Origin of the sequence: Pedobacter lithocola, assembly GCF_042650845.1 — a bacterium.
In the GTDB taxonomy this organism is placed as follows: domain Bacteria; phylum Bacteroidota; class Bacteroidia; order Sphingobacteriales; family Sphingobacteriaceae; genus Pedobacter; species Pedobacter lithocola.
In genome coordinates this window covers 57,672-173,014 of the sequence record NZ_JBHSBW010000003.1, presented here as the reverse complement: position 1 = coordinate 173,014, position 115,343 = coordinate 57,672, and the positions used below count along the sequence as shown (strand labels likewise).

General features: G+C 38.3%; 99 protein-coding genes and 1 pseudogene (2 of these 100 cut by a window edge). 60 read left to right on the top strand and 40 right to left on the bottom strand.

Features of this window, described 5'->3' with window-relative positions; genetic code table 11:
• From ACFOWA_RS01540 to ACFOWA_RS01525, 4 genes are all read left to right on the top strand, one after another.
• Positions 1-643, top strand: the end of a protein-coding gene (locus tag ACFOWA_RS01540) for a RagB/SusD family nutrient uptake outer membrane protein (protein ID WP_378981111.1). The gene continues 1,025 nt to the left of window position 1, outside the view; only the last 643 of its 1,668 coding nucleotides appear in the window; its start codon lies off the left edge, out of view; the stop codon is at positions 641-643.
• A 398-nt stretch (positions 644-1,041) separates the two neighbouring features.
• Positions 1,042-1,395, top strand: coding sequence for a nuclear transport factor 2 family protein (locus tag ACFOWA_RS01535; RefSeq protein ID WP_378981109.1), 354 nt, complete (start codon positions 1,042-1,044; stop codon positions 1,393-1,395).
• 886 nt (positions 1,396-2,281) lie between these two features.
• Complete coding sequence (locus ACFOWA_RS01530; RefSeq protein ID WP_378981107.1) at positions 2,282-2,854, top strand: outer membrane beta-barrel protein; 573 nt, start codon at positions 2,282-2,284, stop codon at positions 2,852-2,854.
• A gap of 734 nt (positions 2,855-3,588) precedes the next feature.
• The gene (locus ACFOWA_RS01525) at positions 3,589-4,317 is read left to right on the top strand and encodes a hypothetical protein (protein WP_378981105.1); all 729 of its coding nucleotides are present in this window, start codon (positions 3,589-3,591) and stop codon (positions 4,315-4,317) included.
• A gap of 711 nt (positions 4,318-5,028) precedes the next feature.
• Here the strand turns inward: ACFOWA_RS01525 and ACFOWA_RS01520 are convergent.
• The gene (locus tag ACFOWA_RS01520) at positions 5,029-5,883 is read right to left on the bottom strand and encodes an enoyl-CoA hydratase/isomerase family protein (RefSeq protein WP_378981103.1); all 855 of its coding nucleotides are present in this window, start codon (positions 5,881-5,883) and stop codon (positions 5,029-5,031) included.
• Between the two features lie 32 nt (positions 5,884-5,915).
• On the opposite strand from ACFOWA_RS01520, the gene ACFOWA_RS01515 reads away from it, so the two are divergent.
• Complete coding sequence (locus tag ACFOWA_RS01515; RefSeq protein ID WP_378981101.1) at positions 5,916-6,368, top strand: winged helix-turn-helix transcriptional regulator; 453 nt, start codon at positions 5,916-5,918, stop codon at positions 6,366-6,368.
• A 324-nt stretch (positions 6,369-6,692) separates the two neighbouring features.
• On the opposite strand, the gene ACFOWA_RS01510 is transcribed toward ACFOWA_RS01515, so the two are convergent.
• The 3 genes from ACFOWA_RS01510 to ACFOWA_RS01500 all read right to left on the bottom strand — a co-directional run bounded on the left by ACFOWA_RS01510 (position 6,693) and on the right by ACFOWA_RS01500 (position 9,837).
• On the bottom strand, positions 6,693-7,277 hold the full coding sequence (locus ACFOWA_RS01510; protein ID WP_378981099.1) for a TetR/AcrR family transcriptional regulator: 585 nt from the start codon (positions 7,275-7,277) through the stop codon (positions 6,693-6,695).
• A gap of 69 nt (positions 7,278-7,346) precedes the next feature.
• Positions 7,347-8,111 (bottom strand): SDR family oxidoreductase, encoded by a 765-nt coding sequence (locus tag ACFOWA_RS01505; protein WP_154282965.1) that lies wholly within the window; start codon positions 8,109-8,111, stop codon positions 7,347-7,349.
• Between the two features lie 1,327 nt (positions 8,112-9,438).
• A complete protein-coding gene (locus ACFOWA_RS01500; RefSeq protein WP_154282966.1) occupies positions 9,439-9,837 on the bottom strand; it encodes a hypothetical protein in 399 nt (132 codons plus the stop codon).
• Between the two features lie 322 nt (positions 9,838-10,159).
• On the opposite strand from ACFOWA_RS01500, the gene ACFOWA_RS01495 reads away from it, so the two are divergent.
• The 3 genes from ACFOWA_RS01495 to ACFOWA_RS01485 all read left to right on the top strand — a co-directional run bounded on the left by ACFOWA_RS01495 (position 10,160) and on the right by ACFOWA_RS01485 (position 13,143).
• On the top strand, positions 10,160-11,035 hold the full coding sequence (locus ACFOWA_RS01495) for a helix-turn-helix domain-containing protein (protein WP_167515735.1): 876 nt from the start codon (positions 10,160-10,162) through the stop codon (positions 11,033-11,035).
• Between the two features lie 118 nt (positions 11,036-11,153).
• Entirely contained in the window at positions 11,154-11,954 is an 801-nt protein-coding gene (locus ACFOWA_RS01490; protein WP_378981096.1) for an MBL fold metallo-hydrolase, read from the top strand.
• Between the two features lie 16 nt (positions 11,955-11,970).
• On the top strand, positions 11,971-13,143 hold the full coding sequence (locus tag ACFOWA_RS01485; protein ID WP_167515736.1) for an MFS transporter: 1,173 nt from the start codon (positions 11,971-11,973) through the stop codon (positions 13,141-13,143).
• A 258-nt stretch (positions 13,144-13,401) separates the two neighbouring features.
• On the opposite strand, the gene ACFOWA_RS01480 is transcribed toward ACFOWA_RS01485, so the two are convergent.
• A complete protein-coding gene (locus ACFOWA_RS01480; RefSeq protein ID WP_154282970.1) occupies positions 13,402-13,779 on the bottom strand; it encodes a winged helix-turn-helix transcriptional regulator in 378 nt (125 codons plus the stop codon).
• A 97-nt stretch (positions 13,780-13,876) separates the two neighbouring features.
• Between ACFOWA_RS01480 and ACFOWA_RS01475 the strand changes: the two genes are divergently transcribed.
• From ACFOWA_RS01475 to ACFOWA_RS01455, 5 genes are all read left to right on the top strand, one after another.
• Positions 13,877-14,770: an SDR family oxidoreductase gene (locus tag ACFOWA_RS01475; protein ID WP_154282971.1), complete on the top strand. Its 894-nt coding sequence runs from the start codon at positions 13,877-13,879 to the stop codon at positions 14,768-14,770.
• 1,278 nt (positions 14,771-16,048) lie between these two features.
• Positions 16,049-17,083 (top strand): sensor histidine kinase, encoded by a 1,035-nt coding sequence (locus tag ACFOWA_RS01470; protein WP_154282972.1) that lies wholly within the window; start codon positions 16,049-16,051, stop codon positions 17,081-17,083.
• Positions 17,058-17,819, top strand: coding sequence for a LytR/AlgR family response regulator transcription factor (locus tag ACFOWA_RS01465; protein ID WP_154282973.1), 762 nt, complete (start codon positions 17,058-17,060; stop codon positions 17,817-17,819). The genes ACFOWA_RS01470 and ACFOWA_RS01465 overlap by 26 nt, the downstream gene beginning before the upstream one ends.
• A gap of 381 nt (positions 17,820-18,200) precedes the next feature.
• The gene (locus tag ACFOWA_RS01460) at positions 18,201-18,899 is read left to right on the top strand and encodes a hypothetical protein (protein WP_378981092.1); all 699 of its coding nucleotides are present in this window, start codon (positions 18,201-18,203) and stop codon (positions 18,897-18,899) included.
• Positions 18,900-19,058: 159 nt separating this feature from the next.
• Positions 19,059-19,628, top strand: a complete 570-nt coding sequence (locus ACFOWA_RS01455; RefSeq protein WP_154282975.1) for a Crp/Fnr family transcriptional regulator — start codon at positions 19,059-19,061, stop codon at positions 19,626-19,628.
• A gap of 206 nt (positions 19,629-19,834) precedes the next feature.
• On the opposite strand, the gene ACFOWA_RS01450 is transcribed toward ACFOWA_RS01455, so the two are convergent.
• Positions 19,835-21,988, bottom strand: coding sequence for a prolyl oligopeptidase family serine peptidase (locus ACFOWA_RS01450; protein WP_154282976.1), 2,154 nt, complete (start codon positions 21,986-21,988; stop codon positions 19,835-19,837).
• 768 nt (positions 21,989-22,756) lie between these two features.
• Here ACFOWA_RS01450 and ACFOWA_RS01445 point away from each other — a divergent pair.
• Both ACFOWA_RS01445 and ACFOWA_RS01440 read left to right on the top strand, forming a co-directional pair.
• Complete coding sequence (locus ACFOWA_RS01445) at positions 22,757-23,230, top strand: RidA family protein (protein ID WP_245228047.1); 474 nt, start codon at positions 22,757-22,759, stop codon at positions 23,228-23,230.
• 365 nt (positions 23,231-23,595) lie between these two features.
• Positions 23,596-24,549, top strand: coding sequence for a hypothetical protein (locus ACFOWA_RS01440; protein WP_378981089.1), 954 nt, complete (start codon positions 23,596-23,598; stop codon positions 24,547-24,549).
• A gap of 755 nt (positions 24,550-25,304) precedes the next feature.
• Here the strand turns inward: ACFOWA_RS01440 and ACFOWA_RS01435 are convergent.
• From ACFOWA_RS01435 to ACFOWA_RS01425, 3 genes are read right to left on the bottom strand one after another with little or no spacing between them, the layout of a single operon-like run.
• Positions 25,305-26,054: a LytR/AlgR family response regulator transcription factor gene (locus tag ACFOWA_RS01435; protein WP_154282978.1), complete on the bottom strand. Its 750-nt coding sequence runs from the start codon at positions 26,052-26,054 to the stop codon at positions 25,305-25,307.
• Position 26,055: 1 nt separating this feature from the next.
• On the bottom strand, positions 26,056-27,513 hold the full coding sequence (locus ACFOWA_RS01430) for a sensor histidine kinase (RefSeq protein ID WP_154282979.1): 1,458 nt from the start codon (positions 27,511-27,513) through the stop codon (positions 26,056-26,058).
• A 48-nt stretch (positions 27,514-27,561) separates the two neighbouring features.
• A complete protein-coding gene (locus ACFOWA_RS01425; RefSeq protein ID WP_378981087.1) occupies positions 27,562-28,836 on the bottom strand; it encodes a TlpA family protein disulfide reductase in 1,275 nt (424 codons plus the stop codon).
• Between the two features lie 596 nt (positions 28,837-29,432).
• On the opposite strand from ACFOWA_RS01425, the gene ACFOWA_RS01420 reads away from it, so the two are divergent.
• Positions 29,433-30,326: an alpha/beta fold hydrolase gene (locus ACFOWA_RS01420; protein ID WP_154283260.1), complete on the top strand. Its 894-nt coding sequence runs from the start codon at positions 29,433-29,435 to the stop codon at positions 30,324-30,326.
• Between the two features lie 307 nt (positions 30,327-30,633).
• Here ACFOWA_RS01420 and ACFOWA_RS01415 read toward each other — a convergent pair whose 3' ends face one another.
• Positions 30,634-31,557 (bottom strand): alpha/beta fold hydrolase, encoded by a 924-nt coding sequence (locus ACFOWA_RS01415; RefSeq protein WP_378981084.1) that lies wholly within the window; start codon positions 31,555-31,557, stop codon positions 30,634-30,636.
• A gap of 142 nt (positions 31,558-31,699) precedes the next feature.
• On the opposite strand from ACFOWA_RS01415, the gene ACFOWA_RS01410 reads away from it, so the two are divergent.
• Positions 31,700-32,557: a LysR family transcriptional regulator gene (locus tag ACFOWA_RS01410; RefSeq protein WP_154283258.1), complete on the top strand. Its 858-nt coding sequence runs from the start codon at positions 31,700-31,702 to the stop codon at positions 32,555-32,557.
• Between the two features lie 122 nt (positions 32,558-32,679).
• Here the strand turns inward: ACFOWA_RS01410 and ACFOWA_RS01405 are convergent, their stop codons facing one another.
• Together ACFOWA_RS01405 and ACFOWA_RS01400 are read right to left on the bottom strand one after the other, a co-directional pair.
• A complete protein-coding gene (locus ACFOWA_RS01405) occupies positions 32,680-33,057 on the bottom strand; it encodes a nuclear transport factor 2 family protein (protein ID WP_154283257.1) in 378 nt (125 codons plus the stop codon).
• A 169-nt stretch (positions 33,058-33,226) separates the two neighbouring features.
• Positions 33,227-33,517: a winged helix-turn-helix transcriptional regulator gene (locus ACFOWA_RS01400; RefSeq protein WP_378981216.1), complete on the bottom strand. Its 291-nt coding sequence runs from the start codon at positions 33,515-33,517 to the stop codon at positions 33,227-33,229.
• A gap of 164 nt (positions 33,518-33,681) precedes the next feature.
• On the opposite strand from ACFOWA_RS01400, the gene ACFOWA_RS01395 reads away from it, so the two are divergent.
• Positions 33,682-34,311: an NAD(P)H-dependent oxidoreductase gene (locus tag ACFOWA_RS01395; RefSeq protein WP_154283256.1), complete on the top strand. Its 630-nt coding sequence runs from the start codon at positions 33,682-33,684 to the stop codon at positions 34,309-34,311.
• 527 nt (positions 34,312-34,838) lie between these two features.
• On the opposite strand, the gene map is transcribed toward ACFOWA_RS01395, so the two are convergent.
• The gene (gene map, locus ACFOWA_RS01390) at positions 34,839-35,651 is read right to left on the bottom strand and encodes a type I methionyl aminopeptidase (RefSeq protein WP_378981081.1); all 813 of its coding nucleotides are present in this window, start codon (positions 35,649-35,651) and stop codon (positions 34,839-34,841) included.
• A gap of 58 nt (positions 35,652-35,709) precedes the next feature.
• Here map and ACFOWA_RS01385 point away from each other — a divergent pair, with 58 nt between their 5' ends.
• Positions 35,710-36,537 (top strand): helix-turn-helix domain-containing protein, encoded by an 828-nt coding sequence (locus tag ACFOWA_RS01385; protein ID WP_154283254.1) that lies wholly within the window; start codon positions 35,710-35,712, stop codon positions 36,535-36,537.
• A 170-nt stretch (positions 36,538-36,707) separates the two neighbouring features.
• Positions 36,708-37,304 (top strand): RNA polymerase sigma-70 factor, encoded by a 597-nt coding sequence (locus ACFOWA_RS01380; protein ID WP_378981079.1) that lies wholly within the window; start codon positions 36,708-36,710, stop codon positions 37,302-37,304.
• 320 nt (positions 37,305-37,624) lie between these two features.
• Here the strand turns inward: ACFOWA_RS01380 and ACFOWA_RS01375 are convergent, their stop codons facing one another.
• Genes ACFOWA_RS01375 through ACFOWA_RS01365 form a run of 3 tightly spaced genes read right to left on the bottom strand, consistent with a single transcriptional unit; the run spans position 37,625 to position 40,809 of the window.
• Positions 37,625-39,274 (bottom strand): protein-disulfide reductase DsbD family protein, encoded by a 1,650-nt coding sequence (locus ACFOWA_RS01375; RefSeq protein WP_378981077.1) that lies wholly within the window; start codon positions 39,272-39,274, stop codon positions 37,625-37,627.
• Between the two features lie 10 nt (positions 39,275-39,284).
• Positions 39,285-39,734, bottom strand: coding sequence for a protein-disulfide reductase DsbD domain-containing protein (locus tag ACFOWA_RS01370; protein ID WP_378981075.1), 450 nt, complete (start codon positions 39,732-39,734; stop codon positions 39,285-39,287).
• Positions 39,735-39,765: 31 nt separating this feature from the next.
• Positions 39,766-40,809 carry a PLP-dependent cysteine synthase family protein gene (locus tag ACFOWA_RS01365; RefSeq protein WP_378981073.1) on the bottom strand — a complete coding sequence of 348 codons (1,044 nt, stop codon included), beginning with the start codon at positions 40,807-40,809 and terminating at the stop codon, positions 39,766-39,768.
• Between the two features lie 194 nt (positions 40,810-41,003).
• Between ACFOWA_RS01365 and ACFOWA_RS01360 the strand changes: the two genes are divergently transcribed.
• The 7 genes and pseudogenes from ACFOWA_RS01360 to ACFOWA_RS01330 all read left to right on the top strand — a co-directional run bounded on the left by ACFOWA_RS01360 (position 41,004) and on the right by ACFOWA_RS01330 (position 50,293).
• Complete coding sequence (locus ACFOWA_RS01360; protein ID WP_378981071.1) at positions 41,004-41,471, top strand: Lrp/AsnC family transcriptional regulator; 468 nt, start codon at positions 41,004-41,006, stop codon at positions 41,469-41,471.
• A 568-nt stretch (positions 41,472-42,039) separates the two neighbouring features.
• Complete coding sequence (locus ACFOWA_RS01355; RefSeq protein ID WP_378981069.1) at positions 42,040-43,197, top strand: FecR family protein; 1,158 nt, start codon at positions 42,040-42,042, stop codon at positions 43,195-43,197.
• A 201-nt stretch (positions 43,198-43,398) separates the two neighbouring features.
• A complete protein-coding gene (locus ACFOWA_RS01350; protein WP_378981067.1) occupies positions 43,399-46,401 on the top strand; it encodes a SusC/RagA family TonB-linked outer membrane protein in 3,003 nt (1,000 codons plus the stop codon).
• Positions 46,402-46,608: 207 nt separating this feature from the next.
• Positions 46,609-48,024, top strand: coding sequence for a M16 family metallopeptidase (locus tag ACFOWA_RS01345; RefSeq protein ID WP_378981065.1), 1,416 nt, complete (start codon positions 46,609-46,611; stop codon positions 48,022-48,024).
• A 179-nt stretch (positions 48,025-48,203) separates the two neighbouring features.
• The gene (locus ACFOWA_RS01340) at positions 48,204-49,193 is read left to right on the top strand and encodes an alpha/beta fold hydrolase (RefSeq protein ID WP_378981063.1); all 990 of its coding nucleotides are present in this window, start codon (positions 48,204-48,206) and stop codon (positions 49,191-49,193) included.
• Positions 49,194-49,243: 50 nt separating this feature from the next.
• A pseudogene (locus ACFOWA_RS01335) lies at positions 49,244-49,477 on the top strand (ankyrin repeat domain-containing protein); the annotation flags it as partial.
• A complete protein-coding gene (locus ACFOWA_RS01330) occupies positions 49,472-50,293 on the top strand; it encodes an ankyrin repeat domain-containing protein (protein ID WP_378981214.1) in 822 nt (273 codons plus the stop codon). The pseudogene ACFOWA_RS01335 and the gene ACFOWA_RS01330, both read left to right, overlap by 6 nt.
• Before the next feature lie 133 nt (positions 50,294-50,426).
• Here the strand turns inward: ACFOWA_RS01330 and ACFOWA_RS01325 are convergent, their stop codons facing one another.
• Complete coding sequence (locus ACFOWA_RS01325; protein ID WP_378981061.1) at positions 50,427-51,281, bottom strand: sialate O-acetylesterase; 855 nt, start codon at positions 51,279-51,281, stop codon at positions 50,427-50,429.
• Between the two features lie 1,011 nt (positions 51,282-52,292).
• Here ACFOWA_RS01325 and ACFOWA_RS01320 point away from each other — a divergent pair.
• From ACFOWA_RS01320 to ACFOWA_RS01310, 3 genes are all read left to right on the top strand, one after another.
• Positions 52,293-52,856 (top strand): Crp/Fnr family transcriptional regulator, encoded by a 564-nt coding sequence (locus ACFOWA_RS01320; protein WP_378981059.1) that lies wholly within the window; start codon positions 52,293-52,295, stop codon positions 52,854-52,856.
• Between the two features lie 90 nt (positions 52,857-52,946).
• Positions 52,947-53,567: a hypothetical protein gene (locus tag ACFOWA_RS01315; RefSeq protein WP_378981057.1), complete on the top strand. Its 621-nt coding sequence runs from the start codon at positions 52,947-52,949 to the stop codon at positions 53,565-53,567.
• Positions 53,568-53,673: 106 nt separating this feature from the next.
• Positions 53,674-54,672, top strand: a complete 999-nt coding sequence (locus tag ACFOWA_RS01310) for a bestrophin family protein (RefSeq protein WP_378981055.1) — start codon at positions 53,674-53,676, stop codon at positions 54,670-54,672.
• A gap of 1,251 nt (positions 54,673-55,923) precedes the next feature.
• Here the strand turns inward: ACFOWA_RS01310 and ACFOWA_RS01305 are convergent.
• The 5 genes from ACFOWA_RS01305 to ACFOWA_RS01285 all read right to left on the bottom strand — a co-directional run bounded on the left by ACFOWA_RS01305 (position 55,924) and on the right by ACFOWA_RS01285 (position 60,660).
• Positions 55,924-57,147 (bottom strand): bifunctional alpha/beta hydrolase/OsmC family protein, encoded by a 1,224-nt coding sequence (locus ACFOWA_RS01305; RefSeq protein WP_378981053.1) that lies wholly within the window; start codon positions 57,145-57,147, stop codon positions 55,924-55,926.
• Between the two features lie 412 nt (positions 57,148-57,559).
• Complete coding sequence (locus ACFOWA_RS01300) at positions 57,560-57,778, bottom strand: hypothetical protein (protein ID WP_378981051.1); 219 nt, start codon at positions 57,776-57,778, stop codon at positions 57,560-57,562.
• A 423-nt stretch (positions 57,779-58,201) separates the two neighbouring features.
• Positions 58,202-58,819: an L-dopachrome tautomerase-related protein gene (locus tag ACFOWA_RS01295; protein ID WP_378981212.1), complete on the bottom strand. Its 618-nt coding sequence runs from the start codon at positions 58,817-58,819 to the stop codon at positions 58,202-58,204.
• A 33-nt stretch (positions 58,820-58,852) separates the two neighbouring features.
• A complete protein-coding gene (locus tag ACFOWA_RS01290) occupies positions 58,853-59,323 on the bottom strand; it encodes a hypothetical protein (RefSeq protein WP_378981049.1) in 471 nt (156 codons plus the stop codon).
• Positions 59,324-59,715: 392 nt separating this feature from the next.
• Positions 59,716-60,660 carry an NADP-dependent oxidoreductase gene (locus ACFOWA_RS01285; protein ID WP_378981047.1) on the bottom strand — a complete coding sequence of 315 codons (945 nt, stop codon included), beginning with the start codon at positions 60,658-60,660 and terminating at the stop codon, positions 59,716-59,718.
• Between the two features lie 101 nt (positions 60,661-60,761).
• Between ACFOWA_RS01285 and ACFOWA_RS01280 the strand changes: the two genes are divergently transcribed.
• From ACFOWA_RS01280 to ACFOWA_RS01260, 5 genes are all read left to right on the top strand, one after another.
• A complete protein-coding gene (locus ACFOWA_RS01280) occupies positions 60,762-61,622 on the top strand; it encodes a helix-turn-helix domain-containing protein (protein WP_378981045.1) in 861 nt (286 codons plus the stop codon).
• A 245-nt stretch (positions 61,623-61,867) separates the two neighbouring features.
• Positions 61,868-62,257: a RidA family protein gene (locus ACFOWA_RS01275; RefSeq protein ID WP_378981043.1), complete on the top strand. Its 390-nt coding sequence runs from the start codon at positions 61,868-61,870 to the stop codon at positions 62,255-62,257.
• A 184-nt stretch (positions 62,258-62,441) separates the two neighbouring features.
• The gene (locus ACFOWA_RS01270) at positions 62,442-62,831 is read left to right on the top strand and encodes a RidA family protein (RefSeq protein ID WP_378981041.1); all 390 of its coding nucleotides are present in this window, start codon (positions 62,442-62,444) and stop codon (positions 62,829-62,831) included.
• 767 nt (positions 62,832-63,598) lie between these two features.
• On the top strand, positions 63,599-63,904 hold the full coding sequence (locus ACFOWA_RS01265) for an ArsR/SmtB family transcription factor (RefSeq protein ID WP_378981039.1): 306 nt from the start codon (positions 63,599-63,601) through the stop codon (positions 63,902-63,904).
• 48 nt (positions 63,905-63,952) lie between these two features.
• A complete protein-coding gene (locus tag ACFOWA_RS01260; protein ID WP_154283319.1) occupies positions 63,953-64,921 on the top strand; it encodes a zinc-dependent alcohol dehydrogenase family protein in 969 nt (322 codons plus the stop codon).
• A 678-nt stretch (positions 64,922-65,599) separates the two neighbouring features.
• On the opposite strand, the gene ACFOWA_RS01255 is transcribed toward ACFOWA_RS01260, so the two are convergent.
• Positions 65,600-66,496: a helix-turn-helix domain-containing protein gene (locus ACFOWA_RS01255; RefSeq protein ID WP_154283318.1), complete on the bottom strand. Its 897-nt coding sequence runs from the start codon at positions 66,494-66,496 to the stop codon at positions 65,600-65,602.
• Between the two features lie 16 nt (positions 66,497-66,512).
• A complete protein-coding gene (locus ACFOWA_RS01250; protein ID WP_154283317.1) occupies positions 66,513-67,520 on the bottom strand; it encodes an aldo/keto reductase in 1,008 nt (335 codons plus the stop codon).
• Between the two features lie 1,565 nt (positions 67,521-69,085).
• Here ACFOWA_RS01250 and ACFOWA_RS01245 point away from each other — a divergent pair.
• Positions 69,086-69,388, top strand: coding sequence for a GNAT family N-acetyltransferase (locus ACFOWA_RS01245; RefSeq protein WP_378981036.1), 303 nt, complete (start codon positions 69,086-69,088; stop codon positions 69,386-69,388).
• A 392-nt stretch (positions 69,389-69,780) separates the two neighbouring features.
• Here ACFOWA_RS01245 and ACFOWA_RS01240 read toward each other — a convergent pair whose 3' ends face one another.
• From ACFOWA_RS01240 to ACFOWA_RS01230, 3 genes are all read right to left on the bottom strand, one after another.
• Positions 69,781-70,170: a LytR/AlgR family response regulator transcription factor gene (locus ACFOWA_RS01240; RefSeq protein WP_378981034.1), complete on the bottom strand. Its 390-nt coding sequence runs from the start codon at positions 70,168-70,170 to the stop codon at positions 69,781-69,783.
• Positions 70,171-70,366: 196 nt separating this feature from the next.
• On the bottom strand, positions 70,367-71,203 hold the full coding sequence (locus ACFOWA_RS01235) for a DUF5694 domain-containing protein (RefSeq protein ID WP_378981032.1): 837 nt from the start codon (positions 71,201-71,203) through the stop codon (positions 70,367-70,369).
• Complete coding sequence (locus ACFOWA_RS01230; RefSeq protein WP_378981030.1) at positions 71,176-71,415, bottom strand: hypothetical protein; 240 nt, start codon at positions 71,413-71,415, stop codon at positions 71,176-71,178. The genes ACFOWA_RS01235 and ACFOWA_RS01230 overlap by 28 nt, the downstream gene beginning before the upstream one ends.
• Positions 71,416-71,659: 244 nt before the next feature.
• Between ACFOWA_RS01230 and ACFOWA_RS01225 the strand changes: the two genes are divergently transcribed.
• Positions 71,660-73,744, top strand: a complete 2,085-nt coding sequence (locus ACFOWA_RS01225) for a hypothetical protein (RefSeq protein ID WP_378981028.1) — start codon at positions 71,660-71,662, stop codon at positions 73,742-73,744.
• A gap of 225 nt (positions 73,745-73,969) precedes the next feature.
• On the opposite strand, the gene ACFOWA_RS01220 is transcribed toward ACFOWA_RS01225, so the two are convergent.
• The 3 genes from ACFOWA_RS01220 to ACFOWA_RS01210 all read right to left on the bottom strand — a co-directional run bounded on the left by ACFOWA_RS01220 (position 73,970) and on the right by ACFOWA_RS01210 (position 76,825).
• Complete coding sequence (locus tag ACFOWA_RS01220; RefSeq protein WP_378981026.1) at positions 73,970-74,200, bottom strand: hypothetical protein; 231 nt, start codon at positions 74,198-74,200, stop codon at positions 73,970-73,972.
• Positions 74,201-74,307: 107 nt separating this feature from the next.
• A complete protein-coding gene (locus ACFOWA_RS01215; protein WP_378981024.1) occupies positions 74,308-75,531 on the bottom strand; it encodes a hypothetical protein in 1,224 nt (407 codons plus the stop codon).
• Positions 75,532-76,381: 850 nt separating this feature from the next.
• Positions 76,382-76,825, bottom strand: a complete 444-nt coding sequence (locus tag ACFOWA_RS01210; RefSeq protein ID WP_378981022.1) for a winged helix-turn-helix transcriptional regulator — start codon at positions 76,823-76,825, stop codon at positions 76,382-76,384.
• Between the two features lie 93 nt (positions 76,826-76,918).
• On the opposite strand from ACFOWA_RS01210, the gene ACFOWA_RS01205 reads away from it, so the two are divergent.
• The 4 genes from ACFOWA_RS01205 (at position 76,919) to ACFOWA_RS01190 (ending at position 80,701) form a co-directional block, all read left to right on the top strand.
• Positions 76,919-77,662 (top strand): SDR family oxidoreductase, encoded by a 744-nt coding sequence (locus tag ACFOWA_RS01205; protein ID WP_378981020.1) that lies wholly within the window; start codon positions 76,919-76,921, stop codon positions 77,660-77,662.
• 298 nt (positions 77,663-77,960) lie between these two features.
• Positions 77,961-78,275, top strand: a complete 315-nt coding sequence (locus ACFOWA_RS01200) for an antibiotic biosynthesis monooxygenase (RefSeq protein ID WP_378981018.1) — start codon at positions 77,961-77,963, stop codon at positions 78,273-78,275.
• Between the two features lie 612 nt (positions 78,276-78,887).
• Positions 78,888-79,796, top strand: a complete 909-nt coding sequence (locus tag ACFOWA_RS01195; protein ID WP_378981016.1) for a helix-turn-helix domain-containing protein — start codon at positions 78,888-78,890, stop codon at positions 79,794-79,796.
• A gap of 83 nt (positions 79,797-79,879) precedes the next feature.
• The gene (locus tag ACFOWA_RS01190) at positions 79,880-80,701 is read left to right on the top strand and encodes an SDR family oxidoreductase (RefSeq protein ID WP_378981014.1); all 822 of its coding nucleotides are present in this window, start codon (positions 79,880-79,882) and stop codon (positions 80,699-80,701) included.
• 609 nt (positions 80,702-81,310) lie between these two features.
• Here ACFOWA_RS01190 and ACFOWA_RS01185 read toward each other — a convergent pair.
• From ACFOWA_RS01185 to ACFOWA_RS01175, 3 genes are all read right to left on the bottom strand, one after another.
• On the bottom strand, positions 81,311-82,228 hold the full coding sequence (locus ACFOWA_RS01185) for a helix-turn-helix domain-containing protein (protein WP_378981012.1): 918 nt from the start codon (positions 82,226-82,228) through the stop codon (positions 81,311-81,313).
• Positions 82,229-82,315: 87 nt separating this feature from the next.
• Positions 82,316-83,089 carry an SDR family NAD(P)-dependent oxidoreductase gene (locus tag ACFOWA_RS01180; RefSeq protein ID WP_378981010.1) on the bottom strand — a complete coding sequence of 258 codons (774 nt, stop codon included), beginning with the start codon at positions 83,087-83,089 and terminating at the stop codon, positions 82,316-82,318.
• A gap of 1,033 nt (positions 83,090-84,122) precedes the next feature.
• A complete protein-coding gene (locus ACFOWA_RS01175; protein WP_378981008.1) occupies positions 84,123-85,853 on the bottom strand; it encodes a family 43 glycosylhydrolase in 1,731 nt (576 codons plus the stop codon).
• Between the two features lie 516 nt (positions 85,854-86,369).
• On the opposite strand from ACFOWA_RS01175, the gene ACFOWA_RS01170 reads away from it, so the two are divergent.
• The 5 genes from ACFOWA_RS01170 to ACFOWA_RS01150 all read left to right on the top strand — a co-directional run bounded on the left by ACFOWA_RS01170 (position 86,370) and on the right by ACFOWA_RS01150 (position 92,155).
• On the top strand, positions 86,370-87,107 hold the full coding sequence (locus ACFOWA_RS01170) for a 3-keto-disaccharide hydrolase (protein ID WP_378981006.1): 738 nt from the start codon (positions 86,370-86,372) through the stop codon (positions 87,105-87,107).
• 8 nt (positions 87,108-87,115) lie between these two features.
• On the top strand, positions 87,116-88,471 hold the full coding sequence (locus tag ACFOWA_RS01165) for a Gfo/Idh/MocA family protein (protein WP_378981210.1): 1,356 nt from the start codon (positions 87,116-87,118) through the stop codon (positions 88,469-88,471).
• Positions 88,472-89,337: 866 nt separating this feature from the next.
• Positions 89,338-90,909 (top strand): family 43 glycosylhydrolase, encoded by a 1,572-nt coding sequence (locus ACFOWA_RS01160; protein ID WP_378981004.1) that lies wholly within the window; start codon positions 89,338-89,340, stop codon positions 90,907-90,909.
• A 219-nt stretch (positions 90,910-91,128) separates the two neighbouring features.
• Positions 91,129-91,695 (top strand): Crp/Fnr family transcriptional regulator, encoded by a 567-nt coding sequence (locus tag ACFOWA_RS01155; protein WP_378981002.1) that lies wholly within the window; start codon positions 91,129-91,131, stop codon positions 91,693-91,695.
• Positions 91,696-91,921: 226 nt separating this feature from the next.
• Positions 91,922-92,155 (top strand): SDR family NAD(P)-dependent oxidoreductase, encoded by a 234-nt coding sequence (locus ACFOWA_RS01150; RefSeq protein ID WP_378981000.1) that lies wholly within the window; start codon positions 91,922-91,924, stop codon positions 92,153-92,155.
• 461 nt (positions 92,156-92,616) lie between these two features.
• On the opposite strand, the gene ACFOWA_RS01145 is transcribed toward ACFOWA_RS01150, so the two are convergent.
• Together ACFOWA_RS01145 and ACFOWA_RS01140 are read right to left on the bottom strand one after the other, a co-directional pair.
• The gene (locus ACFOWA_RS01145) at positions 92,617-94,482 is read right to left on the bottom strand and encodes a M1 family metallopeptidase (protein ID WP_378980998.1); all 1,866 of its coding nucleotides are present in this window, start codon (positions 94,480-94,482) and stop codon (positions 92,617-92,619) included.
• A gap of 346 nt (positions 94,483-94,828) precedes the next feature.
• Entirely contained in the window at positions 94,829-95,191 is a 363-nt protein-coding gene (locus ACFOWA_RS01140) for a winged helix-turn-helix transcriptional regulator (protein WP_378980996.1), read from the bottom strand.
• Between the two features lie 108 nt (positions 95,192-95,299).
• On the opposite strand from ACFOWA_RS01140, the gene ACFOWA_RS01135 reads away from it, so the two are divergent.
• The 11 genes from ACFOWA_RS01135 (at position 95,300) to ACFOWA_RS01085 (ending at position 107,775) form a co-directional block, all read left to right on the top strand.
• Positions 95,300-95,668: a DoxX family protein gene (locus ACFOWA_RS01135; protein ID WP_378980994.1), complete on the top strand. Its 369-nt coding sequence runs from the start codon at positions 95,300-95,302 to the stop codon at positions 95,666-95,668.
• Positions 95,669-96,217: 549 nt separating this feature from the next.
• On the top strand, positions 96,218-96,712 hold the full coding sequence (locus ACFOWA_RS01130) for a sigma factor (RefSeq protein WP_378980992.1): 495 nt from the start codon (positions 96,218-96,220) through the stop codon (positions 96,710-96,712).
• A complete protein-coding gene (locus tag ACFOWA_RS01125; protein WP_378981208.1) occupies positions 96,675-96,806 on the top strand; it encodes a hypothetical protein in 132 nt (43 codons plus the stop codon). The genes ACFOWA_RS01130 and ACFOWA_RS01125 overlap by 38 nt, the downstream gene beginning before the upstream one ends.
• A 115-nt stretch (positions 96,807-96,921) precedes the next feature.
• A complete protein-coding gene (locus tag ACFOWA_RS01120) occupies positions 96,922-97,122 on the top strand; it encodes a hypothetical protein (RefSeq protein WP_378980990.1) in 201 nt (66 codons plus the stop codon).
• 96 nt (positions 97,123-97,218) lie between these two features.
• Entirely contained in the window at positions 97,219-97,932 is a 714-nt protein-coding gene (locus tag ACFOWA_RS01115) for a FecR family protein (RefSeq protein WP_378980988.1), read from the top strand.
• A gap of 199 nt (positions 97,933-98,131) precedes the next feature.
• Positions 98,132-99,739: a TonB-dependent receptor plug domain-containing protein gene (locus ACFOWA_RS01110; RefSeq protein ID WP_378980986.1), complete on the top strand. Its 1,608-nt coding sequence runs from the start codon at positions 98,132-98,134 to the stop codon at positions 99,737-99,739.
• Entirely contained in the window at positions 99,700-101,520 is a 1,821-nt protein-coding gene (locus tag ACFOWA_RS01105; RefSeq protein WP_378980984.1) for a SusC/RagA family TonB-linked outer membrane protein, read from the top strand. The genes ACFOWA_RS01110 and ACFOWA_RS01105 overlap by 40 nt, the downstream gene beginning before the upstream one ends.
• Positions 101,521-101,537: 17 nt before the next feature.
• Positions 101,538-103,082: a RagB/SusD family nutrient uptake outer membrane protein gene (locus ACFOWA_RS01100; protein WP_378980982.1), complete on the top strand. Its 1,545-nt coding sequence runs from the start codon at positions 101,538-101,540 to the stop codon at positions 103,080-103,082.
• 69 nt (positions 103,083-103,151) lie between these two features.
• Positions 103,152-104,942, top strand: coding sequence for a metallophosphoesterase (locus tag ACFOWA_RS01095; RefSeq protein WP_378980980.1), 1,791 nt, complete (start codon positions 103,152-103,154; stop codon positions 104,940-104,942).
• Between the two features lie 105 nt (positions 104,943-105,047).
• A complete protein-coding gene (locus ACFOWA_RS01090) occupies positions 105,048-106,403 on the top strand; it encodes an alkaline phosphatase family protein (protein WP_378980978.1) in 1,356 nt (451 codons plus the stop codon).
• 928 nt (positions 106,404-107,331) lie between these two features.
• Positions 107,332-107,775, top strand: coding sequence for a hypothetical protein (locus ACFOWA_RS01085; RefSeq protein ID WP_378980976.1), 444 nt, complete (start codon positions 107,332-107,334; stop codon positions 107,773-107,775).
• 327 nt (positions 107,776-108,102) lie between these two features.
• On the opposite strand, the gene ACFOWA_RS01080 is transcribed toward ACFOWA_RS01085, so the two are convergent.
• Positions 108,103-108,498 carry a VOC family protein gene (locus tag ACFOWA_RS01080; protein ID WP_378980974.1) on the bottom strand — a complete coding sequence of 132 codons (396 nt, stop codon included), beginning with the start codon at positions 108,496-108,498 and terminating at the stop codon, positions 108,103-108,105.
• Between the two features lie 382 nt (positions 108,499-108,880).
• Here ACFOWA_RS01080 and ACFOWA_RS01075 point away from each other — a divergent pair, with 382 nt between their 5' ends.
• The 3 genes from ACFOWA_RS01075 to ACFOWA_RS01065 all read left to right on the top strand — a co-directional run bounded on the left by ACFOWA_RS01075 (position 108,881) and on the right by ACFOWA_RS01065 (position 110,842).
• Positions 108,881-109,579, top strand: coding sequence for a hypothetical protein (locus tag ACFOWA_RS01075; protein WP_378980972.1), 699 nt, complete (start codon positions 108,881-108,883; stop codon positions 109,577-109,579).
• A 479-nt stretch (positions 109,580-110,058) separates the two neighbouring features.
• On the top strand, positions 110,059-110,457 hold the full coding sequence (locus tag ACFOWA_RS01070) for a nuclear transport factor 2 family protein (protein ID WP_378980970.1): 399 nt from the start codon (positions 110,059-110,061) through the stop codon (positions 110,455-110,457).
• A 223-nt stretch (positions 110,458-110,680) separates the two neighbouring features.
• Complete coding sequence (locus tag ACFOWA_RS01065; protein WP_378980968.1) at positions 110,681-110,842, top strand: hypothetical protein; 162 nt, start codon at positions 110,681-110,683, stop codon at positions 110,840-110,842.
• A 1,183-nt stretch (positions 110,843-112,025) separates the two neighbouring features.
• On the opposite strand, the gene ACFOWA_RS01060 is transcribed toward ACFOWA_RS01065, so the two are convergent.
• The 4 genes from ACFOWA_RS01060 to ACFOWA_RS01045 form a co-directional block, all read right to left on the bottom strand.
• A complete protein-coding gene (locus ACFOWA_RS01060; protein ID WP_378980966.1) occupies positions 112,026-112,769 on the bottom strand; it encodes an SDR family oxidoreductase in 744 nt (247 codons plus the stop codon).
• A gap of 289 nt (positions 112,770-113,058) precedes the next feature.
• Positions 113,059-113,823: an SDR family NAD(P)-dependent oxidoreductase gene (locus ACFOWA_RS01055; RefSeq protein ID WP_378980964.1), complete on the bottom strand. Its 765-nt coding sequence runs from the start codon at positions 113,821-113,823 to the stop codon at positions 113,059-113,061.
• Positions 113,824-114,164: 341 nt separating this feature from the next.
• Complete coding sequence (locus tag ACFOWA_RS01050; protein WP_378980962.1) at positions 114,165-114,554, bottom strand: RidA family protein; 390 nt, start codon at positions 114,552-114,554, stop codon at positions 114,165-114,167.
• 637 nt (positions 114,555-115,191) lie between these two features.
• Positions 115,192-115,343, bottom strand: the 3' portion of a protein-coding gene (locus ACFOWA_RS01045; protein ID WP_378980960.1) for a hypothetical protein. 43 nt of this gene lie beyond the right edge of the window; the window shows 152 of its 195 coding nt (coding positions 44-195); the start codon falls outside the window, past its right edge; the stop codon is at positions 115,192-115,194.

Below are 115,343 nucleotides of genomic sequence, written 5' to 3'. Positions count from 1 at the left end.
TCCTACTAAATATTTTTCTGATGCGATTTGGGCAAGTGACTTCAACAATGATCTTAGAAATGCACCGTTCAATTTCGTCAGAGAATTTAAGGTGACAAACCCCTCTCATCCACGCTTTGGTCAGATTATTTCAACCACAAATCCCCCGGCAGGCATCACAGTACCCAGAAGAGATTTTTATCCTTTTCAATCCAAAATTACAACCCCGGGCGATCATCCAGATGGAATGTTTGAAAACAAAGCGACGCTCACATTGAAGGCTAGTGCTGGTGGTACTTACGCTGACCAATACATGTTTAGGTTAGCCGAAACATATCTATTAAGGGCCGAAGCTTATTTAAGTCTAAACCAATTGAGTAATGCTGCAGCAGATATAAATGCAGTTCGGAGTCGCGCAAATGCAGCTAATGTATTACCTGCAAATGTGAACATTGATTACATTTTAGATGAACGTATGCGGGAATTAGGATCGGAAGAAAAAAGAAGAATTACCCTGATGCGACTGGGGCTTGTTTTTGAAAGAGTAAAGAAATACAATCCTTATTATGCTGATATATTGCCAACGTATAACTTGTGGCCAATTCCAGCCTCTGAACTTGAGCGAAATAATGGTGCCAGGCTTGATCAGAACCCAGGTTATTAAAGCAATCCTGATTCAAAATTCATAATGAAAAAATTTAAGTGGAAAACCTATTAAGCACATAATAAAATAAGCCAGCGCTATTATTACCCCGCTGATGATGTTAGCCAGAAAAATAAGCTAATATTATGGCAATATTGAATCCTAAAAATTATCGGAACTTATCTTGTATGATCGAATGACTTTGGAAGCTAATCTGAAAACTATTCTATCAAACGTTATGTTTATAAAATTAGTAAACTCATTTTCGATTTTCATAGCTGAAAGATAATGCTATATAAATTCATAGAGATGGTTATGTCCTAACATTATATGCAAGCCCAGTATTTAACCTATATAGCGAGCAGAGGACAGTTTAGGTAGTTATCAATCAAGTAGTACAAATAGTTAAAGAAGTAAAAATGAATGCCAAGAAAAATAAAGAGACTCTTATCAAAGGAAATGCGGCAATTGCAGCAGGCGAATATGAAACATTTTTAGGGTTTTGCGCCGAAACTACAAGGTGGGAGTTTGTAGGCGAGAAAACTCTTACAGGAAAACAAGCAGTTAGAGACTATATGCAGGAATTTTATATAGAGCCTCCTAAATTTACCTTAATTGATATAATTGCAGAAAATGATTTTGTTACAGCAATTGGATCAATACAGATTAAAAGCGAAAGCGGTGATTGGGCAGAATACTCATACTGTGATGTATGGAGGTTTGAGAATGGTCAAATGGTAGATTTGAGGGCCTTTGTTATTAAATGTAGGTAGACAGTTTGATGGTGTTAAAGTCTATGTCATAAATATGGTCTACACGAAATAAAGCCAATTGATTCAAATTTTCTATCCAGTTTCTTCATTTTTGTTTTATTGTTTTGAGCTTCGCTAGAATTCAATTCTATCTTAAGTCTTGATAATCTGAAGTACGATCCCTTAAAAATTTGCAATTTTTTCGGTGTCCAAAAATATGCTTTATCTTTAAAAATGAGGCAATCTCTTGTTTATAATGAACTCAGGCTTATTAAAAGTATTCATGATAAAGAAAGATAACCCATCAAATAGAGTTATGCACATTAATTTTGCGATTCCAAATCACTTAGCTAATGTTAGCTTTGAGTACAATATCACCTTTTATTTGAAGCTGGATTATATGCGCCAAGTTATCATATTTTCAATTAATAAATGAGTCAATTTCGTCTTCTGTTAGCTTTCAAAGCATGTAGGAGACGGTATTCTATCAAGGTATCTCTGGAGCTTAACTACGTTTAGGAATGGGTATTGTGCCAAAACACCATCATAAATACCGACGTAATTTTAGATAATTGTATTTAATCGTAACCCAACAGTTAAGTTAATTATGATGCTAAATATTCCGAAACTTACTAGTTCATTCAATGGACAAAATTTAATCTCCAATAAAGCCAATAAAATCTTCTCACTATAAAATTTACATTTTGGCGAGTAAGAGTACCTTGTTTTGTTAATCACTATCTTCGGTAATACCTGATGTTTTAAATTTCTATGTTTGCTCTCTGATCTAACCTGCCATCGCCATCGTTGGTTGGCTGTTTTGTTCTGTTCCGCCCTAAATTTGGCCGTTTGAGCGAAAAAGAATCTGGACTTGCAGAAATTGCGACTTGATTTGCAGAAAAAAGAAATGAAATCAATTATTAATTTTAGCTGGGTTGCTCTACTATTTCTAACGCTGAACCTAAATGCCCAGGGACTCCATTTAGGTATTAAGGGAGGAGTGAATTTTAATAAGTCATCAGGGCTCAACTTTAATGACAAGCGTGCTTTCGGTTATAATTTCGGTGGTTACATATACTACGATTTTACTAAAAATGTAGGAATACAGCTAGAGGGACTTTACGGCAGGTCAGCAGTTAGATTTAACCCTGCATCCCAAGATCAAGCTAACGGTATCAGTGAGGGAAAGAAGTTCATCAAGATGCTTTCAATGCCAGTTTTAGCCAAAGTAAATGTTGGAGAACTTTTTTCAGCTGTAGCTGGGCCACAGTTTAATGCTATCAGAAATAGTAATAACATTAGGTTAAATAATGGAGAGCGAGCTTTCGACTCAAAGATAGGTATCTCTTATACCGCGGGTATTGATTTGGGTATTTTGTACTTTAGATATAATTGGGGAAATAAAAGTCTTAACAAACTCATTGAAGGTGATTTCAAAAGTAACCAATACCAGATCGGTTTCAGGGTAACGGTACTCTGATAAGTTTCGATTCTTTCTTTAGATGCGGCATCTCGCTATGGTTAAATTTTTTTATTTAGCCTAATTATTATTGTTTGTAAGTCTATAATCTACAATGTTTTTCCTCAACAGGCATCTCAGCACGCCGTTGAGGAAAGCATGGTGTGTGAGTCATATAAAACAATCTTCATCTTCAAAAACTCACTTTATATTGTAATGAACTTAGCCAAATCTAAAGGGGTGGCAATTCGTTTGAAGGTAAATTACTTGCAAAAGCTGCGTGCTTCAGCCGAATGAAATTTAAGTAACTTTTAATCTAAAAACCATTTATATATCTAATAGTCTGTTATACTTTACACTATTAATGTGCCAACTATAATGCATTTATTTGGATATCTTAAATCCTGATTACCTTAAGTGCCACAAACATCTAATAGGTAGCCGGGATTTCAAATTTATAAGGGCTATTTCACTCACAGGTACTCCTAGCCAACTCATTATACATTCATATAAAATCATTTTATTTTGATGTAAGTCCAAAGCCTAAATGGTTTGAAGTTTAAATCCATACATCCTGCATGTTCCTATGTTGCAGTTTTGTATTGACTATATTAATTACATGAGATTACAGCCATGCCGAGTTCAATAGGGGCTATTAGGCTTTTCACTGGAAATTTTGGCTGTTTGGCGTATTAAACGAATACGGAAGTTTAGATACACACTAGTTTTGGAGATTAAACAAAATTCGTAAAAACATGAAAATTAAAGAAAATAAGCCTGGTTTCGCTGTTAGGACCTTTACATTCCTTTTAGTATTTAATAGTATCATTATTATCTCTTTATCCGTATCCGCTCAAAAATCAGCTATTGTGACAGTCCTCTCTAAGCACGGCATTGACCAGGGTATATTAGATTTAGAGACTGTTAAAGTGCCTGAAGGGTATGCTTATGATATTAAACAATCTACGACTGCTGGTGGCAAAACAACTATTACTGAGGCTAAATTTGACCCCTCAAGCCCAACAGAAGAACAATGGACAGTTCGTTCAGTTAATGGGAAATCTCCATCAAAAGGTGTAATCAGCTCATTCCGTAAAGAAAGAACGAAAGCGCAAAAATATCCAAAAATTGATGACGCAAGTTATAGGATTGAAAAAGAAACCTCTGAAGAACTGGTAATTAGTTATAAATTCGATGCAACTTCATTGGGTAAGGATGTTGCTTTTATGAAGGATTGCAGAACATATATGAGTGTTAATCCTAAGAAGAAAAAACTTTCGCAGTTGCAAACCGTTAATGAAAAACCTGTAAAAGTTGCTATCCTTAATGCAGATAAATTTGAACTTATTTCTAAATTTGTTCTACATGAGCAATCAAAGCATTATTTTCCTCAGCTCGAAAAATTAAATGTTCAGGCTAAATTTGTGGGACAGCCCATTACCATTCAAACCACTACTGAGTTTGGAAATTATATAAAAAAATAATTTATATTTTGAATCAGAAATGCAATTTTAAAATAAAATTGTCTTTGATTCAAACAGCTACGGCTATACTTCTGGGCAGATGGAGTTGTAAGTCTTTATGTATTTGCATAACATTCGTTTTCTTACCAGTAGTGATGATTTGGACTTAAGTCTTCTCAAAAGAATTTTACTTCCCTTTACGGGTCTAAGAAATGATGCTGAAATAGAGTCTATTACGTTTTTATCTAGAGATAGGGGTAACACTGAAATTATTCTTTGTCGTTTATCCGCTTTCGTTTATAGAGCTGGCTCATAGGGGATATTATAAGTCCTTTAACAGTACAAATTTAGTCGATAAGCTATTAGCGGTCTTCGAAAAGATGAAGTGTTTCGATGGAGTGATTTTTACTCTTCCCCTTCGAATAAAACAGCAATGACCAATTTTACTCGACCTAGATTTCTCCGCAGAGCACGACCAGTTTTATAAAAAGTGATGATGATGACGCATGTTAAAATTAATGATAGCGAGCGTGCGACAACCCTGCTCTTGAAACATTTTTGATGAATAAGTCCCTTAGATAATGATATATATATTGAACTATGTTCGTAAAGAAATTATCAATCTTTGGTAAGCAAAAGTATTTATTAATTTTTACCAGAGCTCATAAATAACAATAATAAGCAGCATTCCGATTACCTCATTCATCGAAATGCTGTTTTGCATTACACTAATTACTTAATAGACCTTAAGAGTGCTTCTAATCTAAGCTCACCGCTAATTGTCTGGGCGCCTTCTTCCATTGCTGATTTCATAATTTGCGCAGTCCTTGGGTTGAAGGCCAATTCCGCCCATCCATCATTTTCAGATTTGAATCCTTCAACATTCATACTAGGTGGGAGAACCCTCTTCAATACTTCTGTAACGCCTTCGGGTAGTGAGGCAATGTTTTGTGCCAAGGCATCCACAAATGAATCTATTTTCTTTTCAGGTAGCGATCGATTAATCCACCCATATCGCTCCGCAGTATCTGCATCCATTAAATCGCCCCCCAATATAATTTCCAAAACACGTGCTCTGCTCATCTTCGAAGAAAGATATTGGGTGGCTCCTCCTCCGGGAATTATCCCCATCAATGCTTCACATTGGGCAAGTTTACCGGTTTCTTTAGAAGCAAAACACATATCAGCAGCGGTTGCGAACTCTGCACCTCCTCCTCTTGCTATTCCCTTTAATTTTACAATTGTCACTTGTGGTTGATTCCTTAACATTTCTCCTACTGCCTGAAAAAGATTAATATTTTCTGGAGCTGCAAGACCAAGTTCTTCAAGTATTTCTTTTTCTTCAAGAATATTAATATCGACATGTGCTATAAAAAAATATGGATTTGCACTCTGGAAAACAATTACTCTAATAGATTGCTCTTTAGCAATTTCTTTCAAAAATTTGGTAAGTTCCTTTATCATCAAACCACTTAATACATTTACTTCGCCATTATCGAATGTAACTTCGATAACAGAACCTGTTTGGGCGACTTGAAAGGTGTTATAAGTCATTTGGCTGTAATCTGTCTTAAATATCTGTGTCATAATTTTTTAATTCAATTTTCGCTTCAGTTATTGTGATTATTTTAGCAAAAATACCTATAACTTTTTTTGGAATTGCACCTGCTATAATGGATTTAAGCACACACTCAGACTCGACAATGGATGGCTACATTTGTACCGTAAAACAGCAAGATGATATAAAATTTGCCCAGGATGCTTTATATGTATTAACCGGAAAGTGGCGGATGCAGATTATCATCAGCATATACAACGGTCAGCACCGCTATCGTGAAATTGCACGTTACCTTCCAGGCTTATCCTTTGCAATGCTCTCTAGAGAATTACAGATCATGGAATTGAATGTCCTAGTAAGCAGAACCGAGGACCCGGATTTTCCTAAACAAGTATCCTATACATTGACGGATTATTGCCAATCGCTATATCCCTTAATCAATAACCTTATCAGCTGGGGTAGGGAACACCGCGAAACAATTAAACTAACTCACCAACAAAACAATGATAAATAATAGTAGATGCTCAAGCAAACCAATTAAATTGTGGCAGTTAAGTTTAATGGGTAGGAATAATCAGCAATTTGAGGCAATTGTTTGCAAAATTTTGTGCGATAACTTAACTTCTTAATATTATTTGTTTAGGCCAGAAGTATCGGTTATGTCAAGGGATAGACTTAAATAATGAACTGAAAAGGATTATCAGTTCAACAAAAGAATTATATAGAGTGATTGTGCATATGCTGCAGAAAAAATTTGTGTCAGTGTATTAAATCTTATAATGGACCACAATTCACGCACCAACCAATTTGTTTCATGTCGAATGGATTTGACTGGGCATTAAGGTTTTAACACTGAAAGACATACATTAACAATGTCGTCAAACATTTGTTTATTGGTATCAAACTTAACGGTAACCCGCAGGCCATTTGAGGAATTAAACACAAACCTTGCTAGCGATTTAGCAGAATGACTAGAGGTAAAAACCCCTTTATCTTGACCTTTTTTGATGGCTATTACAAGCGCAGCCTCAAAATCGACCATAATAGCGTTAACAATTTCAGCAATCTCGGTATCAACAGTGGCTAGTTCAACAGCTGTATTAACCATAAAACAGCCTTTAGACTTATCTTCAAGTGAGGCTTCGATCTTTACAAATTCAAAGATATTACGAATGTATTCTTCTACATCTTCCGTTTCTGATCCTTCTTTTATACCAATATCAATCCTTTCCCTGCGATACTGTATTAAGGCTTTCAAAAAAAGCGAATGCTTATCTCCGAAAGTATCGTACATACTCGAACGGCTTATACCTAAGCCATCTACAAGATCCTGAGCAGAGGTGGAATTATACCCTTTTTCCCAAAACAGGTTCATCGCCTTGTTCAAAACGGCCTTTTCATCAAAAACTTTTGTTCTAGCCATAGCTTATATTTAATACTGCAGGCGAAGTTACTATATTCGGAATCAAAAGTTCCGAATATAGTAATTTTACTAAGCCCTAAAAGGTTCATTTACGGTCTGGGCACCGTCAATGTTGTATTCAGCTCCAGAGATAAATGATGCATCATCAGATGCTAAGAAAACCGCAAGTTTTGCAATCTCATCAGGCTGGGCAAATCGTCTGAATGGCATTTTGGATAATAAATATGCTTTAATTTCATCAAGTGCCTTTTCAGGGATCCCAGCTTTCCCAGCAAGTGGAGTATTAACCATGCCCGGATTGATAACGTTGACCCTAATCTGACGACTGGCAAGTTCAATAGCAGCGGTTCTGCTATAGGCATTAAGAGCCGCTTTACTTGCGGCGTAAATGGCAGTCCCTGAACCGACGGCAAATGAGCTTACTGAAGAGAGATGGATTACCGATGCGCCAGAAGATAGTAAAGGAAGTACTTTTTCTGTTGTAAATACTGCACCCTTGAAATTGATGTCCATAATCCTTTCATAAGTTTCTTCGCTAATCTGACCTACCGGCTCTAAAAAAGAAACACCTGCATTTACAAATAGGATATCCACCTTACCATACATACTTTTAACTTTTTCCGCCATCGCGATAGTTTCACCAATTACTGAAACATCAGCAAGAATTGCCACTGCGTTCTCTCCAAGCTCAACAACTGCTTTATTAAGGGCATCTTGGTTGCGGCCGGTAATAACTACTTTAGCACCTTCTTCAATAAAAGCTTTTGCAGTAGCAAAGCCTATTCCTGAATTGCCACCTGTAATCACGGCTACTTTGTTTTCTAGTTTCTTCATTCTTAAAATTTATTATATAACGGAACATTCGTTCCGCAAAGATAATATAAACGGAATGATTGTTCCAAATAAAATCTAAGAAATTTAGATAGCTTTCGAAAATTTACCATATTGCCAACGTACTAGGACAAAACCTTACCCAATGTTATTACTTCAATCTTGTGATAAACTCATATTGATTAGAAACTTATGGCAGTTTTTATCTGAAGATTGATTTTCTGCGGAATAGATTTTAGTTTCCTCTTTTAAACCTCCCTAAATTGGTTTGGGACTCATATGGCATTCCTTTTGGCTAGGTACTAAACTCAACTGCAGTGCCCCAAGGGGTTAAATCATAGCAGAAATAATTTCGGTCTCCTGCTTCTAAAAGAAATAGGAGTGCATTTGGTTCTGATAGAGCGGTTCCTTATGCTTTTGAAATTTTTCGATAGCGCTTATCATATCATCCGTGTAAATTACAAAATGCTGCATATCAAGATCGCTTGACTTTATGGCTTCCCGTTGTCCAAAGAGTGAACTTCAAATAATTCTATATTCGGCCCATTACCTATCTTGATCATCCGACAGGAGTACCGTTTGGTATGAGGTGCTACATTTAAAGTATCTCCAATGCCTTCTAGTTCTAACGGTGACTGATGATTACTGTAAGATTCATAAATGATTCCGCATCTAATGTCTCTTGAAGGAAAACACTGGCCATATCGATTTTGGCTACGTTAATGCTAATATGGTCAATTCCGGGTATAGTATTATTTTTTTCAACCTGCAAACCTTCTGCACCGTTGGGTAGTAAGCTTGCAGCAACCTAAACCGTATCCCGAACTTAGCTTAATCGTTTGATTTTTCTCTTTTCAGCAACAAGTCTACCCAGGTATTTTGCTGATAAGCACTTTCGGTAGATACCACATTGCAATTTAAACTATACTCCCCACTAACCTGCTCTGCTGTTCCATGTGAATCAACGTGTTGTTTAACTTAAATCCTTTGAAGGTTTGAGGTATATCTTTTAGAAACTCATATAGTACATCCTTGCCTTGCCACTGCATTCTAAGCCTATTTAGATAAGAAGCTTTATGGAAGCATTTTGAGCAAACAACTCAATGACTTTATTACCCTTGTTAACATTTTCAAGGTAGTCTAGTAATAACTCCTTTGCCGTTTTATAATTTTCCATTTTTTATATAATTTTTTGATGGAGTAGAAATACATTCATGTCATTTTTTTAGTTTTCTGGACAGTTGTGTTTCTTTAAATAAAAAACGACATAAACAACAAAGCCGTCTATTTAAAACGGCTTTGTCGAAATGAAAAAGTTATTTGTGATATATTATTTATATTTAATAAACGTAGCCCTGATTTTTTTTTCCTTGAGGTCAGTAGTGGTGCTACTCGAAGCAACTGTGGTCTTTTTTTCCTTTTTTTGACTTACTGTGCCCCCGCTTGAGCTTGAGGTGCCGTAAACTTCCTCTTCCATAGAGAAAACTACTCCGTCAGCTCCTTTTTGCCTTGCCAATTCGATTATTTTTGCCTGAGTCTTTTCCAAAGATCGAAATCCCTTGGCAAGTTCGGTTTTCCCCATCACCGTATGACCCTTGGTTACGTCGGCGATATCGTAAAATTCGTCTACATTTTGTGTAGCAGGGTATGTCTTCCCGAAATATTTCTGTGCATATGTCTTAGTAAAAAAGAACATTCCTAAAAATAGGATTATAAGTGATTTTTTCATGTTGTTGATTTTGTATTTAACATTTATATGCAAAGGTAAGCCCGTTTAGGGTCGAGATGTTGTGGTTTCTGATGAACTGACCGAATTTGTGAATGAAGTAGCCAATTGGTACATTGAAATGGAAGTGATCAGAATTTCCATAAACTGCTTCCATAAACAAATATTACTGCCCTTTCATTTCAAGTGAAATATCAAGCAGAAAAATAATAAGGATATTTCTTAATTTCGAACCAATAATTGCTTCAGACAACTTTTGTGCTATACCATCTCCTGAATTATTAATAAGATGGATGGTACGCATTGTTTCTTTAAATTTTCATCCTTGATTACCACATTAAACAGGGTTATCTTTGACACCATGGTTTTTACAAATGAATCGAGCGAATTATTATCTGTTTTGGAGTTGAATAATAACAACAAGAATATCTTTTTTGATCCTCAGTTAACTGATAAGACGATCTTGTGGAACACCGGAGAATGTCTTACAATTACTATAGATCACATTAATTATCAGGTGCTCAAAAATGAAGTGCTTTTTCTAACGGAATTTCATAAAATCGACCATGCCGAAATTCATAGTGCCAGAATGGTTCGGTTTAACAAATCCTTCTTTTGTATGATTGATCAGGACAGTCAGGTGGGAAGTAAGGGTTTGCTGTTTTATGGACCTAATCACATTCAGAAAGTATTATTGGATCAAGCATCTGTTCAGAATTTTGAAATATTATGGAAAACATTTCGCGCAGAGATGTTAGAGAAAAACGTGCTTCAAAAGGAAATGCTGGAATCCATCCTCAAAAGGATGTTAATTCTGTCGGTAAGAATTATTAGGAATACAACTTTTTTGAATTCAGTGCAAACTGCTCAGGTGGATTTAATGAGAGAATTCAATTATTTAGTGGAAATCCATTTTCTGGAACATCACGATGTCGCTTTCTATGCCTCAATGTTAAACAAATCTCCAAAAACGCTATCAAACCTTTTTTCTTCTGTCTTTAACCGTTCGCCGGTTACAATCATTCATGATAGAATTATGATTCACGCCAGGAGGCAGATAAACTACACCAATCTATCCATTAAGGAGATAGCCCATAAACTCGGTTATCAGGACATTCAGACCTTCAGCCGGTTTTTTAAAAATAGACAAGGAATATCCCCCGCGCAATATCGCAAGCGTCTAAAAATAATAGTTACTTAAAGGCTGCCGCCATCTTTTCATCACTATCCGGGAAAAATTGCCAATTCTTTGGGAATATCTGCCTATCTATTAACTTTCTTTTAGCTGCAATTTTGCAATAAATTATAAGAAATAAACTATGGAATATAATAATGTAAGATTTCGCCGTTTAGGTTGGTCCGGAGTTGAAATAGAATATGGAGATCAAACTCTTTTAATAGATTATATTACGGACACCTCGCAGCTCAGTGTCTTGCGCAGCGAGGAAGAAGTGTTCCCAATAGCATCAAATTTCGGCCGAGCAAGTATCGCGCTATTGACCCATCTACATACAGATCATGCTGATCCTTTAGCACTTGCCGTAGCGCTTGGTGATAGCGGTAGAGTACTTCGTCCAATGGCCGCTACAGGTAGCCAACAAGATTTAGCCTTGACTATGCATGCAGAATCGGCATTTAAAAAATCTAATCTCAGCGTTGAAATGCTCGTGGAATGGGAAGAGCGGATTGTGGGGCCATTCAAAATTAGTTCAGCGCCTGCTGTAGACGGATTTGGCGATCCCCAATTGAGCTGGGTAGTGGAGTGCGGCGGACGTAGGATAATCCATGCCGGAGATACTCTTTTCCACGGATTTTGGTGGCGTATCGCTAATAAATATGGTCCATTTGATGCTGCATTCTTACCAATCAATGCACCTATTGTTGATTTTCCGCCATTAAGGCCTATGAGTCCCATAGAAGCAGTAATGACGCCAGAACAGGCAGCGGTCGCTGCACACATATTGGGTGCAAAATCAGTAATACCAATCCACTTTGGTTCCATGCACAAACCCCCGATGTATAGCGAAACACCAAACTCTATAGAACGATTAACCAATAAATTGGAGGATTATGGAATCCTAAACCTCGTGCAACAACCAGGCATCTGGTTTGAACTTTAATAAACAGTCGATGATAATGAAAAACGAAAAATTTCCCTTCATTGCTTTGCTTGCCCTAACAACTGCTGCATTTTCAGCAATTCTCGCTGAGCTTCTTCCGGCAGGGGTCATACTTGATATGGCAAAAGATCTCGGTGAACCGCCCTCTAGCATAGGAAATCTAGTTTCATATTACGCACTTGGTACGGTAATGACCGCTATTCCGGGGGCATTATGGACCGCTGGCATAGCGCGCAAGCCATTGTTGCTGATGGTTGTTTCAGGTTTCTTTCTATCCAATCTCATAACTGCATATTCTCAAAATTATGTCCTCACCGCAGGTATACGTATACTCGCGGGAGGATTTGGGGGATTGTTATGGCCGTTGATGGCAGGATATGCGACCAGAATGGTAAACAAAAAAGATATTGGCAGGGCAATCGCACTAGTGATGGGCGGAAGTACAGTAGCACTATCTGTTGGATTGCCGTTTTGTGCATTTCTCGGTAAATTAATTGGTTGGAGATTTACCTTTGGGGCACTGGCAGGTTTGATGGTTTTGATCTTTATCTGGATTATATTAAGTGTGCCAAAACTGAAGAATGACCCGGCAAGCATTCGGCCATCGTTCAACATCTTGAAGATACCCGGGGTTGGCTTAGTGACAGCGGCAACATTCCTCACTTCTCTGGCCATTTATGTCTCTTATACTTACCTTTATCCAATTCAGCTTTATAACGGTATTCCAGGTGGTGCAGGGTTAGCCCTATTGCTCTTTGGGGGAGGAGCGGTAATAGGAATATTTATGACTGGGAGGCTTATCGATCGCTATTTGAGGATTACTCTGCTTTCTTCACTCTGCCTCTCTGCTATTTCATTACTTGCAATCTCGGTATTTGGACAAACATATCCGGTCTTTTTTGTGGCCGTTGTCTGTTGGGGGGTATCTTTCGGAGGGCTTCCCTCACTTTTCCAGACTGCGACAATTAATGCCATCAAAAAATCACCGGAATTGGGAAGTTCTCTAACTGTTACGGTATATAATATTGGCGTATTTTCTGGAGCATTCACAGGCGGCCTTATTTTGGATTTTGCTGGTCCGGAGCCTGTAACCTGGGCAAGCTTTGTATTACTATTCCTTGTGCTAATATTGGTCTTTATTGGCCATAGATTCGCTTTCCCTAACCGTAAAGCTGCCTTGAACAAATAAAGCGTATAGACAATAAACGATTGTAGATTGCTTAAGCTGCTTATGCCCTCTAATAATTGTGCCCAACCGAAATTTAAACTTTCCGCCTGTAAAGCTCAGTTGTTTTTAAAATCAGTACCGCAAGATCCTTTCATGAAGTGAAAAGATTCACCAGCGTTAAAATATTCAAGGCTAAAAGTACATAATAATAGGGCTAATGAGCTTGAATTTTAATAAGTAAAACCTAGTACGCGTGAAGGGCAAACTTTTACCCTTTATTCATAACCACCTGCTTTTAATTATTTCTCTACGATGCACCATCCCCCAGTCTATCATAGTATCGATTACCCGCGTAATATTATGGCCAGATACCGTAAGTACATATTCTATTAAAACGGGGCTTTGGGGATAAACTTTACGCTCAACAATACCGTTTATTTCCAATTCTTTAAGCTCTTTAGATAACATCCGAGGTGTAATTTTCTCTATATTATCCTGAAGATCTTTGAATCTGGATTTACCATGTAACAAAGATGCAATTATGGGGAGTTTCCATTTCCCATTCATAACATTCATCGTATCGGTCAATGCCAACACATAATGGCGCGGGCATTGCTGCACCTTATCTCTATCAATTAAATCGCTGAAATTTCCCATAATTTTTACTATACAAAAGTATAGTACTTTTCTTTAATAACAAAGTATCTTTTCTATAGCAATACCGCTATGTTTGCATCTAAATAAACAATATAAAATGATATTAGTAACAGGAGCAACCGGTCACTTTGGTTCTAAAGCCATAGACCACTTATTAGAAAAAGGTATCAAGCCTTCGCAAATCATAGCCTTGGTAAGAGATTCAGAAAAAGCGGAAAAACTCGCAGATAGGGGCATAGCCATTCGCATAGGGGATTACAACAACTACAATTCATTATTGGATGCGTTTGCGGGTGTTGATAAACTTTTATTAGTTTCAAGCAGCGATAAAGGCGATGTTGAAAATAGAACTATTCAACACATTAATGCGATAAATGCTGCGAAGAATGCATCAGTCAAACATATTGTCTATACTTCTTTTGTAAGAAAACCATACTTTGAGGATTCTGCCATTGCTAAGTTCCAAAATTCGCATGTGCAAACCGAAGAAGCATTGAAGGACAGTGGCTTACTTTACACCATCCTCCAGAATGGAATGTTTCTAGAAATGATACCCATTTTCGCAGGTCAACAGGTGGCAGATAAAAAAATGATTTTGTTTTCAGCCGGACAAGGTAAAACAAGTTTTGTACTCCGAGACGAGCTCGCTCAGGCAGCTGCGCATGTAGTTTCTACAGATGGTCATGAGAACAAGATTTATCAGTTAACCAATCTTGAGTCCGTGTCATTTGAGGATATTGCAAAAGCCTTCTCAATCGCTTTGGGAAGCGAGGTCGAATATAAATCTCCGGTGATAAATGATTTCAAAGACATTCTAACCAGTGCCGGACTTCCAGAAATATATATTGGAATGTTCGTTATGTGGGCTCAGGCGCAGGCCGAAGGGGCAATGGATGTAGAGGATGATACCTTGCAAAAAATACTTGGGAAAAATCCCACAACCATGACCGAATTTATTCAGCAGGTATATGCGAAAAAGAATAATGGCTAATTTGCGTTCAGAACACTAAAATAATAGTGGTAATATTCTTTCAGGCTAACTGTAAAACATTTGACATTCATTGGCAGTCAAAAATCGATCATATACCTTTTGATAAATACTTAGAAGATTTCCATAAAATTTACTTGTAAAAAACTGTGCTCCATTGCAGCCTGTATTCTGATATTTTCATTAAAGGTGCATTACGAATTTTACTTGACTTTATCTCAGGGCTAATCTCCTGGGATAAAGTTAACCATTCGTGTGCTTTTTGTTTAGGATTGGTAGTCATGCTTTTTTAAAGGTGCTAAGCATCTAACCAAGCTTTCTGAACTTCTCGTTTGGGCTCCCTAAACTCAACCTGCAAAAATTTATTCTCGAAGATAAACATCCATTACGGAAGTTATGGAAAATATACATAGAAAACTTGGGTAAAGTTTTAATCAGTAATTTCTTCGCATCAACTTTTCGGCAATAGAAGTGATGTCTAATGTTTACTTCGTTTTTGCCATAAAGTCTAACGCTTGTATCACTTCTGTAGTGTGTTACAAATGTATATACGCATCCATAAATGAACCTTGGAGCTGAATATATGCACATAGGAGCTTTAAAACCTGTTAATCCGTAAAACGGTCGGTTCAATGACTATTCTGGACGTTTCATAACCTATAGCAACACACAATCCTAATAGTTGATTAACTTGAGCATAAATTTGAATATTAGCGACAAACTATATATCCAAGCTACTTTTAACTTTAGACTGCAAATCACATTGGATAAGGACTGGTATTTACATAAGGGTTAGTTTGTGCGGTTAATATGGGTATGGCTCGGTAAACGATTTTGCTCTATACCGATTGGCCTCTTTGGAATAATTATAATAATAAACGGATTGGAAATATGAAAAAAATCTTTAACAATATTTAACATACAATAGCCCTTAAAGCTATTAAACAATAGCCACAGATAGATTCTGTGAGCTTTATAGCGAACTACCAACTCTATATATAAGAGTTAAAACAAAATTTTATTGGATTTCTCTCTTAAAAGACTTTTCCTGCTAAAATGAACGAAAAAGTGTTTGGCAGACTACTCCTTAAATTGCAAGAAGTTTAATAAGTTATGGGTAGCGATGCGGACTTGATACAGGTAAGAAACTGGAGACCGCCGACACCCTGCGGTATAGGTTGAGTTTCTATAAAATGTTTAGATGATAATAAATTACTCATACAATATTTATTCAGGTCATAGTAAAATGGTAATGAAAATATTTTTGTGTTACATTTGAATATGTATAAAAAGTACCAGATCAAGTGGCTGCTGATCCTTTCAGCGATCATGATTCTTTCTACAACTTTTATCGGACAACCGGATCTTAGCAAAGCAAAGTGGTGGTATTTTCTTGACCATGCCCTAAAGGTTTTTATTCCAATAGCAGCATGCTGGTTAATAGATGGTTACATGCTAAATAATACCTTCGGTAGACTATCTGGGTTTTATAAGAGTTCTTTAAGCATTCTACTTGGCGTATGCGCAAGTTTTACATTAGGCATTGCAATTGACCAGATCGCTCCACAAAACCATTTATACAACAGCGAGATAGGCTATAGCACACCCAAAGAAATGATGATTCACCTGGTTGGAAATACATTTCTGAGCCTACTTTGTTACTTCGTTTTTTCCATCAGATTTACCAATGCAGCACTAAAGATAGCTAGGAAAGAAAAAGTACATCTCGAGCAGGCACACCTTAAAGCGCAATTGATTTCCCTTCAACAGCAAATTAGCCCACATTTCCTATTCAATTCCCTCAGTACTTTAAAGACCATGGTTAGTGAGCCTGCAGCTAAGAATTACATTATCCATCTTGCCGGTGTATACCGTTATGTACTGAGCTTCAATGACCATCCCTTGACCAAATTAGATGATGAACTCCGTTTTATCGGTTCTTACCTTCATATTCTTAATGAGCGATTCGGTAATATGCTTAGGGTAGACATCAGTATTCAAAAACAGTACGGACTTCTTTATTTACCATCGCTTTCACTTCAGCTACTTATCGAGAACGCGATTAAACATAATGTGTGTTCGGCCGAACACCCACTTTGTATATCAATTACCACCACTGATTCCAAGGCGTTGATTGTGGAAAATAATTTTCAACCGAAGAAATGCAGGGTAGAGCGCCCAGGAATGGGCTTAAAAAATATTATTGAAAGATACAGATTATTGGTTGACAAGCCAATTAGTGTGGCCAATGACAACCAAAAATTTACCGTCACCATTCCATTGATCAAACATGAAAGTAATTATAATAGAAGATGAAGCTCGTACAGCCAACGAACTTAAGAACATGCTTCTGGCCATCGACAACGATATAGAGGTTCTGGCCATCCTGGGATCTGTATCCAAAGCGGTAGATTGGTTTACTCATCACCCCATGCCCGAACTTATTTTTTCCGACATTGAACTAGGGGATGGCCTAAGTTTTGAACTCTTCAAGAAAGTAAGTATTGAGGTGCCTGTCATCTTTTGTACCGCCTTTGATGAATATGCTATAAGAGCGTTTGAGTCTAATAGTATCGATTATCTCTTAAAACCACTTGATGAGGCTATGCTTCAAAAAAGCCTCGAAAAATATTTGCGCTTAAAAGAGCATCTGATTCAGGGCGAACAGCGTGCACTCAACATGGAGCGTGTAATAGACCAAATTGAGCTCGCTTACAAACAAACAATATTGGTAAATTATAGGGAAAAGATCATACCCATCAGGCTTCAAGATGTTGCATTTATTTATACTCTAAATGGTCTGGTTTATCTCGAACTTGACAAAAACAGGCGTTTTACCGTCCCATATACCCTGGAACAGTTTGACTCGATGATTGATCCGCACCAGTTTTTTCGTGCCAACCGGAAGTTTATTTTGAACAGGGATTTCATAGAGGATATAGAATACTACTTCAACAGAAAACTTTTTATTACTTGTAAAATAGAATCTCCAGAGAAAATAATTATCAGCAGGGTCAAAGCCCAGCCATTCTTGCAATGGCTTGAAAGCTAAATTTCATTGTAATCATGCCTAAAGCAATGGTGTTTTACAACGCAAATTAAAAGATTTTGGCAAGCGGACGCAACACGTCGAAAACGCCAAGATACGCTTACCTGGATGGGTCTGGTTAAAAGATTACTAATCAATAGGCCACTCAGTTGTCTATCACAATAATTAGCCCATTAATTCACAAAGATCACATAACTGGGGTTACAGAATTCCAAGTGCACCTGAAATAGCTTTTAGCCATTCTGTTCAATTGATAGGAAGGCGATTCCAATGACCAATTCACATAGGTTCATGGTCGATTCGCGGCATATTTGGGTTGTTTCGGTCTGAATTGGGGCAGCTTACAGAGCATAATCTCGTCTATTGTAAAAAAAAGAAATCGTTATGAAACAATTAAAAGCAATTTTATTGGGCTGTATAATTCTTGCAGCCCTAGGATGTAAGAAGTCCGACAATGATTTAGAAACAAACTCTACGATCGTGAACGATAATTTTAAAGACGGCCAAGGCAGTTGGCTGATAGATTTCGTGGATTATCCTAAAGGCAAGGAGGAAGAATGGGAGATTGGAGGTGGTATTTCAAAGTTACCTGGCCCCCTGGATACCACGAGCATGGCACTGAGGCTTTCCTCAATTAACCGAAGTGATGATGTATTTATGTTCTTGAAAAAGAAGGTTACCGGACTTAAGCCAAACCAATTGTATACGGTAAAACTGGAAATTGAGTTCGCCAGTAATGCTCCAAGCAATATGCTTGGCGTGGGAGGTGCGCCAGGGGAGAACGTTTACCTCAAGGCTGGGCTCACACCAATAGAGCCAATCAAAGTGCTCCAGGAAGACGGATATTTCAGACTTAACCTGGATAAGGATAGCGAGTCACTATCTGGAAAAGATCTTTTTTATATCAATCATATTGCAAATGGAACACAGGAGGCAACCTATAAATTGCTAAACAGGTCTGGTGAATTCAAAGGCAGGTCTAACGAAAATGGTGAGGCCTGGATTGTAATTGGAACAGATTCTGGACATGAAGCGACCACAACACTCTTTTATACAAAGGTAAAGGCAAATGTTAGTTATTAAATAATAGGTAAGGGGGGGTAAGCCGTAACCTTGCGGTTCCCCCTTTTTCAAAGATCAATTCATGCAATAAGCAACGTAGTTATCTATAGTTAATAATGGCTAAGTAGGCTCAGGCATCAGAACTTTATCTATATCACAAGAATTTTTATATTTGCCTGTATGAAAGAAATGCTTCGGGCGCATATAGAACAAGTTGTATCCCTTACAGATGAGGAATATGATTTTGTGCGGATGCATTTTTGCCTTAAACACCGCCCGAAGGGAGGATTGCTTATTACCAAGAGTTCCCCAGTTCCTTACGTATACCTGGTGATATCGGGTTTGTTGAAATTGGTTTACCATGATCAAACGGGCAGGGAACATATTGTCTCATTCGCAATGGAAGAGTGGTGGGAAACTGACTATCCCGCCTGGTTTGCCCGAACGCCTGCATCGCTTGACTTGTATTGTATTGAAGAGACACATGTATATTGCCTGTCTCTTGATGGATACCAAACCCTCTGCGCCAAGGTTCAAAAAATGGAGCACTTTTTTCTGCACAAGGCAAACCGCGGTCACATGGCTTCCCAAGAGCGCATTCTCTCCTTTCTAACCTCGACCCCAAAGGAGAAATACGAGCTTGTTCTGCGTAAACAGCCGGCCTTGATGCAACGCGTTCCCAAGGCTATGCTTGCTGCCTATCTTGGTTTGTCCCGTGAAACACTAAGCCGATTGTGGCGTCAAAATTAAATGCCAACTAGCTTTTTCATAAAGATTAACAGTCCGCTCATGCGGTTTAAGAACCATATCAGCAGTTTCCAAAATTCAGCTACGATCCCATGATATTGAGTACTCCAAAGCCGCCAGTGGTACCAAAATTTAATAAGTCGTTTTTATAGATATAAAGGGTTTTTTATCTCACGATTTTGGCTCAAAGGTTTTGTCTAATGACTGCACTACTTTAGCAGATGATATGATAGTCCCATGTTATGAAACATGAATGCCCATTTATCGGCCTGCTGCTCAATCGTTAATTCTGTAGATGTTGCTCCGCCATGCCCAGCTAGTGTGTCTATTCTTATCAATACGGGGTTTTTCCCTTTCTGAAACTGCTGTAGCCTTGCGGCGAATTTAAAGGAATGAGCAGGGATCACGCGGTCGTCATGATCTGCAGTAGTGATGAGTGTCGCGGGGTAGGCGGTATTTTGCTTTAGCGCATGATATGGGGAATAATGATACAAGTATTTGAACATTTCAACACTTTCTTCTGGAGAACCAAAATCGAATATCCAACCTTCCCCCGCGGTAAACTTATTAAATCTTAACATATCTAGTACCCCGACGCCCGGGAATGCTACCTTGAAAAGATCTGGACGCTGGGTCATACATGCACCAATAAGCAAGCCCCCATTAGACTCACCGGCAATTGCGAGTCTTTGAGCGGAGGTGTATTTTTCTCTCACAAGATACTCTGCTGCAGCTATAAAATCATCAAAGGTATTCTGCTTCTGCATTTTTGTACCCGCTAAGTGCCATTTGGTTCCGTACTCGCCGCCACCACGTAGATTTGCTACGGCAAGGATTCCCCCTTGTTCCAAAAGAATAACATTGCGAACATCAAACGTCGGGGTCACACTGATGTTAAATCCTCCATATCCATGCAGCAAGGTTGGATTTGACCCATCCAACTTGATCCCTTTCTTATGGGTAATGATCATGGGAACCCTGGTTCCATCTTTAGATGTATAAAATATCTGCCTTGATATATAATCGGTGGGGTCAAACTGTATGCTGGGTTTTTTATATCGCTCAGAGCGGCCGCTTGATATATTATATTTATATATGGTACCAGGATTGATATAGGATGTAAAATAATAGTAAAGGTACTTATCACCAGCTTTAGCGTTCACCCCAACTGTAGGAACCGAGCCGATATCAGGAAGTTTTATTTTGTGCTCAAATTTGCCGTTTAGATCATATTGACGGATGGAGGAAAGTGCATCTTTCAGGTAGTGGGCAAATATTTTACCCCCTGCGGTTGTTGCCTGCAACACTTCATTGGTTTGCGGTATAATTTGTTTCCAGTACGCAGATGATGGCTTGGAAATTTCAGCAGCTACTAATCGACCATTTGGTGCATTTAGATCTGTACGAATATATATCTTATCATCAACGATATCCAGGATCTCGTGATTACCCGATAGGTTTCCTACCACAGTTGAAAACTTTGACGTCGGTTGGCTGAGATCTTTTATAAGCAGTTCATTGCCTGAACTAGAATTCGCTGATGTAATCATTAGGTACCGGCCATCACCACTGACTTTTGAAGTAATGAATCTTCTTGGAAAAGAAGCTCCCCCTAAAATAAGCTTATCCTGGGATTGAGGGGTATTAATCTTATGGAACTGGAGTTGATGTTGATCTGTTTTCTCAGAGAATTTATTTCCCTTTATATCTCGTTTATAGGTACCATAAAAAATCCCTTCATTACCTTTCCAGGCTAAAGTTGTAAATTTAACGTTGACTAATGTATCACCCACTATTGATTTATCAGCGGTTCTAAGGACCGCTACTTTAGTCCAGTCCGAACCACCCTCAGTAAACTGATAAGCCATCAATGAGCCGTCCCTACTAAAGCTAAAATCGGTGAGAGCGGTGGATCCGTCCTTCGAGAAGGTATTTGGGTCGAGAAATATTTCCTCTTTAGATCCCTCGCCCTTAGTTCGATATATAACCCATTGATTTTGCAGGCCATTATTTTTGAGAAAATAGATGTAATTACCCTCCTTAAAAGGAGCAGAAAATTTTTCATAATTCCATAGGCTTTTCATGCGCTCTTTCATCGCACCGCGATAAGGTATCTGTCTGATAAAAGTCGAGGTAATCTTGTTCTGAGCGGCAATCCATTTGCTTGTCTTCGCCGACTGGTCATCTTCGAGCCAGCGATATGGATCTGCTACAACAGTACCGAAATAAATATCCTTTTGATTTCCTCTTTCTGTAACAGGATATGGAATTCTTATAATCTGCTCTGCTGCTGGAATCGTCTTGGACTTATTACAAGCTATCAGAGCAATTGTGGCAAATAAAATATTAAATGTTCTTTTCATGATAATTTTTTCCTCGATGGTGATTTTATACCTCCTCAGGTAAAAAAGTTTTGATAATTGAGTTTAGATACTAGGGAATCTTAGATTCCTATGATCCTTCTAGCTGTTGTTGATATGTTGCCTATTACCTGTTCTCCGGTAGATAGTCAAAGGCTTACTTCTAGAACTGTTGAGGCATTTGTAAATCTGCTTCCATAGTTTTAAAACAAAGCTACCTATGTGATAGAAAATATATATGATTTTAATGATGAGATGACCAAAATCGCATGTGAGATGCCCAAATTATGTGATGAAAGATTTTCAGATATAAGCGATATCAAGCTGATCGGGTTCAAATCAACCTACAGAAAAAGTGCACATCTCAGTAAAATCAGATCCAACATTGTATCATTGAATACATTATCGTACATGAGGGTAAATTAATCTTCAGTTATCTATCTATTTATAAAAGTAATATTCAATGCTAGAAAATTAGACTGTAAACCGTGCTAACCGGTTTTTAATGCGTTACAAAAAGAAATTGGAAAATGGGTAATACTTCGATGGCATAAATAGATGGCAATAAGATAGATATCGGCCAACGCTTTTTTTAAACCTCATCAGTAAGCAATAACAATCGCTGTTTCTTTAAGATCAGCAGGTAGAAATGCTGGAAAGCTGTCGGGCCACTACACCCGATAGACATATTTGTTATTTAATAAATGTGATTGAAATCACATCCACTCATTAATGTGTATCTTAAATTTGCTCCACAATAAGAATAGAAACATGAAAAAGACAATTAAAATTTTTGGGTTGCTATTAATGTTATCAATCCCGGCGATGGCTCAATCAACAGATGTGAAAGCCATGGAAAAAAAAGTCATTAGTCCTTGGGCCTGGCAGGACAAACTGAGCTACGTTCAGGCAGTAGAAGTTAAAAATGTACAGAGTACACTTTATGTTTCTGGCCAGGCTGCGGTACATCCTGATGGTACTTCGAGTAAAGAGGATATGCGTACCCAATTGGCACTTGCCATAAAGAATCTAGAGACAGTGATAAGTAAGTCGGGATTTGAATGCCGTAATATTGTAAGACTAACAATTTACACTACTTCCACTAAGGAGTTTACCAGCAAATGTTTTGATCTTTTTCAGGACTTTGTGGCAAAGCATGGCATGAAGCAAACCGTCACATTGATGCAGATCGTTGCACTAAATGAAACGCTAAAGGTAGAACTTGAAGCAACGGTTGTGAAATAGAGAATATGTAAAAGTGATTTTATATTTGTAAATTCAAATCCAGTACCAACTATAATCCTACATGCTGAAAACTTTGTAGCTATCGTTGGTATAGGAGCCCGTCCAATCAAGCAAACATTTTTGTTATCTCCATTATCATCTTTTTCAAAGCTTAACAGCGCAAGGAATTCAATAAGTTACTAAGCGTGTTATCAAGATAAATGATAAAATACTTACAGTTAGTGCATACAGACACTGGTCTAATTCCTTGCACACCTAGGGGGTGTAAATTAAGGATTTAGGACTAATCGGTAAACAGCTGCATCTTAAATTGATTCAGTTCCATTTTTTTTGATTTAATTAAAGTTTTCTATAAATAGTTATATATGCAGCGTTTCAAAATATTTTTTTTGCTTTTAAATTTATCATTTGGTTATTCAATAAGTCAAGTGAAAGCCCAGGTTTTCGAGAAAACAGCTGAGCTCCACGGCGATAGTCTTGTTTTTCCATTAACAATTATAAATGCTTTTCCATTCATATCAGCAACAGTCAACGGTGTTTCTGGGAAATTTATGTTCGATACTGGAAATCAATTTTCCATTGATATAAATGATAATTATATCAAATTGCCAAATAAAAAAGTTAAAGGAAAAGGTGTTGTAGCAAGTGGGCAGTCTTACAAAAAAAACGTAAACGATACCATCCGTGAAGTGAAGTTCAAAAATGGGCTTACCTACCAGAATCTCGAAAATATTACCAGTGGTAATTATGAGTTTTTACAGAAATATATCACTCCCGACTGCCTGGGCTATATTGGTCATAATTTTTTTAAAGGTTATCTTTTCAAACTTGATTATCTCCGTAGAAAGATTACCTTTTATAAAAATTCCAGTGAACGTAGCATGTCCAATGATTTCTTAGCCAACGAGAAGGTTCTGGCAGTAATCGATTTCGAAACCAGAAAGTTGCCGAATCATCCGCTTGTCAAGTTAAAGATAGATAAGGTAGATGTTTTAGCGGCATTTGATACCGGTCAATTTGGATCACTGCAATTGGATTATCCTTCCAATGAATCGCTTAAACGGAAGGGCTCCGTACTATTTTCTGGTACAGACGGGGAGGGTGATACGCTATTAACGGTTAAAAATATAACCATGGGCGGAAAATTCAAAACTACTTTAAAAGGCGTGGAACTCACAAATTTTGAGGATACACAGATCATTAGAAAAGCATTGGGTATCGTCGAACCGAACATTTTGGACATTGGATACCGTTTTTTCTCGCAGTATAAAACGGTTTGGGACTATAATAGGAAAAAGATTTATATTTTGGAGTATTGACCATCTTGCTCATTTATTCGTATCCAAATACTTTTTGTTAGATCAGTATATAAATTTAACCAGATTCAAGGGTAGAATGTAAATTATCTTAAGCTAATAATTAAAGCAATATATAAAACGGATTTTGACAATATTGATTAATAATTTTTGAGATGATTGAAGCCTTTAGCCCTCCGGAGCCAACTGTTGTCCGATAGGTATATTATAATTCCTAGAGGGTGGATTAGTATGCTTTTTAGCTGTGATCAAAAATGCAATGAGCTTAAACCCTACGTATGAAAAATTTTCAAATATGGTCCAATCAGAATGTCGGGAATACAATCGCCTAAATGATCAATGATTCTGCTATATACCGACTTTTTGTTGTACTGGTATTATCCCTCATAGCTTTATTAGGGTATTTTATATTAATCACCAGTTTTTGCGAAATTTGCGATGGCTTTGAACCTTAATTATTTGTATCAAAGGTCAATTGGAAATTTCCGATTTTCAAGCTCATTAAATACATCTGTAATGACCATTTTGATACCGATTTGATAATCGAAGCTTTTCACTGGGCTACCTTCTAAAGCCATAGTGCATTATTCCTAAAATGTACCGCCCTAAAAGTTCGGGATTAAATACATAATCTAAATCTATTTCATCGGCAATCTTTTAGCATATGTTTCTGTAGACTCCATATCGACTTCCTCATCAGCTAATTTGGAGGTAGGATTACCATAAAATAGGCATTTTCTGAATGCGACTTAAGTAAGTTATTTGAGCGCTGCAACTACTGCAGCCTTTCTTTGCTTAGCAATGGGGATGTGTTGCTCAGAATAATTTAAAACTAGGTATCCAGAATCCAAATTGAGAATACGGGTTACATGGGCCTTATTGATAAGGTGAGATTGGTGGCATCTAATGAATCCGTATGGAGTGAGCATTTCATCGTATTCATATAATGGTTTTGAAATTAAGTGTTCAGTACCGTCAGTTAAAAAAAAGGTGGTATAGTTGTTTGAGGAGAAACATCTAACGATTTCATGAATAGGTACTAGATATGTCTCTTTCAAAGAGGGCAATGCAATTTTAGCTCGAACATCGATATGTTTATCCTCAAGAAGGCTGAAGAGGTTTGCCAGTCGCGTATGTTGTTTCTTTTTGCCAACTGAGCTGATTATTTTTTGAACAGCGCTTTTGAGTTCCTTAACGTTGATAGGCTTTAGTAGGTAATCGAGCGCTGAAAACTTTATTGCCTTGATTCCGTAAACATCATAAGCGGTTACAAACACAACCTCAAATTCTAAATTATCTAAAGACCTCAAAAAATCGAATCCATTCTCGAATGGCATTTCAATATCAAGAAAGACAACCTCAGGATTAAAAGTTTTGACCAGATGTCTTGCCTCTTGAGCGCTTTGTGCTGTGGCAATTATCTCAATTTCAGGGCAATGTTGATGTAACAATGCTTGAAGATTATTTACATTCATTTCCTCGTCGTCAATGATTATTGTCCTTATCATTTTATGTATTTATCCAGTTATGAAATGTTATAATAATTTGCGTACCAAAATCCGTTTTGATTTCCAGTTCTATGAGTTGGGTCCTGTCTAATTTATTTATTGCATCAATGCGTTTTCTTGTTAGTGACAATCCGTATCCTGAAAGCGTATTAGCATCTTGCCATACTCCATTATCCTCAATAATTATAGCAAACGTATGGTCTTGCTCTCCCTGCTTACATAAAATCTTTAATATACCGGTTTCCCTCAGATTAGCAATACCATGTTTTACCGCATTTTCTACCACAGGTTGAATAATCATGGTTGGAATTTCAATTTCAGCAGGGCGTAATTCAGGATCAATCAAAACACTCCAGGTGAAGTTGAATCTTAAGGCCTCCAAACGCATATATATTCCCATCATTTCCAGTTCTTCTCCAAGATTGCTAAAAAGACTCTCGCTATTTGCCAGTGTCTTTCTCAGAAGCATACTAAATTCCTGAAGGTAGAAATTTGCATCTTCAATACGACCGGTATTAATTAAACCTTGAATAGCGCTTAGCGCATTAAAAGTAAAATGTGGATTAAGTAGTGACTGTAGCCGAATCGCAGCATCTTCCATTCGTTGTTGCCTATCTTTCGAGATTCCTAGCAGTTTACTCATATTTCGGGTAATGAACAGTAGGATAATTATTACCATAACGACACCTATTAAGCCGTAAGTTATGACAGATTTATACCAATAAGGCTTTATCTTGATATAAACCACCACTGGAACCTCTTTTTGTATTGAATAACTTAGTAGGAGTCTATATGATGTGTTTGCTTCAACAGGTAACTCATCCAAGGCGTGAAGAAATTTCCCGACTAGTTCTTCTTTTGTTTCAAGGTTTCTAAGGTTGTAGTCTATGCTGAGGTCTGTAAAATCGCTCCGCTCCACAACCCTCAAACTTATTTTGTTTCTTGCTGATAAACTAAACCCTCCACTCATATTTTTATCAGAAAAGGTATCCCATAGCGATTTACTTTTACTATTAGGGTCAAAAAAACTTACCTTTGGAATTAAGATCGGCCTTTTGATAATATATTTAAAAATAAGTAGGTTTGTTTCACGCTGCAGAATCTCAATAATATATTCTTGTCCTGGCAAAAGGTAAATCTTTATACCTTGTATTACTTGATCCATTCCGCTGGTTACCTGTTGAGCGTTGACCGTGTCACCAAGATTAAAATATCTTTTCACATATAGTCTTGAGCCTGACATCCCCAAGGATTGCTTTGATTGAATTTTGATAAACCCCCCGGCAGTAGTGACATGAAAGTTATTTCCATCTGAAACCATTTTAACCTGCCCTGCTCCATGCTCTTGAGGCTCAATACGCAGAATGCCGGACTTTCCATGCAAATCTTGCGGAGCGGCAACTGCTTGAAAATATAGAAACAAAAAGAGCAACGATAACAAAAATTTATTTATTTTCATTTTAATATTTTATGCTGTGGTACTCAACTATAACCCATTAGGTCAGGCTTACCTTTGAGTTTCAACAATCGCAATCATGGCATCTAGTTCACTGGTAAGCTCACTCTCACTTTTAAACCCTGCCGTAAAAAACTTTAACTGACCCTTTTTATCAATAAGTACTTTACTTGGGATTCCGGTAACATTGTACGCCTTCGCTATTTGAAATTCCTGAGTATTTTTAACAGGACTATCTATTAAAACATTCATTGGAAATCCATTTTTCTTAACATATGAATTGATTCTTACAGCTGAGTCTTCACCCGGCTCCATAGTGGCTACGAATAAAAAAACAACTTCCGGGTGTGCGCGGCTCGCTTTTTCCATTGCTGGCATAGATGCAATACAAGGAGCGCACCAGGTGGCCCAGAAATCCAAGAGCACAATCTTTCCTCTTAAGTCTTTTAAAGCTACTTTATTTCCCTTTAAATTCAACATCGTAAAATCAGGAGCTGGAGTATTTGTCATCATTTTTTTAAGGAGTTCCTTTTCAGTGTTGCTCCGGCCATCCCTTTCTATTGAATCGAGAAAATGCGAAGCATCAGAAGGATTGCCAATTTTTCTTACGGTCAAATCCTCAAGCAAGGTTTTCATTTTTGCGGTAAGCTTTCCTAATCTTGCACGTGCCAATAACATATTGAATAATTTATCCTGTTCTCCCAATTTAGATAATAATTCCATACGGAGCTCCCATGACGATTGCGAAATATCTTCAGGCTTTACATTTTTTAGGGCTTTCTCTTCATAAAACAGTGCCTGTTCGGTTTTACCTGAAGCGTGCAGGGTTATTGCATAAGTCTCGTAGTAAGGGTAAGCTGCCATACGCATAAACCTGTCCCAGTCCTCGGCAGGAAAGTCTGTGGGCCTGGCTAGTATATTGTCCTTGTAGGCATCGTATAGTTTCACGGTCCTTTCAGCTAGGAAATTGGCATAACTCAGCTGAACGCCTTTTTTGAACAAACTCTCAGCCGCCATGTTAAGGTAGGAAGTCTGATTGAACTTATTTTTTATCCGGCCGATATAGTATTCAAATTTAATTAAATTGGATGACCGTAAAAAAGATAAGGCCACCTCACCATGGAGTATATCTATTTGCTCCATATTGTGAACCGTATCAAGCTTCATTGAGCTGATTATCGAACGAAGTGCCAAAACGTTTTTTTCCGGATTCCGTTCCTTCGTCATCAACATAACCTGGCTCGAAAATTTAGGCTTTTCTTGAGCGCTTAATAAATAAATTTGGCAAATAAGTACTGACAGCAATAAAGGGACTTTGATGTTCATAACAAGTAATTTCGGTGTTCTAAAGTGCATATAATTTGCATCGAAGTTAGTAAACAATAAACCTCTGAAAAGCCCAAATGTGAATTCCTACAGTTTCAATGTGAATTCGATAATTTTTCTATAATCAAAAACAAAATAGTACACTTTGATATATCGTTGGTTAGTTCATGTAGAGCTGCGTTGGCATTGCTCTTGAAGTAATTTGATAAAATTACTTTATCTCCTGATAAGCAAAAAACGTGTATAATCAAGATAAAAAATGCTATTAACTGGATTTCTTTGAAATCCCATTATTCAACAGCGGTTAAAGCATGATTGCCCAATTTATACTGAAGCATAGATTTGGTTAAGCAAACATCGGTTTATCAAACCCTTTGCATTTACCGCTTAGAAACCGGAAGTTGAATCTTATTCATGTACCGGATTATCATTATATCCCGATAATCACAAGACCCAACCATTGTAAGCTTTGGAAGTTACAGTTTCTTATAAACACTTTGAGTTTCTGTATAATTTCCTTAAGTCCTTAAAGCAATAAGACACATTCATTTTAATCCAATAACCAAACTTAAAATCTAATTGACTGTTATTGCTTGATGAAAGATATCGATTTAATTGAAGTTAAGGATTGTTCAATAAGCTTTGATAATTTAAGGCTCCACTATCTTGAATCGGGCACGGGACCAGTAATCCTTCTTGTGGCGGGGTTCCCACAAAGTTGTTATGCATGGCGAAAGGTTATTCCGCTTTTAGCAAATAAATATCGTGTGATCGCATTGGATCTTCCAGGACAGGGTGACTCGGACAAGCCTCCCGGAGGATATGATACCCAGACTACTGCCGAACGAATTCATGGGTTCGTCGAAAAACTTGGTCTTGAAAATTTCCTTTACGTAGGACATGATATCGGCGCCTGGGTCGGCTATGCCTTTGGACATCTATATGCAAGCTCCCTTAGAGGAATCGTCCTTTTGGATGCAAATATTCCGGGAGTGACCCTCCAGGATACTATTACACTTGGGCCTGATAATTGGCGAAATTGGCACTTTCTGTTCAATCCCATTGCTGATCTTCCAGAAGCATTGCTAGCAGGTCGAGAGCGAATTTTGATCGAATGGTTCTTTAAAAATAAGGCCTTGAATTACCGAGATACATTTACAGAGCTGGATCTTGATGAATATACAAGAGTATATTCAGCGCTAGGGGGCATGAGGGGGATGCTAGGTTATTATCGCTCAGTGTTGGAGGATATGGAACAGAATCGAGTATTTGGTCAACAACTGCTGAAGATTCCCGTCCTTGCTTTGGGGGGAGATAAGGGTAGCGCGCCGGATTTACATGATAGGATCAAGCAACTCGCCATTGATGTTTACGGCGGGCATATCAAAGATTCTGGTCACTATATTCCAGAGGAACAGCCATTAGCCTTAGTCGAGGAGATTATTGAGTTTGATAGGATTGTTTCGGAAAAATTGCCTCAATCTTGGTAAGCTCAGTACTTAGTTAGATGCGAAATTTTTCAGGAAATGAGGAGGGTAGGTAGCCTCCATGATAGATATTCGTCTCATGTTTTTCTAATATCGCTTGACTTCATAATTCTTAGATATCTTATCAGCTGTGCTTAGTGGATAAAGTCTAGCTTTGAACGAATGTTTTTCAGCAACGATATTCACATAAAATTTAATACATTTTAAGCAAAAAGCGAGCAGGCCCATGGTATGGCCCGTTCGCTTTAATATTTCTCTTCAAATAAAATCAATGGTTACGTTGATGTTGTTGTTTTCTATATCTATCCAGTTATTTTGGTAAAGTGCCCATAAATAGCAGAATATTAGAGCCAATCTCTTTTGCATGGGTTTCTAGAGCAAAATGACCTGTGTCGAAAAATTTCAGATCAGCATTTGGTAAATCTTTCTTGTAGGCCTCCGCTCCTGCAGGCAGAAAATATGGGTCCTTATCTCCCCATACTAATAGCAATTTGGGCTGGTATTTACGGAAATATTTATGAAAATCAGGATACATTGCAACATTGCTTCTGTAATCTTTAACTAAATCCAGTTGAATCTCAATATTTCCAGGTCTATCCAGAAGCTGTTGGTCTAACAAATAGGCCTCTGGCGCAATAAGCGATGGGTCTGATACACCCTGATGATACTGAAACCAAGTTGCCTCTTTCGATACGAAATCCTTCAAGGCATCCCTATTAGCTTGTGAAGGATCTTTCCAGTAACGCTGTATCGGATCCCACTCTTTACTTAGACCTTCCTCATAAGCATTTCCGTTTTGAGATATAATTCCTGTTATCTTATCCGGGTTGGCAACTGCTAAGCGCAGTCCGACCGGTGCACCATAGTCAAAAATGTATATCGCAAAGCGGTCTAGTGTAAGCTGATCTATAAATCCTTGCATAACCTCTGCAAGGTTATCAAAGGTATAATTAAACTCCTTATGATCCGGTGCAGAGGAATTGCCAAAACCGGGAAGGTCAGGTGCAATAACATGATATTTTTCACTTAATTGTGGGATCAGGTTCCTGAACATGTGAGAGGAAGTTGGATAACCATGGAGCAACAACAGTACCGGAGCTTTCTCAGGTCCTGCCTCTCTGTAAAATAATTTAAGGCCGTCTACCGTTACTGAACGGTAATGAATTGAAGTGTCTTTCATCTTTGGATTTATTTTTATTTGCTGTCTAAGATTTGCGGCTGATACGTTCACCATCAATAATATAAATGTAATCAGACCAGCAAAGTGAATCAAGAATTTTCTCATTTTTTTTTAACATGTCAAAATTAAGCCTCATATTTGATTGTACAAAACGATTTAAAGTGATTGTACGAATCATTTTTTATGATAGATAACCATGAACACCAACGACTTTAAAATTTTTCAGGCCGTTGCCGATCTCGGGAGCTTTACCAAGGCCGCTGCAGCTACTTTCACCGTCCAGTCAAATGTGACCGCAAGGATTAAAAGCCTGGAGGACGAATTTGGGGCGGAATTCTTTGTTAGAAATTCTCGAAAGGTAACACTAACTGCTGAGGGTCGAATGTTAATGCCTTATGCCAGACGAATTGTGAAATTGGTTGAGGATGCCAAAAGCAGTGTGATGGGTACAGATAAGGTAAGTGGTACTATAAAAGTGGGCTGTATTGAAACTACAATGGCACTCAAAGTTCCTGAAATTCTCACCAGCTTTGAACACCAATATCCGGATGTAGAGCTTGAGTTCAAGTCCGGTATGAGAGCAGATCTTATCCGCGAAGTGTTGAGTTTTAGCCTTGATGCGGCATTTGTTTCCGGCCCGCTTAATGTTGCAGGTTTAAATGAAGTCAACGTAAAGGAGGAAAATCTGGTTATTATAAATGCGGTCAAGGGTCCAGCGCTTAAGGATCTGCTCAAAATGCAGCCGCTAAAGATCGTCGTCTTCGCTGAGGGATGCGTATTTCGAGCAAGACTTGAGGCCTATCTTAGTTATGCAGGAGTCAACCAATATAAAAGCACTGTGCTGAACTCCATTGAAGGGATAATCAACTTCGTGGAGGCTGGGCTCGGGATTAGCTTAATGCCTGAAGAAGTTATTAACCATTATTATGCGAGTAGGGAAATCAAAACTCATAAATTAACTAAACAGTTAGGAACGATGAATACGGTATTGGTGTTTAGGGAGCAAGAAGAGCAGTCCCTTGCATTAAAGGCATTTATAAAATTGTATCAATAATGGAATACTGTTTTTTATTTTAATAGGTTATTTATTGGATACCCCTTCGAGGCTGGATAACATTAGTCCATGTTCTCATCCAATTAGAATTGGTTGCATGCAGATGATTCTATTGAAGATTGTCAAAAAATGCCATTCTGGTTTTTGGATTTTTCTGGAACGATTTGTAGCACATCCCAGTGCTCCACAATTTTTCCTTGTTGGTCAAACCTGAAAATATCAATCGCTCCATAATCTTTATCTCCCGGCCAATGCTGATAACAATGGATTACCACTAAATCCCCTTCCGAAATTACCCTTTTAAATTCTACCTTTTTCTGTGGAAACTTCGATGCCATTTCCTCAAAGTAATCAATGAAGCCTTTCTTACCATCCTTAACGTGCGGATTATGTTGTATATAGGTATCACCTACATACCTTGCGACCGCCTCCGCAGGTCTTGCCTGATTAAACATTAAATCATAAAAAGCTAGGGCGTTATCCTTATTTGTTTGAGACATGATGTATCTAAATAATTATCAATCCGTTTATATTCTGGTAAGATCCTGTATTCTCGGTTTAGCCGCTAGGTTGTCTAATTACAAAATGTATACCAGCACTTTTTAGCTCCTTCTAGCGAAAAGTTATTAGACCATTTTTAGTTATAACCATTCTGGCTAGCGCTATTGATCACCTTTTTGCTTTAATAGTACTTCTGTGTTCCTGTCCCCACCCGGATAATACAGTGATTACGGGCGTTACAGATTCTCCATATTCGGTTAAGGAATAGGTTACCGAAATAGGGGCTGACTCCGATACAGACCGCTCTATAAGCACATTTATCTCCAGTTCTTTAAGTTCTCTGCTTAATACTTTCCCGGATATGCCACTAACATCACGAAGAATCTCGGAGTATCTGCGAGGTCCAAATAACAGGCACGTTATTATGGAGATTTTCCATTTCCCGCCCAATACATCCATTGCATCATGCACACCCATGATTGCCATCTTACAATCATGGCTCGGAGTTGCGGTTATCTTTAACATTTTGTCATGGTTACCTATTTGTCACTGATACTTATTGTCTGTTGGTGACAAAAGTAAACAAAATTTGCTGAGTTTTGCGACAACAAAAAATTATAAAAATGAAATTATTAGAAAATCTGAAATGGCGATATGCTACCAAAAAATTCAATGACCAAAAAGTCTCTTCTGAGGAAATAGATAAGCTGATTGAGGCTATTAATCTCTCTGCATCTTCCACAGGTATCCAACCATACCGGATAGTCATCATTCAAAACCAGGCATTGAGGAAGGAGTTGGGTGAAGGTTCCTTCAATAGCCAAATTATCGATTGCTCACACCTCATCGTTTTTGCTGCCTATGAAAAAGTAACCCTGGAGCATATCGAGGGCTATATGAACCGGATTGCAAATCGTAGAGAGATTCCTGTTGAGAGTTTAGGGGACTTTAAACTCGCATTAGTTAACGGTTTGCTCAGTATGAGCGATGATCAAAGCCATATATGGGCAGCAAAGCAAGCCTATATTGGCCTTGGAACAGCGCTGATAGCAGCAGCAGAGCTGAAAATTGATGCAACCCCTATGGAAGGTTTCGATGCTGGTAGGTTCGATGATTTGTTAGGTCTTAATAAATCAGGTCTTAAATCCGTTGTCACCCTTGCTATAGGATATAGGGACGAAAAGACTGACCCATACGCTAATTTGAAAAAAGTAAGGCTTTCAGTTCAGGATTTTGCTAGCTCTATCGGGTAATATCCTTCAGCATTCAAAAATACACATGTACTTTTGCTTCAAAACCAAATTGAATACGATTGATAGTGTTCAATTTGGTTTAATAGGATTACATTTTAATCGTCTTTTTTGAAATTTTCTATTTTGATAACAGATACTCATGTGCTGTTACTTATCGTTCGAAGAGGAGCACTCAATCGAGTCAAGTTTTGTAACATATTCTTTTCCAGGTATATTAAGGTATCCTTAAAGGTGTCTAACTTACCAGCCAAGTATGCTTACCAGAATTTAAATGCAATCCAAATCAACATTCTTTACTGCTGTTTAAAATAAGTATAAACAGATGTATAAGCTTGAGAGTTTTGCATTCGACCAGTATCACTCCATTTGATTTTCTAGGTATGTTTTATCTTTTTATTTGTGTTCAATCTACCGGGAAAACCATTTTTAAGTTTCTTACTGGGTTGCGTATCATTGGAGTGTACCCTTAGCTATTTTGAGCATTCCGTCTTCCAGGTTTTTTGAACGGTATGATACTTATCTATTAATTATATTTCATTTGAGGCGGTCAGGATTACTGGCCTCGAAGAAGTTACCAGTATAGTGTGTTCATGTTGGGCCACAAATCCGCCTCTGCTTCCAGTAAAAGTCCAGCCATCTGATTCTGTCTTTATACGTGTAGATTTGGTAGAGATGAAGGTCTCAATAGCGACCACCGAATCTTTTTGAAATCGCCTTACAGTATCATATCGGTCATAATAATTCATTATCGCATCCGGTTCCTCATGCAATGATCGTCCAATTCCATGACCTCCTAAATCTCTGATAACAGTAAATCCTTTTTTCTTTGCTTTGCTTTCCATTACTTTTCCAATATCGGCTATTCTCACTCCACTACTGATTTTTGAAATGGCTTCCAGTAAGATCTTTTTCGAAGTATCAACGAGATCTTGCAAACCCTGAATATCTTCGCCTATAATGAATGAGCATCCATTATCAGACCAAAAGCCATTTAATTCGGCAGAGACATCGATGTTAATGATATCACCGTTTTTTAGTATGACCCGATCAGATGGTACTCCATGGGCAAATGCGTGATTAACGCTGATGCAGCTGTAGCCGGGAAAGGCGTAGGTCTCATAAGGGGCAGACTTTGCACCAAATCCTTCTAATATCTCCCTTCCATAATTATCTATCTCTTTGGTCGACATGCCTATCCTCGCAAATGCCTTCATTTTTTTCAAGGTTTGCCCCACCACATCACTTACTGCATTCATTCCTTGGCGCTCTATTTCGGTTCTGATAATCATAGGTATTAATAGTTTTTTTTCCAAATCTATGGCTATTAAAATTTTGCTCATAGTAAATTTTAGACACAGAATATTTTTCATGACGATAGTTTTACCCTAGATTTGTAAAATGCCTATAGACTATTTGCAAAAGATACACACCAGAACATTCAGTACGGATGCTTATAGAATTGATCCTTGTAGTGAAAACAATGCTGTGATAGAAGGGTTCTATGTCTTTAACAAAGATCCAAAGGAGGTCAAACAGCTTATTTTCAATGACGGATTTCCTGTTCTTGTATTTCTTCAGAACGATAGCCATTCCATAACGGTTACCAGCATGAATGATACCTATCAAATTAAAGCGGCTTGGGCAAGTGCAGGTCCGATTAAGAATTCTTATATTCAATACAACGACAACACCAAACAGACGCTTATAGTCCGATTCTTTCCCGGAGCGTTTAATAATTTATTTGGGCTGAATGCCCAATATTTTAAAGATAGTCCCATTGCTCCATTTGAACATATCGCAAGCAAATGCTATTTCAATTTGGGAGCGTTTTTTGACTGTAAAACAATTGAAAAAAAAATCGATTTTATTGGAAGCTTTGTTCATAGGCGTGCTTCCAGAGATGTTATGTCTGGCCCCTTAAGCAAAATATTAGAACATATTAAAATAATGAAGGGGAATGCTATGGTATTAGGCCTGACCAATAATGCAGGCGTTAGCTACAAGTGGCTGGAACGAAATTTCTCCAGGAGTATCGGAATCTTGCCCAAGGATTTTCTTCAACTCCAGCGCTTTATCCATGCCTATCTGGATTTAGTTGATGCTAATGATGTTGATTTAACCCATATTGCCATCTCATATGGCTATTATGATGCTAATCATTTCCTGAAAGACTTTAAATCCTATACCGGAAAATCGCCGATGGATTATCTAAAGTCTCGCTTCTAGTACTTTAATGAGGTATGTAATGGGGTGAAATAGCAACAGCATTGATTAGCAGAGATGGATATCCTGTTCTGCACACACCATTTATTTCAGCCACTTAGCTTATCAAATGATTCCTTGAGGGAATGTTCAAATGTAATGACATTTATGTATCTTAGCAGTACAAATCAAACATGCCAGTTTATGATACATATGAAGAGGGTAAACTGATTGCACTTTTGCGCTCGGGTGATGAATCTGCGTTCAATCAAATTTATAAACGCTATTGGAAGAAAATATTTGTGCTTGCCACAAATGCCCTGGGAAGCGTCGAGGAAGGCGAGGAATGTGTTCAGGATATCTTCTGTAGCATATGGCTTCGAAGAGAGTCACTTTTTCTTAAATATTCACTTTATACTTATTTAGCTGTAGCTGTTAAGTATCGCGTGATTAATATCCTGGACAAAAGATACAGAAAACGTCAGAAAATGGAGGGTATATTGATGCACCACCTTCCAGGCTTCTCCGCTTCTGCTGACATAGCGATACTGGAAAAAGAGCTCATGGCAAAACTTGAAGCATCGGTTGCCCGGTTACCTGAAAAATGCCGTATAGTTTATAGGATGAGTAGGGAAGAAGGTAAGACCCATCGCCAGATTGCGCAGGAGCTTACCATTTCAGAAAAGACTGTAAATAATCATTTGACCAAAGCCATTAAGGACATATCCGGTAATCTAGGCGGCGGTCTTCATTTTATAATCATTGCTGGGGTCCTTCGGGATATTATTTGAAAAAGCTGAATCTCTCCCAAGAACAGTGTACAATTAATTATATTGCCTTCATCAAAATTTTCTCTGAAATTATTGGATAAACCATGGAGCTCTTAAGGGCTTATAATGCGTTTTTCGAAAGCTAGAGCTTAATCAAGCGTCTAATATTAAATATATACATCTAATTGTCGCCTCACTGAAAAATAATTATATTGATTTTAGCAACTGCTTTAATTACTTTTAGCTGGTAAAATAACAAGGACAGACCATCCAGTACTGTCCATTGTATCCCTAATTAAACTATGAATAAAACAATGATCGCGCTATTGTTTCACTTGAATTTATTTACCAAATGCTTGCAAACCGGTTTTCAAAAACATCTGATAGTTCGCTATTTCATAATCTGCACCTTGAGGAGGTCCTAACAATGTCTCTGTTTTTGGATCAAGCAATACATAAAATGGTTGTGAATTGGAGTGGAATTTTTGGATTTGTAATTCGCTCCATTTCTTGCCAATAGTGTTCAGTTTTTTTCCTTCAGCTGAGATTATAATGTCTTCAGGAGCCAGTTCAGATTTATCATCGACATACAACTGTATGAGTACATACTCATTGCTAATCATCTTATAAACAATTTTATCGGACCAGACATTAGCTTCCATTTTTCTGCAGTTCACACAGGCATGACCAGTGAAGTCGATAAGAATAGGTTTATTTAATCGCTTAGCAGCCGCTAGCCCTTCATTATAATCGAAATAAGCATCTAACTTTAAAGGAGCATGGAATTTGTCTTGGTATTTATGCCTTTCACCATTTGCTGCTTTATGTTTTGGATTCAGAAGTCCAGCAGTGTACAGATCAAAATCCTGTGTTTCCTGGGGAGGAAGAAAAGCAGATATACTCTTTAGGGGTGCACCCCACATTCCAGGAACAAGATAGACGGTAAAAGCTAAAATTATGATAGCAAGAAATAATCTTGGTACAGAGATAAAGGTCATTGGACTATCATGGATGAATCTAAGTTTTCCTAAAAGATAGATTCCCAACATCCCGAAAATAATTACCCAAAGGCTTAGGAATATTTCCCGGTCAAACCACTCCCAGTGATAGGCCAAGTCTACGTTACTTAAGAATTTTAGGGCAAAGGCTAGTTCAAGAAAACCAAGCACTACTTTCACACTATTAAGCCAACCTCCAGATTTAGGCAATCTGTTCATCGCTGATGGAAATAGCGCAAACAGAACAAATGGGATGGCCAGTGCCAAAGAGAAGCCAAACATTCCTACCGCGGGGCCTAACAAAGCGCCCGTTGTGGCTGCCTGTACCAACAAGGTGCCAATTATTGGTCCTGTACAAGAGAAAGAGACTAGGGTCAAAGTTCCTGCCATAAAAAATAAACCTGCTACTCCACTTTTATCAGAACCACTATCCATTTTATTTATCCAAGAAGAGGGAAGGGTAATTTCGTAAGCGCCAAAAAAGGATGCGGCGAAAGAAACCAATAATAAAAAAAAGCAGAAATTGAAAATCCCGTTGGTGGATAAGCTATTCAGCGCATCAGCACCGAAAATAATGGTAACGAGCAGACCAAGTACAACATAGATCAGGATAATTAAAAAACCGTAAAGCCCCGCACGCCGAAAAGCTTTACCTTTAGTTGAGCCTTTTGTAAAGAAGCTTACCGTTAAAGGCAGCATGGGGAAAATGCAAGGCATCAGCAGTGCTGCTACACCACCAACAAAGCCTGCGATAAAAATTTCCCATAAGGTTTTGTGATCATCTTTGGGCTGGAAAACATTCTTGGGATGTTCGATTGAATGTTCAATTATAGTCGCGCTTGTATCGGTACCTTTAAGAGTGCTGTCAACTAATTCTGGATTTATTTCCGTAAATGTGAGGTCTTTGATGCTAGTGTTATCCTGTGCGGACACATTTGAACACATCAAATAAGCGAATAGCAGTCCGAGAAAGGCTTTCTTTATGAATTTCATTCAGCTTAAATTACTTTACCAGAATACTAAAATCTACTTCTTCAGGTGGCAGACATTGTTTATCATCGCATGCCATAAATTCAACCCGGCCTTTCACATATACAGGCATGGTTTTTAACTTCATCTTTTGTTGAAACACAACCGATTTTTCAAAATAACTCACATTCATTTTGAAACTAGATTCATATTTTGTAGTGGCTTTTGGTTCGATTGTAGGGCCGATAAGACTATAGGTATTATGTACTGGGAAGGTAATAGCCGTCTTGACTGGACCTCCAGCTTTGACAAATTGTGAGTATATATGCCATCCTTGATCCATGGTAGCCTTAATAAATATGGTTGCTGTGGAAGGGCCTGTTCTTTTTGCAGCGTAACTCCAGCTTACTGGTTTAAGGATTTGAGAATATGCGCAAAGATTAATAAAGCATATGGCGTAGAAGAAAATAATGATTTTTTTCATGTTATGGTTCAATAGTTTATAATGTTGATGGTTATAATCTGCTAAAGACTTGATACTCGATAAAATTGACTTCCGGACTCAGATATCCCGCTTTTATAGGTTCCTCTCTCATTAAATCGGTACTTAAATACTTCTTGTTACTATCTGGAAAAATGGTCACCACACAACTTTTTATTCCCAATTTTTGCTGTTGTTTTATCGCCCCGATTACATTTGCACCAGAAGATATACCAACCGCCAAACCCAGTTGTTTGGCAAGTCTTTGTGCCATTAGTATTGCATCGCCGTCACTTACCTGTAGTACTTCATCCAACTCACTGAGTTTAATGATTTCAGGAACGAATTCATCTGAGATTCCCTGAATCCTATGACTTCCTACTTTGTAGCCAGAGGTTAACGTTGGTGATTCCGCTGGCTCTATCGGATGTATTTTAATATTCGGGTTTCGTTTTTTGAGAAAATTACCTACGCCCATTATCGTGCCACCCGTACCTACACCAGCGACAAATGCATCGGGAGAAATGTTTTTTAAACGCAATTGTTCCCAGATTTCTTTCCCTGTGGTGTATTCGTGTGCTTCTGGGTTGGCTATGTTTTCGAATTGTTTGGGCAAGAATATATTGGGATTGTGTGCTGCCATTTTTTCGGCTAGCTTGATACTACCAATAAAGCCGCCGCCTTCCTTGCTTACAAGAATAGTATCGGCGCCTAAACTTTTAATAATGTCCATGCGCTCTTTACTCAACCAGTTTGGCATAATGATCGTAACAGGATGACCTAATGCCTTACCTATTGCAGCAAACGCAATACCAGTATTGCCACTGGTAGCCTCCACAATCCATTCACCACCCTTAATTGTACCCTGGGAATAAGCTTCTCTTAAGGTATGCAGCGCCATTTGGTCTTTAATGCTTCCGGTGAGATTATACTGTTCGCATTTTACATAGATTTTTCTCAAGCTACCTTTGAAAGTATAGATAAGTTCGAGCATTGGGGTGTTGCCAATCAAAAGGGATAAATGCTCAAATTTTGCGTGAATTGCAGAAAAGGTTTTGCTTGCCGTTATTGTCCTCATTAGATAGGTTAGCGTAGATGTTGGTTAGACTTTTACAATTTTTAGTTTGGTAAAACTGATGATTATAAATATTTAAATCAATGATTCTAGTTAATTCCAGAAATTTTCTGTTTTTTTACAATAATTTTATTCTTTTTTTCAGATTTGGAATTCTTTTAGAACTTATATTATCTTTTTTTTTATTTCTTAATAACATGATACAAGGTGACTTAGACGAACTTGATGTTAAGATCTTGAAATTGCTGCAACATGATGCTTCTTTAACCCATAAAGAAATAGCAATTAAGCTTTACAAATCAATCGCAACCATCCACGAACGGATAAGAAAATTGAAAGAACAGGGCTACATTAAAAGGATAGTCGCCATACTGGACCGAAAGAAAATTAATAGAAATTTGGTAGCATTTTCTCATGTATTATTGAAGGAGCATACCGCTAAAACTTTAATTGAGTTCGAGACGGAGGTCTCAAAGTTTGATGAAGTGATGGAATGTTTGCAGATGACCGGGGCTCATGATTTTATACTCCGCATTGCAACTAAAGATATGGACGCCTATCACGAATTTCTGCGCAATAAGTTAGCCACATTGCCTAATATTACAACTGTTCAAAGTTATTTTGTACTCTCAGAGCCAAAAAGCGAAACCGCTTATCCCATTTAAAGGATGCTGTCTTTACACGGTCTTCGTAAACATTTCTTGTGGTCTGCGAAACTCAAATCTAGATCTATTTATCCCTGCAGATAATATTTATCCTCTTGGATGAATCATATACACATCTCCTATTGAGGAACAATGTTTTTGTAGTAATATGCTTTGAACAAAACGCTTTTTATAAATTAGTTAGCATTTTAACGCGCAAAGGCATTTCAAAAGAGCATTAGCTTTTAATTAAATCAATATTAGAATCCATTTCGCGAATGGGATTCTTATAAAGAAAATACTGTGTTCGATGAGGAATGCCTGCACCAAAGAAAATTCAATAGGTTAATCGAAACAGAAATCAGCAAAACAGAATTATTAGAGAGTCTAAATGTAAATCTCAGGAGGCATTAGTGAGAAATTTTATGCTAAATGATTCTTTCCCAAAGTTTTCGTCTTTCCTTAAGTTATCTATTTATGGCAAAAATTTATCTGAAAATAGCTACTTTAAGCTTTTGGTGCAAAAATATTTATAATTTGACTAGGTATCTTCTTGATTTATATAGACTATTGTTTAAAATAGTAAATTATGGACAAGGAATTTACAGATGAATATTTAGAAAAGTTAGCATTTAGGTTTAAAGAAGGTTTGCTTACTCCTCAGGAGCAGATGGATTTCGATGTTTGGTATCAAATGCAAGTTGAGAAAGAATTAAATCTGTCCGAATCTGAAATAGATAATGAGGAACAACTTGAAGCGAAGTTATATCATTCTATATTGAGAAGACTTGAACTTAAACGGGCTAAAAACATTCAGAAACGTTATAAGCTGTTTCCCCATATTGCAGTGGCAGCGTCTGTCTTGATGGTGGTGATGGCCTCAACATTTTTCTATTATATCAAAACTCAGGGTTTAGTTAATAAAATGGCAGTTGCGGATGATATTAAACCCGGTCGCAATGGTGCAACACTCACTTTGGCAAATGGACAAAAAATACACATCACCGAAACTTTGAATGGAAGAATTGCCGCTCAATCAGGGGTGGTGATTAGTAAATCTAACAAAGGAGAAATTGTGTATGACATATCTGGAACGAAAACTGAAAGTGTTGAATATAATATCCTGGAGACTTCTCGCGGCGAACAGACCAAATTACGTTTGCCTGATGGATCACTTGTTTTTTTAAATGCCTCTTCCACCTTGAGGTTTCCGGCATCCTTTACAAATATGAAAAGGCGAATAGTGGAACTGTCAGGAGAAGGTTATTTTGAAATTGCAAAAGATAAAAATCATCCTTTTATCGTAAAAACAGATTTACAACAGGTTGAAGTTCTGGGTACTCAATTTAACATTAATTCATATAAAGATGAGCCAGACTTGAGAACTGCACTTGTAGAAGGCAGCATTAAATTGACAACTCAAAAAATGAATGTTACTCTACGGCCTGGCCAGCAGGCAGTTCTTAGAGATAGCAAAATTAATATAAGGATAGCGGATACCGATCAAATAATCGCCTGGAAAAATAATGAATTTGTATTTAAAGGCGATGATTTTAGGGCCAACATGCGAAAAATTTCTCGGTGGTATGATATCGATGTGATATACGAACCCAACGCACCGGATAATTTTATGCTTGGAGGATTCTTGTCGCAATCGAGAAGTCTTTCCGAAGTGCTGAAACTTTTGGAAAACACAGACAAAGTACACTTTCGACGAGAGGGTCGTAAAGTCTATGTAAGCAGGTAACATCAATAATCAACAAACCAAACTAACTAACTAAACCAAATGATCAGACATTTACGACAGGAAAGCTAAGGCTAAAAAACCAAATCCCGATCGGGATCGGGATTGGTCGATGTTTGGCATCGTCAATTATATAATCAACTTCTTATGCAGCTGCCCAATGCGTGGAACCAGTGGGGAAACTGCTAAACCAAAACCACTCAAATGTATAAAAAATATATTATGAATATTGGTATGTCCTGTCGGCATGCCACTAAAATATGGCTCATTATGCGACTAACTACCGTGATCCTGATGGCTATGCTCTTGCAGGTCAATGCTGCCAGTCTTGCTCAGAAAGTTACCCTTCATCATAAGCAAGCCCCATTGGAGAAAATCTTCCGGGAGATTCATAATCAAACTGGTTATGATTTCTTGTATGATAAAGATCTTTTGGACAGTAAGCGCTTTATCACCATCGATATTGTTGACCATACAATTGAACAGGCATTAATTCGCTGCCTGAGCAATCAATCATTGCAATTCTCAATCCGGGATAAGACTGTCTTTATTAAAGAAAAAACTATCCTGTCCTTAATCGCAGATGCACTTGAATCAATAACCATTCAGGGAAAGGTGCTTGACGATAAAGGATTCCCGCTCCCCGGGGCAACAGTAAAGGTGGTCGGAACGAATAAACAAACAATATCGGATGGCCAAGGCAACTTTTCCCTTTCAGGAGTCAACACAGACGCCTTTATTGAAATCAGTTACATCGGATATAACACCGCCCTACTTAAAGCAAGGAAGGAGATAAGAGTTTTATTGTCGATTAAAAGTAGAGAATTGTCCGAAGTGGTAATCAATAAAGGGTATTATAAAGAATCTCAGCTGCTTTCTACTGGAAATAGTATTAGCATTTCGGCAAAAGACATCGAAAAACAGCCAGTTGTGAACCCCTTGTTGGCTCTGCAAGGAAGAGTTGCCGGTTTACAGATTACGCAGAACAGCGGAGTTGCCAATAGTTCAATCAACATCCTAATAAGGGGAAGATCTTCCTTAAATGCCGCAGTGGCTAATAACCCTTTATATGTGATCGATGGCGTGCCCATTCAGTCGCTTCTGCTGGGCGATGTCCTGGGTAATAATGGAGGAACCGGCGTGAATGCATCTAGCCCCCAAGGCAATCCACTTAATTACATCAATCCGAATGATATAGCAAGCATTGATATTTTAAAAGATGCAGATGCCACTGCAATATATGGTTCCAGAGGAGGAAACGGTGTTATTCTAATTACCACCAAGAAGGGTAAACCAGGAAAGCTCTCGATGAGCGCCAATCTGAGTCATGGAATTTCCCAGGCTCCAGATCCCCTTGATCTCATGAATACCCAGCAATACCTTCAGATGAGACGCGAGGCATTTATCAATGATGGACTTGTCGTGCCGAATATTATAACCACACCAAGTGATGCCAATTTTGATGTCAATGGAACATGGGACACGAGTAGATATACAGATTGGCAGAAAGACCTCATAGGTAATACGGCCTCCTACACAAATCTAAACTTATCGTTTTCTGGTGGAAGCGAGGCGGTTCAGTATAGCCTGAGGGGAACTTTCAACAGGCAAGGAAGTCTTTTTCCAGGGACTTTCGATGATAAAAGAGGCGCATTGAATTTTAGTCTGACCGCCTATTCTGCTGATCGCAAACTTAAAATTGATTTCTCTGCAAACATGCTTAACGATTTTAATCGCAATGCCCAGAGTGACCTCACACCTTTCACCCTGGCTACTCCAAACGCGCCGAAATCCTTCAATGATGATGGAACACTCAATTTTGGTGGCGTGAGGTCGGATAATGAAAATAACCCTTACAGCTATACTTTAAGGACCTATAATAATAAAACAAATAATACGGTTGTTAGCATTCGTCCCTCTTATAACATAGCAAAAGGACTTATGGCTAGTGCTAACATCGGCTATACGGACCTAATATCGGATATCAAAATTTTACAGCCATCGGCCAGTTATTCTCCGTTGTATCTTTCGCTTGCTCCTGTTTATAATATCGTAGTCACTAAGAACCGTCAGAAAACTTGGATAGTGGAGCCCCAATTGAGTTATGATTATACGGTAAACAAATTGAAATTATCCGCGCTGGTGGGAACAACATTTCAAAAATCCGATAATCAGGGTAATTATACAGCTGGATCCAACTTCGTCAGTGATCAACTCATCGGCAATATTGCAAATGCAGGGACTTTGGTTACCGCAGATGCCGGATCCTATAAATATAACTATAACGCAGTTTACGGGCGCGTCAATGTAAATCTGGCGGATAAATATGTGCTTAACCTTACAGGAAGAAGGGATGGTTCATCCAAGTTTGGGCCTGGCAACCAGTTCGGAAATTTTTATTCCGTGGGTGCAGCCTGGATATTTTCCTCTGAGAAATTTATCAGTGAAAATCTTGGTGTGCTAAGTGCTGGAAAACTCCGTTCGAGTTTCGGGGTGACTGGTAATGACGGAATTGGGAATTATGCTTTTTATGACCTTTACTCACGCAGGACTAATACCTATCAGGGACTAACAGGTTTTGTGCCCACTGCACTTGCAAATCCGGACGTATCCTGGGAAAGGAACGCGAAAATGGAATTCGGCATTGATTTGGGTTTTTTTAAAGACCGTATTAGCATATCCGGCTCATATTACCGGAATACCAGTTCCAATCAGTTATTAGCTTACCGCTTGCCGGGAATGACAGGTTTTACCGCTATCAATAATTACAACTTCCCTGCAACTGTTGAAAACTCCGGATGGGAAGGCATCCTGAACACACAAAATATAGTCGCTAAAAATTTTAGATGGAACTCCTCGTTCAACATTTCCATAAACAGGAACAAGCTATTAAAATTTGATAATCTAAGCAGTTCGAGCTATGCCAATTCACTTGAAATTGGTCAACCGGTTTCGGGTCGGGAGCTTGCCTGGATATCAACAGGTGTAGACCCTACAACAGGCCTTTACACAACATTACGAAGAGACGGAACGTCCGGATCTACCGCTGGTACAAATGTAAGTGTCGCCAATACAACCTATCAGACAACCTGGATGAACACTCTACCGAAATTTTTTGGTGGCTTAAACAACAGCTTCCAGTATAAGAATTTGCAGCTCGATATATTCCTTCAGTTTGTCAAACAGACAGGCACCCAGTACTTGTAGAACCCAGTTCAAAATTGAAATAACCTGGGGCATTTTGCAGGACGCTGAGCCTAGCAGCTATACTTTCCACAACAAAAATACCAATAAGCTCAATGAGTCCTTATCAGAGATTGGCTCCATAAGCGCAGAGGAAATCCGTACCGTGGTGAACAGATATCTCAATCCAAATAACAGAGTTGTGCTGTATTACCTTCCAAAGAAATAAGTATGAAAAGAATATTGTTAATAGCCAGTGCAATACTGTTCGTTCAGTTTTCCCGGGCACAGACATTAAACAGGAGTCAAAGGCCGAAGCCTGGTCCGATCCCTGTAATCCAAATTGCAGATCCGGTGGTTTTTAAGCTTGAAAACGGGATAACCGTAATGGTGGTTGAAAACCACAAACTTCCGAAAATTTATGCTGGTTATAGTATAGACGTGGGGCCAATTACAGAAGGAAGCAAAGCCGGCATGATTCGACTACTAAGCGGTATGATGAATGAAGGAACAGAACTTAATTCCAAGCTAGTATTCGACGAAAGAATTGATCAGATGGGCGCGGAGGTCAGTGCCTTCGCCTCTGGGGGGCAGGCATCAGCGATGACTGAATACTTTGAGGCTACTTTCTTGCTCATGGCAGAAGCGATTAGAAGACCGGCTTTTTCACAAGCTTCCTTTGATAAACTCAAGTCCCAGGCGCTTACCAATTTAAAATCGGATGAAAAAAGTGCCAGCGCCATATCTGCAAGGGTGGTCCGCGCGCTCTCATTTGGTGCTAAACACCCCTATGGTGAGCTGACGACACCGCAGTCCATCAGTCAAATAAGCTTGAATGATATTAAGATTGCCTATAAAAAATATGTCACACCTTCAAGAGGGTATCTGACATTCATCGGAGATATCAAACCAGGGTTGGCAAAGGCCATAGCAATCAAAGCATTTGGTAATTGGAAAGGTGAGATGTTAAAATTTCCTGTGCTTGATAAAGTAGCGAATCCTTTAATAACAGAAATCGATGTGGTCGACCTGCCGAATGCAGTTCAATCAGAAATTACGGTGACCAACCTCATTGAGTTGCCAATGAATAGTCCTGACTATCATGCGGTCCTGCTCGCAAATCAACTTCTGGGAGGAGGGGCGAACGGCAAGCTCTTCAGGAACCTAAGAGAAAAACATGCTTTTACTTATGGTGCTTATTCCAAAACTGGCTCGGGTCGCCTTCAATCTACTTTTAGCGCATTCGCATCAGTAAGGAATGAAAAAGTAGATAGCGCCGTCTTTGAATTTCTAAATGAAATCAAAGTGATGCATACCAATTTGGTCACTCCGGCTGAACTACAGGCAGCTAAAAATCTGTATAATGGAAGTTATGCTTTGAACCTTGAAAACCCAGGCATAGGCGCCGGATTTGCAAGTTCAATATTGATTAATGGTCTTTCAAAGGATTTTTATCAGATGTTTCTTCAAAAATTGAACGCAGTGAGCTCAGCTGACGTGCTCAGAGTTAGTAAAAAATATTTTAAAAGTGAGCAGAACAGAATTATAATTGTTGGGAAAGCTAATGCTTTTTTACCAGGACTCAAGGCTTCGGGGTTTGAAATCAAAACCTTTGACAGCTATGCCAACCCAGTCAATACCAATTAATGATTATAGATCAATATTATTTATTCATTGCATTGCTCTTCTACATTCGTTGCTAGCAGCCAGATTATTTTCACTTCTGAAACGCGTTAATATGGATAGCGATTTCTATTGACATAAGCAACACTAATCTATCAATACCTCATCATTAGTAAATTTGCTATATATTATAAATGATCACTTTGGATACAATAAAAAATAAATTAAATGTCGACATGACTATGAAAAGCAGTCAGATCCTAATCAACGGAAAATCATTTCATGTGCTCGAAAAGGGTATAGGTCCTGCTGTTCTTTTTTGCCACGGCTTTCCTGACACGGCACGAGGATGGATCTCACAGATGGAGGCTTTAGCAAACGCTGGTTACTATACGATTGCTCTAGATATGAGGGGTTTCGGGGAAAGTTATGCGCCCGTTATGGTATCGGAATATTCGGCATTGCAAATTGTTGGAGATCTCATAGGGGTGTTGGACGCCTTAAAAATCCCAAGGGCAGTATTAGTAGGACATGATTGGGGTGCAGATCATGCCCAAAGAGCCGTACTCATGCGGCCAGACCGGTTTGTAGGGCTGGCAAGCCTGAGCATCCCATTTGCACCCCGAGGAAAAATAAGTATGTGGGATGAACTTCGTCAGAGAGGTTTAGAGAATTTATATTATGCTTTTGGCATGATGAAGGAAGGTGCAGAAATGGATTTTTTACCATCCAGGAAATCAATTCCAAGCATTTTGTACTGGCTATCAGCTAGCCCACCCGAGGGGGATAGGTGGGATCCTATCAATCCGGCCAGACATATGTTACGCGATGCTGATATACTAAAGCCTGAATGGGCTGATAGTGAATATATTAGATATACCATTCGAGCGTTTGAGAAAAGTGGGTTTCAGGGTGGATTGAACCATTATCGCGGTGCGCAACTAACCTTTGATCTCATGCCTGCCTTTAAAGATGCGGTTATTCGTCAACCTTCAATTTATATCTGGGGTGAAGCAGATGGGCTGTGCAATTTTTTTCACCCGAATGACCCCACATTAGAAGATCTCAGCACTATTCACCCGGGGATTGTTAAAGTCGTCAAACTCTTAAAGGTTGGCCATTTCCCTCATCTGGAAGCTCCAGAACGAGTAAGCCAAGAACTAATTGAATTTCTCGGTATGATTTATTACTAACTATAGATTGAAATTTCGAAGTTTCGACAAATTCATTCTGTTTACAATATTTTATGATAAACGATCATCAATATAACAATTCGGTCCATTCCCTTCATTCAGCCATTCGGGATGGAAGCACTCAAATGCTAAAGGGATTATTGCAAACCGGTATCAATGTAAACCATTATGACCCTGAAGGACTAACCCCACTTATGCTTGCCTCTGGATATGGACAATCAGCCATCGTAGAGATGCTCCTTAACGAAGGCGCAAATGTACATCTAGTGGATTTCGTAATGGGTACAACAGCATTGCATAAGGGGGCCCAATCCGGAAATCCGGAGGTTATCTTGATGCTCATCGACCGAGGTATATTCATCGACCAGCAATCTGCAGTTTTGGGAAATACTGCACTTATGGATGCTATACTTTATAAACACGTGGAGATTGCTCGTTTACTTATTGAATTGGGAGCAAGACTCTCAATTCGTAATTATTGGAACCAGGACGCCAGTGATCTTGCCCAAAAGGAAGGTCTTCAGGATATTGTTGATGAGATAGATAGCAATTATAAAAAACGAAGTGAGGAGGTTGCAACATTACAACTTATCCCCGCTATTAAATCAGGTAATATTTCTCAAGTTAAAAAAGCGCTCGAAAGCGGTGCTTCAGTTGAAGAGCGTTTTCCGATAATAGGGAGTATTGATGATGATTATAGTGCGCTTGGGATTGCAGTACGGGAAGGAACTGAAGAGGTCATCCGTTTACTCCTCGAGGCTGGAGCAGATCCATGGAAACCCACGGGACTTATGAGAGGGACTTCCATGCACGAGGCAGCTTTTGCCGGGCGTTCACAAGTAATAAATGCCATTTTACAAATATCCGCTCTTAGAGGCATACTACCCGATGTAGATGCTCAAGGCCCCTACAATGGATTAACAGCATTACATGATGCAGTATGGCACGGGCATCTAGGCGCGGTAAAGGCATTAGTGGATGCCGGCGCCAATTTGCACCTTACCACTCATTCAGGGATGACACCACTTTTGCTCGCAAGGCATTATGGATATGATGATATTTGCAAATTCCTGACCGGCAACGTTAAGACAAATAGTTAGATCAAAAGATTAAGATGCTATTAGCCTTTTGGGGATAGCACTGAAAAAGTGCTCATTTAAGCTGATTACCTTTAAACTGTCTTGGATTTAGGTTAGGTTGATTCTAACTTAAATACAAGACAGTTTAGCTATATCACGGCTTTAGGGTTGATAGTTTCTTTTCATATTCTTGCAGAGACATTTTGCCTGAGCCAAAATCTATTTCAAGTACGGCAATCTGCTCGGCGTTCGTTAAACTTCTATTGTAGATTTGCTCAAGACGTTGAGCTTCATCACCTGCAGGTTTAAGAATGTTCTGCCTTAAAGTAAAAGCATCAAAATATCTCAGGCCAAATTTTCGCAGAGACGCCGCATCAAAATGTAGACCGTCAGGATTGGCACTAAGTTGAGAGGCAGTTACGAAGAAACAATGAGGATTTTGACTGCTAAATCCCAGAAGGGCTTCATTTATAAGCTTATATTCTGTAAAATAGGGTCCATATCTCCCTTCGCTTAAATAATCACCCAGATCACCGCTTATAAAAGGAATATCAGGCTCGCCAAGTTGCTCGCGTAAGGCTTCCACGAAGGCTGAAAGTCGCAACGCATAATTAGAAAAGCGGCCCGCAAAGCTATCATTTTCACCTTGATGCCATATAATACCTTGCAATTTACTAGAGCGCTGTGCAAGCTTTGCTTGAAATAGTGCATTCTCAAAGAGTACACCACCCACTGACCAATCTTCCAGGCTACTTCCGCCTTCGGCGCAGGGAATCAAGCCAATTTGTTTATCTGGATTGTTGGCACACCAAGCTCCAGCAAATGAGGCTGCGAGTCCTATCCCCGAGGTTGGTCTATCAGGATTGATAGGTTCCCACATCACCTGCCAGCGGCCATTAATTAGAACATGAATGTTTTGGTTATAAATGGGTTTAACATCTTTCAGAAATCCTCTACCAGCCATATTTGACTGTCCAATCATCAAAAAGGAATTCAGTGTATCTTTCATAATATATAGTTTTGTTTTATTTTACTTGACCTTCTCATAGGTCCAAATGCTTGTTAGTACAGGACGTCTGTTCATAGAATTTAATTGATTCTGCCGAGCTAGGGGCAGCCATTTATTTATACTAAATGGAGGATAATGTTTTGCATCAAACCTGCTGCCGGTTTTATTTTCACTAAAATGATGTTCTGAAATCGATTCATCTCATTTTTAGTAAATAGCATGCTATATCAACGGATGAATCGCATGATTTAGCGTGCTGACTCTTAAAAAATCTATTTTGCTCATGAATTTAATCGCTCATTAATTTTATTTCGCATAAGGATGCAAAACTAAATGAATATTCATTGATTTAAAAAATCAAACATTTACTCGCTATTAATACTTAGTGATCTGAGCATAATTTAATCTGACTGGAATACACGAGGTTGAAGCCTAAATGGAATCCTTTAATTAGATAGTTTTATATTTTTTCTCAATTGTTTAAGGCAGGTCTCTTTCAGTAGTTTACGCTCGCGCATAATTTTTCACAAGACCAGACATAATTTCATCCTTTGGTATCGCCAAATCGCAACATGCATATTAATCGTTGTGTTGCGAAATGGAATGGTATTATTCTGGCGATTTTGTAAATGAAGTACCGGTGAAATCCTTGAATCATCCAAGATACTGAATATATAACTACAGGCCACATGAGCCATAAAAATAGGTGCTGGTCTATATAAAAGCCCTAATTTTCTTGGTATACTCATTCTGGAGTCTGCATTACAATAACAAGTTGCTATCCCTTGAACAGGGAATAGCGGCTAGCTCGGTCCCTATGCATATGGTTAGCTAACCCAGGTTTATGAAAATATTTTATTCTGTACTAGGTAATTCGTTCAATTTATCTGACTATTAAAAAAAATAAATCATGCAAATCTAGTGAATGAAAGGTTAAACGCTTCCGATAACTTCAGATCTAGATCTGTGTGCTGTCATTTAACCTCTATTCGGTTTAAAAAATGCCAACTTATGAGTAAAAACCTTAAAAGTCATATCGATCAAATTTCCCAATTGACAGATGAGGAGTTTGACTTTGTACTTTCTCATTTTGTATATAAATCATTTAAAAGGCGAGAATACCTTTTTAAGGTCGGAGATCCGGTTAAATACCATTATTTTATACTTTCTGGATTATTGAAATTGGTTTACAATACCCAAGAAGGTAAACAGCACATTATTTCATTTGCAATGGAAAATTGGTGGGAAAGTGATTTTAACGCTTATTGCTCTGCTACAAACGCTACAATGTCTCTAGAATGTTTGGAAGATACTGAAGTGCTATGCCTGCCACTGGCAGGCTATCAAACTATTTGCTCATCACTACAGAAGATGGAACATTATTTTTTACAATTGGCAAATCTCAATTTCATCAGTGCGCAACGCCGTGTGATTTCCGGTATGACTTTAAATGTAAAAGAGCAGTTTGAGCACGTGCAGTCTCAATATCCATTTTTGAAACAAAGAGTTCCTAAAACGTTGATAGCGGCATATATTGGAGTTTCGAGAGAAACCTTAAGCCGACTTGAACCGTAGCTTGATTCCTCACCTAATTAACAAACGATAAACATGCTTAGAAACCCCTATCTCAATCGGTCGTCCACGAGATGGCTTTGGTCAACTTTTATGTGTATCATATTACTTTGGTTCCCAATTTCTGCCAGCGCACAACGGGACATCCCTGTAGAAATTTTTGCAGGAAATCGGGCCATAGCCCATCAAATGTATCTGACCAAATATACCGATACAAACAGCCGTTTTGGTTATTTCGGATACCTCAGAATTGAAACACCCTATTCAGATCGAAATAAAAGCACTTTTCTAGGACAGTCTTTATTCTTTTATGATGTCGTCAAAGGGGTTAGTCTCGCGGCTGGTGGTTACATTACCGGTGCGGGATTTATGCCGCAGCTAGCCATAGCCTATGGCCGGAATGTCGGAGATCTATCCCTTACGGTGTTCGCCTCCTATGAACCAGTCAAATTAGCCAATAGCGAAATCTTTACGCTGATCTCTTACAGCCCTCCGCTCAATAAAAGCGGCAACTGGAAACTATTCACCCAACTCATCGGTTCTTATAATTTTAGCTACAAAGATAATCTCAAATACAACTTTGCCAACCAGTATTTGAGGTTAGGGTTTAGTTATAATGATTGGCAATTCGGCTTGGCTACTGATTTGATTCAGGAAAGTGCAATTGGATTGCTGCCCACTAACTCGGGATTATTTATAAGACGGCAGCTTTAAATGAGATTAGAATCTTGCTCGGAAGCGCTTTATTGGCCTGGCCACCGTCCAGGCATTCTTTCATATTTGTTATATATTTACTTTCCATTAACCCCTAAATAAACTCATGTACGTAAAACGCTATCTGTCTCCGCTTATAGTTTACTATTATTCCTGGAGAATGGTCTTATTTTCCCTATTTACAGGCTCCATTGCTATTTTTGTCTATTCCTATTTAGGCTGGAGTTGGGTTGCAATACCTTGGTTACCAGTTTCTCTGGTGGGTACGGCTACCGCTTTTTTTGTTGGTTTCAAGAATAATCAATCCTATGACCGGAGTTGGGAAGCTCGTAAGATATGGGGTAGCATTACCAACCATAGCAGATCATTCGGCGCAGCATTAAGGGCTTACGCTTATAAGCGCGATGGGAGGATAACGGCTATAGATGATGATGTGAAGACTATGATTTTCAGGCATATCGCCTGGCTATATGCTTTGAAGATGGCAATGGCTCAGCGCACAAGCTGGGAGCATAAAGACCGGGCCAGCAAGCGTCAGCGAAATACACTGCACGGAAAGCAAACTCCATGTGAAGTCCAGATTGAAAAATATCTTAAAATTAATGAGCACACTGCACTCGAAAACAAAAAGAACCTTGCTACTCAAATCCTGGACAAACAATCGCAACACCTTGCCAGGTTTCGAGATGCAGGTGGGGTGGATGCTTATCAGCACGTCGCTTTACAGAGCATCATCTCAAACTTATATGATGAACAGGGAAAAACTGAGCGCATTAAAAATACACCCTTTCCACGCCAGTATGCAACAACTTCCAATCTGTTTATTTTCGTTTTTCTCACACTGCTCCCGTTTGGATTGCTCCCACAATTTGCTGAGTTAGGAGAAAAGTATTTGCTGCTGCTGATCCCATTTAATATGATTGTTTCCTGGGTGTTCTTGTTTATGGAATATGTGGGTGATATCAGCGAAAACCCATTTGAAGGTTTGTTGAATGATGTTCCGGTTGCCACCATAGTCAGAAACATTGAAATTGACTTGATTGATATGTTGGACGAGGAAAAAGTACCGGAGAAACTGCAACCCTTTTTCGGTGCGCTGTTTTAATGTTACTTTGCTTTTTAAAAACTATTGGGATATGAACTGGATTTGCAATCGTAAATCAGGTATGGTCTTTCGTAAGTAGTTTTATTGGGCTGCATTGCTTTTAAAGGCATGCAGTCATTTTTATTTATATCGCTGTGTTTACAGCTCATGTTGCCAATTTACCTAAAGATAAGTGCTTATTCAACTGTAACAATCATAGATAAATCTAATAATCCCCAGTTTGTATTTTTATATTCCTTGGGCAATGCGCTTTTTATCATCAACACAGAAGATGTAATGGATGGTGCATTTAAGTTGTTTCTCTGAACGATGAAAAACACCACAACCTACCCTTCAGCAAATGCCTTCAATTGTAGCATCTTTGCACGCGTATCCTGTATTAATTTTCTTTTTGGCGATGAGGCCTGCATGCCCATGGCATCACATGATTTAATTCAAGCATCACTTGGTTGAATAGAGCACCGATCACGTGCACTCGGTAGCTTTAATCCTTTTGTATTTCTTATTGACTAGCCTTATTATCTCATTGTTCTTATCAGTCAAGTAGCGATAAATCGAATTAACCTATTGACTATCCTGCCGGGTGTTTGATTGTAGTGATCTGGTATCGTTTTAGCTTAAACGCCCCCGGTATTCATACATCAAATGCTTTATTTGTCGTTGCTACCAAGGGTTTGTCCATCTAGACAAAACCGCTTTGACTTTGAAAAAAACTTTCCTTAAGCGTAGTTTTGGTGCGGGTTGGTCTAATGTTTGGAAATTTTGAATTTGGCCGGACTCTTTTGAGATTGATGCTTCCATTTTTTCGTTGTTAGTTAATAGGTACAATACCTTATCAGGATAGTAAAAAAGTTATAATTTTGATATGTTTACTTAAGTTTCATCCGTTTCTTCTTTCTGTTTATAGTCAGTCCATCTATGCTGCCTAGTCGCGATTAACCCATTTTGAGGCTAACCTTAAGGTACATCGGTTCAAACAATCCTCACTGGCGAATAATCGACAATAAATTTAAGATTACAAATTTAGGTAATTCCCTAATTACCTACAAGCTTTTTTTTGTTTTATTGTAAATATTTTTTTACGGTTTTATTTTTATCATCTAATAGCTTGTACACGAATGCTTTAAATGTCTTTAGAATAAATCGGTGTATTGATATGGTTGTCTTTTAATGACAATCTTACTCAAAACAAACAGGGGACACGCTAGATTAGTAACTTGCTGGTAGCTACACAGCTAAACTGCTTTTATTTCAATTGGATAGTATCGTTTCTATCTCAACAGGCAGGCTGAGTGTTTTATGTACAGGGCATTTTGCTGCAATTTCTCTTAACCTTTCTTTTTGAGCAGCACTTAAATCTCCGACAAAATGCAGCTTTTTTGAAAAAAAATCAATATGTCCGGGTTCTGAATTAGCTGAAGACATATCATCCATGTGTTTGTGGTAATAACTGACATAGACGAATACTTCTTTCAACTCCCAAGATTTCCTTCTGGCGTACAAACCTACCGTCATGGCGGTACAAGCGGCTAGTGCTGTGCTTAAATATTCATAGGGAGATGGTCCGTGATCATCTCCACCCATTGTTATTGGTTCATCAGCTGTCAAGGAATGTTTGACAGTTTGGAGGATAGTTGTGAATTTGTCTTCAACCAAATCCAAATGTCCAACAACTTGCTCCCCCTTTGTATCCAGAGCCAGAGCGCCTCCGAGGGTAGGTATATATCTATTTGCCCAACTCGATATAACATTTCCCACATATTCGCTATCAACTTTCTCTGTTAACAGATGATCGGCGTTATCGAGTGAAATGAAGCTTTTAGGATGGTTTGCACGATCATAGAGTTCTCTTGCATTTTCAATTCCGACGATCTTGTCAAATGGTGAATGCAGAATTAAGATTGGTTTATGTAGCTTGGCCAAAATCCCCAAAAGATCTGTTTTCTGCATCTCATCTAAGAAATTTTGACTTATCAAGAAGGGTCGGCATCCAATGTTAACTTCGATTTCATTGCTGCTATTTGAATTTTCATTAGTGAAAACGAAATGCTTTTTTACATGTTCTACATGAGAAGGTGTGCAAATTGCTGCGATAGCCCTGACATCACTTAACTCGGAGGCAGCAGCTATCACTGCAGCGCCACCTAATGAATGTCCTATTAATAATTCTGGCGCGTGAAAATGGGCTTTGATATATTCATATACACAAATTAGGTCACTAACATTTGCGGAAAAATGACTTTCTGCAAAGGAGCCCTCACTTTTTCCTAATCCTGTAAAATCAAAACGAACAACTCCAAAACCTTGACTGTTTAGCGCTTTACTTATACTGCGAACAGCTGTAATATCACTATTACAGGTAAAACAATGAGCTAGTACTGCAAAACGCATTGGCTCATGATTTGGAGGCATATTTAAATACGCCTGCAATTTGTATCCCTTTTCATTAAAAACTTCAAATTTTTGATTTTTCATACATTATGTCTGATGATATTGAATTTTCAAAAAGCCAACTGTATCATAAAGGTAGATAAATAAGAAGTTTATGGGCAATTGGATGTGGTAATTAACAAAATATTATTGCGATTAGACTTGCCTAAGAAGCTATTTCAAAATTAAAAATAGGGATGGGATTAAACTATTTTCAGCAATTTTTGAAATACCATTCGCGTTTGTCATTGAGCTTCCGAGGCATGAAGTCTTGATAAGCCTATTCTAATCTCCAAAGCGGTTAACTCATGTCTAATATATTTGAGCACCTCAAACATTGCATTCGTATTTTGTCCTGCCTATCAAATAAGTGCTTGGTTTAATTTTTTACTTTCTCTCACCCTGCAGAACCAATTTTCATCATTAGAATAGTCAATGTTTTGGTCTGGAAATGGCATCAAAGTAATCCTTTTAGCCCATTTTTAGGAACAATCCTTTCCAGAACCTTGATTTCTCCGCTTTTTGAAACGAGAACCGGTATGTTTTGATCATCTTGTTTAAACAGTTTTGAAGAGGTGGTGCTATTATGATTGCCCTTTGAACCATCCATCTTCGTTTTCGAATCAAGATCTAACGTACTTAATGGAACATAATCCTTGTTATACTTGGTTTTCATAACGTATCTTTTATCTAATAGTCAGATAAATTTCAGTGATAACCTAGTAGGGATATAAATATTAGAAAAAATATTTTAGCAAACCCCCTTCTAACAAACCGGATATAATAATTACTTTCAAGGGTTTGAATGCAGTATTAATATGGTAATAAAGGTTTTAGTCAGTACTTGCTATATTTAAAATGCAAAGACCAGGTTATTTACAGGACATTTCCATATGGAATAAATGAAAAACAATTTTTTTAAAGTAGTTTTTTATGGACGACTTCAGTGGGGTCACCTCAACGAAGAAATATGCATAAATTGATTATCTTTAGTGAATAAACGTCAAACCTCAAGAAAGAATTGTTGTATCGGATGCCCTGAGCAGGAGTGCCTGATAAGACCATTAAATCAGGATATTTTGCTCTTTATATTGATAAGTTAAATTTTTAATCGGAAAATTTGATATGGGTAGGTAGTTTTATTTTGGTTTTGATGAAACCAGGGCATGAACTGGATTTGAGAACAGGTTATATAGAGATACCCATCGCTTGAAATACTATAACTGTCTGGCCATCGGAGACGTTGATCATCTTGCACCAAAGTTTGCATTTTAAGGTCGGGTGTAATTTTGACAATACTATTTTTCTCGAGATCTCCTAAATAAAGGGTCCCATGTTTATCAAAAATCATCCCATCTGTAGTTATAAAAGCCCCCAATTTTTCAACGTATTTATCCAGGTCTACATCTGCGATACTAAAATTACGTAGCAATTCAGTTTTAATTCGGTACAATTTATCATCCGTAAGCGGCTTGTAGTATAGGTAATAGAGGTCCGGTGTGAGGGCTATACCATCAGAATTAACTTTTAGGATGCTTCCATCACCTTTAACTAGTTCCTTACCCAGAGGAGAAAATTTGTAGTTTGGATCTGATTTAACGCTTGAGGACTTGCCAAGTACAAATCGTGAATCTCCTGTTGTAGTATTTAATATTATAATACCACCATTTGATGAACTTGTTAAATAAGCGTAACCGTTTTTGTTATCTATTCGAATATCATTTAGGTAAACATGTTTACCAGCTACATTCTATGAAAAACGATATATCCGTTCGATACTGTTGGTGGAAAGGTTAATTTTAACAACCTTATTGCTTTTCTGATATACTTCGCCTAATCCGATACCCGCAGCATCAACTATCCAGAGATAACCTTTATCGTCTGCAACTACAGATTGAACACATACAAATTTATTTAAACCATTGTCTCCCTTTTTGAAGCTATTCCATTCTACATTTGGGTATGCCATAGGTTGGCCATCTCTTATCTCAGCCACAGCATATTTATGTTTATCCAACCAGTATGGGTAGTTGGTAAACAAGCGACCATCTGCAGCGATTGCAACTCCAGTAGGCTGATAGGTGCTATCAGCAAAGACCTCTTCCAATAAGGGTTTTTTAATTGTCAGATCATTGGGTCTATGAGTGTTTGGGCTTAGGTTACAGGCGCCCAACGTTATACTTACCCATAAAATTACCGATAAAATAAACCGTATTTTCATCTTTCTATATTTTATTATTTATAATGGTTTTATTTTAAAATTCCGTTAAATACCCGTTCCGTTTTTGTATACAATACTTATACATTATAAAGCTAAGTAATAATTTTAAAGGCTGATATGAGTCGATCACTAGTAAATAGAAATCATAATTCTCGAGTAGCCTAGCATTAATTATCTTTGTTAATATCGGAAGCGTAACATCTTTCCAAGCTAGGGAGTAAATAGCTTATATAGGTTGCCAAGAATTCTTTATAGAGGCTTTTTAAAGTCCATTAGCCAATATGTTAATATCCTGCAGAAGTCGCAACTGAACTGACGCATGGCCAAATAGCACTAAGGCTATCACCAAAAAATAGTACAGGAAAACGAAAACTTAGTTTGATCAGGTTGATCTAAGTAGTTCTAATTACTATTTTACCAACAGTTCTACCCGTTTCCAGCTGTAAATGAGCTTTCTTCATTTCAGCGAATGGAAAAATCTGCTGTATAGAAACTTTTAGCTCTTCTTTTTCTAGTAATGAGGCAATTTGCTGCATGTCTTCACCACTGGATTCTACAAGCATAAAATAGCCTTTCACACCTTTTGCTTTGGCTTTTTCGGTAACGGTCTCACTTAACCCGGTTGGAATACTGATAATACTTGCACCTTTTTTAGCGACCAAAATCGAACTATCGATGTTATCACCTCCAATAGTATCCAATACAAAATCAAATTCTTCCGGGTGACTTTCCCAATCGTAATTGTGGTAGTCAATGTGCGCATCTGCACCTAAACTTAAAACAAAGTCCCTGTTCTTTGCAGATGAAGTCCCAGTAACTTCTGCACCTAGATATTTTGCGAGCTGTACAGCAAAATGGCCTACTCCACCAGCTGCTGCATGCACCAATACCTTCTGTCCGGCTTGCACATTCGCATTTTCCACCAATGCCTGCCATGCAGTTAGGGCAACTAAAGTACTAGCAGCAGCTTCTTCGAAGGAAACACTTCCTGGTTTAATCGCCAATTGGTTTTCATTTGCTACCACATATTCGGCATATGCTTTACCATGCCCTGGAAAATCAATCATTCCAAAAACTTCATCACCTATTTTAAATTTGGTAACCGATGAACCTGTTTGTTCAACAACACCAGCAATGTCCCATCCAATAATAAGAGGACTTTCTGTTTTTATTCGTCCATAAATTCCTTTTCCCGCTCGGGTTTTGACATCTACAGGATTTATACTAATCGCTTTCACTTTAATCAATACTTCGCCTACCCCAGCGATAGGTTTTTCAAGTTCGGTGTAAATCAATTGATTTACATCTCCTGGTTGTTCTATAATTATTGCTTTCATTTTTATTTACTTATGTTGATTAAGCAAATATATACCGATATTCACAATATAAATAGTATAAATTTGCTATATTTCAGTATATTTGTATACAAATCCCTAATATGAATAAAGAACAACTATATCAGCCATTCGAAATAGTTTATAAAACCTTAGATGCGTGTCCAAAATTGGAACACAAACACAGTTTTTTTGAACTGGTCTATGTGTTGGAAGGAAAGGGGATTCAATCTATCAATGAACATCAGTTTAAGTATCATTCCAATCATATGTTTTTGCTTACACCCGGCGACCGGCATCGCTTTGATATTGAAGAAACTACGACATTTTTTTTTCTTCGGTTTACCAATATTTACTTCAGCGAAAGTGGGCTTTCTGCAAAGTATATCACTCAATTGGAATATATTCTGCAACATGCCAACCATCGCCCTGGGTGTATTCTTAGAAACCAAATAGACAAAACATTAGTCCGCCCTATTGTAGAGGCAATACATAGAGAAAAAGAAAATAATGATCTAAATAATCAGGAACTAATTTCGCAATTGGTTAATACTTTGATTGTGGTGGTGGGTCGAAATATCGCCAAATACCTGCCGGAAACTGTCAATGAATACACAGATGAGAAGATTTTGCAAATTTTGCAGTACATCCAGCACCATGTTTATGAACCTAAAAAATTGCGTTCTGAAGTTATTGGGGATCATTTTGGATTGTCGGCGCACTATTTAGGTAAATATTTTAAAAAACATACGGACGAAAATCTTCAGCATTACATCAATAAGACTAGATTAACCTTAATTGAACATCGTTTAAAGCATAGCGACCTTCGCATTAATGAAATTGCACATCTGCTGGGCTTCACCGATGAAAGCCATGTCAATAAATTTTTCAAAAAAAATATTGGAATTAGCCCCCTAGCTTATCGAAAAAATAGTAGACAAAAAGCTATAGCTTTGGCAAATTGATAATGATTAAGCCAATTATTCGCTTACATTCTTTGATCTATTCATAGCTTTTCATTTATCAAACAAAAATTAGGAAGATTATTCAAGAGTTATAATGCCTAAGGCTTATGCGTTCTCTCATTTTCAGCTTCTGAAGGTATTTTAACGTTCAGCTAAAATGTGATTTAGATCACATCAGCATATATATTGAACCTCGCATATTTGTATAAAATCAACGTCCAAAAAAATCTTTAAAAACCACAATTATGCAAAAGCGAGCAATTAGTCCATGGAAATGGCAGGAGGGTCGACATTATGTACAAGCTGTTGAAGTGAAAAAAGTTGAAGCAACTTTATATTGTGCAGGTCAGGCAGCGGTAATGCCTGATGGGACATCTAGTTCAGCGGACATGAAAACCCAGTTACTTATAGCAATTGAAAATCTCGAAAAGGTAATTAGTGAAGCCGGATATGAGGTTAAAAATATTGTCAGATTAGACGTTTTTACTACCTCTCATAAAGAATTTTTTAAAGTCTTTGATACTTTTGGCGAGTGGATAGCAAAGAATGAGATAAAGCAGGCTGGTAGTTTTTTCGAAGTTACAGAACTGTATGAAACCCTTAAAGTGGAACTCGAAGCCACAGTTGTAAAGTAATCGCTTTTTCTTCTTAATTCAGCAACTATTCCTGTTGGTTATGTGAATTAATCGTTCTTATATCCTATAGAATTAAAAATTGTGGGTATATAATTGAGGATTAGGGTATAGATGTCACAGATGAAAATAATATAAATAATTGGTTTACAATAAATAACATCATACATTCAAAAAACACAAACATATGGAAAAGCGCATCATCAATCCCTGGCAGTGGCAAAACGAACGTCACTACGTTCAAGCTGTTGAAGTGACACAATTTAAAGGTATATTGTATTGTTCAGGCCAGGCGGCAATACTGCCAGACGGAACATCCAGCGCTGCTGACATGAAAACCCAATTTCTTATGGCCATTGAAAACTTGGAGACAGTAATTCTCGAAGCTGGATACGATGTGAAGAACATAGCAAGATTGACAATCTACACCACAGTGCATGATGAATTCTTCGCTAATCTTGACATTCTAGGTCAATGGGTAGATAAACATGGTATTCAAGCGGCAGTTTCAGCCATCGAGGTAAAGAGTTTGACGGAAACTTTAAAAATAGAACTAGAGGCAACGGTAGTAAAATAACAGCCGAACACATTTACTTTACATATAAACTGCTTATTTCTATCAAACAAAAAATGGAAGTAGGTAGCTTATGTTTTAAAGGGTTTCACCTATTTGAATGCGGTTAAAACTGGTGCTATGGAAATGATCTAACAAAAGTTTAGGTGACCTTGCTGATGTCAAAAGGCATATTATTCCACATGGGCAATATCTCTAATTCTTGTAAAAAGATGTAATTATAAGTTAAATAGTGTATTATTTTGTGTTCAAAGCTATCTTGAAACAAGAAGAAAACGAAAAGTATTAAAGAGAAGTTAAGCCGTTAGAAGAAAGCATTCCGACCAATTATCACAATGACTTGGTAGCAATGCCTCGTGCTGTTGCGTATGATTCTAAAGAATTGTAATCCAAATAAAGTTGATTTTCCATAAGAAACGTTTGCCTTAACGCTTTTATTATCATCTAATAATATCAATTTCATTGCTTTTCAGAATAAAGACAATCTCACAAGTTATAGATGGTCAAAGTGGAAAAAATTGACATTGACTGGAAAGATGGCAAAAAGAATTAATCAGCAATCAGGTTCTTTTCTATTGATATTCTTTGCACACTTTTGGTAAGAAAGGTGTGTTTTACTCGCAGCACAGTGGAAAAAATTATTTTTTTTTCTGCACGTCCAGATGTCCCAATACAGGAATATGGATGAATATAAGTAGCAAACGAAAAAATAATTTAAAAAAAAATCATAATAGCTTGTAGGTATTTAGGAAATTAGCTAAATTTGTATCATGGTATTATTAGAAGTCATTAAGTCATTGTCAAATCAGACAAGGTTAAACATTCTTGAATGGTTGAAGGACCCTTTTGCTCATTTTCCACCGGAGGAGCTGACAGAATATTCTCCAAAATTGGGCGTATGTGTTTCTGATATCGCAAATAAAGCGGGGATGTCAGTTCCTACAGTTTCTGTTTATTTAAAGACAATGTCCACAGCCAATATATTGATCGCAACCAGAAAAGATCAATGGACGTATTACAGAAGGAATGAACAGTCAATTCAAGACTTGGCATTGCACATAAAAGAAAAATTATAATTTTTTTAACATAGAAATTAGCTATTTACCTAATTAACTAAAAACAAAATGAAAGCAGCAATCTTAAAAGAGTTCGGCCCGGTCGAAAATTTCGAAATCGTAGAAGTGCCGACCCCAAAACCAGGCTTCGGGGAAGTTTTGGTGAAAGTCTTCGCAACATCTGTAAACCCGTTAGACTACCAAGTCCGTCGTGGGGACTATAAAAATGAATTGTCCTTACCTGTTATCACAGGTCACGATGTCTCGGGCGAAATTATAGAACTGGGTCAGGGCGTGGAAAGTTTCAAGATCGGTGACCAAGTTTATTACACTCCGGAGATCTTTAATGGTCCCGGAAGTTACGCGGAGTATCACTGTGCCCATGAGTCTATCATCGCCTTAAAACCAAAAAACCTTAATCATCTCGAAGCTGCCACGCTTCCATTAGCTGCGGGCACGGCTTGGGAAATGCTTGTCACCAGAGCTCAGCTTAAGGTTAATCAGTCTATCTTGATCCACGGTGGCGCTGGCGGTGTAGGCATGTTAACCATTCAAATTGCAAAAGCAATGGGTGCAATTGTCTTCACAACAGCAAGGAAGGTACATCACCAACTTCTTCTTGAATTAGGAGCTGATCATGTTATCGATTACAAAGATGAAAACTACATCGAGGCCATTCAACAAATTACAGCTGGAAAGGGTGTCGATATTGTCATTGACACCATTGGCGGCAATACACTGTCAGATAGCGGACAGATTTTGAGTCAATTAGGACAGGTAGTTACCATAGTCGACCTTGAAAAACCTCAAAACCTGATTCATGCCTGGGGGAAAAACGCGACCTATCATTTTGTGTTTACTCGACAAAATCGAAATAAATTAGATGAAATAACTAAATTGGTAGAAACAGGTAAGCTGAAGCCTGTGTTAAATAAAGTTTTCAACTTATCAGAAATTGGTAAAGCGCATAGCCTACTTGAGTTCAAAGAAGGAGATGAAAATTTCTATGGTAAAATCGGAATACAGGTAGACTATTAAAGACGACAATAACTTTTAACATCTTGTGTCCAGAGGGTAATAAGATTAAAAGTTCCATATTGTGAGATGTTGTTCTGCCAGTCTGGATTAAGCCAACAAAAGGTTAAGATTTATGGAAATCTATGCTTTAAAATAGAATAATGTAGACACCTGTGTTCAATGGGAGTCTACATTAAAATCCTATAATCATTTGCTTGTGTAGTCTAAAGATATTATTTTATTGGTCTTAGCAGACATGACCTGTAAAAGGCATTAGGCACCATCCGAAAGCGATACTTGACCCTTAGTCATCCGGATCTTTTATCTGCAAAAGGATATCTTTAAGGGTACGTATAAAAGAATTTAAAAAATCTCAGATTGAACTGGGATTTAACGAACAGCCGATTGAATTGATATAGCGCTTTTTTCATATTAAGTTATAATTGTATGGAAAAATATATGGCCTTATTAGTTGTACGTCCATTTAATTAAAATGACTTCACGTAAGAATAAGTGAGAATTGAATGTTTCTCGTCCGCTAACTAAGCTAAAAAATTAAATCATTTTTGTAATAGCTCTCGGTATAAAAACTCCGACTATGAATATGTGCTATCTTTTTTTGCTCTAATATTGCACTGATGGATAACAACGCTCATCAGATTAGCGAAGCTAGATTGAGAAGCAGTGGCAGATTACTTTTTAGTTGAATGACTGTCGAAACTCTAAAGGCGACATCTTCGTTTTCTTTTTAAAAAGCGTACTGAAAGACTGCGAATGTTCAAAACCCAATTCATAAGCAATTTCACTAACGGAACGTTCAGTCGTAGAAAGTTTTTCTTTTGCTTTGCTGATAAGCTTTTCGTGAATATGCTGTTGCGTGCTTTGTCCGGTTTGGATTCTCAACAGGTCGCTCAAATAATTCGGAGAAAGATTCATCGCGTCAGCAATATGGTGAACAGTTAGAAGCCCTTTTTCTGTAGATTTTTTATCAAAATAATCATTCAAATAAATTTCAAATTTCGTCAAAAGCTGATGACTTCCATTTTTTCTGGTAATAAATTGTCTTTCGTAAAAACGTTTGGAATAATTCAGCAACAATTCAATCTGCGACAAAATAATTTCCTGCGTATGCTGGTCAATGTGCTGACATTCTTTGTCGATTTTATTCAAAATTTCAAGCAAATCATTTTCCTCATCTTCAGATAAATGCAAGGATTCATTCACAGCGTAAGAGAAAAATCCGTAAGCTGAAATCGTAGTCGCTAAAGAGTGATTCAGTAGAAAATCTTCGTGAAAAATCAGCAGGTAACCTGTGTTTTCACAATCCACCGCTGCTAAGTCCAAATACTGAACCTGATTGGGAGCCGTAAAGCTCAGCACACCCTTATCATAGTCATAATGCTGCTGTCCATACCTTATTTTTCCGGTCGCATTTCTTTTCAAAGCCACGCAATAAAATCGGTTGACAAAGCCCTTCCAGACATCATCTTCAATGAAGATACTTTCGGACAGATTGATAACACTTACCATCGGATGTTTCGGCTGAGGAAGCGAAAGTAATCTGTGAAATGTGGAAATAGAAGCAATTGTATTCATCCTTGTAAATTTAAACCTAATAATCCAAAAGCCCCATACTAAATTCGTCATAAGGTTTACCGGTATCAGTTCCCAAAGGTACTATACTTTCCAGCTTTGATAAATCCGAATCCGATAAGATGATATTACTGGCTTCGATATTCTGTTCAACATATATTCTTCGTTTAGTTCCCGGAATAGGAACAATGCCTTTACTGATAATCCAAGCCAAAGCCAGTTGCGAAGATGTGATTTGTTTTTGTTTTGCAAGATCTTCAATAGCTTCAACCAATTCAATATTTTTATGGAAATACTGTTCCTGAAAACGGGGAATTCCTCTTCGGAAATCATTTTCAGGCAAATCATTGATGGTTTTGATATTGCCAGATAAAAATCCTCTTCCTAAAGGTGAATAAGCTACAAAGCCAATTCCAAAATCATTTAATGTTTTAATCACACCTTTTTCTTCTACTGTTCTTTCAAACAGAGAATATTCACTTTGAACTGCCGTGATTGGATGAATGGTGTGCGCTTTTTTTATCGTTGCAGAAGAAACTTCAGACAAACCAATGTAACCTATTTTTCCTTCTTTTACCAAATCACTCATCGCTCCAACGGTTTCTTCAACAGGAACATTTTTATCCAAACGATGCATATAATAAAGGTCGATGTAATCTGTTTTTAGGTTTTTAAGTGATCGTTCGATCGATTTTTTTACATAATCTTTAGTTCCTTTGATTTTCCATGTGATTTGGTCATTGTCATCGATTTCCCAACCAAATTTCGTCGCAAGGATGTATTGGTCACGATTTCCTTCGATGGCTTTTGCAATAAGTTTTTCGTTTTCGAAAGGTCCGTACAAATCTGCCGTGTCGAGCAAATTGCCGCCCAGCTCAAAAGAACGGCGAATGGTTGCGATGGCTTCTTTTTCATCTGTTTTACCATATGTATCCGCATCTCCAAAACCTGTCATTCCCATGCATCCCAAGCCGATATTTGGAATGATTAATCCCTGACTTCCTAATTTTACTTGATTCAATTTCATATTGTTGATTTTAATACTACAAAGTTGCAGAGAAGTTAATATGCGGATGTATGCAAATCGATGATTATCGTATGCAAAATAGGGATAGTTAATTTTTCCTACTTTATTAAACGATTTCCTGAACTCCAAAGGGAAAACATCAGTTTTAGCTTTAAATAATTTACGCTAAGACTTCCAATGTTGAAATGCCTGTTCATAACCAACTTCACTTGCATAAAGGTTCTGTTTGTTGATAGCTTTTCTTTGTTTTTTCAATCAGCCATTCTCGAATAATTTGCTTTTAGGTTGACCTTCTTTCGGCAATGATGGTGAAAAACGTGAAATTACTTGAGTTGTTACTTGTCAAAGTTTGCGTCAAAATCCCGTTCCGAGTAGTTAAGATTTTAGGTGTTTGTTCTAAGACGGCAAGCCGTAAAAAATCCTCCAAGAACTAAGGCAAAACAAGCATAATACTCTAAATCACACGCACCTGGTGGAGATGTTGTGGTGACCAAGGCGTAATTGTATTCATTGTACACAGTTCCAAATAGTGCAAATTGACAAGTACCGCTTATTGTCCTTAATTGAACCCTTGGGCAAAATGGGGCAGAAGTTCTGTAACTTGGTGTTGACTCGTAATATCCCAAAATATTTTTAGCTGTGTAAAGATTTCCTGTAGTAGTAGTAGTCCCAGTTAGATTACTGAAACATAAAAGGCCCGATGATAGCGAAACAATTGATGTGCTTTCGATTCTGGTTGAAAGGCTTTTATCCCTCGGCTTCTGAGAATATTAATATCGATTGTGTCGAAAATGCCATCCTTTCTTAATAACAGTATTAGAAAAGGGCGAAACTTTATAATCAGATACCGGATTAAGTTTAAATAGAAAATTAGATCTCAACCATTCGCTGGTCCGAACAGGGATAAATTAAGGTAGATCAGCGTATTTTTTCTATCCAGATCAGAGCGAAGACTACTCAACATGCCCCCGCTGAAAGTGGGTTCAGGTTGGTCATTAAGATCTAATGTCCGAAGAATAGGTTTATATTTATCGAACATCACTCAAAGTATTGTGCTATATATAAGGCTATTGAAAACTATGATTTCAATATTTAACCATCAAACACACGATGGGTTTGATTAGATTATAAATAATAACAAAAAGCAATTGTCGCAATGGATCAATAATTTCTAAATCTCGATATCAACTCGGGAGAGCCATTATAAATATATACCAACTTGACAACTACAGCAGAAGGTATAAATTTAAATCCAAGCCCGCCTATCTACCCAGAGGCATATGATTATTTCCTAAAGAAATGGTTCAAAAATTTCGAGTAGGTTGACAGAAAGTGATACTTTTAGAAGTACGCTTAAATTAGGTGAACAATCTGCAGTTATAGAGTATATAATATAAAAATGCGCTTTATTTCGTCTTTTATCTGGCTAATTATTTGGGGGCTTAATTGATAAGGGTTAACTTAGGGGTAACAAGCTTAAATAATATTTAAATGAACAGCGAAGATATCCGCCGAATTATTGTGAATATCCTTATTTAACTTTATTCATTATCAAAAAATAAACAATGGCTGAAGTAAGACTAAATATACATCAGAATGGTCCTGATGCATTCGAAATCTTTGATGAAGATGGGATGGTTGGTGAGATGATTTTTGATATAAATGGCACAGATCTAACAGTTTATCATACTGAAGTAGAACCTGAAAAGGAAGGCCAGGGTTATGCGAAAATGTTACTGGAAAGTATGGTTGCCTATGTTAGGGAAGAGAAGTTAATGGTAAGACCTATGTGTCCCTATGTGCAACTACAATTTAGTCGGCACGAAGACCTTTACCAGGATATCTGGAATAAAATAAACGAAAAATGATCTTTGATAAAAAGCTTCGCTTGACTTATAGATGTTATAGTTATACTTATGTTATGCAAAGTTTTTCCAGGCCGGCATCCGCGAATTATCGTTTTGAAATAATAAATTTCCTATGCACAGAAAATTAAGCATTCAACTCAATATGGCATCATAGAGGCCAATGTTAGGTTTTAAAGCTGGCATTAGTAGATGGAAAAAACAATCAATTTCCACACTTTCTTATGATTAATCCTGATGAAACCGCAGGGGATCTATTTGCAAGAAGGTATGCTTTGGCTAGATATACGCTTAATAGTTACCGAATTATTATATCTTGTGGTAGCAAAATATAAAATCATTGACTAAGGGTTTCTAAGTAAAAAATTAGTTGTATACCAAAGCCAACTTTAGTTTTAAAGCCTATTTCTTATCTTGTGATACAGTAACTGATTAATAGTGATTATGAATTTTGGTAAGCTCACTGGTTTAGAAAGAAATCTATCAGCTTCTGCATTAAACGCAGCCAGTGCATATTCAGGATGTCCAGTAACAAAAATAATGAATCTCGCATATTCCCTTAACCTTAATGCAACATCCAATCCTGATACCCTCATGTTAATATCCAGTAACAAAAAATCTATGTATCCCTTACCTTTTACCTCTGCAATCGCCTGGATTGGGTTAGTATGTGCAGCTATTAAGGATAATTTTGGTATGATGGATATATGAGCCTTCAATACTTGAATTGCATTTACATCATCATCGACAATAACACATGTATATTTTTTTTTTGACGCCCTCATTAATACACAACTTCATTTGCATAAAACTGTTTTGTAATATTTTATATATCACCTGACCTCATTATCTTATGCCTAGAATAGTGACTTTTCTTTGTTTACCACTCTGGCACCGATGCCTATCCGGCTTTATCCATCTAATGACCTTCCAGAATGGTATATAATAAGTAGAATGGTAAAATTTTTTGAGTATTGTAGCTTAAAACTCATTGATGTTTCTTACTGAAACGCCGGGCATTTTTTCAAAGATATCCTGCATATATTTACGGTGATTTGCTCCTGCAATTACGACAACTTTTTTTACACCAGAGGCCTTTGAACGGTTTACAACATTGTTGCACATACCCTCATTCCTCATCAGCCACCAATGAATTTTCGAAAGCATTTCCTCCTTTGGAAAATTCTTCAGATCATAAAGTTCAGGCAGATAGAAATCTCCGGATGCAGAAATAACGGATGCTTCAGCAGTATTGAGCCATTCAGTCACTTTTGAAGAAGACCTCTCCACCTTATCATACTTCTGGAAGCCTTTATTTATTTCTGCTAGTTTCTCTTTGAGTTGGCGCTGTATTGCTGTTGATGAATCTTTTTTGAATATGTTAAACTTAGCATCGCTTGCTGCCCATGACGCATTCCAGTTTAAATCATAGTCTTGACAGTCCATAGGAAGTAATTCCCTGATTCCCATTTTTCTCATCATAGGAAATGCAATGACTGCATATTCGGAAGTTCTTAATCTTTTCATGCTTCGTCCAGTTGTATCCAAATCAGGACTTAATAATTGGTCAACATAACGCTGTAAACTGGTATCGGGAAACTGCTTTAATCTGTCAAAAACCTGCCAATATTGATAATGACCATTGGAGACATCCTGATTAAGATAATAGGCATGAGCTAAATCGGTTTTTAATTTGTAATCTTCTGGATGCTGCAAGCATAGCTTTTTTAAAATTTCAATTTTTTTTGGAAGTTCTTTCGTATCAATATCCCTGTTGATTCGAAGTATTTTCAGCCTGTTGAGATTATCTTTTTGCACCAATAATCCATGACATTTTGCTCATCCTCTTTACTTAAAAACTCACCAAAAAATGCCGTTGGCCTAAATTTTTCGATTTTAGCATAGATTTCCGAAAAATCCTGATTAGGATATTTGCTGTAATTATGTGAAACACCAATCAATAAAACCTCGAGTTTCTGAGCTGATGTATTAAGGGTAATGGTGAGGAAAAAAATCAATATGTATTTCATTCTTATCGCTTCTAAATAGATTGTAATTTATGCAGCTAGCAGTTAATTTTATGTTGATATGAGTTGCAGCCGAATTTAATGCTTTTACCATCAATTAACAAACAAACCAAGACTGATTAAATGCTGATCAACAGATAAAAAAATGTTTAATGATAAAACGATTTATAACATTATCTGACACATATCATTTATTTTACAACCCTTTAGCCTTGTAGGTTTAATATTTCTCTACTTTTATTATGCTATGAGAAACCTATTTTTAACCCTTATATTTTCTGTTGCACTTAGTGCGGGTGCTCAAGACAGTAAAATCGACATATCTGGACTAAAAAAAAACGGTACAATAATAAGTCTGAGCAAAAAAATCATTAACCTATCCTGGCCCGCCGGCCATGGTGAAACAGCTAAAATAATCATAGATCTGGAAAATGGCCATGCATTGCTCAAAAGTATTCATCTAGGAAAAGGAAAACTATACAAAGAAATTGCATCAGATCTTGATCCGGCATTTGTACTGACAATTGGTATGCGTTCATTGAGTCCATCAAGTGGCGGATGGGATGTGTTTTTCGACCGAGTGCCTAAGAAACCTTTTCAATCCTATCCAGTTGTCATCCATAAAGGCAATGCGAGAATCAGCTCTACAGGTCAACATACTATAATCTCAATTGAAGGGGCCAAAGCTGACCGTTTCAAGGGGTCAATTGAAATTACCTTATACAACGGAAGTCCACTTTTTAATGTTGCAGCAGTGTTGTCCACAGATGTAGATTCTACAGCGGTACTTTATGATGGCGGACTAGTAAGTAAAAAAGCGTTGTGGAGATCGTTGGCATGGGCGAATGTTAATGATGAGCTTCAGCAGGTATTGTCTTCCCCTGCAGACACCAGCAGAAATATAGAAGTCAAGTTCAGGACCATCATTGGCGAAAACCCCGGAGGAAGTTTGGCATTGTTTCCCCCGCCACATCAATATTTTTACCCCCTGGATGAAGCATTCAATTTGAAATTTACCTGGTATGGAAAAAATTTCCATAAACTCATTCCAGAATTTGGGATGGGTATTCGGCAAGACCCTTATGGCGATAATAGATATGTGCCATGGTTTAATGCACCTCCAAAAACACAACAACGTTTAAATTTTTTCTGTTTATTGGATACAGGTAATGCTGCTTCGGCTTTAGCCGAGGTGAAAAAATTCACGCACAATGACTCATATAAACCAGTTGAGGGTTATAAAACATTGGCCACACATTTTCATAATGAATTTATTTCGGAGGTGGCGCTTTCAGGAAAGCCCGTACCTGAAAAACCTGAATTTGTGGATGTGCTTAAGAAACATGGATTAGATATTGTAAAACTTGCCGAGTTTCATGGTCCAGGTCATCCGAAAGGTCCTGATTTGGAGCGATTGAAAGAACTTAGTGCGCTGTTTGCACAAACCCGACGTCTGTCTGATGATAAATTTTTGCTTTTGCCTGGTGAGGAGGCAAACAATTTCTATGGGGGGCATTGGCTGGCTTTCTTCCCAAAACCGGTGTATTGGGTGATGTCACGTAAGAGGGATGAACCCTTTTTGCGTGAAGACCCAAAATTGGGTAGAGTATATCATGTTGCAAACAAAGATGAGATGCTTAAATTACTGGAATTGGAAAAGGGCCTGGCATGGACTGCCCATGCAAGAACGAAGGCTTCAACAGGATATCCGGATGCATATAAAAATGATGATTTCTTTAAATCAGAAACTTTTCTTGGCGCTGCCTGGAAAGCAATCCCTGGGGATCTCTCTATCCCGACCCTTAGTCAACGCGTTTTAAGATTGATGGATGATATGGCGAATTGGGGATTGCGGAAGCATGTTATTTCCGAAGCAGATATTTTCAGCATTACCCATCAAAACGAAATGTATGCTCACCTTAACGTTAATTATTTACAATTGGATAAATTACCCAATTATGAACAGGGTTGGCAAAGTGTACTTGATGCGATGCGTACTGGAAAGTTTTTTGTCTCCACAGGGGAAGTGCTTATTCCTGCATTTAATATCAACGGAAAAAAATCTGGAGAAAGCCTGACCTTACCCGCTAGTGGGGCTGTAAAGTTGAGTATAAGTTTGGATTGGACTTTTCCGATGAATTTTATTGATGTTGTATCGGGAGATGGAAAGCAAATTTACCGGGAACGGATCAATTTAAATGATACCTTGGCGTTTGGCAAAAAGGATTTCAGCTGGTCAATAAAACTTGCAGGACGTAAATGGGTTAGGGTTGAGGCTTGGGATATTGCTGCAAATGGCGCTTTTACTCAAATGATCTGGCTGGATAAGTAAGCTGACTAAAGTTGATGTATCAGTACCATATAAATGCAATTACCAATAACTTGCAAAAAGAAATGTATTGTGGTGAAATAATTATAACCGGGTAAAACCTTTACCTGTTTTCATATTGAGCCCTATGAATAGGAAGTCTTTGTTGTGCGGATATAATAAACAATTGGAAAGGCTAATGATTATGGTGAAACATAACTAAGCCTCACAAACTATCTAATCCATAGCTCAGTTGTTAAAAAAGATATCGATATAGTCTGTAGATTCACCATCACAGTTTAACATCTGTTGCAAATGCCAATATTTTCTGATGCCGCTTGCTTTAAAAGTTGAAAGTCTGTTAAGTTCACAAGGCTGGATAGCATTAAAAAAATTAACTTTTGCAACTATTTTACCATTAAATTTTAATGCGTTTCCCTGATTCACGCGTTTTAAAGCTTTAAATTTTATTCTTAACAAATTGGGGTCTATTTTAATTTTTTGAAAGCCCCGAGTTCAACAAAGGTCTATTATAAATAATAAAGTAAAGCGATGCATTTTAAACATTGTCTGGTTTGGAAGACGCATTAATTATAATCTTCTAATCGCACTGCAAATACACATCGATTATCTGTTCCATATTTAGCCTTTTCAAATTCAGTCAGGCACCATAGCAATCCAGTAGAACTTTCGTAATAGAGATCCTCAGCGCCATGGGGCCACCTATACCTTACGCCAAGGGCTGCACCATCATTATACCTCAAAAATCTTGCTGTAGAACCTTCATAAACAGAATTGTTTGTCATGGTCATGAAGGTCTGGCTTCCTTTCCTGTAAGCACCTTGCATATTAAAAACTTTAGTATCGCCCGCGATGTCATCTCTTGGAGTAACGACCAATTGGCCAACACCTGTGAGCTGACCGGTATCGTCCAGGCCGTAACCACTAACTACAGGAGTTTGAGTGGGAGGGGTACCACTTGCATTTTTATTAAAACCGAAATATTGACCGAACCATAGGTTATTACCCTCGCCAAGCTCAACAGAAGAATAAGGAGCGGATCCGGATAATTGATACCAGCCGATTTCGGGTAAAATGTAACCATAGTTGAAAGCTTGTAGGGTATTATTACTCATTTTTCCGCATTGGGATTCGCTATCACTTGAAACAGCGATGAAATTGTTTAGATCAAATACACGTAATCCCCTCCCTGTATCGGCTACATAAACTTTAGTGCCATAGACTGCGACCCCACCTGCATGAATCGTTATAGGGGCAAATAGTGTGCCCTGATTGTAGTTGTGAGCAGCATTTCCATCTTGTGCATATAAGTTGTCCCAGAGCAGACGGTTTGAGGTATTCCCGGAAGGCTGAACCAATAAAATCAATCTATAGGTAACTTTTGATAAATCAGTAATATCCGCTAGAGCCAACCTGACCCCTTTATGTCCGTTATGAATCCCTGAGACATCATCCGGTTCTGTACCATACCATGTGGTAAGAATAAATCTTCTTCCACCCATCGTAAATCCCGCTATTCCCTGTGGTCGCCACTCTGAAGTTTCCTCATCACCGGCATTCCACTTAAATCCTGCTGCCCGGTTGGCGGTAGGGATATTAAATCCGTATGTAGCGCTATAATTTGTCTGACCAAGCCGGTTATAGCTAAGTTGTATCGGGGTTTTAAATCCGTAAGATGATAAAGTAGCGATAAAGCTGCTTTCATCAGTATAGACTGCTGTACTTGCAGCTGTTTGCGTTATGGATAAGTTAGCAGATGATGACTGTTTACCATCAGCCTCTATATGCATTTCATCTTTTTTTGAGCAACCGAAAAATAATATGCTTACCAAGCTGGATATTAAAAGAGTTTTATTCATAATTTTCGAGGCGTATACCTGACTTTATTCTTAGCAAATCGGGAAAGATCTTAAACTTTAGTTTTGAAAACAAAAAACTTAAGCTTTCTTGCTATGAAGCTTTATTTTACGCTTACACCGTTTGGTAAAATTAAGCCGTGTGATTTTAAGTTAAGGTTAAGTTTAGAAGAACTTTGTGGGGTGTAGCATCAGAATTTTCCGGAACATATCTTTTTTGTAGGAAAATAGCATTGGATGCTTAAAGATAAGGACTTATGGTTAGATACTTTACGCGCCAGATGGCAAGTTTTATCTTGACACCATTAGTGGTTGCGTCTAAAAGCTTAGATCTCGAATTAATTTCTAGTAAAAATAAAGATAAAGTGATAAGAGGTAATCAATCGGTCTTTTACGCCAGGGCAGCTAAGCTGCGGCCTGCTAATCATACTAGTTTTGTTTATGGTTAAACTTCAAACCCTAGAAGAGTATTCATCATCTGTACCCAAGCCTGTAAAACCCGATCACAGCATAGGCGTACATTTGGTTGCGATAAAACTTGACGAATTTTCTGTTGACCATCGAGCTTACTAACGTTTACCCTTGCAAGGATTGTTATAAGATCACATTGGCGGTAGGACATACAACGTTACATAGCATGAACACCGAATACCATATCCTTCCAGATCAATATGCATCAGTTTTTAAATCTTTTTAAATTGCGTCTTTAAAAGTAGTTAAAGCAAATTCGCATATGGATCTTCCTATTTTTCAAACTGAATTATAACAAGTTGGATCAACTTCACTATAAAGCCTTGATTATGTTTTCTTCATGGGAATGTCGTTGGCTTCTTAATTTGGCCTTTAGCTGGGTAATTGCCTTCTTTTTATTCTTTTTAATTTCGTTAAGCAATGATTTGGGACCGCCATTAGGGTTGTACTGGGAGCCCCAGTTAAGAAACTCCACCATGAATGGCACCAGGTTGATACCCTTATCAGTCAGCAGATACAGGAATTTAGAAGCATTTTTCGGAGAGGTTTCTTTAGAAACAATCCCTTCAATCAATAGAGTATTGAGCTTATCTGTTAGTACAGCCGAAGATATCTTCTCGTCCGATGCCCGAAACTCCAAGAAGGAATTCTTCCCATTAAACATTAAATCCCGTAAAAGCAATAACATCCATTTATCGCCGAAAATTTCCACTGAATAATTGATTGGGCATGTTGATCTTCTTTCAATTGTTTTCATTATGTCAAATTTAAAAGTAGTTTGTTTTTAGAACTACTTTTGAATACTTTTGTAGTTCAAAAAACAGACTGCAAAAATAGCTAAAATTTAATTATGGACTTTACAAATAAAAACATTGTTATTACAGGAGGGACTACAGGTATAGGTCTGGCAACAGCGAAAGCATTTATTGCCGCAGGGGCAAATGTTTGGATTACAGGTAGAAACGCTGAAAATTTACACAAAGCAAATACAGAAATAAACAATCCGAAGTTATTTACTGTGGTTTCAGATACGTCAAAACTCGAAGGCATTTCGATTCTTGAAAAAGCAGTTGCAGAAAGTGGAAACAAACTAGATGTTCTCTTTCTAAATGCGGGAATTGGAACATTTGAGCCCATAGAAAAGGTAACTGAAGCAAATTTTGATTCACAATTTAACACCAACGTCAAGGGGCATTTCTTTACGTTGCAGAAATTACTTCCTCATCTGGCTGATGGAGGATCAGTAATATTCACATCTTCAACTGCTGCCACTGCGGCAAACGCTGGTGCAATTGTTTATTCTGCCACTAAAGGAGCATTAAATAAAATTGCCCAAATTGCAGCAAATGAACTGGCTGGGAGAAAAATTCGTGTCAACATTGTTAGTCCAGGGCCTATAAATACGCCAGGCTTAGATACGGTAATACCTGCTGAAGCAAAAGATTCTTTAGCTGGCGCTACTGCCCTGCAAAGGCTTGGTGATCCTAATGAAATTGCGAAAACAGTGTTGTTTTTGGCTTCTGATGCGGCAAGTTTTATTACAGGAACTGAGATTATTGCTGACGGTGGTTACCTTAATTACGCACTAAAATAATCCTGATATAAAAAAGCCTTTGTTTTTTAATCTTGCTATCGCCTCATTCTGGTAACGGGGTTTAAAACTTTAGTGCTTGTTATAAAGTTATAGTAACTAATGACGGAATTCGGATCTCGAAGGACTTCATTAGTTACAGATTAAAATATTTTGATTAAACAAAGGTTCACGTGAGTTTTTATACTTGAACAAAAAATAGCTAATGAATTAGTCACCTTGAGCTAAATTATTACAGGTAGAACGCCTTTTATAAAATGTTTTAATTTAAGCGTTAGTGCAAAATATAAGAAAATAAAAAATGGAACAATTAACTTTAATTATTAAGTTCACAGCGAGTAAAGAAAACCATATAAAATTCAAGGAAGAGCTTTTAAAACTATTCGCTTTAATCGAGTGCGAAGAAAACTTCGTTAGCGCTATTCTGCACCAAAATATGCAAAAAGAACAAGAGTATACCGTTTATGAAATCTGGAACGACAATGTCGGGCATTTTTTAGATGTGCAAATGAAGAGACCTTTCGTGCTTGAATGGGAAAAACTACTTGTCGATATGGATATAAAACGTGACCCCCTTGTTTATATACCAATTGCAAGATTTGGAACAGCAAAATAGCACTGTTATTATTAGTGTCCTGTGTAAATAATCTCTTAATGCGCATGGGACCTTATTGGAATTGAATCTTTTTAGGACAGTTGCTCATATTATTATTGCCTAAGTTGATAGGAGTTTTCGCAAATCTTCACAATCTTGAGCTCTTTATTGATATGGCTTAAACATGTTTAACACTACGTCTAAAGATTTCTTTTGTACTGTTTTAATGAAATCAGTCATCCATAATTTTTCAATATGGAAAGATTTACCATTTTGGCTTTTTGCATTTATTGACCAGCTTAATATGAACTCCGGAATAAGATGAATTTATTTTAGCTTCAAAACTGCTAATCCACCTTCTTCAAATCGTAATCGCCCTGTTCATATTTTATTTTTCCTGAGATTGTAAACTAAAAGAAAACTCATTAATAATCAAGATCAACTTTTTGCCCTTTTGAAACATTATCATCGAACGATGCAATCTGTTTGTGCACTAGCGGAGGAAGTCCTAATTCCTCAACAATTGAGCTATATTGATGGCTTATAAATAACTTTATAGTGCTAACAAGTTATCAATAGCTCCTTGACTCCAGGGCTGCTACACTCGGCCAGTTAATTATGCTAATTTTGTTTATGGTTAAACATCAAACCCTAGGCGAGTATTCGTCATCTTTACCCGAGTCTGTCAAAACCGATCATAGAATAGGGGGGCATTTCGTTGCGATAAGACTTGATGAATTTTCTGCGGAAAATATTGAGGCTTCTCGTATTTATAGTCGCAAAGATTTTTATAAGATCACATTGGCGACCGGACATGCAACATTTCATAGCAAAAACAAAGAATATCATATTCGGCCAGATGAGTGCGCATTGATTTTCACCAACCGGGAAATACCATATCGTTGGGATGTACACACGGAGAATTGCAGTGGTTACAGTTGCATGTTTACTGAAGACTTCTTACCACCTCATTGTTTTCTGAGAAAGTCTGATTGTACAATATTCGACTCAAATAGCCGTTCAGTTTTTCCTTTGAATAAAAGCCAGAAAGATTTTTTTAGCAATCTATTTTTAAAAATGCTTTCTGAGCAAGAATCATCCTACAGCTACAAGTACGATCTTCTTTTTCTTTATGTTCTGGAATGTATCCATGCTGCAATGAAAATGGAACCAGATTTAGGTTCGACGGGGCGCAATGCATCGAATCGGCTAAACGAATCTTTCAAAGCGCTTATGGCAAGTCAGTTTCCGATTGTTAACCCATCACAGCAAATAGAACTTCGAACTGCACAGGCATTTGCTGAGCGCCTGGCAGTTCATACCAATCATCTGAACCGCTCTCTAAAAGCTGTTACTGGCTACACAACGAAAAAACTAATTATGGATAGGATTATGCAGGAAGCAAATGCACTGCTGCTTTATTCTGACTGGACGATCAGTCAAATAAGCTACAGCTTAGGATTTGATCAACCAACACATTTCACTCAGGCGTTTAAATTATCTACAGGGAAGACGCCTTCTTATATCCGAAAAAATATTTGATTTTCGATAGTATTGGTTTGGAAAACGTCCTAGAGGCTCTCATAGTCGGCCGTACATTTGTTGTATAATTAATTTTTAAAATTATGAAAACATGGTTCATCACAGGTACATCCTCTGGATTGGGACGTTTGCTTACAGAAAAACTATTAAATCAAGGTCATCGGGTAGCTGCTACCTTACGTAAGCCGGAAGTGCTGAATGACCTTAAAGCAAAATATGGTGATAAGTTATGGATTGCTCAGCTTGATGTTTCCAATACGCAATCTGTTAAAGATGTTGTCGATAAAGCATTCGCAGATTTAGGCCAGATTGACGTAGTTGTTAATAATGCGGGTTACGCACTATTTTGTGCTGCCGAAGAAGCTTCTGACGATCAAATTATACAACAGATAAATACAAATGTAATTGGTTCGATACAAGTTACACGCGCCGCTTTACCCCATCTGCGTGCACAAGGTGAAGGACGGATATTGCAGGTTTCATCAGCTGGTGGACAAACGACTTACCCTAACTTCAGTTATTATCACGCCTCAAAGTGGGCAATAGAAGGTTTTTGCGAGACATTGGCCCAAGAAGTAAGCCCATTCAATATAGGTATAACTATTGTAGAACCAGGGGCACATAAAACTGATTTTGGTGGAAGCATGGTAACAGCTCCTGTTCTTGATGCTTATGATAAGACACCTGCAGGGTACGTGCGCCGTTTAGTGGATAGTGGTACATTCCCATTGACGGGAGATCCTGACAAAACAGTTCAGGCAATGATAGACTGCATAAACACCACTCCGGCACCCCTTAGGATGGCATTGGGAAAAGATGCTTATACCGATATACGCGCCTCGCTCGTATCCCGCCTAGCCGAACTGGATGCACAAAAAGAATTGGCACTATCAAGCATTGTCTAATCAATTCTAACTCTCCAAGGCATTATTTTAGTACTCTAAGGTATTTAGTATGATATTTGAAAACATTGATCCTTGTGGACAATTACAGCGTAAACATCCAAGTCACAAATAGCTATTTCAAGGCAATACGTTATCCCCTATAGTTATCATGCATCACTAAAATTGGGGTCTTGCGGTCTTTTGTAGGTATTCATCAATTCATCTAAAGATATGCAAATTGGGATAAAAATAGAATCCACTCTGAGCGGTAAGTTTTAGAAAATGATGAATTTGCAGAATTGCCTTAGTAGCATTTTTACTACGCATAACTCATAAAATCGGTAATGTATATCCTGTTTTTTTATTATCTCATTATCAGGCGCCAACTGGATAAACCAAAATAGAATGACCCCGGTTTACCAATTTTTAATTATTCGTTTTAAATATTTACTCCAGGTGTCAACCCTATTATTTAATTGAAACGAATAAATCATTTTTCCAAACAAAGTAATGCTTCCATTTCTAACACAGGCACTTTCACAGCTTCTAGGTTATTTAATAGAAGAGTACTGGTATTATCATTATTTGCCAGTGTTCGATATTTAGTTTTGGAAATTGGCACTAATGGAGTCAATTAAAAGCAGATCGGAATTGCAGGGGTGAAATTTCAGTTTTCATTTTGAACAACCTGCTAAAGGATTGCGGATGTTCGAAGCCCAACTTGTAAGCCACTTCGCTGATGGTCATGTTAGTACTAGATAGTAGCTCCTTTGATTTATCGATCAGTTTTTGATGGATATGCTGTTGTGCGTTCAATCCCGTCAGCGAACGGAGCATATCACTCAAATAGTTGGGCGTATAATGCAATTGATCTGAAAGATATTGTACAGTTGGTATACCCTGTCTTATAGGATTTTCTTCTTGAAAATAATCATCTAACAAATTCTCTATTTGTGTAAGCAGCTTACCCTGAATCGCCTGCCGTGTCAAGAACTGCCGCTTATAAAAGCGCTTGGCATAATTTAGCAGCAATTCGATTTGGGAGATGACCAACTCATGGCTGAAGTTGTCAATCCTGCTGTTTAGTTCTTCGCCTATGATGTTAAAGATAGAAAACATAGTTGTTTTTTCTTTCTCCGATAGATGCAGTGCTTCATTTATATCATAAGAGAAGAAACTGTAGGTTTTGATCTTCCTCAGCAAAGGATAACCTTGCAGGAAATCCGGATGAATAATTAGCGAATATCCTTCATTGTCCTCATACTTTTCTGTACCGCCTATAATTTGGTTCGGTGCAGTAAATAACAGACTGCCCTCATCAAAGTCGTAATAAGCTTGACCATATTTGAACTTTCCATGCAGTTTGGTAATAAACGAAATTTTATAAAAAATTAGGAAGTAGCTTTCTGGAAGCCGGCTCATATCGATTTTGGATTTTGTAGCATCGATTAAGCTAATCAATGGATGCATAGGGCTTGATAAACCTAGCAAACGGTGTATTTCCGAAATGGATTCTAGCTTAATGACTTTCGGCATTTTACTTTTCATTTTACAAGATAAGAATTATAACCGGAGACTGTTTCAGCCCCGGTCTTAAATAAATTGAGTGCTGCATGCTCAATTTGTATTCTGTGATTACCAAATTAAAGGCCCGTCCGGACCTGTAAACTTCATTGTCGGCCCATCCGTTTCAAGCGCTACCCGGATCGGTTCACGGGCACCTTCTTCAGGGGTATCGGTACCCTGGAAGTTGTTCAGTGCTGTCGCTGTAAAACCGGGACTTACCGCATTGACCTTTATGCCTTCTTTTTCCAGTTCCAATGCAAATGCCATAGTTACTGCATTCAGGGCTGATTTTGATGCTGCATAAATAACATCAAAATAATCTCTCGACCAGCAAGACGGATCTGCTATCCAAGAGAGGGAGGCAAGACCACTGGAGATATTGACAATTCGCGCTGCCGATGATTTTCTTAACACAGGCAGCATCGCCTGAGTAACGCCTATTACACCAAAAACGTTTGTCTCCCAAACCATGCGTACTTCTTCCAGAGAGGCTGTGCTGGCACGGCCAGCCTCAGTAGTTTCCTCCAATGTTCGGCCAGGCTTTCCTGCATGAGATATAGCTGCATTGTTTACCAGCAAGTCCAGACGACCATGATGCTTTTCGATAAATTCTGCCACTGCACTAATCGTTGACTGCTGAGTTACATCAAGCTTAATGGCATGTGCATTGATCCCAATTTCAAGTGCAGCCTTTTCCCCGTTGCTCAGGTTACGCGATCCCACATATACGATATATCCATTATCAGCGAGCGCCTTTGCGATCTGAAAGCCTACACCCTTGTTGCCGCCGGTTACAAGAGCAACAAGTTGATTTTTGTTTGTTAAAACACTTTGATTTTCCATGAACTTATAATTAATTATTGAACTAATCAAAACTCAGGAATCATTTTCTTTCTATAATAACCGAATCAAGGATATTCGTAACCTAAATAAATAAAAGCGATAATGCTCGTGTAAGCCTCCGGCAAATCAGTCCATTTAAGTAAAATTTATGCTGCTTATTCAGGCGATAGTGTCAGATGGAATTAAGAACTTTTATTCTATGGCTGATGATATGGTTGGTCATTGGTGTTCTTATGATTGACCAACTTCTAAAGAAAAGAGAAGCGAGTACTACATTTGGTTGAGATGGCTTACTTTGAGGAACAACTAAAGCTATCTCTTTAGCCAGCATCATGTATATTTTCATTATTCCCGCTTATAATGATAATCTACCCGGTCGAATCCCAAAAAAACAACATTGCCGCATAAGAATCTAGTTGATGTCTTATACTCATCAAAACCCCATTTCATTTACCAAAGTCACTTTTAGGTTTTGATGATAAGGTTTTGATAATCCAGCACGGGCATTCTGGGGTTAAAAATTGATCGGGAGGTTTGTTTTGTCAAATCAGAAGCACTTCAAATAACTAGAATTAACGGCATGATGTTATTGATATATCTAGTACTGAAAGACATTTTTATTCCGCTAAAAACTCTAAGGATAGCGGGTTTGAAATGACTGGAAATTAATTAATTTCTCTATTGCATATCAGCCTGCCATGGAAAAAAATTGGAATCACGAGTGATAATATAGGTAGTAACAGTTCCAGGTGGAGATAATATAGTCTTACTATACCACGCTGAGATCATGAATCTGGAAATTTATTAAAGCATGTTTTCACCAACATTTATCCGCCTTACAAGGGTGAAGATTAAACCATTGTAGTTTGGCAAAGACTAATGTACATAATAAAAATTACCTTAACCTTTCAGCACGATCTAAATGCTGATAACAGAGCAGCTCATGGATCTTTTCTAATGGCTTTTCACACACCAGTCATTAGAATATTATGTGCCAGGAAAACAGTTAGGCTTTCAAAGTTCAAAGTTATGGTCAGTTATTTATTAGCTTGAAGCTGCCAAAAGTCCCTGTTTCTGAAGTTTCTCCCTTGACCACAATGCCGGCCCTGTATCCCATTCCCCAAGGCACATACCTGGCCGCTAAAAAATCTGTACGATAAAAACTAAGCCATTCTGCTCCCCGTTCTTTATAGAAAAATTCTATCTGCTTCCCATTATCACTAATCAGCATTTTCAATTGCAGACTTCCATTTAAATTTTCTTTGGACACTTTACGAACCGTATATGTGCCTTCAAAATTGTCAAAAACAACAAAGCCATCTTTTGAGGCGGTGATGCCTATTCCACCAAGCTCGCCAGGCCACTTACTTTTAAAAATCGCTCCCCCAAGGCAAATGCCTGTTTTTGCCGCACCGGGTTCTACTTCGGCACTTATGCTAAAATTTACAGTTTTAATGTATTGACCCAAAAAGGTGCCGAGCGCATGATTTTCATTAGATGCTGCCAATTTCAAGCCTTTATCAAAAGATGTCGATGGTTTTTGTGATTTGGATGGCCATTGCCAGGCAAGATCAAGTTTTTGATCGATTTTAAAATTGTCGGCAAAGTTAAGGTCGGCTTTTGAGCGGTTAGGGAGAGTTGCATTATGCAATACAGGCCAGCCATCAGACCCAACAGTCAATTCTTCTATGATGCCTTCCCGTCCCACAAAGACATCGTAGCTTTTGTTAAAAGCGTGATAGAGCATAAACATTCTTTCATCGGCAGTTTTTACAACCGTGCCGTGGCCGGGGCAGTTCCATCTATCATTGCTTTCCATAACCGGGTTGTTGCCATACTTTTCCCATACCCCGCTGTTTAGGTCTTTTGTTCTGGCAATTCCTGTTTTGTAATTGCATTTTGCATCGCAGCAGCCACCAACCGAGTACAGGCTGTAAACATATTCTCCCAAAGTAAAAAAACAGGCGCCTTCAACAAGTCCAGTTTCCCAGGGTTGGCTATTGGTAAATACTTTGCTTTTTTGCCCGAGCAGTTTTGTTCGGCTATCGTTTATTTCCTGTTTCCAGATCCAGCTTTCTTTGCCACAACCATTACCGTCATTCTTCCAGAAAGCATAATTTTTACCATTTTGCTGTAATTCAAAAGCATCTATGGCGCCACATTCATCTTCAGTAATTACTGGGCCGTTGTCGGTAAATTTACCGCCTTCAATTTTATCTGAATCAATCCAGGCCGTGCCACACTGTAAACCTGGGTTACCTTTTGTTGCTCTGTTGTGCGCGGTATAATAAGCATAAATCCGGTGCTGTTTTTGATCGTAAACTAGTTCAGATGCCCAAAAGTTATTTTCTCCCCATTGATCCTTCATATCCTTAAATCCATTCGGGAAAACGTGATTGATCAGTTTCCAGTTTTTAAGGTCGGTTGATCTATAGATGGTAAAATAAGGCGCCCACTCATTTGTAGTAGAGCTGGCGTAATACACTTTCCCGACCCTGATAATAGAAGGATCCGGATTATCACCTGGTAGCGCAGGGTTGACCAGTAAGGAGGCTGAGGTTTCATCAACCGAATTTAAAGATTGTGTTTTTTTTAGTCCGCAGGAAATAAGGTTTAAGCTTATTAGCAAAATAGCCAAACAATCGGCTAAAGATTGTCTAATTATCTTCCAGGTCTTTTCTACAATTGAATCTTTCTGATTTTGATTTAGCTGAACGCCATTGAAAGATTTATTAGCCAATGTAGATAATCGAAAATTGATCATGTATTTGAAAATATAGATTGTATTTCTGGTATTTCATTATTTGTTCGAAAATAAACAATTATATAGGAAAGAAGGGCGGCTGCAGTTTAACCGCTATTCCCAACGCATGTAAGATTAATGGGCACCGCGGGGTAACCTATTACTTTGTTGAGTATTTGTTTTAGTGGTTTTAGATTTTGTAAATTATTGATTTATAGAATTTTGTCCTTTGTCTATGGTTCAGTTTATTTGTTTGTAAACCCTTATTTTAACTGGATGTTTCTCTTCTCTTTCACTTTTTGATTAGTTAAAATGAGACAAATCAACAATAAATTGAACATATTTTACAGGTTGCATTGGCTTACTTTGGCATGAGGACCAATTATAAACTTGTTAAATGCGTAAAACGGAGTATGCTAAGACGACCAGCACGGATATATTTATGAAACCAGATTTTTCTGATCCTGAGTATTACAATTTTAATCCCCAAATGAATTCTTAAAATAATACATAAACAATTACTATAAATTAAATTCGATGAAAAACTACAGGTTATTTTACATGCTTTTATTAGGTATTTTTGCCGTGAACCTGACTTATGCTCAAAATACACTAAGCAAAAGCGAGAAAAAAGAGGGCTTTAAACTGCTATGGAACGGCAGGGATGCAACAGGTTGGCGTGCCATATTTAAAGAACAGTTTCCGGCCAAAGGCTGGGAAATGAAAGATGGTATTTTAACGATACTGGCATCAAATGGGCAGGAGCAGGGTTCTGGTGGCGATATTGTAAGCCGTGATGAATTTTCGGCATTTATCTTGAAATTCGATTTCAAACTAACTCCAGGAGCAAACAGCGGCATAAAATACTTTGTAACCGAAGAAGAAAAAACCAACCTTTCAGGCATTGGCCTCGAATTTCAGGTATTGGATGATGAAAAACATCCGGATGCGAAACTAGGTAAGAACGGTAACCGCAAACTTGCCTCTTTATACGATCTTATTCCATCAAACAAGCCTGCTTCAGCAATCAGACCAATCGGCGAATGGAATAGTGGTGAGGTTCGCGTATATCCGAACAACAAGGTAGAGCACTGGCTAAACGGCGTAAAGGTAATAGAATATGAGCGAGGGTCAGATGAATTCAGCAAATTAGTGGCTGGAAGTAAATACAAAACATGGAAGAACTTTGGCTTGGCTAAAAAAGGACATATCCTGATACAGGATCACGGTAACAGTGTCTCCTACCGGAACGTTAAAATAAAAACACTTAAGTAATAGGGATGATGGAAGAATCGAGAAGAGCCTTTATAAAAAAAGCGGCAATTGCCGCAGGGGGCACCTATTTAGGTACATTAGGAATGTCGGCAAAAAGTTATGCGAATATCGTAGGTGCAAATGACAGGGTCAGGGTTGGTGTAGTAGGATTTTCTGACCGTTTCAAGGATACACTCCTTCCGTGCTTTTTGAACCATAATAAAGAACTCAATTTTGATATTGTGGCCCTTTCCGACCTATGGAATTACCGCCGTGATTTAGGTTCAGAACACATTAAAAACAAAATTGGCCATGGCATCATCTCCTGTAAAAACAATGATGAGCTTTATGCATTGAAAGATCTTGATGCGGTAATCATCAGTACACCCGATTTTGCACATGCATCCCATGCTATCGAAGCGGTTAAAAATAAAAAGGATGTGTATTGCGAAAAACCTTTTGCCGAAACCATGGAAGATGCCCGTGCTGCTTTAAAAGCGGTAAGGTCCTCCAAACAGATTCTGCAGATTGGCTCACAGCGGCGGAGTGGACAGAATTATAAAGCCGCTTCCGATTTTATTAAAGAAGGCAGTTTTGGGGATATCACTATGGTAGAGTTAAGCTGGAACGTAAACCAGCCAGGCAGGTGGCGCCGTCCTGACCTGGTAGCCAAATTGAAAGAAGATGATACTGATTGGAAACGGTTTTTGTTGAACAGGCCTTATGAAGCATTTGATCCGAGGATATACCTAGAATATCGTCTATTCTGGCCTTACTCTTCGGGCATGCCAGGGCAGTGGATGAGCCACCAGATAGATACGGTACATTGGTTTACCGGTTTATCACACCCAAGAAGCGTAACCGCCAATGGAGGAATTTATCAATGGAAAGATGGTCGCCGCAACTGGGACACCACGACAGCTGTTTTTGATTATGGGCCATTTGATGACCTTACAAAAGGTTTTCAGGTTGTTTTTACCTCCAGGATGCACAATGGTGATGAAAAACCGGCGGAGATTTATTATTCGAACGGCGGGGAGCTGAATCTGATTACCAATACGATATCCTCGCGCGGCGGATTAACTGAAAGGGCAGCGGCGGCCATGAAAATGAAACCCAACCTGTTGCCCGAGATTAAACTTTCAGCCCCATCGGCCGTGGTGGCATCGGCCAATACGGGCGCGGATGTGTTAAGTTCCAACCACATGCGCAATTGGATGGAATGTATCCGCAGTAGAAAAGAACCTAATGCTCCAGTGGAAGCAGGTTATCAGCACTCTATTGCGAACATTATGACAAATGCTGCAGTCCACACCGGGGGAAAGGCAACCTTTGATGCCACCCGGCAAGAAGTAATGGTAGAAGGAAAAGTTTTCAAATATTAATATTTTTTAATTGAACGGAGATGACCGGATTAATACCGGTCATTTCTGGTCTTATTGAGATTTCTTCATTTTTTGCAGTCTAGCTGAGACAATCATATATTCTTTCGGCGATACTTTAAAATACCTTAAGAAATTTTTATTACACAGGCTCTGTGCGTTGTAACCGACCATTTTTCGATTTCAAAAAAAATAAAACTCGTTCTGCACAATGATTTAGGAGGATAGAATTGATGTATTTTTTAAGGTTGGGCACGATTAGGATAAATACTTCTTTAATGGGTAATGTTTTAAAATACCACCGATTCATAACATACCCTTTTTGTCTTAAGCCGGGCCGATAGTGATGTTATTTCCGATATTTCCAAACCTGCTTTTTTTGTCTTTAAATGTTTTGATGGCATAGCCCTTGAAGCGGTTCAATCTGCCCCTATTTTCTGCGCAGATCATTTCTTTCCGGTCCTGTACAACTATTTTAACCAAATTATGCGCCAGCGCATCATCAGCCTGTTACTGCCTGAAACAATGGGATTACCCTTCGCAGGTAGAAGATGTAAAAAACGGACTCAGTGGCAAGAATTTTAACGTAGAACGCATGCTCAAGTAATATCAAATATATATAAATCAGATTATTGTATAATCCATGTTTCGGCAATGCATGATTGCGCTCTATTATTTGTTTGCTTAATATTTGACTACTAAGTGTTTGATTGTTTTCTGAAATGTCATTTGAGACATATCGACAAAAAGATGAACGAATTTTACGGGCATCATTCCTTTACTTTGATATGAAGTTAACCAAATTAATAAACCTGCTGCAAATTTTTCTATCGGCCTAACCACGCCATTGCAGTATTAGTATTTTTTATATGAGAAACAAATTATTGATTTATCTGGTAACTGCTTTGGCAGTCTTAACAGGTTCCTGTAAGAAAGCACCATCTACCGAAAGTAGCGAGGTAAATAAAATTGTAAATTCGGCAGCGACAAATGTAATTGCTGCGGCTCCTCCCTTGGGCACTCTGATCGATGGGGCAATATACCGGATCCGCGGGATTTCATCTTTACCCAATGGGCCTGCTGTTGAAGTTACAGGCAATTCAACGGCAGAAAATGCGGCTATACAGCAGTGGTCCTGGTTTCCCAACAACGGCCAAAAATGGAAGCTGGTAAAGACCGATGCCACGTATTACAAACTGATCAATATTACAAGCAATAAATGCCTCAGATCTCCATCAACTACATCGGGCGATATCTTGCAACAGGGTTCTGATGATGGAAGCGATGCGCAACAATGGGCTATAGATTATACGGGTAGCAATAATGTGTATACGCTGACCAACAAGGCTACCGGAATGAAAATGGCTCTTGATCCCGAAAGCAGCACCCCTGGCGCCAAAATCAGGCAGAAAACTGCGCTGACAGGTACGCAAGGGATGTTTAATTTTCATGATACCAATTTTCAGAATCCACTTATCAATGCGAGCAGGGCCGATCCCTTTGTAGCCCAAAAAGATGGCTATTATTATTTTATGTACACCCGTGGCAACAATATCGGGTTGAGAAAAACAAGATCGATGTCTCTGCTCTCTACAGCAGTTGAACGGGTGGTGTGGACGCCGCCTGCAGGTGTAGCTTATTCTTCCAATATCTGGGCGCCAGAATTACATTTCCTTTCTGGTAAGTGGTATCTCTACTTTGCTGCAAATGACGGGGGCGATGTTACCCACCGCATGTTTGTGCTTGAAAATCCAAATGCCGACCCTACCACAGGTACATGGACGTTTAAAGGCAAAATCACCGATCCCAGCGACCAATGGGCTATTGACGGGTCAGTATTGACCGTCGGTACGCTAAATTATTTTGTCTGGTCAGGATGGGAAAATGTATCCACCAAATACAAACAATATATCTACATTGCTCAAATGTCTGACCCTTGGACAATAAGTAGCGACAGAGTGAGAATATCATCGCCCACCAACAATTGGGAAAAATATGAACCGAGCGGGTCTTTGGGGGCGGGAGTTAACGAAGGACCGGTTATGCTCAGAAAAGATGCCAACAGTCCCCTATTTGTTATCTATTCCGCCAGCCGCTACAGCAGCGATAATTATTGTTTAGCTCAAATACAGTTAAAAGATGGTGGCAACCCGATGGTAGCTGGTGATTGGATAAATAAAAAGCAGGTGTTTGTTAAAAGCGATGTCACAGGGGTTTATGGTCCCGGTCATAATGGTTTTTTTACCAGCAGTTATACCGATCCCAATGGATTGCTGCACAGCGAAAACTGGTTTGTGTACCACGCCCGTAGCATCGCTAATACCTCCAATGGATCTAGGACACCACGCATGCAAAAGCTGACCTGGAATGCGGATGGCTCGCCAAATTTTGGAACTGCCGTTGCAACAGGGCTGAATATCCCGATGCCTGTAGGAGAATAATTGGATTGCAGTTATTTATAAGTGCTAAACCCTCAATTATAATGAGATAAATCGTCAAAGGGAGAACAGTTTGTTTAAGCAATATTTTTTAATTTAATACACTAAGATTAATTGTATCATTTATCAAAACAAACCTGTTTGACATTTAAGAAGGTTAGTCATAAACCATTTTACCAAAAAACGGTGGGATACTTTTTTCGATTTACCTAACTTGCGGTGATGAAAGAGCTGACCGAATTCATTTTGCAGTTTGGCAAACTGAACAATCAACAAATAGAACTTATTGGACGAAAGGCCGAGGCGATAGAAATCCAAAAGGACGAATACTTTTCGCAGGCAGGAAAAGTTCCGCAGCAGGTTGGCTTTATTGTGGAGGGGATTATCCGGGGCTTTTACTACGATAATAAAGGGGAACAGATCACGCGTTGCTTTATCCGTGAAAATAGCCTGGTGGCTGATTATGTCAATTTGGAGGCGAACACTTCCTCTATGGAATATATACAAGCTTGTACTAATTGTAAACTCCTTGTATTTTCGAAACAAAACTGGGACGAGCTTTCCCTCACTATTGCTGGTTGGGACAATATTAAAAACAAGATGGTTCAGCTATGCATGTTCCAGAAATCCAGGAAAGGCCCCGTTATTTCTCAGGATGCCACTAGCCGCTATCTGGAATTTATGGAAAATTACCCTAGGCTTGTTAATCAGATTCCATTAGCATATATCGCTTCCTATTTAGGCGTTACCCAACAATCACTGAGCAGGATAAGAAAAAATATCAGCTGATCCTCTTGTTACCATTTGGTAAATGATTTAACTTTCTACGGTGTAATTTTGTGTCATCATATCAAAATCAAAAATAATACCATGCGTTCAGCACTAATTGAAGGAGCCAACAAAGGCATAGGTCTCGAACAGCAAGACAATTATTACAAAAGGGATTTTACGTATACCTAGCAGGCCGTGATTTAAAAAAAGGAAACAGTGCGGCTGACAAATTTAAAAAGAAGGAGTGATCCACGTAGCAGCTGTTCAGCTGGAGGTAATAGATGAAGATTCAGTAAAAACGGCCCGCGAAGAAATTGGCAGAAAGACAGAAGTATTGGATGTTCTGATCAATAACGAAGGCGTCAGAGGAGGAATACCCTACCATACGCTTGAAGCCGGAATGGATAAGTTTCTGGAGACATTTGATGCCAATGTGTTTGGCGTTGCTAGTGTTGCACAGGGTTTTATGAATTACTAGTGAAAAAGTTGAGGTAAAGCAAGATGTAAACTCGAAAGGACAATATTCGTTTAAGCCATTGAATAAAAACGGTTTAACTACAAGTTTTGAAATAACGATTGCAGATTTAAATAATATTGTTTTGGTCTACCTAAGCAATAGCGAGAACCCTAAATTTACAAAAATTTGAAAGTAAGGGTTTTGCAGCCGGGAAAAAATAAAAATATTATTAATTAAGAATATGCCGGTATGGGATATATTATTTTAGAAAAAAAGTAATAATGAATTTCAGATCTCCGGGCAACCGATATTGTATATTAATCCCGGGAATGATACCCGAATTATAAAAAAAATTAAATAGTTTTCTGTAGTAGTATCTTTGTATTCCTAAATATGTATTTATATATCAGGTTTTCTCCCTGTCATACTTAAGGCTTCGAACTACAACAAGAGAATTTATTGTATCGTTTTTAAACAGCGGGTTAGGGTTTCCAGGTATTATTACTTTTGTCAATATCGGCGTCATAGACGGTGCCTAAGGCCATATGTTTAACCGGCTTCTTAGCAGAAAACTTCAGTGCCACTGATTTCGCCCCTGTGGCCCAGCAGGCTATTGTTTTGCTTAAGGTTAGGGTACTGCCATCAATATAAAATACGGTAAGGTGAACAGGTACTGCCTCGGTACCCAAATTATTGATGACAACCGTATAATTTTTGGCGGCATGAGTAACCGTGCCGATAGCCAGGTCTGGCACTCCTTTATTAAAAAACCAGTTTTTCCAAAACCAATTGAGGTTTACTCCCGAGCCTGTATTGATGCTGTTAAAAAAATCATACGGTGTGGGATGCTTGCCTTTCCAGTTATTAATGTAATAATGCATGGTTTTGAGAAATAGCTCATCACCCAACATCTCTTTAACATATAAATAGGCCAAAGCAGGCTTTTGGTTTTTATCCATAAATCGGGCAGCACCGGCAAGTTGTGGGGTTAGGGTCATTACTGGCACATCAGCCTCGATGCCAGAGTTGTTGTTAATGTCGGTCATGTCATAATCTACCGCAACTGTGCTATCAACCATGGGATGCATGTAAAACTCGGCCATAGTAGCCCAGCCCTCATCCATGAAGGCGTATTTGGTTTCGTTTACGCCCACATAAAACGGAAAGATAGTGTGGAAGATCTCATGCACCGTGAGCTGAATGGCATCTTTTGAATGCTCGAAAGGATTATTATCCACCATCATCGGGAATTCCATTTCGTCCGGCCCATCAAAAATAGTTTCGTGAGAATATGGGTAGGGGACCTGCGGAAATTTGTAGCTAATGGCTTCCACCGTTTTACGGGCGTAGCCAATGATGGGTTCGTAGGTTTTATGGTCGGGATTGTAAACGGCATCTACACGGGTACGCCTTTTGGTCGCCGGGTCAACTATTATACTCGTCGACTTCCACACATAGTGGTTGCTGATACCAAAGGCAAAATCGGTAACGTTATGTGCCTCGAACTTCCAGGTATTTTGTTTAGAATTTCGGGTAATGTTGCCTGCTTTAATGTCATCAGGGGTAATGATATTGATGACGCTGTCACTGATTTCTGCCTGATCAATAAGCGCCGCAAATTTTGGCTGGTAAATCTCATGCTGATTTACCAAGTCGCCTGTTGCCCAAACCTGGTAGTTGCTAGGGATGGTAATATGGACATCAAAGTCACCATAATCGTTATAGAATTCTACCTGCCCGGTGTAGGGGTACATGTTCCAGCCATCAATATCGTCATAAACGGCAACGCGTGGGAAGAAGTAAGAAAGGAAAAATGCTCCCTTATCTACCTGCCCGGTTCGGATGAATGAGCCTTTGTTTAATGAATAAGAATAAGCGATATCAAAGTGCGCTTTGGCACCGGGTGATAGCGTTTTACCACGGACGAACATATTGGTGCCACGGATAGTAAACTTGGTCGAATCGGGCGACTGTCCGTCGCGGCTAATGCTTTCTATCTTCACTCCATCGGTTTGATCTTCTGCCGCAATAGCAATAGCCTTTGGCGAATTTTTCTGGAATAAATTGGGATATAATTTAAACAGAATATACTTCAGCGTATCGGGGCTATTATTTATATAATCAATGCTTACAGTGGCTTTTAAACCGAGCGATTGTGGGTCGAAATTTACTTTGATCGTATAGTCTGCTTTATTTTGCCAATAGTATTTGCCGGGAGCGCCACTATTGTCACGGGTGGCATTGTTGTAAGCCTTTTTAATATTGGTAGCGATCGGTAATTGCTGGGACCGAAGGGTTGAATAAACAAGTAAAAGCAAAAATGCTGAGATGGATATTTTTTTAAGCATGCTTATTGTGATGGCCTTATGAGTGTAAAGCTCTAGGATGGTTAAATATATAGATATAAATTTTTTAAATCAAAGGATATCCACATGAGCACCTTATTACCAAAGTTTATGTCTGCCATGTTGATAATGCTGGCCGGAGAATACTTTGCACATGTAAATTCATTATTATGATGGAATTCCCGAGTGGATTTAAAATTTCGTTTATGGAGACATTTTTCTAGCTGCTGAAATTGGTGTAAATAACTTACAGCTAAAAGAAAGATACATGGTAGCGGACGGATACCTTCATAAAGTTCAATCAACGCAGCTAACAATCTACCCGTGTGGGTAAAACGGTTATATTTTTTTAATTATCCGTTGTAATTTTCTTTTTATGATTTGTGCCCCAATGCGCCAGGACGGTGATTATGTCCTTTAAAGATTCACTATATTCAGTGGGTAGGTACTCTACTATAACAGGAATCTGATCGGCCGATACTTTTCTTTCCGCAAGTTGATTTATTTCTAATTTCTTTAATTCTACCGATAGCATTTTTGCAGAAATTCCTTTTACAGTTCGCTGCAGATCATTAAATCTTTTATTGCCCCCTAAAATCCCTATCATCACCCGAATGGTCCACCTACCTCCAAGCACATAAATGGCATCCTCAGTTGCTGATATACGGTTTGTACATTGCACTTGTGTGTATTCTAATTTACTTGCTGTCATAGTTTCTATCTAGCTAAAACTAACCCAAAGGTTACTACTAACCTTTGGTATACTACTATAATTCGGTTAGTAAATATACATAGCTTTGTGACATAAAATAATAAAGAAATGAACAAAATAAAAATTACCTATTACGCTACAACTGGAATTATTTCAGCAATGATGCTATTTATTGCATTTGAAACACTTACCAAACCTGAAGTCAAAATATCAATGGCACACTTAGGTTTCCCCGATTATTTCAGGATTGAATTGGGAATTGCAAAAATTATCGGAGCGGTGCTGATCTGGCTGCCTGTCCGCTTGTTGAGGGACACTGCATACATTGGTTTCGCTATTATGTTTTTCTCAGCTTCCTTATCACATGCGGCAGTCTCAGATCCCCTTGGTAAAGTAATAACAGGAGTAATTTTTCTGGCAATCTTGATTGTGTCGTTCGTGTGTGGGGCAAAACTTCAAAAAACAAATAGAGATTAATAACGATTTAAAAAATAAAGTTATGATTTCATTTACAGGAGCAATAGGTCAGCTTGGTTTTAAGGCAGTTGAAAATTTATTAAAGAATAGAGTTGACCTTCGGTATAGATATTTTGAGGTTTTCTTTTAAGGTCATTAATTGCCCAACCTATAGCAAAAGGTATAAGTCTTGAAAGTATGGCATACAGATTGCTTCTCTTGATAAGCAGTAAATGTGGAACTAAAACAAATGCTATACCTGCAATGCCCGGGCTCCGAAACTTCTTGTTCGACTTTCAGAACCTTTCAAGTACGATCTGCAAAAGTTCATGATCAGCAATTTTTATTTTAACATTCCTATAGATGGCTTTGTACAACTTACCGGAAAGACACTAGCAGCCTTTAAGCTTTGCGATTAAGTTTAGTCTCTCTGCCTATCATTTCATGGTATATACCGTTTCGAAGCTTAACTACTTAATTGTATTTATTAATAAACGCTTAATGTTTCCTTAACTTCCACTAACGATTCTGTCTTTAATTTTGCCGGCATCATTCACATAGCCGCCTTACATGGAATACACCTCGGGAACAGATCAGGAACTTTTGGACGAGTGCTCGAAAAATAGTGTGCAGGCTTTTAATACCTTGTTCGATCGTTATTCTTCAGGGCTATTCGCTTATGCAAAGAAATACCTTAAAGATGATTTTCAGGCAGAGGAGGCGATGATGGATGTGATGTTGTGGATATGGAACAATCGGCTAAACCTAAAGATTGAGGGGGAGCTAAGATTTTATCTTTTTCGATCTGTTAAGCACGCCACAATTAAACAAATTCGTAAATCCGCAGCAAAGTTTATGGAAACCGATATTCTCGAAAATGACCTTCGTTTCAGTTCCCCGGCCGCGGACCAAGCCCTCCTTCATCAGGAACTAAAAAATCATTATCACCAAAGCATCGCCCTGCTTTCCCCCCAGCGTAAAATTGCATTTGAATTAAGCCGGGAAAGAAAACTTAACGCATGCTCAAATCGCCGCCAGGCTTGGTATATCTGTAAACACGGTTAAGAATCACATTAAGTCTGCTCTTGCCCATTTCAGAAATCGTATGAACGGTTCATCCTTTCTGCTTTGCCTTCTCCTCTCACAGTTTCTTAATTAGTTAAATTTATCTTGTTGTTAGTCAGGTCTTTAGAAGAAATCGTTAATTTCAGATAGCCCTTCAGTCGATTTTTTGTCCCTATATAACTGAGCGCATAAAGCTGTGCTTTTATATAATGTCAATAGAGGTCAATCAGGAGTTATTGGAACGTTATTTTGAAGGTGAATGTGATGCACGAGAGGTGGAAGCAGTCCTGCTATTTTTGCAAACTGATTCTTCGAAAGAGCTGCTGGACAGGGTACTGGAAGATAATAGCCTCAGAGATTGGGCTATATTCAGCCAGCAAATTTCGCCCAATGCAAAGCTAAAAAAATGAAAAAAAAGACTGAAAGATCATATCCCAGACACGACGGAAAAAAAAGGCCTAAAATTTCTCTCAAAACAAAGAAGGCTGGAAATTGCAGCAATCTTTTTGGCTGGGTTTTTCCTTGCCTTCACAGGATATAGGTTATCGAATTCTCAAGTTTTCAGCCCAGCCAAAATAAAGTGGATCACCAAGGTCAATCCAAGAGGTCAGCGATCAAAAATTATGCTGCCGGATAGTACTATTGTTTACCTGGGTGCAGGCAGTCGTCTGCGATTTCCGGAATCCTTTGCTCGAGAATTGCGTGAGATATCGTTATCGGGTGAGGCTTTTTTTGAGGTAAAGAAAAATCCCAATAAGCCATTTATAGTTCACGCAGGTGAGATACAAACCCGTGTGCTGGGCACTTCTTTTAAAATAGAAGCCTTTACCGGTTCTCCCTTTTCCGTACAGGTATCAACAGGCAAAGTTCGCGTATCAAGAAAAACGCCCGGCCGTGTCAAAGCATTGGCGGTACTGTTACCTGGAGACCGCTTGTGTGTTTCGGACGCAGAGGTCACCAAAAGCAAAATATCGACTGAGGATGTGCTTGGCTGGAAGGATGCAAAGCTGAATTTTAATAATTATTCCCTTGAAGATATCACCGGGATACTCGGAAGATGGTATGATCTCAGGGTGACTTTTAAACATAAAGCAAAATCATCGCAGCGGCTTAGCCTTATCCTCGATGCGAACCGGTCAGCAGACAAAGTTTTTGACCTTTTAGCCTCAGCGGCGCATTTCCGTTATTCAATAAAAAACAAAGAAATATTTATTTATTAATAGAAAAAGTATGGTAAGACAATAACAGCAGGTACCTAAAGCCTCCCGAATCCAAAGGATCGGGAAGCTAAAATAAGAATGAGTCCCCGCATGCTTTTCGACGACAAAGCGGTGACTAATAATCTAAGGAAGGGCTTTTGCACCATCCCTAATCAATTAATCTCCGGGATACTCCGGACAAAAATTAACAGACAAATTTATGCAAAAAGGATTAAATCCTACAATTAAGTTTATGATGAGGTGTTCATGTATGCTCTTAATCGCTCAATTTACCTTTATCGGCGTAATCCTGGCAGGTACTGTCAGGAGCCAGGATTTAGGTAAAGCTATTACCTTAGACCTTAGAGAAAGCTCGTTAAGGGAGAGCCTGCTGAAAGTGCAGTCGGCAAGCGGAATTCTCTTTGTGCTGCCGGATCAGCTTATCGCTGCAGAGAAATTTAAAGTAAATTACAGAGTTTCCGATGTAACGGTGAAGACCGCTTTAGAAAAAATTCTGATTTCTACCCGCTTGCGCTACCGCATCTTTGAAGGTTATGTTATTATAGAAGAAAAACCTGTACCACAGCAGCCGGGCAGATTAGTAGGTAGGATATTTGATGAAAACGGCGGTCCCCTTCCGGGTGCTAACGTTAAGGTTATTGAAACAGGTCAAAGCACTCAGAGTGATCCAAACGGAAATTACTCAATAATATTGAAGCCTGGTAATTATACAATAGAAATCAGCTATATTTCTTATCAGACCCGTCAGTTGAAAAATGTAAGTATCATCCAAGACAAAACCAGGGCACTTGACGCTTCGATGAAACTTTCTGATAATCAGCTTACTGAAGTGGTAGTGAGTTATGGCAAGCAGCAGATAAGAGACATTACCGGTTCAATTGCCACAATTCAGGCAGCTCCGCTTCAGGATATGCCTGTTGGGCAATTTGCCCAGCAACTTCAAGGCAAGGTAGCCGGTGTTCAGATTTCCCAAACCAGCGGCCAGCCCGGAAGAGGGATGGGTTTCATTATCCGTGGGGCGGCATCGTTTTATTCCAGCAACCAGCCGCTCTTTGTGGTTGATGGCATGCCGGTAACCGGAAGTATCAATAATATCAACCCAGCAGAAATTGAAAGTTTTAGCTTTTTGAAGGATGCTTCAGCTACGTCTCTTTATGGTTCAAGAGCTGCTAACGGGGTAATATTAATTACCACTAAACATGCCAAACCCGGGGATTCGAAAATCGAATTTTCAAGCTACTTTGGTATCCAGAAGATTCCGACAGGAAAAATACCCGATATGATGACCGCCCGTGAATTTGCTACATTCATGAAGGAGCGGGGTGAGGACGGACTTAAGTATGAGCCGGGTTATGTTATTGCGGCAGATTACAAAGCCGCTTATGATAATCCAGAGCAATACGGAGAGGGTACGAATTGGTTTAAACTGTTGACCCGGAGTGCTAAAATCCAGAGTTATGACCTCAGCATTCAGACGGCAAAAGAGCATTCTTCATCGACAGTAATTGCAGGTTATCAGGAGCAACAAGGTGTGATTATCAATACAGGAACTAAGCTTTTCTCACTTCGCTTTAATCAAGATTTCTCATCGGCAAACAATAAGCTTAAAGCAGGATTTAACCTTGCGCCAAGCTACCGCATTGATCACAACAACAGGCTGGCTACGGACGGTGTCGGTGGTTATTTCGAGCGCTTTTTCGAAGCCAGCCCTTTGGCCAGCCCTTATAGTGCCGATGGAAGCTATAACAGGAATTATCCTCACCGGGTATGGTTGCCTACATCAACCCGCTTGCGACTTATAACCTGACCAATGATGATTACTATACCACTAGAATTCTGGGGAACGGTTATCTAAACTATGAAATCCTTAATGGGTTGAGCCTGAAAACAAATCTTGGTTTTGATAAAGGCAATGAAACCAGAAAGTACTTTCAGTCGGGACAGGTTACCGGAACCCTCGGACAGACCACGGGAACCAGCTCTGCAATAGACAACGGCTCCTGGACAGCAGAGGCAAATTTAGTTTATAATAAAACTTTTGCCGAAGATCATAAAATTGATGCTCTAGTGGGATACTCTGCGCAGGAGTTCAATACCTACAGTAACTCCCTTACCGGACTTGGTTTTGCAAGTGACGATATCCCATACTTAAGCGCTGCTACAAGCGTCACGGGAAACAGCGGGGCGGGCTCCTATGCTTTATTATCAAGCATTGCCCGGTTAAACTACAGCTTCAAAAACCGCTACCTTCTTGCCGCTTCTTTCAGAAGGGATGGTTCTTCCAAATTCGGTGCAAATAAGCATTGGGGAAGTTTTCCTTCGGTGTCCGGTGGGTGGGTCGTTAGTGAAGAAGATTTTATGAAAAACGTAAAGACCATCGATTTTCTAAAAATCAGGGCAAGTTACGGGATTACAGGTAATAACTTTTTTGCGGGGAACTATGATTCACAGGCGACCATCGGCACCTATTACTATAATTTCAACAATACCATTACCCAGGGACAAACCATCAACCGTCTGCCTAATGCGAATTTACGCTGGGAGCGGAACAAACAGTTTGATGTCGGACTTGAGCTGGGTTTGTTTGATAACAGGATAAGTTTTACTTATGATTACTACCATAAAATAACTGACGGGCTGATTCAGCAACGTACCATTCCCACCTCATCGGGTTTCAACCAAATCATTTTCAATGTTGGCGGACTTAAAATGTGGGGCCACGAATTCTCTGTGAATACAAAAAACCTTACCGGGGACTTGAAATGGAATACCAATCTTAATATTTCTTTTGACCGTAACCTTATTACAAATCTGGTTGATCCGGGATATATCAGGCGCAATGTTACGGTAAGCTCCGATTACTACCGTCAGCAGGTAGGTCACCACCTCGGTGAATTCTACGGTTTTATCTTTGACGGGCTTTACAAAGATGCGGCTGATCTGGCAAACTCTCCAAAATACTTGAGCACGCCAGCAAAACCAAACGGAAATTCTGATATTGGTACTATAAAGGTCAAAGACATCAACGGAGATGGTGTTATTGATGATGTAAATGACCGTACATTTATTGGTGACCCGACCCCAAGTTTTACAGGAGGGATGGTAAACAGCTTCAGCTACAAAAATTTTGATCTGAATATTGATATGACTTTTTCAGTCGGCGGTAAAATTCTTAATCCTGCTAAATGGGCTTACCAGACCAATATGGACGGGTCTAGAAACCTGGTTTCTGCCGCGGCTGATAGATGGCGCTCGGAAGAGAACCCGGGATCGGGCGTTTATCCGAGAACCAAATCTGGAACAACGGCAATGGGCAGACAGGTCAACAGCCAGTGGATTGAAGATGGGTCATATCTAACAGCCAAGAACATTTCTCTAGGTTACAGCATTCCTGTCAAAAATGTCCTTGTTAATAAAATGAGGGTTTTTGCGTCCGTACAGCAAGCCTTCGTCATCACCGGCTATTCAGGAATGAATCCTGAAACCAATGTCGGCGGAGCGGATCAGACTGCAGGTGTCGGAATTGATGAAAATGCCTATCCGATTCCCCGAACATTTTCAATCGGGCTTTCTGCAACTTTTAAGTAATTCTTCAGATTAAAAAAATGAAAAAGACATTTATACTTCTTTCCGCACTCCTGATCATGATGAGTGCCTGTAAAAAAAGCTTTATTGAACTTGGTCCGAAAGACTCTTATACCGATGTTGTTTTTTACAAAACCGAACCGCAGTTCCGCTCAGCCTTGGTTGCAGCTTATGCGCCGCTTCGGGATGTATTGTTAAACGACTATTTTACATCAGAAATGCATTCAGATAACACCCTTTATCAACCCATTCCTGGTAACCGGGGTACGGCTTACATAGAACGTGAAGATATTTCAGATTTTAAAAGTACTTCGACAAACGCCTACGCGGCAGCTGTCTGGCAACATAGCTATACTGGGATTTCGAGAGCCAATATAATTATTTCCCGTTTGCTTAACGCAGATATCTCCAATGACGCGAAAACAAATATTGACGGGCAGGCGAAGTTTTTAAGGGCGCTGAACTATTTTAAGTTGGTGCGGCTTTACGGTGGTGTACCACTTTTTATCAACGAGGTGACTACAGCCGAAGATGCCTTTAAACCCCGCTCTTCAGTGAACGATGTATATAACCAAATCGTTTCAGACGCCAGAGATGCCATCCGCGAACTCGCCGCACCTGCAAAATTTCCGCAAACCGGTGAGGCAACAAAGGGTTCAGCCACAATGCTGCTTGCCGAAGTCTATGCGACCCAGAAAAAATGGGCTGATGCTGAAATATTGCTGGCAAGTCTGCCTGCAATGGGTTATGATTTGAACGCTAATTATGCAGACGCTTTTTCACCCGTAAGCAAAAATAATAAAGAGTCTCTTTTTGAAGTTCAGTACCTGGGAGGTACAATAACCGGCTCCACGCCAAATGTACTCACTTTTCACTTTTTACCAAGAAGCCGAGATGCAAAACTGCTTACCGGCATTACCTTGGACAATACAGGTACTGGTGGATGGAATACTCCTAGTGATGATTTAATCAAAGACTTCGAGGTAAATGATAAGCGCCTGGATGCCTCCATTGGTATTGCTGAGGGAAATTATGATGCGAGCAGTTATTTTACTTATTCTGCGGTGAAAAGCCCTTTGAACTATGTGCCCACTGCAGGTAAGGTTGGGATACCGTTTATTAAAAAATACCTGCACTCACCGATTGTTGGGCCAACAGGTTCAAGTGATAATTTTCCGATTTACCGCTACTCGGATGCTTTGCTGCTATGGGCTGAGGTACTAAACGAACAAGGCAAGTCTGCTGAAGCACTTGCCCCGCTGAATAAAGTCAGAGCCAGAGCAGGGCTTTCCGCCGCTATCTTATCGGACATCATGGCTATGAGGACAAAAATTATGCATGAACGCCGGGTAGAACTTGCTTTTGAAAACCACCGATGGACAGATTTACTTCGCTCGGGAACGGCACTGACCGTCATAAATACATTTGGGGTCAGAATCAGGCAGCAGTTGCCATATCTTTCTGCTGATGCGTATGTGATTGACAACCATCACCTGCTTTTTCCCATTCCTCAGAATGAGGTCGGCTTAAATCCACAGATTATTCAGAATCCCGGTTATTTTTAAGGGTGGGTTGACATTTAAATAAATTGCAGACCGGACTCATTTTGTCCGGTTTTGCCAAAATCCGATAACATGAATATCAAAAACCGAATAATAAAAAAATACTTCTGTCTGTTTTTAGCCGCCCTGTTCTTATTAACTACAAGTGGGACTGCCGCGCCGGAGCAAGCTGCATCGGAGGAAGATGAATTTTCAATCGCTATCATACCCGATACCCAGTACTATACCTCGGAAAAAAATGGCGGTAAAAAGGAAATGTTTTTTGCACAGACCGATTGGATCGTGAAAAATGCTGCAAAAGAAAACATCAGGTACGTTATCCATCTGGGCGATATCTCCGATAACGGCGAACAGTTTCCTGAGCAGTGGATAAATGCCTCACAAGCCATGTACCGTTTGGAAACGCCGTTTACAAACTATCCGCAAGGTATGCCTTATGGCATGGCGGTTGGTAATCATGATCAAACCAAAAGCCAGTTTCCATTGTCGGGGATAACCAAGCAATACAACAAATATTTCGGGATATCGCATTTTGAAGGCAAAAAATGGTACGGCGGACATTATCGTGAAGATAACGACAGCCATTTTGATCTCTTCGAAGGCGGAGGCAGTAAATTCATTGCAATATTTTTTGAATATGATTCCTATGATGAAGATATCGAGCCGCTTAATAAATGGGCTGCCGCAATACTTGAAAAGTATTCGGACAGAAAAGCAATTCTGGTCAGCCATTCTATCCTGCACTTTAACAAAATCCCGGGAACCAACGAAAAAGGATTTCCGAAATTTTCCAAACAGGGCCAGCGGATATTCGACAGGCTGAAAAGTTATCCGAATGTTTTTCTAACCCTTTCAGGCCATGTCGGAGATAATGGAGAGGGTTATCGCCAGGATGGTTATGCAGGAAACGTGATCACATCAATGCTCTCGGATTACCAGAGCAGAGCTGAGGGCGGACATGGATTGATGCGTCTGCTTACTTTTTCCAAATCAAAAGACCTCATCCGTGTGCAGACTTTTTCGCCCTTCACAGGTGAAGAGGAAACCGATGCAGACAGTAAATTTTCTTTCCCCTGGAAACACCATACCGGTGCGGCCAGGGTGTTGGATTTTGATAATGACGGGTTAACAAATGTCTCATCCTTTAAAGAAGGTATCTGGAAAGTTTCCGGAATGCAGGATGTACCGTTCGGAAAGCTGGGAGATGTAGCAGTTCCTGCTGATTATAATGGGGACGGTAAAACCGATATGGCTTGTTTTCGTCCGGATGAGGGCCGATTTTATTTTCAAGATGGCCGTATGCCTGTCAAATTGGGGCAGAAAGGCGACATTCCTGTATGTGGTGATTGGGACGGTGATGGTTTTGCAGAGGTTGCCGTTTATCGCCCGTCCAATCTTACATGGTATTTCAACGGGCTTGAAAGCATGAAGTTCGGACATAAAAGTGGGGTGCCGGTACCTGCGGATTATGACGGCGACGGCATTCTTGATGTCGGCATATTCAGGACAGATAATTCCATGTGGCAGACCGCTCTTGGAAATATTCCCTTGCAGTTAAAGCATTCGCCCGGTGATTTGCCTGTTCCGGGAGATTATAACGGCGATGGGAAGGCAGAAATGGCCTTATTTCGCCCTTCCACATGTGAGTGGCTAATCGGATTTAATAAGTCATTTGTTTTTGGTAAACCGGGAGATTTGCCTGTTCCTAGAAATTACCATAAAGACGGAAAGACCCATCCGGGTGTTTTTCGTGGAGGTAAAGTCTATCTGCAGAATGGCTCGGTGGTACAGGCGCCTTCAAAGGATTTTTCAGAGCTGCTCAACCAACCCGGGGTAAAATTTTTGATTAAGAACGGTGAATAATTTCAATGCAGCTCATTTCAAATTAAATAAAGCAGGCTTAACCTTTTGTTCATACTAAAGAGATCTTAAAAATATTTTAACATTATAGATTTATTAAAAAATAATATGAAAAGAATTATTGCAATATGTACCCTTTTGGTGCTTGGATTTGAATTCGCCCCGGCGCAGGAAAACCACGTGGTGTTAATTAGTATTGACGGCCTGCGCCCGGAATTTTATATGGACGCCACGTGGGGCATGATTAACGTTCGCCAGGGCATGCAACGTGGTGCCTATGCGGAAGGAGTAAGGGGGAGTTTCCCTACGGTCACCTATCCCTCTCATACCACAATGGTAAGCGGGGTACTGCCTGCAAAACATGGTATCTATTACAATACCCCCGTCGAACCCCTTGGCATTTCAGGTAAATGGTTCTGGTATTATAAGGACATAAAGGTTCCGACAATTTGGACAGCGGCGAAAGATGCTGGCTTAAAAACCGCAGGAGTAAGCTGGCCGGTTACCGTCGGCGCACCGATCGATTACAATTTACCTGAATATGTGATCCTGCCTAAAGGCAAAGGAGAAAAAAAAGATGAAATAAAAGCAATGTTGCTGGAATCCAATCCCAAATCTCTGGTACAGGAGGTGCAGGATTTTGCAATCGGTAAGTTTGCTGAGCATGGTGCGACGCTGGATTTCTATACCAGTGATCAGGATAAATCAAGGATGGCAGCCTATATCCTTAAAAAATACAAGCCTGCTTTTCTTGCCGTTCACATCGCTCTAACAGATCATTTCGAACATGAGCAGGGTCGTGATGGTGATAAAGTTCGTTCAGCCGTAGTTGGAGCAGATGTCGCAGTAAAAACTATTATGGACGCTGCTGAAGTTGCCGGCATAGCTAAGAATACGACTTTCATTATCACAGGAGATCACGGTTTTGTGGATATTCACACTCAGGTGAAGCCAAATGTTTTGCTGGCAAAACTGGGCTTATATGATGAAGCACAAAAAGACTCGTGGAAAGCCTATTTTCAGCAAAGCGGTGGTTCTGCATTTTTGCACCTTCGAGATCCAAAAGATAAGACGAACTTTGAGAAGATAAAACAAGGTTTAAATAAACTTCCCGAAGGCATAAAAAAAATGTTTCATGTATTGGATAAAGCGGCTTTAATCAAAGCACAAGGTGACCCAAATGCCTTGTTAGCATTAGCAGCAAATCAGGGATTTAGCTTCGGTGCATCGGCAACAGGCGAGCTGCTTGCTCCTACAAGTGGTGGTACACATGGCTACCTTCCAACCGACTTTAAAGAAATTCAGACTGGCTTTGTAGCTTTTAGCAAGGGAATCAAAACCGGGACCGTTATCAATTTAATGGGTCAGGAAGATATTGCCCCGTTAATTGTGAAGCTCCTCAATTTGAAACTGGATACCGAAGGCGTGCTTTATCCGGGTATTTTAGCTACTGAAAAAAAATAGTTAGATGAATCATGGAAAACTTTTGAGTCACCAATAAGCTTCAACTTCGCCCGAAGCGGAACAAATTAGGTACGAATTACGCAGATGAAAACATCAAATTTGAGCACTCAATAATTTTTAGATATTAAATAATTATGCAATAACGATCTCGCTATTTAACTTTATTCCCATTTTTTATCTTGATTTCATTGTACCAAATATATGTTACATATGCATTTGCTGCAATCTCTAAAACTGTTTAATCGTAATTGTGACCTTAAGGACATTCATGCCAGATAAAAGCAATCATTGAAATTGTAAAGGCATATTGTTTTAGCGCACTGTATTATCCGGCGAAATGTAAAATACGAAGAATCTTGCGTAATGATCCTGGTTACTAAGATGGAATGGTTTGTACGGGGTATCAAACTCTTTTTTAACTATTGCTATTTCTGATTCCATTTATGTCAACTGCTGCTGAAGAGGATAGACGTTATATCAAAACATCCTTAAATTTTGGATTTTATTTTTGTTGCAATTCATACAATCGCTCAAAGTGTAGTTAAAATTATTGGAATAATTTTAATTACACTCCTCTATTAGCCGAAATAAATCTGCTACTCAAATCTAATCTCTTGATGAAGAAATGCAAGTTCTGGGTTGAAAAATTCCAAATAATTAAATTAGTCGTTTGAGCAATGTTTTTGTATCACTTTAGGTAACGTGAATTATTTATTTTGCTGAATTCGTTCGATTTTTCAAACAATTAAATATTATTAGCTAAATAAATTAGTGTTAATAATTTTTTATGAACGTTTAACACTTAAGCCTTACCAACTGAAAATTCAATACGTTTTTAATAATACACTTATGTAGTATAAATAATTATATTTCTTGTCATTCTAAATTTCAGGATGTATCTTTATCAAAGATATACCTATCGAAATATATGAAAATCGGAATTTTGTTATTGGCATTGTTATGCTTAAATACCTTAGTTTTTGCAGCAGATGGATGTCAAGTTGGTACCGGACCGTTTAGTAGGGTGTATATTACTAAAACAACACGTTGTACACTCTGCCCAAGCAATAGTGAACCATTTACTAACGGTTCTAACTATATAGTATTTAGCAATGTAGCGACAGAATGTAATTCTACTCCCTATACTCCGAGCACTCAATATGTGAAAACAGGCGAGCTAACTCCCCGTATTACATCGTTTGGGAATTCACTTTGTTTTACAACCAATGGTATAGGCTTTACCAATGGGAATGCAGTCAACTATGTCCGAGTGTATAATTGCCCTATTGATGATTACGCTTGGCTTTTATTATTTCCCTTTACCGTATTTGGAGTGATTACAGTTGCAAGACAACAAATTACAAATAAGTAGGATAAAACCTTTGAAATAAATTTTAATTGAAGCAGATGCTTAGTGAATTTATCGTATGCTGAATCAACCTGCTATTGCAATGAGATATGAATAATGATACCACTTTAAAAAAAATAAGGTTTTCTAAGAATACTATATGGTTGTAGGGTTGAATACTTTCGTTTTTTGAATGTTTTATTTTGTTACTGTAATTGGGCAATAAACTTATATCTGAAAGGAAAAATATACGGTAGGGAATGAATATTTTGGTTATCTAGTATATTCTTTTTGAACAAAAAATAAATAACTGATCGCCTCCTGCAAGAGTAAATTTTAAGATATTCTATTTTATTCAAAGTTGACTTCAATAATTGACAAGATATTCCCCGCTGGATCGGTAAACCAGGCTATACTAGGTCCGCCATTCCCTCTAGATATATCATTTTCATCTGTTTTTAAATCTTTTTCATCGTAGCGATTAAACTTTGCACCAGATGCCTTTAATTGAGAAACGGTGTCCACTATGTTATCTACAGGGAAGTTCAAAACGGTATAAGTAGAAGGGGTGTGGTTAGTTTTTGGATAAATTAAGACTGAGATGCCTTCTTTTATCTTTATGGTAAGTATTCCCCCCATATCATTATCCTGAATTACTTTCAGGCCCAATACCTCTGTGTAGAAGTGTTTAGCTTTTTCTGCATCATCAACAGAATAACTAGCAAATGCTTTTGAATTTCCTAACATAAAATTAGTTTTTTGGTTATCTTTTCCAATATTAAAGCTAGCATTTTATATTTTAATAACGGTATTCGTTTTGCTTGCATATGCTTTTAATTTTACACCAACAAGAAATGTAGGTTGAGAACCGTACTTTTTGAGAGAATATATTTTTTTTTGAAAGCCAAATCAAACCAGTTATCATTATTCCACTTTGGTTGATAATTTTCAAATTCCCGTAAAGGCGTTTAATTTAAAGTTCAACAGCTTTGTGGCCTTTGTATGACAGCGAATGTATGGCAACTCACAATTGATTTTGAACGTTTCACATAGCAATAGATCCATCTCAACGATTTATTCATTTACAGGTTACAGGAATTCATTTAATTGCAAAAAATATATTATTACTATGAAAAACTTTAAATTAATTTTAATCATCCTTACCATTTTTGCATTTGGTGGATGTAAGAAGTCCGATAATGATTCGGACTTAAGTCTTGTAATTGCCAATGATAATTTCAATGATGGAACGAATGGCTGGACAGTCGATTTCGTAGATTATCCGATAGGTAAAGAAGAAGCATGGGAAATAAAAAGTAGTGTTTTAAGTCTTCCTAGTCCTCTGGACACCTTAAAAAAGGGATATATGCTGTCGGGAATAAACCATAGTGATGATTTGTATATGTTTATTAAAAAAAAAGTCAAGGGACTTAGACCTAATTACACTTTTACCGTAAAGCTAGACATTGAACTAGCTAGCAATGCTCGTAGTAATACTGCAGGTGTTGGAGGCGCCGAGGGTGAAAATGTATATATCAAAGCAGGCGTTACAGCAATAGAACCGGCAAAAGTGATTGACGAACATGGGGATTATAGGCTTAATCTTGATAAAGACAGCCAAAGCTATTTCGGAAAAGATATTTTCTATATTGATCATATTGCGAATGGGACCGATGAAGCTGTTTACAAGCTCCTGAATAAATCGGGAGAATTTCGAGGAGTTTCAGATTCTAACGGAGAAGCCTGGATCATAATAGGTACGGACTCAGCTTATGAATATACGACGAAGGTATTTTATACTAAAATCAAAGCAAGCGTGCGATATTAGTTTTAGAATAATTTATATCGAAATTAATGTTGTATATCTTCATTCGCATCACCGTATCGATTTGTCTCCAAGTACTGTTTTAACAGGCCTTATCATCAAAAGAATAAACATCGAAATGGGAGTTTATCAGTACGAGTGCGATGAATGTTGCCTTTTCCTAACAGTCATTAATAAATTATGATTATAACAAATAATTTAAACTTTGTATTGGTCAGAAATAGTCTCTTTTTGTATAGCCAGAATCCAAAAGTAGAAATATTATGTTCTTGTTGTCACAATTGTTCGGGATAGTGTATAACATAGTAATATGTTAATCTAAATAAAATGTAATCTAAAAAAAACGATGATTAGAGTATGGGTGTCGTATCTGGTTGTTGAAACGCTGATTCTAATTACAGGCCTGAAGAACAAATTTTCTTTGAATTGGCTAAGCGCCTCAATTATATCGCTCCGCAATTAAGCTTAAACAGTATAAAAAAATGAAAAAGTATAAGACCGCAAAAGAGTTATTACTGAGTTATCTAGAAAATATAAATGATCCAAATAGAGCTATTGAACTCTTTTCTTTGGATGCCATAGTAGAGTTACCTTATTTAAAAAGTGAAGATAGGCCATGGAATTGGAGAGGGATAGAGAATATCTATTCGCTACTTCGGAATATCCCTAATGCGTTTAAAAATATCTATTTCGAGAATGTGCAGATACACATCGAAACCCCAGATAGAATTTTCGCGGAATATGCAATGAGTTGTACAATAGCTGGCACGGGAAACAAGTATAGTCAAACCTTTGTAGCGAGGATTGTTGCAGAAAAAGGTGAAATCTTATTCTTTAGGGAATCGATTGACATGTTGCAATCTCCAAAAGTTCATCAATGATGGAAGGGGGCAAGGTGCCAGGGATGAGAAAAGATGAAATTGTTTGAATTGACCATATCGGCATGAGTGTGCCGGACATGGATTCTGCCAGCAATTTTCTTCAACTCGCATTTTATGCATAAATTATCTATGAATCTTATAGTAAGAACAACCTGCCTCTAACGTTTAATGGAGATGAAAGCAATTAAACCTTTCCCCAGAAACGAATTTTTACGACTGCCGGATGATAGAAATAGGCAATGGCCCTGATATAGAATTGTTCGAATTTCATGTTGATGGTCAAAAAGAAGCGGTCAGATCAATTGATCTTGGCCTACAACATTTCGCAATTTATACCAATGATATTAAAACATCGCTTGAGAAGTTTTCAAGCGCCGGGGGGTAAGATTTTATAAGAACCCACGCCTCTATTGTTTTCTTTAGAGGCAGGAAAAAAAAATTATTCTGCTACGGAGTTTCCCCCGTGGGGGCACTTCAGTAGAATTTATAACCTATCCTGAGGGAATGCCTTTCTAAAGTCGAACAAAACTTCGAAGATTTAAAGGTGGCAAATAATTTCCAAAGCTGATTTCTATTAGTTTAATATCCCTCTTTGTAATATGGATTAAGAAATAATGGAACATCTAATTGATAAGGGTGATTTATGTGCTTGTGTAAAAGATTGTGATTAAAAAAGTATATCTCAACTAGTTATGGTTCGAATTATGTGATTATTTAGGAAAAATAATGCCAAAACCCGCCAAGGCAAATCCTTTTCGAATTGTCAATTCGCGTAACATTTGTTTATTGTTTTTAATATACTTTGCAATGCTATTTTATGAAAAAAAAACTTAAAGAATATTGATCAGATTTCACCTTTGATCGATGCAGAGTTCGATTTTGTTCTTCCATATTTCGTGCAAAAGTCGTTTAAAATAAAAGAATATCTTCTCCGGGCTGGCGAACCTGTTAAATACCTACTACTACTATATTTTGTCCAGAATGCTGAAATTAGTTTATACTATCGCAGAAGGAAAACAGCATATCATTTCTTTTGCTGCCGAAGATCCGTGAGAGGTGATTTTAATGCCTGTTGTACTTGAAAAATGCGACAATGTCCCTCGAATGTCTGGAAGATACAATGTATTATGTCTGAGCCTCGCTGGATATAATGCTATCTGTTCGTCCATGCAAAAAATGGAATACCTTTTTCTTTAAAAAGCTAATTTTGACTTTATTAACGCATAATAATGTATCATTTCAGGAATGACCGCCAACTTAAAAGAAAGGTTTGAGCAGTTTCAAATTCAATTCCATTTTTAAAATAAAGAGTTCCAAATGCACTTATCGCTGCCTATTTTGGTGTTTCTAGGTAAGCGCTGAGCAGACTAGAGCCTTGATATGTTGTTAAGCATTATCACATGGGAAACTTCATGCAGCGGTGCTCTTGTAATCTATTGCCTAAGTAATATAAAGCCACTAGCAAAATTAACTGCGTCTGATATTTAATACTGACATCTTAAATTAAATCAATATTAAAAGCCCCGTTAGGGACTTTCAATATTAAATGTTACTTAAATCCAATTACACTATCTCATGGCATAATTAAGATATCCACCATCAACAACAATTTCTGTCCCTGTGATATATGATGCCGCATCGGAAGCCAAAAATAACACTGTCTTTGCTATTTCGGAAGGTTCACCAACCCGGTGGAGGGCTGTTAAACCCGCTAAGAACTCCTGTTTCTCGATAGACATCACACTCTTAAACCCTTCAGTAGCAATAGGTCCAGGACTTACCATATTGACACGGATATTTCTATCTGCTAATTCATTGGCTGCAACTTGAGCAATTTTATTCAATGCACCCTTTGTTGCTGAATAAACGCTGGAACTTATGTTTGCAGCAGTAGCAACTGTTGATGAGGTAAAAATGACTGATGCTCCATTGGCTAAGAGTGGAAGTAATTTCTGCAACATAAAAAAATGACCTTTTATATTTGTGTTAAATTGAGCATCAAAACTTTTTTCAGTTACCTCCTCAATATTTTCAAACATCGCAATGCCTGCATTAAGTAGCACCACATCCAATTGAGGCGCTGTTTCCAATATTTTCGTTACTAATATCGAAATATCTTCAATTTTGGAAGTATCCGATAGTATAGTTATTAAGTTAGGATTATTAATTTCTGCAGCAGCTTGTTCCAAATTATGGTCACTTCTACCTGTTATCCAAACATTTGCCCCCGAGTCTATAAATGCTTTTGCTGTAGCTAATCCTATACCGGTTGTCCCGCCAGTAATCAAAACATTTTTATTTTTAAAATTCATATTTTTTTATTTTTATTACGCTTTTTAGCTGATTAAGTAATTTTTCAATTTCTAAAGCTTTCCCTTCTATTTTAGAAATTACGCTTATGACAATTTTCTTTTGGTGGATATTCCTTAAATGATAATAATTATCACACTTATCCTGATAATAAGAAAAGCGTTTAATATACCAGGAGTTCATATTCGCTTGCTAAAAGAGAGGTGTGATGCCAATCTAAACTTATGCATATTAAACTCTTTAATATTCGGATTTGCTTACTCAATCTTCATTTGCTGAAGTTATCGGTTACTATTGTATAACGGTGCTTATTCCTCCATCAGCCATTACTACTGACCCTACAATAAAGCTAGCCCTTTCAGATGCAAGAAAACTTATTATCTCAGCAATTTCTTCAGGCTCGGCGGCCCTTTTGATTGGTGCAATTTTTCCATGCTCGGCCAGAAAGTCGCGGCCATCTGCTTGGTGCTCATTGATAATATTTGTCACAACATCACCCACGCCAATAGCATTTACTCGAATTCCATGTTCAATACCTTCTAAAGCCGCTGTTTTTGTTAATTGCGCTAATGCGCCTTTTGATGCACTGTATGCTGCTATGGTTGGGAAACTAAAATAGCAGGCGTATGAACCAATATTTATTATAGCACCGCTTTTATTTGGAATCATAGCCTTAAGTGCTTCCTTTGAATGGAGAAATGCTCCTGTCACGTTTGTAGCAAGAATAAGATTCCAATCTTCCAGTGTGGTATCTACAATGAGTTTGTTGATAATACGTCCTGCATTATTTACCAAAATATCCAGACGTCCAAAATGTTCAATGGCAAGACTGACCACCGCCTTGGCCGTTTCTTCTTGGCTAACATCTCCAACAAAAGTTATCATTCCTGGAAATTCAATCTCCATATCCTTAATAGCCGCATTGTAATCTTCGGCAATAACCTTTGCTCCACGTGAGTGAAACATGGCGGCCGTCGCCCTGCCTATTCCACTAGCTGCTCCAGTAATAACTGCTACCTTACCTTCCAACTCATCTGTTATAATCCTGTTTTTCATATTGTAATGTTAGATTAATGTATATAGGTATAAGTTCAACCAATATTCTGTTAGGTCAATTCAAACACCTATTAGCGAATATCAGTATCCTTAAAATAAAATATTTAATAATTTTAGTGCCAACCTATAATTTAAAGAACAACCATAACCTTGGGCAAAGCAGTTTATTTGTTTTAGGAATCTCAAATTAGAGTATAGAAATCCTTAATTTTGAAAATAAAAAAACTGTGTGTATTAACTCGGCCAAAGTGTTAAACTGGATCGATCTCTAAACATGGAGTTATTTTGTCATATTTTATCGGTTCAAGCACCTTATACCTGTATTAAAATTATAGTTGAAATTATTTTACTACGGTTGCTTCAAGCTCAATTTTCAAGGTCTCAGTTAGACTCTTTACTTCAATAGCTGAAACTGCTGCCTGAATACCATTTTTGTCGACCCACTGGCCAAGAATATCTAGATTAGCGAAAAATTCATCATGAGCGGTAGTGTAAATCGTAAGTCTTGCGATGTTCTTCGTCTCGTATCCAGCTTCAAGGATAACCTTTTCAAGATTTTCAATAGCCATCAGAAATTGAGTTTTCATATCTGCGGAACTGGATGATCCGTCTGGGAATATCGCTGCCTGTCCCGAGCAGTATAATATACCTTGAAATTTTGTAACCTCAACTGCTTGTACATAATGGCGCTCATTTTGCCACTGCCAAGGGTTTATAATTTTTTTTTCCATTTTTTTTGATGTTTATTTGTATAAATGATAACAAATTTACTTACCAATAATAATTAAATTTGTGACCTCGATCACAAGTCTTAAATCATATCATGGAATAAAATTATTATAGAGATTTCCCATCGGATGATTATTTTTTGTTGAATTTTGATTTGAAACTACTACGGTCGGGAGCCATTTTTTTTGATAACATTATTTACAACATTTCCAGTTGTGAGGGTCTCAGATAAAAAGAATCTGCTGATAGCTAAACAAGGAGCATGATTTATTATTGATTAATATCTGCTGTGCGATTTGGTAACTTTCTCAGTAAATATGCCTCCTAAAGCCACCCTTGTGCAGAAGATCATTCAGAAATGCATAGGGAGGATTGGCAAATGAACACTGCCTTAATGCATCGGGATAACGGAAACGTTCACTATCTTGAATGCCACTAACTAAAAACAGCAACAATGACTCGAAACTTAGTGCAAACAATTTAAGAGAAAAGATTTCTAAAAAAGGATTCTGCATTCATTTTGCCTTCAATTGTATATGCGCCATTTTGCATACTTGCTTTCATGATCGCAGATGTTCTGGGCTGGAAGGCAAGCTTAGCCCAAGCATCATGCTCTGCTTTGAAGCTACTTAGAACTTCTTAAACTGTCAATACAGATTTTGTAGCTTCAATAACACCTTTCGAAAATGTACTAATTTGTTTGGCAAGCACCTCTACATACGCATCGATTTGCGCTTCGGGTATGGCCCGGTTTATCCATCCATAGTGTTTAGCAGTTGTCGCAGCAACCA

What these genes read in the sequence shown, in the direction of transcription:
- ACFOWA_RS01420 (WP_154283260.1), top strand. Translation starts at nt 29,433, where the DNA reads ATGAAAGATATCGATTTAATTGAAGTTAAGGATTGTTCAATAAGCTTT.
- ACFOWA_RS01375 (WP_378981077.1), bottom strand. Translation starts at nt 39,274, where the DNA reads ATGAAATTCATAAAGAAAGCCTTTCTCGGACTGCTATTCGCTTATTTG.
- ACFOWA_RS01155 (WP_378981002.1), top strand. Translation starts at nt 91,129, where the DNA reads ATGAAAGAGCTGACCGAATTCATTTTGCAGTTTGGCAAACTGAACAAT.
- ACFOWA_RS01395 (WP_154283256.1), top strand. Translation starts at nt 33,682, where the DNA reads ATGAAATTATTAGAAAATCTGAAATGGCGATATGCTACCAAAAAATTC.
- ACFOWA_RS01230 (WP_378981030.1), bottom strand. Translation starts at nt 71,415, where the DNA reads ATGAAATACATATTGATTTTTTTCCTCACCATTACCCTTAATACATCA.
- ACFOWA_RS01145 (WP_378980998.1), bottom strand. Translation starts at nt 94,482, where the DNA reads ATGCTTAAAAAAATATCCATCTCAGCATTTTTGCTTTTACTTGTTTAT.
- ACFOWA_RS01120 (WP_378980990.1), top strand. Translation starts at nt 96,922, where the DNA reads ATGTCAATAGAGGTCAATCAGGAGTTATTGGAACGTTATTTTGAAGGT.
- ACFOWA_RS01270 (WP_378981041.1), top strand. Translation starts at nt 62,442, where the DNA reads ATGGAAAAGCGCATCATCAATCCCTGGCAGTGGCAAAACGAACGTCAC.
- ACFOWA_RS01315 (WP_378981057.1), top strand. Translation starts at nt 52,947, where the DNA reads ATGTGTATCATATTACTTTGGTTCCCAATTTCTGCCAGCGCACAACGG.
- ACFOWA_RS01180 (WP_378981010.1), bottom strand. Translation starts at nt 83,089, where the DNA reads ATGGAAAATCAAAGTGTTTTAACAAACAAAAATCAACTTGTTGCTCTT.
- ACFOWA_RS01085 (WP_378980976.1), top strand. Translation starts at nt 107,332, where the DNA reads ATGAAAATCGGAATTTTGTTATTGGCATTGTTATGCTTAAATACCTTA.
- ACFOWA_RS01280 (WP_378981045.1), top strand. Translation starts at nt 60,762, where the DNA reads ATGAATAAAGAACAACTATATCAGCCATTCGAAATAGTTTATAAAACC.
- ACFOWA_RS01140 (WP_378980996.1), bottom strand. Translation starts at nt 95,191, where the DNA reads ATGACAGCAAGTAAATTAGAATACACACAAGTGCAATGTACAAACCGT.
- ACFOWA_RS01100 (WP_378980982.1), top strand. Translation starts at nt 101,538, where the DNA reads ATGAAAAAGACATTTATACTTCTTTCCGCACTCCTGATCATGATGAGT.
- ACFOWA_RS01050 (WP_378980962.1), bottom strand. Translation starts at nt 114,554, where the DNA reads ATGGAAAAAAAAATTATAAACCCTTGGCAGTGGCAAAATGAGCGCCAT.
- ACFOWA_RS01165 (WP_378981210.1), top strand. Translation starts at nt 87,116, where the DNA reads ATGGAAGAATCGAGAAGAGCCTTTATAAAAAAAGCGGCAATTGCCGCA.
- ACFOWA_RS01225 (WP_378981028.1), top strand. Translation starts at nt 71,660, where the DNA reads ATGAGAAACCTATTTTTAACCCTTATATTTTCTGTTGCACTTAGTGCG.
- ACFOWA_RS01460 (WP_378981092.1), top strand. Translation starts at nt 18,201, where the DNA reads ATGAAACAATTAAAAGCAATTTTATTGGGCTGTATAATTCTTGCAGCC.
- ACFOWA_RS01370 (WP_378981075.1), bottom strand. Translation starts at nt 39,734, where the DNA reads ATGAAAAAAATCATTATTTTCTTCTACGCCATATGCTTTATTAATCTT.
- ACFOWA_RS01435 (WP_154282978.1), bottom strand. Translation starts at nt 26,054, where the DNA reads ATGATAAGGACAATAATCATTGACGACGAGGAAATGAATGTAAATAAT.
- ACFOWA_RS01190 (WP_378981014.1), top strand. Translation starts at nt 79,880, where the DNA reads ATGAAAACATGGTTCATCACAGGTACATCCTCTGGATTGGGACGTTTG.
- ACFOWA_RS01070 (WP_378980970.1), top strand. Translation starts at nt 110,059, where the DNA reads ATGAAAAAGTATAAGACCGCAAAAGAGTTATTACTGAGTTATCTAGAA.
- ACFOWA_RS01090 (WP_378980978.1), top strand. Translation starts at nt 105,048, where the DNA reads ATGAAAAGAATTATTGCAATATGTACCCTTTTGGTGCTTGGATTTGAA.
- ACFOWA_RS01425 (WP_378981087.1), bottom strand. Translation starts at nt 28,836, where the DNA reads ATGAACATCAAAGTCCCTTTATTGCTGTCAGTACTTATTTGCCAAATT.
- ACFOWA_RS01405 (WP_154283257.1), bottom strand. Translation starts at nt 33,057, where the DNA reads ATGTCTCAAACAAATAAGGATAACGCCCTAGCTTTTTATGATTTAATG.
- ACFOWA_RS01440 (WP_378981089.1), top strand. Translation starts at nt 23,596, where the DNA reads ATGCAGCGTTTCAAAATATTTTTTTTGCTTTTAAATTTATCATTTGGT.
- ACFOWA_RS01455 (WP_154282975.1), top strand. Translation starts at nt 19,059, where the DNA reads ATGAAAGAAATGCTTCGGGCGCATATAGAACAAGTTGTATCCCTTACA.
- ACFOWA_RS01305 (WP_378981053.1), bottom strand. Translation starts at nt 57,147, where the DNA reads ATGAAAAATCAAAAATTTGAAGTTTTTAATGAAAAGGGATACAAATTG.
- ACFOWA_RS01310 (WP_378981055.1), top strand. Translation starts at nt 53,674, where the DNA reads ATGTACGTAAAACGCTATCTGTCTCCGCTTATAGTTTACTATTATTCC.
- ACFOWA_RS01325 (WP_378981061.1), bottom strand. Translation starts at nt 51,281, where the DNA reads ATGAAAGATACACTGAATTCCTTTTTGATGATTGGACAGTCAAATATG.
- ACFOWA_RS01300 (WP_378981051.1), bottom strand. Translation starts at nt 57,778, where the DNA reads ATGAAAACCAAGTATAACAAGGATTATGTTCCATTAAGTACGTTAGAT.
- ACFOWA_RS01520 (WP_378981103.1), bottom strand. Translation starts at nt 5,883, where the DNA reads ATGACACAGATATTTAAGACAGATTACAGCCAAATGACTTATAACACC.
- ACFOWA_RS01055 (WP_378980964.1), bottom strand. Translation starts at nt 113,823, where the DNA reads ATGAAAAACAGGATTATAACAGATGAGTTGGAAGGTAAGGTAGCAGTT.
- ACFOWA_RS01060 (WP_378980966.1), bottom strand. Translation starts at nt 112,769, where the DNA reads ATGAATTTTAAAAATAAAAATGTTTTGATTACTGGCGGGACAACCGGT.
- ACFOWA_RS01465 (WP_154282973.1), top strand. Translation starts at nt 17,058, where the DNA reads ATGAAAGTAATTATAATAGAAGATGAAGCTCGTACAGCCAACGAACTT.
- ACFOWA_RS01265 (WP_378981039.1), top strand. Translation starts at nt 63,599, where the DNA reads ATGGTATTATTAGAAGTCATTAAGTCATTGTCAAATCAGACAAGGTTA.
- ACFOWA_RS01490 (WP_378981096.1), top strand. Translation starts at nt 11,154, where the DNA reads ATGGAATATAATAATGTAAGATTTCGCCGTTTAGGTTGGTCCGGAGTT.
- ACFOWA_RS01105 (WP_378980984.1), top strand. Translation starts at nt 99,700, where the DNA reads ATGGTTGCCTACATCAACCCGCTTGCGACTTATAACCTGACCAATGAT.
- ACFOWA_RS01400 (WP_378981216.1), bottom strand. Translation starts at nt 33,517, where the DNA reads ATGGATGTATTGGGCGGGAAATGGAAAATCTCCATAATAACGTGCCTG.
- ACFOWA_RS01410 (WP_154283258.1), top strand. Translation starts at nt 31,700, where the DNA reads ATGAACACCAACGACTTTAAAATTTTTCAGGCCGTTGCCGATCTCGGG.
- ACFOWA_RS01175 (WP_378981008.1), bottom strand. Translation starts at nt 85,853, where the DNA reads ATGATCAATTTTCGATTATCTACATTGGCTAATAAATCTTTCAATGGC.
- ACFOWA_RS01110 (WP_378980986.1), top strand. Translation starts at nt 98,132, where the DNA reads ATGCAAAAAGGATTAAATCCTACAATTAAGTTTATGATGAGGTGTTCA.
- ACFOWA_RS01350 (WP_378981067.1), top strand. Translation starts at nt 43,399, where the DNA reads ATGTATAAAAAATATATTATGAATATTGGTATGTCCTGTCGGCATGCC.
- ACFOWA_RS01330 (WP_378981214.1), top strand. Translation starts at nt 49,472, where the DNA reads ATGGGTACAACAGCATTGCATAAGGGGGCCCAATCCGGAAATCCGGAG.
- ACFOWA_RS01505 (WP_154282965.1), bottom strand. Translation starts at nt 8,111, where the DNA reads ATGAAGAAACTAGAAAACAAAGTAGCCGTGATTACAGGTGGCAATTCA.
- ACFOWA_RS01485 (WP_167515736.1), top strand. Translation starts at nt 11,971, where the DNA reads ATGAAAAACGAAAAATTTCCCTTCATTGCTTTGCTTGCCCTAACAACT.
- ACFOWA_RS01500 (WP_154282966.1), bottom strand. Translation starts at nt 9,837, where the DNA reads ATGAAAAAATCACTTATAATCCTATTTTTAGGAATGTTCTTTTTTACT.
- ACFOWA_RS01360 (WP_378981071.1), top strand. Translation starts at nt 41,004, where the DNA reads ATGATACAAGGTGACTTAGACGAACTTGATGTTAAGATCTTGAAATTG.
- ACFOWA_RS01535 (WP_378981109.1), top strand. Translation starts at nt 1,042, where the DNA reads ATGAATGCCAAGAAAAATAAAGAGACTCTTATCAAAGGAAATGCGGCA.
- ACFOWA_RS01380 (WP_378981079.1), top strand. Translation starts at nt 36,708, where the DNA reads ATGCCAGTTTATGATACATATGAAGAGGGTAAACTGATTGCACTTTTG.
- ACFOWA_RS01275 (WP_378981043.1), top strand. Translation starts at nt 61,868, where the DNA reads ATGCAAAAGCGAGCAATTAGTCCATGGAAATGGCAGGAGGGTCGACAT.
- ACFOWA_RS01415 (WP_378981084.1), bottom strand. Translation starts at nt 31,557, where the DNA reads ATGGTGAACGTATCAGCCGCAAATCTTAGACAGCAAATAAAAATAAAT.
- ACFOWA_RS01205 (WP_378981020.1), top strand. Translation starts at nt 76,919, where the DNA reads ATGGACTTTACAAATAAAAACATTGTTATTACAGGAGGGACTACAGGT.
- ACFOWA_RS01450 (WP_154282976.1), bottom strand. Translation starts at nt 21,988, where the DNA reads ATGAAAAGAACATTTAATATTTTATTTGCCACAATTGCTCTGATAGCT.
- ACFOWA_RS01345 (WP_378981065.1), top strand. Translation starts at nt 46,609, where the DNA reads ATGAAAAGAATATTGTTAATAGCCAGTGCAATACTGTTCGTTCAGTTT.
- ACFOWA_RS01210 (WP_378981022.1), bottom strand. Translation starts at nt 76,825, where the DNA reads ATGAAAACAATTGAAAGAAGATCAACATGCCCAATCAATTATTCAGTG.
- ACFOWA_RS01200 (WP_378981018.1), top strand. Translation starts at nt 77,961, where the DNA reads ATGGAACAATTAACTTTAATTATTAAGTTCACAGCGAGTAAAGAAAAC.
- ACFOWA_RS01510 (WP_378981099.1), bottom strand. Translation starts at nt 7,277, where the DNA reads ATGGCTAGAACAAAAGTTTTTGATGAAAAGGCCGTTTTGAACAAGGCG.
- ACFOWA_RS01170 (WP_378981006.1), top strand. Translation starts at nt 86,370, where the DNA reads ATGAAAAACTACAGGTTATTTTACATGCTTTTATTAGGTATTTTTGCC.
- ACFOWA_RS01135 (WP_378980994.1), top strand. Translation starts at nt 95,300, where the DNA reads ATGAACAAAATAAAAATTACCTATTACGCTACAACTGGAATTATTTCA.
- ACFOWA_RS01250 (WP_154283317.1), bottom strand. Translation starts at nt 67,520, where the DNA reads ATGAAATTGAATCAAGTAAAATTAGGAAGTCAGGGATTAATCATTCCA.
- ACFOWA_RS01245 (WP_378981036.1), top strand. Translation starts at nt 69,086, where the DNA reads ATGGCTGAAGTAAGACTAAATATACATCAGAATGGTCCTGATGCATTC.
- ACFOWA_RS01255 (WP_154283318.1), bottom strand. Translation starts at nt 66,496, where the DNA reads ATGAATACAATTGCTTCTATTTCCACATTTCACAGATTACTTTCGCTT.
- ACFOWA_RS01385 (WP_154283254.1), top strand. Translation starts at nt 35,710, where the DNA reads ATGCCTATAGACTATTTGCAAAAGATACACACCAGAACATTCAGTACG.
- ACFOWA_RS01290 (WP_378981049.1), bottom strand. Translation starts at nt 59,323, where the DNA reads ATGAAAATACGGTTTATTTTATCGGTAATTTTATGGGTAAGTATAACG.
- ACFOWA_RS01445 (WP_245228047.1), top strand. Translation starts at nt 22,757, where the DNA reads ATGAAAAAGACAATTAAAATTTTTGGGTTGCTATTAATGTTATCAATC.
- ACFOWA_RS01260 (WP_154283319.1), top strand. Translation starts at nt 63,953, where the DNA reads ATGAAAGCAGCAATCTTAAAAGAGTTCGGCCCGGTCGAAAATTTCGAA.
- ACFOWA_RS01215 (WP_378981024.1), bottom strand. Translation starts at nt 75,531, where the DNA reads ATGCATATAGAGGCTGATGGTAAACAGTCATCATCTGCTAACTTATCC.
- ACFOWA_RS01160 (WP_378981004.1), top strand. Translation starts at nt 89,338, where the DNA reads ATGAGAAACAAATTATTGATTTATCTGGTAACTGCTTTGGCAGTCTTA.
- ACFOWA_RS01285 (WP_378981047.1), bottom strand. Translation starts at nt 60,660, where the DNA reads ATGAAAGCAATAATTATAGAACAACCAGGAGATGTAAATCAATTGATT.
- ACFOWA_RS01130 (WP_378980992.1), top strand. Translation starts at nt 96,218, where the DNA reads ATGGAATACACCTCGGGAACAGATCAGGAACTTTTGGACGAGTGCTCG.
- ACFOWA_RS01065 (WP_378980968.1), top strand. Translation starts at nt 110,681, where the DNA reads ATGATAGAAATAGGCAATGGCCCTGATATAGAATTGTTCGAATTTCAT.
- ACFOWA_RS01355 (WP_378981069.1), top strand. Translation starts at nt 42,040, where the DNA reads ATGGACAAGGAATTTACAGATGAATATTTAGAAAAGTTAGCATTTAGG.
- ACFOWA_RS01075 (WP_378980972.1), top strand. Translation starts at nt 108,881, where the DNA reads ATGAAAAACTTTAAATTAATTTTAATCATCCTTACCATTTTTGCATTT.
- ACFOWA_RS01430 (WP_154282979.1), bottom strand. Translation starts at nt 27,513, where the DNA reads ATGAAAATAAATAAATTTTTGTTATCGTTGCTCTTTTTGTTTCTATAT.
- ACFOWA_RS01185 (WP_378981012.1), bottom strand. Translation starts at nt 82,228, where the DNA reads ATGAAAAGTAAAATGCCGAAAGTCATTAAGCTAGAATCCATTTCGGAA.
- ACFOWA_RS01240 (WP_378981034.1), bottom strand. Translation starts at nt 70,170, where the DNA reads ATGAGGGCGTCAAAAAAAAAATATACATGTGTTATTGTCGATGATGAT.
- ACFOWA_RS01525 (WP_378981105.1), top strand. Translation starts at nt 3,589, where the DNA reads ATGAAAATTAAAGAAAATAAGCCTGGTTTCGCTGTTAGGACCTTTACA.
- ACFOWA_RS01320 (WP_378981059.1), top strand. Translation starts at nt 52,293, where the DNA reads ATGAGTAAAAACCTTAAAAGTCATATCGATCAAATTTCCCAATTGACA.
- ACFOWA_RS01365 (WP_378981073.1), bottom strand. Translation starts at nt 40,809, where the DNA reads ATGAGGACAATAACGGCAAGCAAAACCTTTTCTGCAATTCACGCAAAA.
- ACFOWA_RS01480 (WP_154282970.1), bottom strand. Translation starts at nt 13,779, where the DNA reads ATGGGAAATTTCAGCGATTTAATTGATAGAGATAAGGTGCAGCAATGC.
- ACFOWA_RS01470 (WP_154282972.1), top strand. Translation starts at nt 16,049, where the DNA reads ATGTATAAAAAGTACCAGATCAAGTGGCTGCTGATCCTTTCAGCGATC.
- ACFOWA_RS01080 (WP_378980974.1), bottom strand. Translation starts at nt 108,498, where the DNA reads ATGTTAGGAAATTCAAAAGCATTTGCTAGTTATTCTGTTGATGATGCA.
- ACFOWA_RS01530 (WP_378981107.1), top strand. Translation starts at nt 2,282, where the DNA reads ATGAAATCAATTATTAATTTTAGCTGGGTTGCTCTACTATTTCTAACG.
- ACFOWA_RS01195 (WP_378981016.1), top strand. Translation starts at nt 78,888, where the DNA reads ATGGTTAAACATCAAACCCTAGGCGAGTATTCGTCATCTTTACCCGAG.
- map (WP_378981081.1), bottom strand. Translation starts at nt 35,651, where the DNA reads ATGAGCAAAATTTTAATAGCCATAGATTTGGAAAAAAAACTATTAATA.
- ACFOWA_RS01475 (WP_154282971.1), top strand. Translation starts at nt 13,877, where the DNA reads ATGATATTAGTAACAGGAGCAACCGGTCACTTTGGTTCTAAAGCCATA.
- ACFOWA_RS01095 (WP_378980980.1), top strand. Translation starts at nt 103,152, where the DNA reads ATGAATATCAAAAACCGAATAATAAAAAAATACTTCTGTCTGTTTTTA.